Here is an 86,305-nt window from a genome sequence, read left to right as displayed (position 1 = left end):
CGCGTTGCCCGCCGCGGCGCCGGTGGCCGGGGCGGCGGCGCCGGGCCGCTGGGCCGGGCGGTTGGCCGGCGTGGCCGCGGCCGGACGGTTGCCGGTGGCCGGGGCCGCACCGGGGCGGTTCCCCGCCGGTTCCGCGGCGCCGGGACGGCCGGGCAGGCGCAGGCTTTGCGACGGGCTGGGGGCCGGCGGGGTGCCGGCGGCGGGCGCAGCCGGAGCCTGGGCCCGCGGTTGCGCAGGCATTGCGAGAACGAGAAGGGTGGCCGGAAGGGCGTGCAGGAGTCGCATCGGATCGGGTCTATTGAGGGCCGCAAGCGGGCGCATCGGTCAAGGCGCCCGGAGCGGTTTCGCCCGAACCGTGTCGGCGGGGAAGCGCCCCCCGGCGCCCGGCCCCATGCGGCAGGCCGGCATCAGGTTCCGGCACTCGCGGGACGTGCGGCGGGGCTAGAGCGAGACGATCTGCCCTGCCCCCACGGCCTCCAGGAAGGTGGCGACCCCCGCCACCTCGGCGTCCGGCAGCAGGGACCGGCCGGACAGGTCCTCCGCCCGCAGGCCGGCCTCGCAGGCCAGCAGGCGCACCGGCAGGGCCAGGGCGGCGTCCAGCAGCTCGGCCAGGGTGGCGACGCCGCGCGCGGCCAGGACGGCCTCCCGCGGATCGGCGGCCAGGGGCGCGTCGCGCAGCAGCAGCCGGCAGCCGGCATTGGTGGCGAAGAGGGTGGTGTCGCGTCCCAGCGCCGCGGCGGCGGTGGCCACCACCAGGGCGTAATGCGCCTTGTCGTGGCCGCCGGAGCTCAGCAGCACGCCCAGCGAGGGCCGGGCCGGGCCGCTCACGCCGCCTCGCCGGGGGCGAAGCTGGTTGCCGCCGTGGCTTCGCAAACCAGGCCGCTGCCGCCGGCGCGGTGCGCCGACAGGTCGCGGATGGTGGCGGCCTCCCCGCACAGGGCGCAGGCCGGGTCGCGACGCAGGCGGATGTCGCGGAAGCGGGTGTCCAGCGCGTCCCACAGCAGCAGGCGGCCGGACATGCCGGTGCCGATGCCCAGGATCTCCTTCAACACCTCGGTGGCCTGCAGCGTGCCCATCACCCCCGTCACCGCGCCCAGCACCCCGGCCTCGGAGCAGGAGGGCACGAGGCCTGGCGGCGGCGGTTCCGGGTGCAGACAGCGGTGGCAGGGATGCGGCGCGCCGAGGAACGACTTGAAGGTGGACAGCTGCCCCTCGAAGCGCAGCACCGCGGCGGACACCAGCGGCCGCCGCAGCAGGTGACAGGCATCGCCCAGCAGGAAGCGGGTGTCGAAATTGTCGGTGCCGTCGCAGACCAGGTCGTAGCGAGGAATGATCGCCGCGGCGGTTTCGGCATCCAGGCGGCAGGGATGCACTTCGACGCGCACTTCCGGATTCAGCGCGGCCAGGGTCTGGGCGGCGCTCTCGGCCTTGTTGCGGCCGATGCGGGTGGTGTCGTGCACGACCTGGCGCTGGAGGTTGCTCAGCTCCAGCGTGTCGTGGTCCACCAGCCCGATCGTGCCCACCCCCGCCGCCGCCAGGTAGAGCGTCAGTGGCGCCCCCAGCCCGCCGGCGCCCACCACCAGCACCCGCGCGTCCCGCAGCTTCCCCTGGCCGGTGGCGCCGACCTCGGCCAGCAGGATGTGGCGGGAATAGCGGTGCAGTTCCGCTTCGGAAAAGTCGAGCGACATGCCGCCGCATATGGCGCGCTGGCCCGGCCGCGGCCAGGGCATCCCGGCGGCCGCTCCGCATCCCTGCCCGGCGAACGGCGCGCCGCCGGTTCCGGCAGCGCGCGGCGGTCGGGCGGTGCTGGGTCCTGGTGGATCGGTTGCACCTGGATGTCCTGGCCGCGGCCAAGGGGGCTCTGCCCCCTTGGAGCCCCCGCGAGGAGCTTAGGCTCCTCGACCTCATGAGTGCCTCCGGCGGGGGCGGGTTGGCCGACGTTGGTCACGAAGGACAACGTATCCCGGCCCGCCCCCGCCGGAGGCACTCAAGTGGGGTCCGGGGAGTTTAAACTCCCCGGCTCGGGACAAAGGCTTCGCCTTTGCCCTGGGGTCCAGGGGCAGCGCCCCTGGCCAACGCCAGGACATCCAGGCGCAACCGATCCACCAGGACCCAGCCCCGCTCCGCCCGCCGCACAGGCCCGGGAACGCAGCCCTGCCATGGCCGAGGGCTCGGTTGACCCTGCCGGGCCGGGGGCCGAGACGGCGGGCGCGGTGGAGGAGTGGCGGCGGATGCGGCAGGCGGGGGCGGACGGCGCGGCGGAGGGGCCGGCCGGCGGCACGGTGCTGCTGCTGGCGGTGGGCTGCGGCGTGGTGGTGGCCAACCTGTACTACAGCCAGCCGCTGATCGCGCTGATCGGGCCGGCGGTGGGGCTGGGACCGGTGGCGTCCTCGCTGCTGGTGACGCTGACGCAGCTGGGCTACGCCGCCGGGCTGCTGCTGCTGGTGCCGCTGGGCGACCTGGTGGAGAACCGGCGGCTGGTGGTGGCGACGCTGTGCCCGGTGGTGCTGGCGCTGCTGGCGGCGGCGGTCAGCAGCTCCGCCCTGCCCTTCCTGCTGGCGGCGCTGGTGATCGGGCTGGGCTCCTCCGTGGCGCAGATGCTGGTGCCGATCGCGGCGCACCTGACGCCCGCGGCCTCGCGCGGGCGGGTGGTGGGCAACGTGATGGCCGGGCTGCTGCTGGGCATCCTGCTGGCGCGGCCGGTGGCCAGCCTGGTGGCGGACACGCTGGGCTGGCGGGCGGTGTTCGTGGGCTCGGCCGCGGCCACGGCGGGGCTGACGGTGCTGCTGGCGGTACAGTTGCCGCGCCGCCAGCCGGAGGGCGGCATGGCCTATGGCGCGCTGCTGCGCTCGCTGTGGCCGGTGCTGCGCGACACCCCCGTGCTGCAACGGCGCGCCACCTACCAGGCGGCGCTGTTCTGCGGCTTCTCGCTGTTCTGGACCGCGGTGGCGCTGCACCTGGCGGGCGAGCCCTTCCACCTGTCGCAGCGCGGCATCGCGCTGTTCGCGCTGGCGGGGGTGTCAGGCGCGGTGGCGGCCCCCCTGGCGGGGCGGCTGGCGGATCGCGGCCACACCCGCGCGGGCACCGGCGCAGCGATGCTGGCGGTGCTGGCGGCGTTTCTGCTGGCCTTCGCAATGCCGGATTCACTGCCGGCGCTGGTGGTGGCGGCGCTGCTGCTGGACCTGGGCGTGCAGGCCAGCCTGGTGCTGGGGCAGCGCACGATCTACGCGCTGGGGCCGGAAACCCGCAGCCGGCTGAACGGGCTGCACGCCGCCTGCTTCTTTCTGGGCGGCGCGGTGGGCTCGGCCCTGGTGGGGGCGGTGTTCACCGCCGGCGGCTGGCGGGCGGTGAGCGCGCTGGGGGCGGTGATCGTGCTGGCGGCGCTGGTGTTCTTTGCCGGCGAGTTCCGCGGTGGGCGAGGAGACGGGACAGGAACGCCCTCGGAACCGCCTCGATGAGGCAGGACCAACTCACGCCTTTACCGAGGACGTCCTATTCGACGGCATGAGCGAAATGCCGCAGATCGGCGCGGTTTTCCGATCCAGCTGTTCTGCGCGCCACGCTGAACCGACTGTGAAGATCGTGCAGGCGTTCGGCTTCGCGTTCATCCGGCATCAGGGATAGAGCCTGCGTGATGGCCTCCGCGGCACCCTGCACGTCTCCGGCGGAATGGCGCCGCATGGCCAGGGTTTTCAGGTCCGGCACGGTCGGGCCACGCAGGGCAACGACGCGTTCAGCAGCGGCCAGAGCAGCTTCATGGTCCGCAAATCTGCTGGCCAGATGAGAAAGCCTGGACTGCGCCAAGGGATAGGACGGGTCGATCAGGACGGCCTTCCTGACCTCCTCGTAAGCCTCACGGTCCCGCCCCGCCTTCTGCAGCAAGCCTGCGAGCATATCGCGCAGCCTGACGTCCTTGGGAGCGCAGGACACGGCCCGCCGCGCTGCATCAGCAGCTTTCGTGAAGTTGCTTCGGCGCCCCTCGATCACCGCCACTCTCTGATGATTGGATGCCGTATCCGGATCGAGATCCGCAGCGCGGTTTGCGGCCTCAGCCGCCTCATCCAGGCGCCCGGCTTCCATCAGCCATACGGAGAGCCGGATCGGCGCCTCCGCGAAGCGCGGCATGGCGCAACAAACCTCCTGGGCCTTGAGGATGGCATCTTCCAGTCTACCTGCTGCGGCCGCTCTGGCGGCCTCGCGGAGCGTTCCATAGCCATCCGCTGTTTTCATGGCCAGAACCGCCGTGGCGGCCTGAGCCAAAGGCGAGCAGGCCGCATCCGGGGACACAGCCCCAGCCTGTTGCGCAGCGATGCGCATCACGCGGTTCTGGAAGCCGTTCCAATCATGCGGCTCGAATGTCCCGGCGTGCTTCAGGCCAAGCCGCATCCCCCAGACGGGATGCCGATCGAGGGCGGCAAGTGAAACCAGCGTCGATCGGATGGAAGAAGCGCGGCGTTCAGCACTCGCCGTCCGACGCAGCACCTCCAGGTCTCCCGACAGTGCAGCCGAGATGAGACGGGTTGCCTTCGATGTATTCGCAAAAACCCCGGCGACGGCGTGGCCGGTTCTGGGCATGGGAATAATGGTTGTTTGCGGGGCCGAAAGTTTGATCAGGGAAACATGTCGCGCATCGCCCGCGTGAGTGGGATCAACCAGCACATAGGGCCGTCCGCACACGTCCCGCTCGCCGTCGGGCGCCATGTCATCGTTCAGGCCGGGTTCATAGAACTCCGTGTATTTATTCTCGAAGTCGCCGACCACCTTCGGATCGATCGAGAACTGGGGGGAGAAGGCCAGCGCAGCATCGGCGTCCAGGGACTTGGAATACTTCAGGGCTGCCCAACCGCCCATGGAGCCACCATAGGTGATGCGCTGCCCGAATTGCTTGATCTGCGGCAGTACCTGCTCCAGGGCAGCGCCGACATGTTTCTGCGGGAACCAGTTGCTGCTGCGGGACACGAACCCCACGGCATTGATCCGTGCCTTGTTACAGAGACCCTGCCCCCAGAAACTGGCGTCATCCGCCCGCATCCCGTTGTAGCCGAACGTGATCAGCAGGAAATCCGAGTCTCCGGGATGGAAAACGGCATAAAGCTCAGGCGACGAGTAGAGCAGCATCATGCATTTCCAGGTTCCGAGAAGCGGCAAGGCAGGCTGCTTGGTCCCTTTCAGGCCAGCCATATGGGATCTGCAGGAGGCGAACGACTGGGGTCAGCTGCTCGACGGCCTGCAGCACGGCTTCGTCCATGCTGTCCTCGAAAGCCGGCACCACGGAAGCAGGCACGACGAAAACGTCGAAGCCCTGATCGCTCCCTGTGTTCGCGCCAGGCATGTAGGATTGCGGCGGCAGGCCCAGCCGGGTGTCCACCTGCGCACATGCAGCCTCGGGCGTCACCACGACCCCGGCATCCCAGACACCACCATGCAGTCCAGCTCTCACTATGAAACGGGGCATGAAGTCCTCCCTGCTCAACTCTCAGTAGCATCACCGTTAACCATTTTCTAGGAAGAAGCGTGGCGACGAGCAGCCCGGATTGCTGGAAACGGCTTGCCCGGCCGGGTGCCATTCGGCCGCGGCCACCGCCCTCCCAGGGTCCCAGGGGAACAGCTTTCAGGCAGCGAACAGAGGACGGCGCCGGTCCGAGGCCCCTGAGCGTTTGCCCGTCCTGTGGCCGCAGCAGGGGGAGGGCAGTTGCGGCAGGGTGGTCGACCTGTTCGCGGGCCCCATGTTCGGAGGAGCGATCCAGCCTACCGGTCCAGGGGGCAACAGCGGGACCGGCGTCGAAGGAAGGCAAGCAAACGCGCCATGTGTCGGGATGGTACCCACGAACGCGTGGCTGGCCTGGGGCACGGCCCACCCCGAGGAGCATCGGCCGCAGCCTTTCCGTCGCCCCCAGGGGGGCCGCGACGCCAGCCCTACAGCATCGCCAGCGGCTGCTTGCGCTTGGGCGGCGGAAAGGCCGCGTCCAGTTCCGCCAGGTCCTGCGGCGTGAGCAGCAGTTCCGCGGCGGCGGCGTTGTCGCGCAGGTGCTCGGGGCTGGCGGATTTGGGGATGGCGATCACCCCCGGCTGCCGCAGGCACCAGGCCAGCGCCACACGTGCCGCGGAGCATCCGTGCCGCGACGCAACCGCCCGCAGCGCCGGGTGGCGCAGCAGCGCCCCGCCCTGTCCCACGGGGGAATAGGCCATCAGCGGCATGCTGTGGCGGGAACAGAAGGGCAGCAGGTCGAACTCCGCCCCGCGCGCTTCCAGATTGTAGAGCACCTGGTTCGTGGCGCAGTGCCCGATCGCGGTGCCCAGCTCCTCCAGGTCGTCCACGTCCAGGTTGCTGACGCCCCAACGGCGGATGTGGCCCTTCTCGCGCAGCTGCTCGAAGGCGGCCACCGTTTCGGCCAGCGGTACGGCGCCGCGCCAGTGCAGCAGGTACAGGTCCAGCGTTTCCACCCGGAGGCGGCGCAGGCTGTTCTCGCAGGCCCGCGCCATGCGGGCGGCGGAGGCGTTCTGCGGGTAAACCTTGCTGACCAGGAACACCTCGTCGCGGCGGCCGCGGATGGCCTCGGCCACCACCTCCTCGGCGCCGCCCTCGGCGTACATCTCGGCGGTGTCGATCAACGACAGCCCGAGGTCGAGGCCCAGCCGCAGCGCCGCGGCCTCGGCGCGCCGGTCGGCACCGCGCTCGCCCATCTTCCAGGTGCCCTGGCCCAGGGCCGGCACGGTGGTGCCGTCGGGCAGCATCACCTTTCGCATGGCGTATCCCGCCCGGCGGCTCTACATCGGCGTGCCATGCGTGCTCCCGTTCTCGTCTGCCTGCTGCTCGCCGCCGGTCCGGCGCTGGCGCAAACGCCGCCGCGGGGCACCTCCGGAGGAACGGAGGAGTTCGGCCCCTGGTTGCTCAGCTGTTCCAGCGACCGCATGACCGACCGCTCGGAATGCCGCCTGCTGCACCGCGAGCCGGTGGAGCCCGCCTCCGCCGGCCAGGCCGCCCTGGCGCTGGAGGTGATGGAGCGGGACGGCGCCCTGGTACCGGTGGTGACCGCGCGCAACCTGACGCTGGACGGGCTGGGCCGCGGGCTGCTGGCCTTCACCGGCACGGCGCAGCTGCGCTTCCCGCCCAACCGGCTGTTCGAGATGCCCTGCGGGCTGGAAGGCCGCTCCGTGATCTGCGCCCCACGCGCCAAGGACGCCGCCCGGGCCGCCGCCGAGCTGCCCGGCGCGGACCGCGTGCTGGTGCGGGTGGTGGGGCTGCTGCCGGACGGGCAGGAACGCGCCGAGCCCGCGGAGCTGCGGCTGTCGCGCACCGCCGAGGCCCTGGCCCGCGCCCGGGCCCGGGCGCCCGCTGGCAGCATGGCCGCGCCCCCCGCACCGGGCGGCTTCGAATTGCGGGAACTGATCGCCCGGCTGCTGCGCTTCTTCAGCGAGTAGTCACCCCCGGAGGCCGAGCACCCCATGTTCCTCGCCATGAACCGCTTCAAGGTCCTGCCCGGCGCGGAGGCCGATTTCGAGGAAGTCTGGACGTCCCGGGACTCGAAACTGCGCGAGGTGCCGGGCTTCGTGGAGTTCCACCTGCTGCGCGGCCCCGCGGCCGAAGACCACGTGCTCTACGCCTCGCACACGGTGTGGCGCAGCAGGGCGGATTTCGAGAACTGGACGCGCTCGGAAGCTTTTCGCGCCGCGCACCGCAATGCCGGCGGCAACAAGCCGCTCTACGCCGGCCACCCGCAGTTCGAGGGCTTCGAACCGGTCCAGAGCATCACCGCCGAGCCCGGCTGACCACCCGCGCTGCCTCCGGACAGCGCCCGATCCATGCCGGGCCAGGTGGCGGGGGTTCGGGCCAGCTGATCCGGCCAGGGCCAGGAGGCGCCGCCTCCCGGTGTCCTCCGCCGGGGAGGCCCGGCCAGACCATCTCGACGGAGCCGGCCACACGGCCGGGCGCGGCGCCGCTGGCCTCGGGTGCCGGCCTCGTGGCAGGTTGGCGGCACGATGGAACGGCGTGGCGAATGCCACGCAGGGGGAGACGCGAATGGTGGTGAGCAGACGGGATGCCCTGAAGCTGGGCGCGGCGGCCGGAGCGGCGGTGCTCGCCGCGCCGCGGCTGGCACGGGCGGCGGACCCGATCCGCATCGGGCTGATCCTGCCGATGACCGGCGCCTTCCAGTCCACGGGGCGGCAGATCGAGAACGGCATCCGCGTCCACATGCGCGAGCGCAACAACACGGTTGCCGGCCGGCCGGTGGAGTTCCTGCTGCGCGACGACGGCAACGTCGCCGACGCGTCGCGCCGCCTGGCGCAGGAACTGGCGGTGAACGACAAGGTGCGGATGCTGGCGGGCTTCGGCCTGACGCCGCTGGCGCTGGCCACGGTGCCGATCGCCACCCGCGCGAAGCTGCCGATGGTGGTGATGGCGGCGGCCACCTCCTCCATCACGGAACAGTCACCCTTCATCGTGCGCATCGCGCAGGTGGTGCCGCAGACCACCGCGCCGATGGCGGAATGGGCGGCCAACAACGGCATCCGCCGCGTGGTCACGCTGGTGTCGGATTACGGCCCCGGCCAGGACGCGGAAACCTGGTTCAAGCGCCGCTTCACCGAGAAGGGCGGGCAGGTGGTGGACGCGCTGCGCGTGCCCCTGGCCAACCCGGATTTCGCACCCTTCCTGCAGCGCGTGCGCGACCTGTCGCCGGACGCGATGTTCGTGTTCGTGCCCGCCGGTGCGGGGGCTGCCGTGATGAAGCAGTTCGCGGAACGCGGGCTGGACCGCTCGGGCATCAAGATGATCGCGCTGGGCGACGTGACGGAGGACGACATCCTGCCGGGCATGGGCGACCCGGCGCTGGGCGTGGTCACCTCGCACCATTATTCCGTGGTGCATGACAGCGACGCCAACCGCCGCTTCCTCGCCGCCTATCGTGAAACGATCGGGCCGGCGCGGCCGAACTACATGGCGGTGCACGGCTATGACGGCGCCGCGCTGATCTGCCGCGCGCTGGAAGCCGCCGGCCCCGATGCCGAGGGTGCGGCGCTGGTGGAAGCGATGAAGGGCATGGCCTGGGAAAGTCCGCGCGGCCCGATCTCCATCGACCCCAAGACGCGCGACATCATCCAGAACGTCTATATCCGCCGTGTCGAGCGCCGGAACGGCGAGTTGTACAACGTGGAGTTCGACACGCTGCCCAACGTGCGCGACCCGGCGAAGGCGTAAGGCACGCGGCAGGCCGGTGGTCCCGGGAGGGGGAGAAAGAATTCTCCCCCTCCCGGACCCTCCCCCTCATCTTTTTCCGGGAGTGCTGCCGCGGTCGAGCGGCGACGTTGCTCGCGCCGGAGGGCCATGCCCTCCGGCGACTGCGGTGTCAGCCCGCGATAACAGGATGAATATTCTCTGGGGCCAGAAGCGCCCGACGTCTCCACCCCGACCGCGGCAGCATCCCGGAAGAAGATGAGGAAGGGTCTGGGAGGGAGAATTCCTTCTCCCTCCCAGGACCAAGCCGCGCCACGCCGGAACCGATCGCGCGACACCCCCGGTGGCCGGAGCCGTCCGGCGTGGCCCGTATCAGACCGCCGTGCCGCCCACGGTCAGCCCGGCGAGCTTGAGGGTGGGCTGGCCGACGCCGACGGGGACGCCCTGCCCTTCCTTGCCGCAGGTGCCGATGCCCGGGTCCATGCCGAAGTCGTTGCCGACCATCGCCACCTTGGTCAGCGCGTCGGCGCCGTTGCCGATCAGCGTGGCACCCTTCACCGGGGCGGTGATGCGGCCGTCCTCGATCAGGTAGGCCTCGGACGCGGAGAAGACGAACTTGCCGGAGGTGATGTCCACTTGGCCGCCGCCGAAGTTCACCGCGTAGAGGCCGCGTTTCACCGAGCGCAGGATCTCCTCCGGCGCGTGCTGCCCGCCCAGCATCACCGTGTTGGTCATGCGCGGCATGGGGATATGGGCATAGCTCTGGCGGCGGCCGTTGCCGGTCGGGCGGACGCCCATCAGCCGGGCGTTCTGCCGGTCCTGGATGAAGCCGGTCAGGATGCCGTCCTCGATCATCACCGTCCGTCCCGAGGGCGTGCCCTCGTCGTCCACGGTGAGGGAGCCGCGGCGGTCGGGGATGGTGCCGTCATCCACCACCGTCACCCCCGGCGAGGCGATGCGCTGCCCGAGCAGCCCGGCAAAGGCGGAGGTGCCCTTGCGGTTGAAGTCGCCTTCCAGCCCGTGGCCAATCGCCTCGTGGAGGAGGATGCCCGGCCAGCCCGGGCCCAGCACCACCTCCATCTCGCCGGCCGGGGCCGGGCGGCTGTCGAGGTTCACCACCGCCTGGCGCAGCGCTTCCTCCACCGCGGCCTTCCAGTTGGCCTCGCCCACCACGCGGTCATAGGTGAAGCGGCCGCCGGTGCCGAAGGAGCCGGTTTCGCGCCGGCCGTCCTGTTCCACCACCACGGACACGTTGAGGCGGACCAGAGGGCGCAGGTCGGCCACCTCGCGCCCGTCGGCGCGCAGGATGCGCATCGCCTGCCATTCGCCGGACAGGGTCGCCACCACCTGCTTCACCCGCGGGTCGCGGGCGCGGGCATGGGCGTCGATGGCGGCCAGCAGCGCGGTCTTGGCCGGGAAATCCATGGCCGTCAGCGGGTTGGCGTCGTCGTAGAGCCGGGCGTTGGTGGCGCGCGGCGGCTCGGCGACGGAAACGGCGCCCTCGCCGGGCAGGGCGCGCACGGCCTCGGCCGCGCGGCGCAGCGCCGCCTCGCCCAGTTCGCCGGCATGGGCATAGGCCGCGGCCTCGCCGCGCACGGCGCGCAATCCGAAGCCGCGGGTGGTGTCGAAGGAGGCCGAGCGGATGCGGCCGTCGTCCAGGGTCAGGTTCTCGCTTTCCCGGTATTCCAGGAACAGCTCGCCATCCTCCGCCCCGGCCAGCGCGTCGCGCACGGTCCGGCGGGCCGTTTCGGGGTCGAGGTCGCGAAAGAACAGCCGCTCGGTGGCGGCCAGCGGGTCGGTGGAGGCGCTCATGGCGGGGCGGGGTCCAGCAGGGTTCGGGGAAGGATGAGGCGGGCCGTGGTGCCCCCGCCGGGGGTGCTGTCCAGAGCCAGCTCCAGCCCCATCGCCTCGCACAGGCGGCGCGACACGAAGAGGCCCAGGCCCGTGCCGCCGAAGCGCCGGGCATGGCCGGCCTCCAGCTGGGTGAAGGCCTCGAAGGCGTGCTCGATCTCGGCGGCCGACATGCCGATGCCGCTGTCGGCGATGCGGATTTCCAGCCCGCCATCGTCGCGCCGGGCGGCGGAGATTTCCACCCGGCCGGCGGCGGGGGTGAACTTCACCGCGTTGTCCAGCAGGTTCAGCAGCAGCTGTCGCAGCCGCCGCTCGTCGGCGTGCAGCACGGGCAACTCGGGCAGCGGGGCGATCAACAGCGTCACCCCGCCCTTGCGCGCCAGGTCGGACAGCATGGTGGCGGCGCTGTCCAGCAGCGGGCCCAGCTCCACCGGCCCGGGCACCAGCGCCAGGGCGGCGCTTTCCAGCCGCGCCGCGTCCAGCACGTCCTCGATCAGCCCCAGCAGGTGGCGACCGGCATCCAGGATGGCGCGGACGAAATCGTGCGACCCGCCCCCGCCCGAGGGCAGGCCGGGCGGCGCGCCGGGGATGGGCCGGGGCGGCGGTGGCGGGGGCGGCAGGGTGTCCAGCAGCGCCTCGGAAAAGCCGATCACCGCGTTGAGCGGCGTGCGCAGCTCGTGCGTCATGGCGGCCAGGAAGCGCGACTTGGCACGATTGGCGGCCTCGGCGGCGTCGAGGGCCTGTTCCAGCTCGGCGCGCACGCGGCGGTCCTCGGTGACGTCGGTGAAGGTGCGCACGAAGCCGCCATTGGGGGCGGCCGCCGTGTTGACCTCCAGCACCGTGCCGTCGGGGCGGGAGCGGGTGTAGCGGCCGGGGCGGAAGGCCATCTTTTCCAGCAGGCCGCTCATGGCACGGTCCTGGCCGCCTTCGGGAATGTCGTGCTCCCCGCGGGCGATCTGCCGGGCCAGCAGTTCCGCCACGTCCTGGCCGGGGCGGCCATCCTCGGGTGCCAGCCCGGCCATCTGCAGGGCCAGGGCATTGGCGGAGACCAGCCGCCCTTCGGCGTCGATCAGGCAGATGCCGTGGCGCATGTTGTCCAGCATCACCTGCAGGATCTCGGTGCGGCGGCGGGCCTCGGCCTCGGCCCGGTGGCGGGCGGTGATGTCGGTCAGCACGGCGATGCGACCGCCATCGGGCAGCAGCGCGTCGCGGATGTTGAGCACCGTGCCGTCCGGGCGCTCGCGGGTGCGCTCGATGATGCCTTCCCGGTGCATCGCCTGGGCGATGCCGTGCATCCGGGCGCCGTATTCGGGGGTGTATTCGCCGCTGGCGACCCGGCGGTTCACCACGTCGGCGGCGCGTTCGCCCGCGGCGATCGGGTCGTTGGGAAAGAAGCCGAGATAGGCGGCGTTCACCATGGAGATGCGGCCGTCCGGCCCCACCACGCAAACCCCGTGCGGCATGGCGGCCAGCACGGCGTCGAGCAGGGCGGCGCGGCGCTGCGCCTCGGCCTCGGCCCGGCGCAGGGCGGTGACGTCGTCCACCTCCCGGATCCAGCCATTGCCGTGCGGCTGCAGGGTGATGCGGATCACCTGGCCGTTGGGGCGCTGCCGCGTGTTGGTGATGAGGGGCCGGTCGCCGACATGGTCCAGCAGCCGCATCGGCAGCTGCCGCCCGGGCAGGTTGTCGAACTCGCCCACCTCCGCCAGCAGGGCGGCGATGTCGCTGAAGCGCATCCCCGGCCGCAGCCGTTCCGGCGGGGCGCCGATCAGGGCGGCATAGGCCGGGTTGAACGAGCGCAGGGTGTCGCCGGGGCCGAACAGGGCGACGCCGGTCCGCAGCCCGTGCAGCAGGTCCTCGGCCCGCAGCGCCCGCTGCCAGTCCTGGGCCCTGGCCTCGATGCCGGGGATGTCGGACAGGTCCAGGCCGAAGGTGGCGTAGCCGCCATCCGGCAGGGGGGCGGACAGCAGCTGCAGCCAGCGGCCGCCGGCGGTGCGGGTGATGCGGCGGATCGGCACGCTGCGGTCCAGCGCCGCCACCTCCGCCGCCCGGGCCGCGGGGTCGCCGGGGCCGTAAAGGCCGCGCCGGGCCAGGGCCAGGATCACCTCCGGCCCAGGGGTGCCGGGCAGCAGCGGCTCGCCCCCCAGCCCGACCTGTTCCAGCCAGTCCTGGCTGATCGCGCGCAGGCGGAATTCCGTGTCGAGGATCACCGCGCCCCAGGGCAGCGCCGCCGGCCGCGGGGCCGCCGCTGCACCGTCGCCCTCCGGCCCGGCGGTCACGGCGGCACGGGCCCGGCAGCGGGCCGCAGGGCCGGGTCGCCGCCCTGCCCGGCACGCGCGCCCCCGGTGGCGCGCCGCGGCCGGCGCAGCGCGTGCAGCGTGCCCAGCGCCGCCGTCAGCACCGCCACCGCCACAGTCTGGTGCAGCGTGCCCAGCCAGGCCGGCACCACCAGCAGCAGGGTGGCCACGCCCAGCGCGTATTGCGCCGCCGCCGCCGCCCCCAGCAGCAGCGCCCAGCGCCGCGCCCGGCCCTCGGGCAGGTGCCAGCCGCGCCAGGCGGTCCAGCTGGCGGCCAGCAGCGCCAGGGTGGCGAGGAGGCGGTGGTGGAACTGCACCGCGGCGATGTTCTCGAACGCGTTGCGCCACCAGGGGGACAGGGCGGCGTAGCCGGGGGGCACGAACTGCCCTTCCATCAGCGGAAAGGTGTTGAAGTCCAGCCCCGCCTTGGTGCCCGCCACGAAGCCCCCCGCCAGCATGGCCAGCCCCAGCAGCCCGGCCGTGGCGTGCGCCCAGCGGCGCAGCGGCCGCGCGGCGCCGGACGCCCCGGCCGCAGGGTCATCCGCGTGGCCGGGGGTTTCGGGCCGGGGGTGCAGCAGGTCCAGCGCGGTCCACACCAGCACGCCGAACAGCACCAGCGCCAGGCCGAGATGGATCACCAGCCGCCAGGGCGCCACGGCGGTGCTGTCGGCCGCGAAACCCGAGGCCACCATGAACCAGCCCACCGCCCCCTGCAGCCCGCCCAGCGCCAGCAGCAGCACCAGCCGCCCCTTGTAGCCCGCGGGGATGCGGCCACGCAGCCAGAACCACAGCAGCCCGGCGGCGAACACCAGCCCGATCAGCCGGCCCCAGAGCCGGTGGCTCCATTCCAGCCAGAAGATGCCCTTGAAGCCGTCCAGCCCGAAGCCGCGATTCACCAGCTGGTATTGCGGGATGGTGCGGTACAGGTCGTAGAGGCGCTGCCATTCGGCGTCGCTCCAGGGCGGCAGGGCACCGCGGAAGGGCGCCCATTCCATGATGCTCAGCCCCGAGCCGGTCAGGCGCGTGGCGCCGCCGAGCGCCACCATCACCCAGACCATGGCGGCCACCAGCAGCAGCCAGCGCGCCACGGCGCGGCGGCCGCGCTCGGGGACGGCGGTGGCGTCGGGCGGCAGGGTGCGGGCGTCGAAGGGCATGGCAACGCTCATATAGGCGCACCCTGGACCGCTCGCCCCCCCCCTGCTACCCCCCGCGGCCGATGTGCCCGGCCCTTTCCGCCAGCGAAACCCACCGCCCCGTCCCGCCCGCGGTTGCGCCGGCGATCAGCGTCGTCGTGCCGATGCGCAACGAGGGGCCCAACGTGGCCGCGCTGGTGGCGGAGATCGGCGCCGCGCTGGCCGACGTGCCGCACGAGATCCTGTGCGTGGATGACGGCTCCACCGACGACACCTCCGCCCAGTTGCGTGAGGCGGCGGCGCGCTTCGCGGTGCGGCCGCTGCGCCATGCCCGGTCCTGCGGCCAGTCGGCGGCCGTGGTGACGGGGGTGCGGGCGGCGCGGGCACCCTGGATCGCGACGCTGGACGGGGACGGGCAGAACGACCCGGCCGATATCCCGAAGCTGTGGGCGCGCGCCCGGGCGGAAGGCGAGAGCACGCTGGTGGCGGGCTGGCGCACCACCCGCAAGGACACCGCCACCAAGCGATTCACCAGCCGCGTGGCCAACCGGGTGCGCGCCCGGCTGCTGGGCGACGCCACCCCCGACACGGGCTGCGGGCTGAAGGTGTTTTCCCGCGCGCTGTTCCTGGAGCTGCCGCCCTTCGACCACATGCACCGCTTCCTGCCGGCGCTGGTGATCCGCCAGGGCGGGCGGGTGGTGAGCGAGCCCGTGAACCACCGGCCGCGGCTGCGGGGCGTGAGCAACTACGGCACGCTGGACCGGCTGGCGGTGGGGTTGGTGGACCTGCTGGGGGTGATGTGGCTGCAGCGCCGCTGGCAGCGGCCGCGGCTGGAACCGTGACGGGCTTGCCCGGGCCGGGCGGCGGCAAGGGCGACGCCGGAGCAGGCAGCGCTGGGCAGAACGCCGCCGGACCGGAAAGCGCCGGGCACGGCGGCGCCGGATCGGACAGCGTCGGATCTGGGGGCGCCGGGCCAGGCAGTGCGGGACCGGCCGCCACGCGGGGCCGCGCCGGGCGGGCGCTGGGCCGGCTGCTGGCGCTGGCGCTGGGCCTGGGGCTGGCAGGCTGGCTGCTGCGCGAGATCGGCTCCGCCCAGGGGGTGGATTTCGTGGAAGCGCATGTGCGCGACCACGGCGCCGCGGGGCAGGTCTTCTTCGTGCTGGCGGGGGCCGCGGCGGCGGCGGTGGGGGCACCGCGGCAGGCGGTGGCGTTCCTGGGCGGCACCGCCTTCGGGGCGCTGACCGGCGGGGCGCTGTCGCTGCTGGCGCAGGTGCTGGGCTGCGCCCTGTGCTTCGGCTGGGCCCGGCTGGTGGGGCGGGACTGGGCGGCGCGGCGGCTGACGGGGCGGTTCGGGCGCCGGCTGCGGCCGCTGCACGACGCGTTGACCGGCAGCCCCTTCGGCGCCACGGTGGCGCTGCGGCTGCTGCCGGTGGGCAACAACCTCGCGCTCAACCTGCTGGCGGGGCTGTCGGGGATCGGGGCGGCGCCGTTCCTGCTGGGCTCGGCGCTGGGCTACGTGCCGCAAACCGCGGTGTTCGCCCTGCTGGGCGAGGGCGTGGCGGTGGACCGCACGGCGCAGCTGGCGCTGGGGGCGGGGCTGTTCGCGGTGTCCGCGGCGCTGGGCTGGTGGCTGCTGCGGCGGCACCGGGCGGGGCGGGCGATCGAGGAATAAGGACGAAACTCGCCTTACTTCCTTACCATCTTACTTCCTTACGCCCGGGCTGCGCCGGGGCGCCGGCATGAGCCTGATGACGCTGAAATCCTTAGACTTTTTTCCGTCCAGCGTCAAGCCGCGTGACAGATTCGGGCGTTTCTGCCACGCGCGAAACCCGGGCCGCAACCGCCGGGCCGGGACGGGAGTTCCCCTTGCCGCACCGGCGCGGATGAAAACGGCATGCTCGCACCCTTCCTGATGGGCCTGGTCGGCGGCCAGCGCGCCATGACGCCGCTGGCCGCCGTGGCCGTGGCGGCCGCGCGCGGGCGGCTGCCGGCGGATAACGGCGCGCCCGGAATGCTCGGGCATCCCTGGGCGGCGGCGGGGCTGGTGCTGCTCGCGGCCGCGGAAATGGCAGGGGACAAGTTGCCGGACGCGCCGGACCGCATCGTGCCGATCGGGCTGCTGGGGCGCTTCCTGACCTCGGCGGTGGCGGGGGCGGCGCTGGTGCCGCGCCGCCGGCGCTGGCTCGGCGCGGCGGTGGGGGGATGCACGGCGGTGACCGCCGCCTTTCCCGGCTGGCGGGCCCGGGTCGCCGCCATGCCGCGCTTCGGCCAGACGCCCACCGGGCTGGTCGAGGATGCCCTGGTCCTGGCCGGCGCGGTGGCCGTGCTGCGCGCGCTGCGCCGGGGCGCGCTGGACTGAGCGACGATTCCGTACGCGGCCGCCGGATGATCCGCGCTAGGATGGCGGCGTTGCCCGCTTCGCCGCCTCGGCCTAGACGGCAGAACGGGTGCCACGCGCTTGCGGGCCACGATCACGGAATCCCCTCCCGATGCTCGACGCCGCACTTCAGCCGTCCCAGCCGCGCAACCGCCTGCTGCGCGCCCTGCCGGAGAGCAGCCTCGCCCGGCTGCGGCCCTTCCTGAACCCGGTGGAGTTGTCGCTGCGGCAGGTGCTGCACGACCCGGAACGGCCGATCGAGACGGTGTATTTCCCCGAAACCGGCTGGATCTCCATGATCGCCCCGCTGGAAGACGGCGAGGGCGCCGAGGTCGGCATGATCGGCCCCGACGGCGTGGTCGGCATACCGGTGGTGCTGGGCGGCGATTGTGACGACCTGGAAGCCCTGGTGCAGAATGCCGGCACCGCCCTGAGCATCGGCACCGGCGCGCTGCGGGAGGCGATGGCGGCCGACCCGGTGCTGCAAGGGCTGCTGCTGCGCTACGCGCTGGTGCATCTGGGGCAGGTGTCGCGCACCGCGGCCTGCAACGGCCGCCACAGCACCGAACAGCGCCTGGCCCGCTGGCTGCTGATGGCGCATGACCGCACGGTGGGCGACGAGTTCACCATGACGCACGAGTTCCTGGCGATCATGCTGGGCCTGCGCCGGGCGGGCGTGACGGTGGCGGCGGGGGCGCTGCAAAGGGCCGGGCTGATCCGCTACCAGCGGGGCTGCATCACCGTCACCGACCGGCCGGGGCTCGAGAGCGCGTCCTGCGAATGCTACAGCATCGTCCGCCGGGACATGGAACGCCTGCTGGGCCGGGCGGATGGCGAAAGGGCTGCCCCCCGGCGCTGACCGGGGCGGTGGCGAGGCTGCCGGGAGGTCAGCGCGCCGGAGGCTCGCCGTCCGGCAGCGGGTGCGGCGCGGGGGCCGCTGGCCCGGTCTCCTCCTCGCCCAGCAGCAGCAGCAGCGGCCCCGGCGGCTTGTTTTCCTGCATCAGTCGGATGCGCCGGACCTGGCGGGACAGGCGGTCGTAGCTTTCCGCCAGGCGCTCGAAGGCATCCTGCAGGCTCGGGTTGTCCGGCACCTGGGCGGCACTCGCGCGCGCCGCGCTGGCCAAGCGGCCGTAATGGTCCAGCGCACCCATTACGGACATCGGGACCTCCCTGCTCGGCACGCTGCTTCCGGATTCCTAGGATGGGGTCTCCGGCCGGACCCGGTATATCACGCTTCCGCGAAACGCCGCGCCGCGTCTCGCGGGGAGGGCGCGGCGCGCGGGGGATGGGCCGGGCGCGGCCCATCCCCCCGGCCCCGGGGCGCGCTCAGTTCGCCGCCACCGGCAACAGCCGGGTCAAGGCGGCGCGCACCAGCGGCATGCCGATCTCGGCGGGGCCGGTCATCAGGCTCTCGGGGTGGAACTGCACGGCGGCCACCGGCAGACGGGCGTGTTCCACCGCCATCACCACGGCGTCCTCCTCGGTTTCCGCGGTGACCCGCAGCTCGGCGGGCAGGACGACGCGGCGGGCGTGCAGGGAATGGTAGCGGCCCACCGCGAAGCGCTCGGGCAGCCCGTCCAGCAGCCGGCCGCCGAAGGAGCGGACCGTGGAGGTCTTGCCGTGCATCGGCTCCGCCAGCACGTCCAGCGCGCCGCCGAAATGTTCCACGATGCCCTGCAGGCCCAGGCACACGCCGAAGGCCGGCAGGCCGCGGCGCAACAGCAGGTCCAGCGTATCGGACATCGCGAAGTCGGCGGGGCGGCCGGGGCCGGGGGAGAGCACCACGAGGTCGGCCGCCTCCCCTTCGCGCAGGGCGGCGCGGGCGGCGTCGGGGCGCAGGGTGGACACGGCGGCGCCCGCGGCCCGGAAATAGCCGGCCAGGGTGTGGACGAAGCTGTCCTCGTGGTCGACCAGCAGCACGCGCGGGGCGCGGCCGGCGGCGGCTGTGGCGGCCGCGGCGGCGGCGGGCTTCGGGGCGCCCTCGCCGCGCAGCGCGGCGAACATGGCGGAAGCCTTGAGGCGGCATTCCGCCTCCTCCGCCGCCGGGTCGCTGTCGTGGAGAAGGGTGGCGCCGGCGCGCACTTCGGCGACGCCGTCCTGCAGGCGGATGGTGCGCAGCGTCAGGCCGGTGTTCATGGCCCCGTCGAAGGTGACGCGGCCGATGGCGCCGCCGTACCAGCGGCGGGCGGAGCGCTCCTCGTTCTCGACGTGGCGGATGGCCCAGGGCTTGGGCGCGCCCGTGACGGTGACGGCCCAGGCGTGGCTCAGGAAGCCGTCGAGGGCGTCGTATTCCGGGGCCAGGGTGCCTTCCACGTGGTCCACCGTGTGGATCAGGCGGGAATACATCTCGATCTGCCGGCGGCCGATGATGCGCACGGAACCGGGGACGCAGACGCGCGACTTGTCGTTGCGGTCCACGTCCGTGCACATGGTCAGCTCGCTTTCCTCCTTGCGGGAGTTGAGCAGGGTGCGGATGTTCTCCGCATCCTCCAGCGCGTCGCGGCCGCGCTTGATGGTGCCGGAGATCGGGCAGGTCTCGATGCGGCGGCCTTCCACGCGCACGAACATCTCGGGGGAGGCGGCCACCAGGAACTCGCCGTTGCCGAGGTTCATCAGGGCGCCATAGGGGGCGGGGTTCACCTGGCGCAGGCGGCGGAACAGGGCCGAGGGCGCGTCGTCGCAGCGGGTGGCGAAGGTCTGGCCCAGCACCACCTCGAACAGGTCGCCGCGGGCAAAGGCCGCCTGGGCGCGTTCCACCATGGCGGCGTATTCGCCGGGGGCGTAGTCGCTCTCGGGCGGGGTGGCGCCGCTGCCGGGGCGGAAGGGGTCGGGCGGGGTGTCGCGCGGCAGGCCGTCGGTGCTGCGGCCGTCGGCGGTGGTGAACTCGTAGCGGTGCACGGAGGCGACCTGCTTCATGTGGTCCACGACATGGACCTCGTCGGGCAGGAACAGCACGAGGTCGCGCTGGTCCGCCGCGCGCGGCAGGCGCAGCGGCAGCGGCTCGAACTGGAACACCAGGTCGTAGCCGAAGGCGCCGTAGAGGCCGAGATGCGGGTCGGCATCGGCACCGAACAGGTCGCCGATCGCGCGCAGCACCGAAAACACCGAGGGCTGGCGGGAGCGCTGTTCTTCTGGGAAGCGGGCGGCGGGGGGGCGGATGCGCAGGGTGATGCGGTCGGGGGTGGCGTCGAAGCCCTCGGCTTCCGGCAGGGCCTGCAGGACCGGGGCAATGGCGCCCAGCAGCACGCGGCCGCGCGCGTTCAGCGCGTCCAGCGTCACCTCGCGACCGCGGGAAAACAGCATCACCGGCGGGTCGGCGCAGCCCATGTCCAACCGGGTGTAGCGGCCGGGAAACTCGAAGGAGGAGGACAGCAGGACGCCGCGCTGGCGGTCCAGCCGGTCGGCCAGCGCCTCGCTGCCGGCGGCATAGGGGCCTTCGGCCGTGCTGCGGCGGACGGTGATGCCGCCGCGGGTCTGGAAGCTGGATTCGGACATGGCGATCGGGTTCCGTGGGGTCTGGGGGCCGCGGAGAACCGGATCAGCTTGGAACAAATCGTGCCGCCCGGTTTTCCGGGAACGGCCGTGGCAACAGGGTTACGCGGGCCGCCCGTCTGGGTTGGGCCGCCACCAGCGGGTGGAGGAAGGGCGCGCGTTCATGCGGTGGAGGCTAGGGGGATGGCGGCGGCGGCACAAGCCCCCGGCGCGGCTTTCCCGGGCGCGGCCCGTCACACCGACGGCAATCGTAGGTCTTGCCGATGGCTTTCGCGGGCGCGCGGGGGCGGCCCGGCCGGGGGTGCGGCGGCCGGGGTTCAGGCCGGCGCCGGTTCCCGCCGCTGGCGCAGCCCGTCCACGAAAACCTCGATCAGGCGCAGCGCCGCCTCCTGCCAGTCCGGCCGGTCCTGGGCGTAGCAGATGCCGAACATCGCCCGCAGCACCTCGTCCGCGCCGATGTCGCCGCGGATCTCGCCGGCGGCGGCAGCGCGGGCCAGCAGCTCGCCCAGCGCCTGGGTCAGCCGGTCCATCGAATAGGCCATCAGCTCCGGCGAGTTCTGCGCCACCACGGCCAGCGCCGCCACCATACCCTTCTTGGTGGCCACCAGTTCCACGTTGGCGCGCATCCAGCGGCGCAGCGCCTCGGTGGGGCTGGCGCCGCCGCGCAGGGTTTCGGCCAGTTCCACCAGCTGCTCCACCTCGCGCCGGTACACGGCCTCGAACAGGGCTTCGCGGGTGGGGAAGTGGCGGTACAGCGTGCCGATGCCGACGCCGGCGCGCCGCGCCACGGCTTCCAGGCTGGCGCCCGCCCCGCCCTGGCTGAACACCGCCTTGGCCGCTTCCAGCACGCGCTCGCGGTTGCGCCGCGCATCGGCCCGCGGCTTGCGCGCCGCGCCCTCGGGATCACCGCTCATCGCACCGGCCATCGCATTTTCCGCTTGTAAACGGAGGCACCCTCCATATTCTAACCCCCACGGCACCGGGACGGGCGTGCTTCCCCCTTCCCCCGGCGTCCGTTTTTTCAACGCGGCAACAGCGCACCGGTCCTGCGGTCACCGGGGAAAAACGGCGGCTGCCGTTTATTTTCCCCGGCCCCGGGTCGTGCCGGGCGAACCGTGCCGAATCCGCTCCCCTCGGAGACACCGCATGAGCCTGAGCATCAACCTCACCGTCAATGGCGTGCCCAGGCGGATCGAACTGGAGGACCCACGGGTCACGCTGCTCGACCTGTTGCGCGAGCGCCTGGACCTGCACGGCACCAAGAAGGGCTGTGACCGCGGGCAGTGCGGCGCCTGCACGGTGATCCTGGACGGGCAGCGGGTGAATTCCTGCCTGGCCCTGGCGATCAGCCATGACGGCGCCACGCTGCGGACGGTGGAAGGGCTGGCGCAGGGCGATGCGCTGCATCCCGTGCAGGCCGCCTTTATCGAGCACGACGCTTTCCAGTGCGGCTTCTGCACCCCCGGCCAGATCATGAGCGCGGTGGGGCTGATCGAGGAGGGCGAGGCGGGCGACGACCCCGAGCGGGTGCGCGAGGGGATGAGCGGCAACCTGTGCCGCTGCGCCGCCTACAAGGGCATCACGGAGGCCGTGCTGGACGCGCAGGCGCGCATGGCCGCCGCCGGCCGGGAGGAGGCGGCATGAACCGCTTCGATTACCTGCGGCCCGCCACCGTGGCGGAAGCCGTCGCCGCGGCCGCCGTGCCGGGCAGCGCCTACCTGGCCGCCGGCACCAACCTGCTGGACCTGATGAAGGGCGGCGTGGTGCATCCGGCGCGGCTGGTGGATGTCAGCCGGCTACCCGAGCTGGGCGGCATCGAGGCCACGGCCGATGGCGGGCTGCGCATCGGGGCGCGCGTGCGCAACGCCGAGCTGGCGCGGGACGCGAGCTTCCGGCGGCGCTTCCCGGCGGTGGCGGAAGCGCTGCTGTCCGGCGCCTCGGCGCAGCTGCGCAACGCCGCGACGGTGGGCGGCAACCTGCTGCAACGGACGCGCTGCGCGTATTTCTACGACCCCGCCAGCGCCTGCAACAAGCGCGATCCCGGCGCCGGCTGCGACGCGCGCGGCGGCGAGAACCGGCTGCACGCCGTGCTGGGCTGGAGCGAGAGCTGCATCGCCACGCATCCGTCGGATTTCTGCGTCCCCCTGGTGGCGCTGGATGCCGTCGTGGAGATCGAGGGGCCGGCGGGGCGGCGCGAGCTGCCGCTGGACGCGCTGCACCGGCTGCCCGGCGACGCGCCGGAGCGCGACACCGTGCTGGCGCCGGGCGAGCTGGTGGTGGCGATCCGCCTGCCGCCGGAGGCGGCGGGTTTCGCCGCGCATGCCCGCTACGTGAAGCTGCGCGAGCGCACCTCCTACGCCTTCGCCGTGGTGTCCGCCGCCGCCTGCCTGCGGGTGGAGAACGGGGCCATCGCCGAGGCGCGCGTGGCGCTGGGCGGGGTCGCGGCCAAGCCCTGGCGCGCCCGGGCCGCGGAAGCCGTCCTCGCCGGCGCCCGCCCCGATGCCGCGGCCTTCCGGCGCGCGGCGGAGGCGGCGCTGGCCGAGGCCCAGCCCTCCGGCGAGAACGGCTTCAAGATCGAACTGGCGCGCCGGATCGTGGCGCGCGCCCTGGCGCTGGCCGCCGCCGGCACGCCGGAGCGCCTGCCCGCCCTGCCCGCTTCCCCCCTCGCGCCGCCCCCCGGAGGCTCCATCCATGTCTGAGCAAGCGACCCATGTGCGGCAGGGCTCCTCGATCGGGCAGCCGCTGACGCGCCGCGACGGCGCGCTGAAGGTCACCGGTCGGGCGCGCTACGCCGCCGACAACCACCCGCCGGGGATGCTGCACGCCGTGCTGGCCGTCAGCAGCGTCGCCCGCGGCCGCGTCGTGTCGCTGGACGAGGCGGCGGCCCTGGCGCATCCCGGCGTGGTGGCGGTGATGACGCCCGCCAACCGGCCGCCGCTGGCCCTGGACCCGGACGAGAAGACGGGTCCCTTCACCTTCCGGCTGGAGCTGCTGCAGAACGACCGGGTGCGCTACGCTGGCCAGCCCGTCGCCGTGGTGATCGCGGACACGCTGGAAGCCGCCACGGAAGGGGCCGCGCTGCTGTCCCCGCGCTACGAGGCGGAGCCGCCGCAGACCGGGCTGGACGGGCCGGACAGCTTCATCCCCGAGGCCATCGGCGCCGGCGGGCCTGCGGAAACCCGGCACGGCGACGTGGAGGCCGGGCTGGCCACCGCCGCGGCCCGCGTCGAGGCCACCTACGAGACGCCCTCGCAGTACCACAACGCCATGGAGCCGCACGCGGTGGTGGCGTCCTGGGACGGCGACCGGCTGACCGTGGACACGCCCAGCCAGGGCATGGCCTGGGCGCAGGAGCGGATCGCCGGGCTCTTCGGCATCCCCGCCGGCAACATCCACATCCGCAGCCCTTTCCTGGGCGGCGGCTTCGGGTCCAAGGGGGTGGTGTCCGGGCCGCAGGTGCTGGGCATGCTGGCGGCGCGCCTGGTCGGGCGCCCCGTGAAGCTGGTGCTGCGGCGCGAGCAGATGTACGGCCCCGTCGGCCATCGCGGGCCGACGCGGCAAACGCTGCGCCTGGGCACGGACGGCGACGGCACGCTGCGCGCCCTGGACCACCACGTGCGCACCGCCAGCAGCCGCTTCGACGACTTCTTCGAGCCCGCCGCGCAGGCCTCGCACACGCTGTACAACAGCCCGGCCATCAGCAGCACCACGGAAGCGGTGCGGCTGGACATCGGCACGCCGCTGTTCATGCGCGCCCCCGGCGAGGCCAGCGGCTCGGCCGCGCTGGAAAGCGCGATCGACGAGATGGCGCTGGCCGTCGGCCTGGACCCGCTGGAGTTCCGCCTGCGCAACTACGCCGAGGTGGAGCCGATCTCCGGCAAGCCCTTCTCCTCCAAGGCGCTGCGCGAATGCTACGCCCAGGGGGCGGCGCGCTTCGGCTGGGCGGGGCGGCCGCTGCAGCCGCGGCAGATGCGCGACGCGGACGGGTTGCTGGTGGGCTGGGGCATGGGCACCGCGACCTTTCCGGCGCTGATGTTCGCGGGCCAGGCGCGGGCGGTGCTGCGCCGCGACGGCAGCGGGCTGGCCGAAACCGGCGCGCACGACATGGGCCAGGGCGCCTGGACCGCACTCGCCCAGATTGCCGCCGACAGCCTGGGGATCGACCTCGACCGGCTGGAATTCCGCGCCGGGGATTCCACCCTGCCGGATGCCGGCATCGCCGGCGGCTCGGCGCATACCGCCACCGCGGGCGCGGCGCTGAAGGGCGCGGGCGAGGATGCGGTGGCGAAGCTGGCGGAACTGGCGGTGAACGACGAGCGCTCGCCGCTGTTCGGCGCCGGCAATGTGGGCGTGGTGGCGCGCAACGGCCGGCTGCTGCGGCGCGACGACGAGAGCCGTGGCGAAAGCTTCACCGACATCCTGGCGCGCGCCGGGCTGGCGGAGGTGGAAGGCCGCGGCACCGGCGCCATGGACCCGGCGGTGCAGGAACGCTACGCCACCCATGCGCACGGCGCCGTGTTCGCCGAGGTGAAGGTGGACCCGGAGCTGGGGCAGATCCGCGCCACGCGGCTGGTGGGCGCCTTTGCCGCGGGCACGGTGATCAACCCGCGGCTGGTGCGCAGCCAGTATTACGGCGGCATGATCTGGGGCGTGTCCTTCGCGCTGCACGAGCAGGCGGTCATGGACCCGCGTTCGGGGCGGATCATGAACGCCAACCTCGCCGAATACCACGTACCGGTGAATGCCGACGTGCCCTCGGTGGAGGCGATCCTGGTGGAGGAGCACGATCCCTTCGTCAACGCGCTGGGCGTCAAGGGCGTGGGCGAGATCGGCATCACCGGCACGGCGGGGGCGGTGGCCAATGCGGTGTGGCACGCGACGGGGGTGCGGGTCCGCCGCTTCCCCATCGCCATCGAGGCGCTGCTGGCGGCGGGCTGAGGGCCGGTGGCCGGCGCGCCGGGGCTTGCCGCGCCGTGCATCCCAGCCGGCCGGGGAACACCCGCACCATCCGGGGGCGGCGGCGTGCCCCCGGGTTGCGGCGCGCGGCGCGCTAGCCGAACAGGAAGTCGTCGGCGCCGATCTGCGCGATGCTCGTGTTGGCCAGGTTCAGCGTCACCCCGCCATCCAGCTCGATCACCACGCTGTTGCCGGCCTGGCGGATCTGCAGCGCCTCGAAGCTGCTCGCCGCGAAGCCCACCAGCCGGATCGTGTCGTCGCCCAGCCGGTCGAAGTCGCCGAGGAGATTGTTGGAGGCGCCCTCGTTCGCGCGGAACACGAAGACGTCGTCGCCCAGCCCGCCATCGGTGACATCGTTGCCGGCGCCGCCTTCCAACTCGTCATTGCCGGCATTGCCGTAAAGGCGGTCGTTGCCGGCAGCGCCGCGCAGCGTGTCGGCGCCGCTGCTGCCGTCCAGGGCGTTGTCCCCGGCATTGCCGGTGCCGGTCAGACCGGATTGCAGAAAGGTCAGGCGCTCGAAATCCGCGGCCAGGGTGAAGCTGATTGTGCTGAAGACGCGGTCGTTGCCGCCGCCCGGCAGTTCCGACACGGTGTCCCCGGCATCGTCCACGAAGTACAGGTCGTCGCCCGCGCCGCCGAGCATGGCATCGGCGCCGGTGCCGCCTTCCAGCCGGTCATTGCCCTCGCCGCCGGACAGGGTGTCGTCGCCGGCGCCGCCTTCCAGCCGGTCGTCCCCATCGCCGCCCTGCACCACGTCGTCGCCGGCATAGCCGCGCAGGCGGTTGTTGCCGGTGTTGCCGGACAGGGTGTTGTTCAGCGCGTTGCCGTCCGCCCGGATCGAGGCGGTGCCGAGCTGCACCAGTTCCTCCACCTCGGCGCGCAGCACGAAATCCGCCGTGGCGTAGACGCGGTCGGTGCCGCCGCCGGCCGCTTCGCGCACCACGTCGGCGCTGTTGTCCACGACGTAGTGGTCGTCGCCCAGGCCGCCGATCATCAGGTCCGCCCCGGTGCCTCCGTCGAGCAGGTCGCTGCCGCCCAGGCCGACCAGCGTGTCGTTGCCGTCCCGCCCCTGCAGGGCGTTGCCCGCCTCGTTGCCGGTCAGGCTGTTGGCGAGCGCGTTGCCGGTGCCGTCCAGCGCCTCCGTGCCGAGCAGCACCAGCTGCTCCACGCCCCCGGCGAGGGTGAAGGACACGGAAGCGCGCACCGTGTCGATGCCGTCGCCGCCCTCCTCCGAGACGGTGTCGCCGCCGTTGTCCACCACGTAGGTGTCGTTGCCCAACCCGCCTGCCGCCGCGTCGGCGCCCAGCTCGCCGCTCAGCAGGTCGTTGCCGGCGCCGCCCAGCAGCACGTCGTTGCCGGAGCCGCCCAGCAGCGTGTCATTCCCGGCGCCGCCGTCCAGCGTGTCGTTGCCGGCGCGGCCCAGCACGCGGTCGGCGCCCGCGCCGCCCTCGTAGCCGTCATGGCCGGCGCCGAGGTCGGCCTCGTTGCGCAGCAGCGCGGGGTCGAAGCTGCCGGGCAGCGCGTCGGGCGCGGGGGCGAGGAACACCACCCGGTCGTCGCCGGCGCCGGTGTTGACGGTGAAGCCGTTCTGCCGCCCGTTGCCGGTGCTGCCGTCATTGTCGGCGGTGATGCGCAGCAGGTCATTGCCGGCGCCGAGCAGCAGGGTGCCGCCGCGCGCGTCCTCGACCGTCAGGCTGCGGGCCTGGGGGCCGGCGAGGCTGAGTTGCACCTCGGCGAAGTCGCGCAGCGTCAGCGCGGTGCCGGTGAAGTCGTCCACCCGCACCCGCTGCACCGCTTCCCGGTCAGCGCCGAGGTCGAGCACCGCCGCCGTGGCGGAGCTCCATTCCAGCGACACCACGCCGCCATCCAGCGCGGAACCGTCCAGGGTGGTGCCGGACGCGAAGCTGGCCTGGCCCACCACCACATTGCCGTAGACCTGCCGGAAGCGGGACAGCTGGCCCAGCGTGTCGTCGTCGGCCGCGGCGCTGTTCTGCGTGCTGTTCACCGCCTGGTCGTTGTAGAGCAGCGCGCCAGAGGCATCCGTGCCGTCGCGCAGCAGGGTGAATTCCAGCGCGGCGGATTGCCGCAGCGTCAGCAGCGTCGCCTGCGGGTCATGGTCGGAGTTGCGCACCAGCCCCGAGGGCGCGCCATGGAGGTCGGAGAACTCGCTGTTGATGTGCACCACGTCGTACTGGGCCACGGCATAGGCGGCCCCGGTGGCCAGGGTGTGGTCCAGCGCCTGCGAGTTGCCGTCGAAGGTGTAGGTGTAGCGCTCGTTCTCCGGGAGCTTGGTGTTGAGGTCGGCGAGCACGGGGATGTCGCCGAAGCTTTCGCCGCGCAGGACGATCTGCGGCTCCTCGAAGGAGAACTCGTTGTGGTCGCCGATCACCAGCACCTTGGCGTCGGGCCGGTCGGCCACCAGCGCGTCCACGAAGGAGTTGGTGGCCTGGGCCTGGGCGACCCGCGCCGCCTCGGCGCCGTTCACCGGCGGGAAGACCGCGCCGAAATCGGTGCCGCCGCCGCTCTTGGAGGAGAAGTGGACGTTGATGACGGTGACGATCTCGTCGTTGAAGGCGAAGGTGCCGACCAGCGGGATGCGGGAGTTCGCGAAGGCCGGGTCGTTGGGCGAAACCTGCTCCAGGCTGAGCAGTTGCACCCGGTCGGCGCGATACAGGAAGCCCGGGCGGATGTTGCCGCCGGGCTCGCCGCCGGAGGTGTCGTCGGCGGGCGGGATGTCGGCATAGACGTAGTCCGGGCCGCCGGCGCGCCTGATGGCGTCGATCAGCGCCTGGCCGGTGGCGGCGGCGGAGGTCACGCCGTCATTGATCGCGCCGTTGTTGTCCTGGATCTCCTGCAGCGCCAGCACGTCGGGGGTGCGCAGGTTGAGCACGATGTCCCGGGCCAGCGCGTCGAAGCGGGCGACGCCATCGCCGGGGTCGAGGTTCTCGACGTTGTAGTCGGCGATCGTCAGCGCCTCGGCGCCGCCCGTCAGGGTGGTGACCTCCTTGCGCAACCCGCCATCGGTCACGGCGAAGGGCAGGGTCGGCAGCAGCTGGTACTGGCCGAAATCGTAGCTCAGCACGCCCGTCACATCGCCCAGCCGGTCGCCCACCTGCGTCGGCGGCTGGAAGCCCGGCTGCACGTTGCCCGGTGCCGGGTCGTACTGGATCTGGATGCGCTCGGGGTTCTTGTCGCTCTCGGTCAGGATCACGCCGCCATGCGGGGTGCGGCCGGTGGCGTCCTCCCCGTCATCGGCCAGCACCCAGGTCTCGTTGAAGCTGTTGGTGCCCTGCACCACCACGGCGTTGGGGATGCGCAGCAGCATCCCTTCCAGGCTCTCGTAGAAGTCCACGCCATCCGCCGTGGGGTCGAAGGAGGTGAAGTTGTCGTCCTGCGCCACCTCGGTGGGCGGCAGGCGGCCGCCCCGGCCGATCACCGTGGCCACCACGCCCTCGATCGGCGCGTCCAGCACGGCGATGTCGGGGGCGGTGATCTGGGTGGTGGTGAGATTGTTGAAGTTGCCGCCGCCGCGGAACTCGCTGACCGTGCCGGTGACGAGCAGGCCCTGGCCCAGCGTGACGCCCGGGGCACCGCCGGTGAAGACGAAGACGGCGTCGGAGGTGGCGAGGTCGCTGTCGCCCGCGTCCTGCAGGTAGAAGCCGGCGCTGTCCACGGCGGTGACGACCCCGCGCACCGTCACCTCCTGGCCGACGAAGCCGCTGGTGTGGCCGGCGCCCTGCACCGTGCCGATGGCAATGGGCAGCGGCGCCTCGTTGTCGGTGATCGTCACGGCGACGTCGGCCGGGTTCAGCCCGGCATAGGCGGGGTCGTCGCTGGTGGCAGGCGCCAGGGTCACCGTGCCGCCGTGGGTGCCTTCGGGCGTGGCGTCATCCACGGCGGAGACGGTGACGCTCTGCGGCTGGTTCCAGTTGGCGGCGGTGAACACCAGGGTGGTGGTGCCCGGCGTCACCTGGCCGTCGCCGGACAGGGCGATCGTCACCTCGGCAGTGGGCTGGGTGTTCAGCACCACGGTGAAGGAACCGCCCGCGCCACCCTCGGTGGCCGTGGCGGTGGCGGGCGTCACGGTGATGCCGGCCACGGGGTCGCCCACGGTGAAGCCGGCCGGAAAGGCCAGCTCCGCCGTGTCGCTGGAGATGATCCAGTTGGACGCGTCGTTGATGGCGGCCCGCAGCGCCTCGGCCGAGCCGGTGGTAGGCCCGGCATAGGCGCCGTTGTCGCGGTCCGCGTTGCCCAGACCGATGGCCACGGACAGCGTGCCGGCCGGCAGGTCCGCCAGGGCGTCGCTGCCGGCGCCCGGCACGTCGGAGGTGTTGGAACTGTTGCTGCCGGGCTGCCAGTTGCCGGCATCGTTCTGGATGGCGGCCAGCAGCGCGGTCGGCGAGGCCAGGCTGCCCTGGAAGGCGATCAGCTGGTCGCCGCTGTTGCTCAGCGCCAGGCTGCCCGACACATTGGTCCAGCCGTCGCCCTCGCCGGCATAGGTCAGCACCGTGCCGGCCGTCAGCGCCGCGGGGGCGGTGTAGCGCACCAAGCCCTCGCCGGTGCGGAAGGCGCCGCTGCCCAGCCAGCCATTGTCGGTAACCAGGATCTCCGTGCCCGCCTCCACGTCGCGCAGCAGCAGCACGGCGAAGCGCTCGGGCGCGGTTCCGGCGGGCGCGCCCTGGATTCCCACGAAGGCGAGGTCACCGGCGGACAGGGTGGTCGGCATGGGGCAATTCTTCCCGGCTGGCGACCCCGTTCCGAAGCCGCATCGTTTTGCTGGTGCATCTTGGCCGGAGGCGCCGCGCGATGGGTAGGGGCGATCAACGGATGTCACGGGATTTTCCCGGGGGCGGCAGGGGGACTGGGCGGGCGCGCCCTGCCCTGCCCGTCCGGCCAGCTCGCCGCCGGTTAGGCGGCGGAGCGGGCGAGCCGCGCGGCCTCGACGAGGCCGGACACGCCGGGATGGTCGGTCTTGCCGGTTCCCAGCCGCGGGCAGGGCCGGCACCGGCATCATCGGGCGGGGGGCGCCTGCGCGGCGCCATCCTGGCCGCAGCTCCACGGCGGGCAGGAGGGTGATGGACAGGTGGGGGAACCAGCGCATCGGCAGCCGCCCGCGCATGCGGCGGAAGCGGGTGAACTGCAGCCCTCCGCGGATCGACGGGCCGCCTGTCGAGTGCTATTGAGAGGCACTTGCAGTATGACCTCGGCACGCCGGACGGCTTTCGCACGCCGGGCGGTCCGGGGCCGTGAAACCGAGAAGGCCCGCCATGCCAGCACCCGACACCCGCGGCCACCATTCCACGCCGTCGCTTTCGCGCCGGCATTTCGTGGCCCTGCTCGGGGCCGCGGGCGTTGCCTTGCGCGCTTCTCCGGGCCGGGCCGCGCCGGTTGCGGAGAAGACGGTCCGCTTGGCGCCGGGCTTGTACGAACTCGTGGTCAGCGCCACCACCGACCTCCTGCACGTCGCGAGCACCGGCGAGCGCGGCGCCAACAACGCCAAGGTCTTCGGCCTGGACCTGCGCACGCTGGAGGTGCGGTCGAGCATCGACCTGGGCACCGACGCGGTGTTCGGGCTGGGGCTGAACGACCGCACGGGCACGCTGTTCGGCACCGACACGCGCGGCGGCAGGCTCCTGGCGATCGACCTGCGCAGCGGCACGGTGAAGGCGCGCATCGCTGAGGGTGAGGGCGCGCATATCCGGCAGGTGGTGGTGGACGAGGCGCGCAACCGCGCCTTCGTGTCCATCTATGGCCACCAGGACAAGCCGAGCGCGATCTGGGTGGTGGACACGGCCGCCAACGCGGTGTCGGGCGTGATCCGGCAGGGGCTGGAAGGCGGCATCACCGGCCTGGCCTTCGATCCCGCGGGGGAGCGCCTTTTCGCGACGGCGCTGTCCAGCAACGAGATCGTGGAGGTCAGCCTGGCCAACCAGGGCGCGGTGCGGCGCTTCGCTTCCGGTGGGGAAGGCCCGATCAACATCGCCTTCAGCCCGGCCGGCGGGCGGCTGTTCTGCACCAATCAGAAGAGCGGGCAACTCGCGGTGCTGGAGGCTGCTTCGGGGCAGGTGGTGCAGCGCCTGGACACGGGGGCGGGCGCGCTGGGCGTGACCCTGTCGCGCGACGGCGCGCTGGCCTACGTGGCCAATCGCGGCGCGGGCACGGTCAGCGTGGTGGACACGCGGGCGCTGGCGGTGACCGCCAATCTGCGCACCGGCACGCATCCCAACACCGTGGCCATCGACCACCGGTCCGGCGTTGCCTACGTGTCCAACAAGGCGCGCATGGCGCCGCGCGGGCAGCCGCCGGTGGCGGACCCCGAGGGCGACACGGTGACGATGATCCGTCCCTGACAGGGTCGGCGATACGGTGCGGCGCTGGGCGGGGTGCCGCTCGGGGCCGCCGGGAGGGAGAAGGAATTCTCCCTCCCAGACCCACCCTCATCTTTTTTCGGGAGCTGCCGGGTCTGGGTGGACAGGTCCGGTGCTGGACGGCCCGGAAGATGATTCATTCTGCGCAGCGCGGATTGTGGCCGCAGTCGCCGGAGGGCGTGGCCCTCCTGCGCACCCGACATGTCAGCCCAGCCTGCGGCAGCACCCCGAAAAAAGATGAGGGGGAGGGTCTGGGAGGGGGAGAATTCCTTCTCCCCCTCCCGGGAGCGTCGGCCGCTCGTGTGAGCACGGTCCGCCGCGTGCTGGGTTAGCCCACCATGTGGCGGCGCAGGATGGGCGCGATGGCGGCGGTGGCCGTACTGCCCACCATTTCGCCGTGCAGGGCGGGGATGTCCACCACCTCCAGCCGCGCCGCGAAGGGCGCCCACATGGCGGGGGACAGGGCGCGGCCGCCGTGGTCGTGCGCGGCGCGGAAATGCAGCAGGGTGCCGTCGAAGCGGCGGTGCCGGTGTTCGCGCACCAGGCGGTTGTTGCCCTCCACCACGCGCACCACGCCGTCCAGCGCCGCATCCGGCAGGCGGCCGAGCGGCGTGCCGCCGCGGCGCAGGACGTCCAGCACCGCGGCGCGTTCCATGGGCAGGTCCGGGTGTTGCGCGGGATCGTGGCCGGCGATGCGCAGCAGGGCGCGGAAGACGGCCGCCGCGTCCGGTTCCGGCTCGGCGCGCCAGGCATCGGCGGGATAGGCGTCCAGCAGCGCCACGGTGCCGACCGCCTGGCCGAGTTCGCGCAACCGCACCGCCATGGCCTGGGCGATGATGCCGCCCACCGACCACCCCGCGAGGTGGATGGGACCGGGCAGCTTCGCGGCGAGGACGCGGTCGGCATAGTCGGCGGCCAGGGCCTCCAGGCTGGCGGGCGGCGGCACGGCGGCGTCCAGCGAGGGCGCCTGCAGGCCGAGCACATCCCGCTCCGGCGCCAGGGCACGGGCGAGGTGGCCGTAGCACCAGCTGATGCCGCCGGCGGGATGCACGGCGAAGAGCGGCGGGCGCCCCTCCTCCCCCGCGCCGAGGCGGATCAGCGGGCGCAGGCCGTTGTCGGCGGGTGGCAGGGCACCGGCGTCGAGGAGGGCCGCGAGGCGGGCCACGGTGGGGTGCTCGAACAGCGCGCCAAGACCGGGATCGCGGCCGAAGCTTTCCTCCACGCGCAGCATCAGGTCCACGGCGAGCAGCGAATGGCCACCGAGGTCGAAGAAGTCCTCCTCCGCGCCGACCCGCGGCAGATCCAGCACTTCCGCGAAGAGGACGGCGAGGCGGCGCTCCGTTTCCGTTTCCGGCGGGCGGCCCTCCCCGTGCTCCATCTCCGGCGCGGGCAGCGCGGCGCGGTCCAGCTTGCCGCTGCTGTTCACGGGCAGCGCGTCCAGCGCGACGAAGGCGGCGGGCAGCATGTAGTCCGGCAGACGGGCCGCGAGGTGGGCGCGCAGCGTGGCGGCGTCGTAGCCCTCCCCCGGCACGAGATAGGCGACGAGGCGAAGGTCGCCGGGCCGGTCCTCGCGCGCGATGACGCGGTTCTGGCGGATGGCCGGACAGGCGGCGATCGCGGCCTCGATCTCACCCAGCTCGATGCGGAAGCCGCGCAGCTTCACCTGCCCGTCGGCGCGGCCGAGAAACAGGATCGCGCCGTCGTCGCGGAAGCGGGCCAGGTCGCCCGTGCGGTACATGCGCTCGCCGGGGCGGAAGGGGTCGGGGATGAAGGCGCGGGCGGAAAGGTCGGGGCGGCCGAGATATTCGCGCGCCAGCTGCACGCCGGCGATGAAGAGCTGGCCGGTGACGCCCTGCGGCAGCGGGCGCAGCGCCGCGTCCAGCACGTAGAGCCGGGTGTTCCAGACCGGGCGGCCGATCGGCACGGGGTTGCTGCGATCGCTGGCCGAGGCGTCCCAGTGGCTGACATCCACCGCGGCTTCCGTAGGGCCGTAGAGGTTGTGCAGTTCCGCCCGCAGCGTGGCGTGGAAGCGGTCGCGCAGCTCGGGTGTCAGCGCCTCGCCGGAACAGAAGACGCGCGTCAGCGACAGGCCGCGCGCGGCAGGATGGGCAAGGAAGGCGGCCAGCATGGAGGGCACGAAATGCGCCGTCGTGACGTGCTGCTCCCGGATCAGCCGGGCGATGGCCGCGGGGTCGCGGTGCGCGCCGGGCGGCGCCAGCACCAGGGTGGCACCGGCGATGAGGGGGAGGAAGAACTCCCACACCGACACGTCGAAGGTGGCGGGCGTCTTCTGCAGCACGCGGTCGCGGGCGGTGATGCCGTACTGCGCGCGCATCCATTCGAGGCGGTTGACGATGGCGCGGTGCTCGATCACCGCGCCCTTGGGCTCGCCGGTGGAGCCGGAGGTGAAGATGGCGTAGGCGGCGTCGCTCGGCGCCGGGCCGGCGGGGGCCGTGCCGTGCTGCGGCCAGGCGGCGGGCGGCAGCGTGTCCGCGGCGCCGGGCAGGGCTGCCGCAGCCAGGACGAGGCGCGGCTGCGCCACGGCGAGGATGCGGGCGAGCCGGTCGGCGGGATGCGCGGGGTCCAGCGGCAGATAGGCGGCGCCGGCGCGCAGCACGCCAAGCAGCGCGACCACCAGCTCGGGCGAACGGTCCAGCGACACGGCAACGAGGTCGCCGGGGCCGATGCCGCGCGCGGCGATGGCCCCGGCCAGGGCGGCGCTGCGTCCGTCGAGTTCGCGGTAGCAGAGCGAGCGGTTCTCGAAGACCAGCGCGGTGGCCGAGGGGTCGGCCGCCATCGTTGCCGCGATCAGCGCCGGCAGGGTGGTGTCGGGCACGGGATGCGCCGTGTCATTCACCGCCTCGACGAAGCGATGCGCTTCCGCCGGCGTGGCCGTGGCCACCGCGGACAGGCGGCCGGCGGCCAGGGCGGCCGCGACGAAATGCGCGGCGCGGGTGGCGTGCGCGGCGGTGTCGGCGGCGGAATACAGGTCGGGATTGGCTTCCACGTCCAGGCGCAGCGCGGCGGCGCCGGGATCGGTGCGCAGGTCGAAGGTGATGTCGTCCACCGGGCCGGTGCCGAGCAGGTGCAGCTCCGCGTCCAGGCCCGGAAAGGCGGGGATCGCATGGAAGGGCTGGATGTTGACGATGGCGCCGTGCAGGCGGCGGCCACCGCCGACGCGGCTGAGGTCGCGGCGCAGCTGCTCACCGCGATAGCGGCCGTGCCGGCGCAGCCGGGCGAGCTGGGCCACGATGTCCTCCACGGCCTCGCCCAGCGGCACGTCCTCGACCATGCGGATGCGCAGCGGCAGCACGTTCATGGTGGTGGCCGGCACGCGCGCGGCGGCGCTGCCGAAGCGGTTCATGAAGGTGACGCCGACCACCGCTTCCGCCTCGCCGGTCATGCGTCGGCAATAGGCGCCGAGCAATGCCGTGAGGAGGTCGGGCCAGGCGAGGTCGTGCGTGGCGGCCAAGCGGCGCAGGGCCTCGCCGGTCGCGGCGCCGATCGCCGCGTGGGCGCGGTGGGCACTGCGGGCGGTGCGCGCGTGGCCCGCCGCGATGCCGGTCACGTCGGGCGCCCCGGCCATGGCGTCGCGCCAGTAGTTCGCGTCGGCGATGCGCCGGGGCGAGGCGCGATAGGCGGCGTCCGCTTCAGCCGCGGCGGTGAAGGGCGCCAGGGGCTGTCCGGGGTCCGTGCCGGCAAGGCGCGCGGCGTAGAGCGCGGCCACCCGGCGCACCAGCAGCTCCGTGCCGAAGCCGTCCAGCACGAGGTGATGGGCGCGCTGGTACCAGAGGTGGTGGTCGGCGGAGAGCCGGTAGAGCCGCTCGGCCGCGAGGCCGCCGCAGGCGGGGTCCGCGGGCGTGGCCATGTCGCGCGCCATGGCCGCACGCGCGGCGGCGAGCGGGTCGGCTTCGCCCGACAGGTCGAACACCTCCAGCCAGGGGCGCAGCGCAGGGTCGAGGCGCTGCACGGCCCCGCCGGGCGCATCGTGGATGCGCAACGCCAGCGAATCCGCCTCGGCCACGGCGCCATCCACGGCGGCGCGAAAGGCGTCCACGTCCAGCGAACCGCGGAAGGCGATGAACTGTCCCGTGTTGAACACGGGATTGCCGGGATCGAGCCGCTGCGCGTACCAGAGGCCTTCCTGCGCTTCGGTGAGCGGCAGGTCGATCCCCGCCGCGCCGCCGCCGTCAGCCACCGGCACGCTTCGCCATGGCGCGCTCGGCCGCGGCCCACCAAGCGTTCAGCGTCAGGCTCTCGGCCAGCTCGCCAAAATCCAGCTGCAGCCCGCCCTCGGTCCAGCGCAGCACGAGGCCCATGGCGCGCATGGAATCCAGGCCGAGGTCGTTCAGGTCGTCCTCGTCGCCGATCTCCTCGGGCGGCATGCGCAGGGTCCGCGCGAGATCGGCGCGCATGCGGTCCCGCGTCATCGGCGGGGTGTTCTGGTCGGCCATTCCGTTTCGCTCTTTCCGGTCAGCCCGCGCTGTGTTCGGTGGCCAGCAGCTGCGCGCGCAGGCGGGCGCGCAGTTCCTTGCGGCTGACCTTGCCGACCGCGGTGGTTTCGAAGCTGTCCACCAGCACCACTTGGTCCGGCACCTTGAACTCGGCGATGTCGCGCTTGCGCATCCAGGCTCTCAGCGCGGCCGGGCGCGGGCGCTCGCCGCGCGGGATCACGAAGGCGCAGGAGCGTTCGCCCAGGAATTCGTCGGGCACGGACACCACGGCGGCGTCGAAGACGTCCGGATGGGCCAGCAGGTGGTCCTCCACCTCCTCGGCCGAGATCTTCTCGCCGGCGCGGTTGATGTGATCGCCCGCGCGGCCCTGCACCACCAGGTTGCCCTCCGGCGTGCGGCGCACGATGTCGCCGGTGCGGTAGAAGCCGTCCGCGGTGAAGGAGCGTGCATTGGCCGCCGCGTCGTCGTGATAGGCGCGGATGGTGTAGGGGCCGCGCGCCAGCAGGTAGCCGGGCTCGCCTTCCGGCACGGGCTCGCCGAGGTCGTCCACGATCAGCACCTCGTCGTCGGGGCTGATGGGGCGGCCCTGGGTTTCGGTCACGACCTCCTCGGGGTCGTCGAGCCGGGTGTAGTTCACCAGCCCCTCGGCCATCCCGAAGACCTGCTGCAGCGTGCCGGGCAGCGCCGCGCGGATGCGGCGCGCCGCCTCGGGCGTCAGCTTGGCGCCGCCCACCAGCAGCACCCGCAGGCTGGACAGGTCGTGCCGGGTGGTTGCCGCGGCCTCCGCCCAGAGCAGGGCCAGCGGCGGCACTAGGCCGGTGATCGTCACCCGCTCGCGCTCGGTCAGCGGGAAGGCAGCGTCCGGGCTGGGCGTCGGGCTGAGCACGACGCGGGCGCCGGCATAGAGGGCGCCCATGTGGCCGGGCGAGCTCATGGGAAAGTTGTGTGCCGCCGGCAGCGCCACCAGCATGACGCTGTTTGGCCCGACGCCGCAGATCTCGTTGCTGGCGCGGAAGCTGTAGATGTAGTCGTCGTGGGTGCGCGGGATCAGCTTGGGCAGGCCGGTGGTGCCGCCGGACAGCTGCAGGAAGGCGACGCTGGAGGGATCGGGATCGCCCGGCAGCGCGGTGCGGTCGCCGTCCAGGGCGGAGAAGGGCGTGAACTCCGCCGCATCGCCGACGATCACCACGTGGCGCAGGCCGGGTGCCACGTCACGCAGATCGCGGGCCAGCGTGCGGTGGTCGAAGCCGTCGGCGCCCCGCGCGGCGGCGAGATAGGCGGCGGCCTCGGCCTTGATGGCGCAATGCGCCACCTCGGTCAGCCGGTGCGCGGGCAGCGCGTAGACCGGCACCAGCCCGGCGCGGAACAGCCCGAACACGGCGGAGAAGAATTCCGTTACATTGCCGAGTTGCACCACCACGCGGTCGCCCGGCCGCAGGCCGAGGGCGAGGAAGCCGGCGGCCGCGGCCTCGGCGCGGGCGTGCAGTTCCGCATAGGTCCAGCGCTGGTTGCCGCCGACCACGGCCACGGCGTTTGGCCGCTCGGCGGCACGCGCGCGCAGGAAGCCGGGAAAGGTTTCGCCGCGCCAGTATCCCGCCGCGCGGTAGCGCGCCGCGAGGTCGGGGGGCCAGAACTGCTGGAGAGGGATCACGGCGAGCGTCCGTCCTGTGCTGCCGACCGCGAGGCGCCCGGGCCTCGGCGAGGCATTCGCCCGTCAGGGGCTTAGAATGATAATCAATGTCAGTACCGGCCGGCGCCCGGCGGGGCAAGGGGTGGGGCGCGCTGTCCCGCCCTGCCCTGCCCTGCAGCCATTCACGAAGCGTGGCGCACCACAGCAGCGTCAGCGCGGCCGGCAGGGGCGCGGCCGCCCAGGGCGAGGCGTGGCGCGCAGGTGAGCAGCAGCGCCAGGGGCACGGTGGTGGCGGTCAGGATGCCGGTAGCGGCGCGGCTGCCAGGAGCGCGTTCCGGGTCGTTCCTGCCGGGGCGTTGGGACCCGGGCCGGGCGGAGGCCGCGGCCGGGTTTTCCGCGCGCCGCCTATCCCGGCAGGCCTGTCCCGTCGCACAGTTCGCGAAACGCGGCCGGCCCGGGCGTCAGGTCGGCCGCCTGCGCCGCTTCAGGCACGCGAGGTGCGGGTTTCCCGGGCGGTGATGAACTCCAGCAGTGCCGGCCGCCCCTGCTGCGTTTGCGCGATGCCGCGGCGGATCGCCGGGACGATCTCCTCCGGGGTGGTGACGCGCTCCCCGTAGCCGCCGAAGGCGCGGGCCATGCTGGCGTAGTCGCCCGAGATATCGGTGGCCCGGTACTTTTCCGTGGCCGCCGGCATCACCGGGATTTCCACGGCCATGGCGCTGTTGTTGAGCAGGATCGACAGGATCGGGATGCGCTCGCGCACGGCGGTCTCGAAATCCATCCCCGTGAAGCCGATGGCGGCATCGCCCCAGACGTTGATGCACAGCTTGTCCGGGCAGGCGAGCTTCGCCCCCATCGCCAGGCCGAGCCCGTAGCCGAGCTGCGTGGACTTGCCCCAGCCGATGTAGCTGAGCGGCCGGACCGATTTCCAGAAGGGCGTGAGCTGGTCGCGCGGACTGCCGGCATCGTGGGTGATGATCACCTCGTCCATGTCCACCGTGTGCTGCAGGTCCCACAGCACGCGGTAGGGGCTGAGCGGCGCATCCTCCGAGGTGAGGCTGGGCAGCCATTCCCGCATCCAGGCGGCCTCGACCTCCCTGATCTCGGCCTGGACGGGCTGCGGGTCGCGCGCCGCGCCGCCCAGCCGGGTGCGGCAGGCCTCGACCAGCGCCTGCAGAACCAGCTTCGCATCCCCCAGCAGGCCGAGTTCCGCGCGCACCTCCTTGTTGAGGTCGGCCGGGTCCAGCGTGGCGTGGATCACGGTCTTGTTCTTGGGCAGGGCGATGCCGAAAGCGGTCGCGGAGAAGCTGCACCCGATCCCGAGGATCACGTCCGACCGGGCCAGGAAGTGCGGCACGGTGCGGGGCACCGCCGCGCCGCCGGAGCCCAGCGCCAGGGGATGCGTTTCGTCGAAGCTGCTCTTGCCGGGCAGGCTGGTGCAGACCGGCGCGGCGAGGAGTTCCGCCAGCGCGCGCAGCTCTTCATAGGCGGCGGCCCAGTGCACGCCCTGGCCGGCATAGATCACCGGCCGGCGCGCCGCGACCAGCCGGTCCGCCGCGGCGGCCACGGCGGCCGGGTCGGGCCCGGTGCGGACGGAAAAGACGGGCTGGTAGTCCAGCGTGTCGCCGACCTCCTCGTCGAAGACGTCGTGGGGAAGCTCCACCACCACCGGCCCGCCGCGGCCGTTGCGCAGCTGGGTGAAGGCGCGCCGAAACACGTTGGGCACCTCGCGGCCGCTGGTGAGCGGCTCGGCCTGCTTGGCGACATGGGCCATGGTGAGGGTGGAGTTGAAGTTGGACCGCACATGCGCCAGCCGCCGCGCGTAGCCCTGGGGCATCACCAGCACGGGCACGGATTCGGCGAAGGCCTGGGCCACGGCGCCGTAGGCGTTCTCCGCGCCCGGCCCGTGCTGCATGCAGAAGGCGCCGAGCCGGCGCCCCCGCGTCAGCCGGGACAGGGCATCGGCCATGTGCAGGCCGACCCGTTCCTGGCGCACGATGACCGTACGGATCTCCGCCTGCGCCGCCGCTTCCAGCACCTGGTTGCGGGGATAGCCGAAGAGGATGTCGATCCCCTCGCGCTTCAGGATCTCGGCGATGGCGGGGGCAGTTTTCAAGGACGCGTCCTCCGGGGATGCGGATGGCGGAGTGGGGCCGGGCGGCCGGAACTACTGGGGCTCGATGCCGGCGAGCCGGACGAGTTCCGCCCAGTGCTGCAGGTCCTCCTGCAGCAGGGTGCGGATCTGCTCGGGCGGATGGGCCATGGGCTCGGTGCCGATGCCGGCCAGGAAGCTGCGCGTTTCCTCCAGGGCCACGATCTCGCGCAGCCAGCCCGACAGGCGGGCGGCGATCGGCGCCGGCGTGCCGGCCGGGACGTAGGCGGCCCACCAGGTGTCGAAGGCGTAGCCGGGCACGCCGGCCTCCGCCATGCTCGGCACGCCCGGAAAGAAGGGCACCCGGTCCTCCGTGGTGACGGCCAGGGCGCGGAAGCGGCCGTCGCGCACGGGTTCCAGTGCCAGGGCGGCATCGACGAACAGGAAGTCGAGCTGCTTGTTGGCCATGTCGATCAGCGCCGCCGCCATGCCGCGATAGGACACGGCGAAGGCGCCGACGCCGGCCCGGGACTTGTACAGCTCGGCGCACACCAGGGCCGAGGTGCCCGGCGAGCCGAAGGTGGCGTCGCCCTTCCTGGCGCGCAGCCAGGCGGTGAGCTCGGCGACGCTGCTCACCGGCACCTTCTCGGGGTTGACCATCAGCACGAAGCCCAGCCGGCACAGGGTGCAGAGCGGTTCGAAGTCGCGCAGGATGTCGAAGGCGGGGCGCTTGAAGAGATGCGCGTTGCCGGCGGCCACCGTGCTGGGCATCATGATCAGGTTGTAGCCGTCCGGCCGCGCCTTGGCGGCGGCATCGGCCGCGATGTTGCCCATGGCGCCGGCGCGGTTGTCCACCACCACCGGCTGGCCGGCCCGTTCCCGCAGCTTGTCGCCCAGCCAGCGAACAATGATGTCGCCGCCCCCGCCGGCGGGAAAGCCGCAGAAGATCCGGATGGGCGAGGAGGGATAGGTCTGCGCCCGTGCCGGGTGGAGGCCGGCGCTTCCCCCCAGCATGCCCAGGCCCGCCGTGAGGACCTGTCTGCGTCGCGTCATGCTTTCCCCCCGTGCCGTGCTGCCTTCTGTCGGCCTTGTCGGCCGTTGTTGCGCCCCGCAGTTCGGGGGGCGTCGCGGCAGGAGCTTCGGGGAAGGCCGTGGTTTCCACAACAGGGATGTTCCCGGCCCGGAGGCAGGCCGGGCACGGGTGGCGCAGCACCCGGCCCGCGGGGCCGGGCCGGTTCAGGCGGAGGGCGGGGCCGCTTCGCCCAGCGACGGCATCAGGCGGCTGGCCCCGTTGAAGAAGCCCGCGCCGTGGATGACGTCCGCGATTTCCAGCTTTGACAGGCCCGCTTCCCGCAGCCGCGCGATCTCCGCCGCGCCGAAGCGGGAAGGCGTCGCGGTCAGCGCCACGGAGGCCGCGATGATGGTGCCCCAGCGCGGGTCGATGCGCGTGCCGGTGCCCTCGTCCAGCAGGCGGTCACGCCCGCGGAACACGGCCCCCTGCCGATTGCGTGGCCGCATGCGCCAGGGCGCGGCGAGGGGGGCAGCTGGCGGCCTCCCCCGCTTGCCCTGCTGGAAGCAAACGACCAAGCTTCCTGAAACGGCTGCAGAACGGCCTTTCCCCTGCTCCCACGCCCTCCGGGGCACAGCAGGCGGGGCGCTCGTATCGGCGGCATGACCGGGGAGGCAGCGGCACGTGCCGGCCGAGGACACCACCATCACGCGCGTCCACGCGACGCCGCTGTTCATCCATACCCGCTTCGACCTGCCCGGCTATACCCGCGACGCGGCCCTGGCCCTTTGCCTGGTGGAGGTGGAAACGCGCGGCGGGCTGGTCGGGCACGGCATCACCTCCATCACGGAGGAGGAGGTCGCCGCGGCGGTGGTCAACGAGGTTGCCGCCCACCAGATCCTGGGCGAGGACGCGCTGGCGCATGAGCGTATCTGGGACAAGCTCTACTGGGCCCTGACCCCACGCGGGCAGACCGGCTATGCCTGCCACGGCATCGCGGCCATCGACCTCGCGCTGTGGGACATCAAGGGCAAGGCGCTCGGGCAGCCCGTGTGGCGGCTGCTCGGCGCGGCGCGGCCGGCGGTGCCGACCTATGTCACCTTCGGCTTCCCGGCCATGGACCGGGACGCGCTGGCCGATGCCGCGCGCCACTGGGCCGGGCTGGGCATCACGCGGCTGAAGATGGTGGTGGGCCACCGGGCGCTGCAGCGCCGCGACGGCACGCCCATCCTGGAGATCATCCGCGAGGACCTGGCCCGCATCCGCGCCGTGCGCGACGCGGTGGGGCCGCAGGTGCAGCTCTACCTCGATGCCAATTGCAGCCTGGACGCGCTGCACGCCCGCTGGCTGGCGCAGGCTGTGGGGGAACTCGGCATCGGCTTCTTCGAGGAGCCGATCGTCGAGAACGACCCGCGCCAGCTCGCCCTGCTGCGCTCCCAGGTGCAGGTGCCGCTGGCCGCGGGCCAGAACGAGGGGCTGCTGCATCGCTTCCGCGCGCTGGTGGAAGCGGAGTCGGTGGACGTGCTGCAGCCCAACGTCGCCATCGGCGGCGGCATCACGCAATGCGTCAAGGTCGCCGGCCTCGCCGCCGCCTTTAACCAGCCGATCGCCAATGGCGGGGCCTGGACGCACCACAACATGCACCTGCATGCCGGCCTCTCGAATGGCGGGCTGGTGGAGTACCACCACCTCGCGGTGCTGGTGTGCGAGGAGGTCTTCGGCCGCCTGCCCCGACCGGACGGCACGGGCAACATCGCCCTGCCGGAAGCGCCCGGGCTGGGCTTCTCGCCGGATGCCGCGGCGGTACGGGAACTCGCGAAACGGCCCACCTCGCATGGCCGCAGCCGAGCCTGAAGCGCGGCCGCAGAAATCAGCAACCAGGGAGGGAAAGCCATGGGATGGCGTGCGATGCTCGGCGCGGTGCTGGCCGCGGCGGTGGCCGGCAATGCGCAGGCGCAGCCGGCGGCCGAGCCCTGGCCGACCCGGCCCCTGGTGTTCGTGGTCACCGCCTCGCCCGGCGGTTCCTCGGACATCATGACGCGCATCCTGGCGGACCGGCTGCGCGAGCCGCTCGGGCAGCCCGTGCTGGTGGAGAACCGCGCCGGGGCGGGCGGCACGATCGGCGCCGACTACGTGGCCAAGTCGCCGCCCGACAGCAACCGCTTCGTGCTCGCCTCCGTGCACCTCGCGCTGTTTATCGCGACGCAGAAGCAGCTGCCCTTCGATCCCCTGGCGGATCTGACGCCGGTGACCGATTTCGCGCGCGTGCCAAACATGCTGATCGTCCACTCCGCCGTGCCCGCCCGCTCCGTCGCCGAGCTGGTCGCCCATGCCCGCGCCCGGCCGGGCGAGATGAGCTACGCCACCGGCACGCAAGGGACGCTGCAGCACCTGCTGGGGACGCTGTTCGCGCGGCAGGCCGGGCTGAGCATGACGCCGGTGCATTATCGCGGCAGCGCGCCGGCCATCAACGACCTGCTCGCCGGTCGGGTGCCGATGATGTTCGAAACCCTGCCCTCGGCGGCGCGGCTGGTGCGGGGCGGCGACGTGCGCGGCCTCGCCGTCACCTCCGCGACGCGGTCGCCGGTCTTCGCCGACCTGCCCACCATGGCGGAAAGCGGCTTCCCCGACGCCACCGCCACGACCTGGTACGGGCTGCTCGGGCCCAAGGGGCTGCCGCCCGCCGCGGCGGAGCGGCTGCGGGATGCGGTGGTTGTGGCACTGCGCTCGCCGCAGGTCACCGAAGCCTGGGCACAGGACGGCGCCTCCGGCGGCGGCATGTCGGTGCCGGAGTTCCGCAGCTTCTGGGGGGACGAGATCAACCGCTGGCGCCGGGCGGTTTCCGAAGCGGGCCTCACGCTGGACTGAGTGTTTGGCAGCGGGGCGATCCCCGGCCGTGCTGCGCGCCACACGGCGCAGGCCCGGCCGCCGGGGGTTTACGTCGCGGCGCGGATCGCTTCGAGAATGGCCGCCGTTTCCGCCCCGGCATTCTCGAAGCGCCGCATGGCCGACCGGTCGGTGATCCGCCCCCAATTGGCCAGCAGCGTGTCCGGGTCGGGCGGCGTTGCGGGGTCGAACTGCACGCCGGCCGTGCTCGCCAGTTCGGCCACCGCGTAATGCCCGGCGGCCGCGGAAAGGATGATGCCGGACTGCCCGAAGGCTTCGCTGCACAGCAGGGCGACGGCCGCCGAAGCGTGTTCCGGCCCGAAATGCGGGGCGACCTCCTCGGGCAGCACGCCCTCCGTCATGCTCGTCGCCGCGACCGGCGCGAGGGTGTTCACCAGGATGCCGTACTTCGCCCCTTCCAGCCGCAGCACGTTCATCAGCCCGACCATGCCCATCTTGGCCGCCGCGTAGTTGGCCTGCCCGAAAGAGCCGTAGAGCCCCGCGGTGGAGGTGGTGAAGACGATGCGCCCGTAGCCCGCCTTCTGCATGTGCGGCCAGGCGGCGCGCGTGCAGTAGGCCGTCCCGTCCAGGTGGACCTTGCGCACCAGGTCCCAGTCCGCCAGCTCCAGCTTGCCGAAGCTCTTGTCGCGCAGCACGCCGGCGTTGTTGACCAGCACGTCGATCCTGCCGAAGGCCGAGATCGCGAGGTCCACCAGGGACTGCGCCCCTTCCGGTTCCGCGATGGAGACGTGGTGCGCCACCGCCTGCCCACCGGCCGCGAGGATCTCGGCCACCACCTCGTCCGCGGCGCGGCCCTCCTCCCGCCCGGGGATGCGGGACGGGCCGGGGTCGTTCACCACCACCCTGGCCCCGCGCGCGGCGAGCAGCAGCGCGTGGCTGCGCCCCAGCCCGCCGCCCGCGCCGGTCACGACGGCCACCCTGTTCTCGAAGCCTACCGTCACGTGGAACCTCCCCGGCCGCTGTTCCGGAGGCCCGTGCGCCCGCCAGCCGTCACGACCTCCTCCGGCCGGGTATAGGCGATCGCGCAGGGTTGCGGCACGCGGCGCGTCACGCCGACGGTGCAGACCGCAGGCCTGCCCAAGCCCGGCGTTCCGTGATCCGGAATGGCGGCGTTTCGCTCCATCAACATCGGATCGGTGTCGCTAGCATGGGGCAACACCAGAAGATTCGGGGGAACGACGATGCGGGATATGTGGCGATCGCTGATCGTCTTGGCGTCCGTGGCGGCCTGTGCCGTCGCATCGGCGGCCTCGGCGGCTTATCCGGAACGGCCGATCCGCCTCATCATCGCCTATACCCCGGGCGGCACGGGTGACCTCGTCGGCCGGCTGATCGCGGATGCGCTGGCACCGCGGCTCGGGGTGCCGGTGGTGGGCGTCAACCAGGGCGGAGCGAACGGCGCGATCGGCGCCCGGGCGGTCGCTGCCGCCGCCCCGGACGGCTACACGCTGCTCCTGGCCGGCAACGCCATCTTCTCCATCCTGCCGCACCTGAGCAATGTCGGCTACGACTCGACGAACTTCACGCCGATCGCGAACATCAGCGAATCGCAGCGCTTGCTGGCCGTGCGGAACACGCTGCCGGTGACGACGCTGGCGGAGCTGGTCGGATACGCGAAACGCAACCCGGGCCGGGTGAACTACGGCACCTCGGGCATCGGCTCGACCCTTCACATCATGACGGAGATGTTCCGCCGGGAAGCCGGCTTCGAGGCGGTGCATATCCCGTTCCGGGGCTCGGCTCCCAGCATCCAGGCCATGCTGGCCGGTGATGTGGACTTCATGATCGACACCGTGGTGATCCAGCACGTCCAGGAGGGACGGCTGCGCGGCTTGGCCGCCGTTGGCCAGCGGCGGCTGCCGCAGCTGCCGGACATCCCCACCCTCGCGGAGCTCGGCTATCCCAATGTCCGCACCTCCGGCTGGCAGGCGCTGATGGGCCCCGCGGGCCTGCCGGGCGATGTGGTCAACCTGCTGGCCACCCAGGTCGAAGCTGCCACGCAGGATCCGGCCTTCCTGGAACGCCTCGCGCGCGGTGGCCTGGAGCCGAGCTTCCGCTCGCCCACCAAACTCGCGGAGGACCTGCGCGAGGACAACCTCCAGTTCGGCGCCCTGATCCGCTCCGCCGGCATTGTTGGCGAATGAGCGCGGCCGGGGGCTCGGCATGCACGTGACGGAAGAACAGGCGCGACTGGCCGATGTCGACCTGGCCTATCGCGACAGCGGCGGGGGCGGGACGCCAGTGGTGCTGCTGCATGCAGCCACGGGCAGCGTCGAGGCCTGGGAGCATCAGCTGCCCGCCCTGTGCAAGGCCGGCTACCGCGTCATCGCGTATTCCCGGCGGGGCTACCGCGGCTCCGGAACCGGTCCGCCCGGCCAGCCCGGCACCGGCAGTGGTGATCTGCTGGCCCTGCTCGACCGTCTCGGAGTGGCCTCATGCCACTTGGTGGGCATCGCAGCCGGTGGTCTGGTCGCCGCGGACTTTGCCCTGTCGCACCCAGGGCGGTTACGCAGCCTGACCCTGGCCTGCACCATTGTCGGCCTGATGGATGCCGATTACCTCGAACTGGGCGAGCGGCTGCGCCCTGCCGGCTTCAACGACCTTCCCGTCGAATTCCAGGAACTGGGCCCGAGCTACCGCGCCGAGCACCCGGAGGGGGTCGCCCAATGGCTGGCGCTGGAGGGGCGCAGTCATTCAGGCGGTCGATTCCGCCAGGGAACCGTGAACCGCCTCACCTGGGCAGCCATGCAGGGCTTGGCGGTGCCCACCCTGATGGTGAACGGCGACGCCGATCTATGGGCACCACCTGCGTTGCAGCGCCTTTTCCTGCGCCGCCTTCCGCAAGCAGAGGGTGTGGTGATCCGCGAGGCCGGTCACGCTGCCCACTGGGAGCAGCCCGGAGCCTTCAACACCGCCCTGATCGGCTTCCTGGATCGCCACTAGCTGCGCTGCCGCCCCGGCGCGCAGAAGGGCGTCACGGGAACGGCGGCCAAGCGGCAGGCCGCTCCCGCGCCGCGGCTCAGCCCCGGATAAAGGCGAGGCGGCCGGCAATGGCCTTGCCACCCAGTCCGCCGCGGCAATCTCTCGGGATGATGACCCGAAGTCATCGGTGCGGTGCGTTCACCGTGGGCCCGAAACGGCCTAGGTAGGGGCCATGCCCCCTAAGCCGATACTCCGCCGCCCGCTGGTGCTGGCCGCCGTCATGGCCGCGATGTTCATGATCGCGATCGAAGCCACCATCGTCTCCACCGCCATGCCGCAGATCGCCAGCCGGCTGGGCGACCTGCACCTGTATTCCTGGGTGTTTTCCTCATTCCTGCTGACGCAGACCGCGGCCACCGTGGTGTTCGGCAAGCTGTCGGACCTGTTTGGGCGGAAGCCCGTGGTGCTGGTCGGGATCGCGATCTTCTTGGCGGGGTCCGTGCTGTGCGGGCTGGCCTGGTCGATGCCTTCGTTGATCCTTTTCCGGCTGATCCAGGGGGTGGGCGCGGGGGCGATCCAGCCGGTGATCCTGACCGTGGTGGGCGACCTGTACCCGGGGCAGCAGCGCGGCAAGGTGCAGGGCTATCTGGCGAGCGTGTGGGGCGTGTCCTCGGTACTGGGGCCGATGGCAGGGGGGCTGATCACCGAGCATCTGGGCTGGCCCTGGATCTTCTGGATCAACCTGCCGATCGGCCTGGCCGCTGCCGCCGGGTTCTGGGCCTTCCTGCACGAGAGCGTCTCGGCCGAGAAGCCGAGCGTGGACGTGGTGGGCGCGGCCCTGTTCACCGTCGCCGTGGCCTCGCTGATGGCAGCGCTGACGGAGGTCGGGCTGTCGAACCGGGGGACCGCACTGGCGGCCGGCGGGCTGTTCGTGGTGAGCGCGGCGCTGTTCGTGTTCCAGGAGCGACGGGCGCGCGACCCGATGATGGACCTGCAGCTGTGGGCGCGCCGGCCCATTGCCACCGCGAACGCCGCCACGCTGCTGAGCGGCATGGCGGTGATCGGGCTGACCACCTTTCTGCCAATGTATGTGCAGGGCGTGCTGAACCAGTCCGCCCTGGTGGCGGGCTTCACGCTGACCGTGATGGTGCTGGGCTGGCCGGTGGCCGCCACCGTGGCGGCAAAGACCTTTCACCGGGTCGGATTGCGGCGGACCTTTGTGATCGGTGCGGCGCTGCTGCCGGTGGGCGCGATGGCCTTCGTGCTGCTGGGCCCCAACACCTCGCCAGTGGTGGCAGGGATAGGGTCGCTGGTGGTGGGGCTCGGGATGGGTTTCCTGAGCATTTCGGCCATCGTGATCATCCAGGACAGCGTGGGCTGGACCGAGCGGGGTTCGGCCACGGCGTCCAACATCTTCTCTCGTAACCTGGGCAGCACGTTGGGGGCAGCGGTGCTGGGCGGGGTGCTGAACCTGTCCTTGGCGGGGCGGGGCAGCGGGACGGGTGGCGTGGATTTCGAGCAGGTGCGGGAGTTGCTGGACCGTCCCGGGCAGGCGATCGGGGATGCGGCGGTGCGGGCGGCGCTGGGAGAAGCGCTGCATGTGACGTTCTGGGCCGTGTTCGGGATCGCGGTGCTGACCCTGGTGCTGGCGTTGCTGGTGCCGAGGGTGAAGCTCCAGCCGGCGGCAGGAGAGCGGGCGGCGGAGAAGGAAGTGGCGGCGGAATAGAGGAGGTCGGCGGCGGTGTGCCAGCGGCACGGCCTCCGAGCCGAGCGGAAGGCCGCCCTGGATGCCTGGAGACTGCATGTTGTGACGTCAGGTGACGACGGAGAACGTCTAGTGCCGCGATACGAGGCTTTTGCCGGCAAGTCAGCGCCGCGGACGCCAGAGAATCTAGCGGCAGAGTCTTCCCCAGCTCGGCATCACTGCTTGCTCCGTATCGAGACTGTAGTAGCCAGGGTCTCGGCAGCAAGCTCACTCTGGAAAGGGATACTTTCGCCCGGTGCTTAAAGGGTACCGTGCACCTGGGTGCACACAGAACGGCAGTGCCCCGGAACATCGCTGGCGCTAGCTCTCTGCTAGCTAGGCTCGAATTCTATGAGCTACTTAACTGCGTAACTCATTGAGAAAAATGGCGGACCCGATACGATTCGAACGTACGACCTTTGCCTTCGGAGGGCAACGCTCTATCCAGCTGAGCTACGGGTCCCCGACCACCTTTTAGCGCAGCCTCCCCGGCGGGGGAAGCCCTCGCGCGATCAGCCGGGCGGCATGTCCTGGCCGGCCATGGCCAGCGCCGCCGTCCGCACTGCATCGGTCCGCGCGGTCCAGCCCCGGCCGAAGGTGGGGAAGGTGCTCAGGGCGCGGTAATACTCCAGCCGCGCTTCCGACACGGCGTTGATCAGCCGGGCCGCGGGCTGGGCGCGCAGGGCGGCCAGGGTGATCGGCCCGATCGACCCGTCCGCGGTCACGCCGGCGATGCGCTGCAGCAGCTTGATCGAGCGGGACGGTCCGGCATTCACCCCGAAGTCGAACACCACCAGGTCCAGCCCGGCCGGCAGGTCGGCGCAGCGCATCGCCGTCCAGTAGCGGGCACGGTAGATCTCGCGCGCCTCGGAGCGCGTCAGGTCGCGCACGTCGCCCACCGTGACCGGCGCCTCGCGGAAGCCCTGCAGGGTGGCCAGGGTGATGCCCATGTTGGTGGCGCCGCCGGGGTCGCGCGGGTCGTCCACGAAGCCGCCCTCTTTTTCCAGCACCACGGCCAGGCAGCGGTCGAAGCGGGCCTCGGCATCCAGGGGGGCCGGACGGGCCGCCGCGACGGGCGTTTCGGCGCGGAACAGGGCGGCGGGCGGCGGAGCTTCGGCGGGGGCGGCCGGGGCGGGAACGGCCACGTCACGCAGGGTGGTCATGGCCGTCTGCATCTGCGCCGACTGCGCCGCCTGCACGGCCTGCGACATGCGGTCCTTGTCGCGCGACGACTGGGACGAGCCGATCCAGAAGTTCACCACCGCCGCGAAGGCCGCCCCCAGCGTGCCGATCGTGACGTTCACCAGCGCCGCCGTTTCCGCCTCGAAGCTGCGGTTCAGCGCCATCAGCAGCACCAGCGTCACGAAGAAGGCAGCCACCACCAGGGTCGAGACCAGCGCCGGCCCCCAGGCCGAGGCATTGGCGGAATGCGCCATCTCCGTCGCGGTAAAGGAGGCCGGGGCCTGCAGCCGCGCCCGCAGCCCTTCCAGCTCGGCGCGGCCGCTGTCCTGCTGCGCCCGGCCCTCCTTCAGCGCCAGCTCGGTCAGCCGCAGCCGCAGCCGGGAAGCCAGGGCGGGATCGCCCGCCACCGCCGCCTGCGCCGCCCCGGGCTCCTCGGCACCGGTGACCTCGCGCACGGCCTGGCCGGCGTTGGCGGCCACGCGGCCGGTCGCATCACCCGCCATCAGCTGCAGCAGCTCGGGCAGCAGGCTCGCCGCCAGGGGAGCCAGGGAAAGGGACATGGGAACACCTCGGCGCCGGCGCACCGGAACAGGCCGCAGCACGGCGCCGCACGCCGTGAGCGCGCGTCGGCCGCGAAGGGCGCGGGTTCCCGTCCCTCGGGTGAGGAGCGGAAACGCGGTGCGATGTTGGGGGAAGCCGCGGGCGCAGAACGCCCCTTGGCACGCGGTTTCTAGACCGGCGAGGCCACGTTCGTCAAGAAAATAGTCCTAGAGACGCCGGTGCGGGACCGCCGCGCGGCCTCGCGGCCATGGCGCGCCACCGTGTCCCCGCCGGGTGCGAACCGGCCCGTTCCCGACCGCAGGTGCCCGCCGTTTCCTAGCCCTCGACGTCCAGGGCGTAGCCGGCGGAGCGGACGGTGCGGATGATGTCCTCCTCGCCCGGGCCGTTCACCGCCTTGCGCAGCCGGCGGACATGGACGTCCACCGTGCGCGGTTCCACGTGGATGTCGCGGCCCCATACGGCGTCCAGCACCTGCTCGCGGGAGAAGACGCGTCCGGGGTGCTGCATCAGGAATTCCAGCATCCGGTATTCGGTGGGCCCCAGGTGCAGGGCGCGGCCGTTGCGGGTAACGCGGTGGGCGTCCTGGTCCATGGCCAGGTCGCGCCAGCTGAGCACGCCGCGCACCGGGCCGGCGCCGGTGCGGCGCAACAGGGCGCGGATGCGGGCCAGCAGCGCGTCGATGGCGAAGGGCTTGGCGATGTAGTCGTCCGCGCCGGTGTCCAGCGCCCGCACGGCGTCCTGGTCCTCCGTGCGGGCGGTGACCATGATGATCGGCAGGTCGCGCGTGTTGGGACGGCGGCGCAACTGGCGGCAGACTTCCAGCCCCGACAGCGCCGGCAGCATCCAGTCCAGCAGCACCAGGTCGGGGCGCCCTTCGGCCACGCGCAGCAGCGCTTCCTGGCCGTCGGCGGCCTCCTCCACCCGGAAGCCCTGGCGCTCCAGGTTGTAGCGCAGCAGGGTCAGCAGCGGCGCCTCGTCCTCCACCACCAGGATGGTGGGACGGCCGCCGCTCTCCAGGGCCGCGCTCATCCGGCGGGCACCCGCACCACGGCGGAGTGGGAGGTGTCGGCCTTGGGCCGCTCTTCCGGCAGGGTCACGCCGCGCACGGCGTAGAACACTGTCTCGGCAATGTTGGTGGCGTGGTCGCCGATGCGCTCGAAGTTCTTGGCGATGAACAGCAGGTGCGTGGAGGCCGTGATGTTGCGCGGATCCTCCATCATGTAGGTCAGCACCTGGCGGAAGATGCCGTTGTATACGTCGTCCACGGGGGCGTCGTTGTTCCACACCCGCTCGGCGGCCTCAGCATCGTCGTTGACCAGCGCGTCGATCGCGTCCTTGAGGTTGCGCTGCACCAGCTGCGCCATGGCCGCGAAGCTCGTCACCACGCCGCCCAGCGAGGGCTGCTGCGACACCACGATGGCGCGCTTGGCGGCGTTGCGGGCGTAGTCGCCGATGCGCTCCAGGTCCTGGCTGGCCTTCATGGCGGCGATGATCAGCCGCAGGTCCGCCGCCATCGGCGAGCGCAGCGCCAGCATCCGCACGCAATAGGCTTCCACCTCGCGCTCCAGCGCGTCGATCGGCCCGTCGCGGCCGACCACCTCACCGGCGGCGGCGGCATCGCGCTGCACCAGCGCCTGGGCGGCGTCGGCCACCTGGCGCTCGGCCAAGCCGCCCATGCGGGCCAGCAGCTCGCGCAGGTGGCGCAGCTCCTCGCCGTAGGACTTCACGATGGTGTTGGAGGCGTTGTTCATCCCGGCGGCTCCCTGTTCCTGTTCCATCCCGCAGCGCTCAGCCGAAGCGGCCGGTGATGTAGTCCTGGGTGCGGCGCTCGCGCGGGGCGGTGAAGAGCTGCGCCGCGGGGGCCACCTCCACCAGCTCGCCCAGGTAGAAGAAGGCGACCTGGTCGGCGCAGCGGCCGGCCTGCTGCATGTTGTGCGTCACGATGGCGATGGTGAAGTCGCGCTTCAGCTCGTCGATCAGCTCCTCCACCTTGGCCGTGGAGATCGGGTCGAGCGCCGAGGTCGGCTCGTCGAACAGGATCACCTCCGGGCGCACGGCGATGGTGCGGGCGATGCACAGGCGCTGCTGCTGCCCGCCCGACAGGCCGGTGGCGGAGGTGTCCAGCCGGTCCTTCACCTCGTCCCAGAGGGCGGCGCGGGTCAGCGACCATTCGATGCGCTCGGCCATCTCGGCGCGCGACAGGCGCTCGTGCAGGCGGATGCCGAAGGCGATGTTCTCGCGGATCGTCATCGGGAAGGGGGTCGGCTTCTGGAACACCATGCCGACCTTGGCGCGCAGCTCGTTCAGGTCCATCCCCGGATCGAGCAGGTTGCGCCCTTCCAGCAGGACCTCGCCGGTGGCGCGCTGGCCGGGATACAGGCTGTACATCCGGTTCAGCACGCGCAGCAGCGTGGACTTGCCGCAGCCCGAGGGCCCGATCAGCCCGGTGACCTGCCGCGCTGGCAGGTCGAGGTTGATGCCCTTCAGCGCCCGGTTCTCGCCGTAGAAGAACTCGAGGTTGCGCACCAGCACGCTGGCCTCGTTGAGGGCGGCGGCGGAGCGGGTGTCCACCGTGCCGAAGCTGCCTGCGGGGGGCTGCGTGGCCGTGGGGGCCTGCATAGTTCCGTTCATGGCGGTGTCTCTCATCGCTTCGCGCTCAACACGCTGCGGGCCAGGATGTTCAGGATCAGCACGCTCAGGGTGGTGATCAGCGCGCCGGCCCAGGCGAGCGACACCCAGTCCTCGAAGGGGGAACCGGCATAGGAGTAGATGGTGACGGGCAGGCTGGCCATCGGCTGCGCCAGGTTGACCGACCAGTTCAAGTTGCCCAGCGAGGTGAACAGCAGCGGCGCCGTTTCACCCGCGATGCGGGCCACCGCCAGCAGCACGCCGGTGACGATGCCCGAGGCCGCGGCGCGCCAGCCCACCAGAACCACCATCTTCCACTTCGGCGCGCCCAGCCCGATCACGGATTCCCGCAGCGTGTTGGGCAGCAGGCTCAGCATGTCCTCGGTGGTGCGGATCACCACGGGGATCACGATGATCGCCAGCGCCGCGACGCCCGCCCAGCCGGAGAAGCCGCCGAAGGGCAGCACCAGGATCTGGTACACGAACAGGCCGATCAGGATGGACGGCGCCGAGAGCAGGATGTCCGACACGAAGCGCACCACCCCGCCCAGGCGCGAGCCGCGGGCGTATTCCGCGAGGTAGGTGCCGGCCAGCATGCCAATCGGCGTGCCGATCGCGGTGGCCAGCGCCACCTGGATCAGCGAGCCGATGATCGGGTTCAGCAAACCGCCGCCCGAACCGGGTGGCCGGGTCGGCTGGGTGAAGACGTTGAGCGAGATGCCGCCCAGGCCGCGCAGCAGCAGGGTCAGCAGGATCGAGATCAGGAACAGCAGACCGAGCACGGTGGCGGCGATGCACAGCCCGCGGATCACCGTGTCGGTGCGGCGGCGGCGGCGCGACAGGGCGGCGGCGACGTCCCGGTTCTTCTGGGGGGTGGCGACGGTGGCGCTCATGGTGCTCAGCCCTTCAGCCGGGAGCGCAGCAGCCAGCGGCTCAGCGCCAGCACGCAGAAGGAGATCACGAACAGGATGAAGCCCAGCGCCAGCAGCGCCGACAGCTTCAGCGAGCCCGCGGAGGCTTCGCCGAATTCCAGCGCCACCAGCGAGGCGATGGTGTTGCCGGGGCCGAAGATGGAGGCGGAGATGCGGTTGGCGTTGCCGATCACGAAGGTGACGGCCATGGTTTCGCCCAGCGCGCGGCCCAGGCCCAGCATGATGCCGCCGACCACGGAGATCCGGGTGTAGGGCAGCACCACGCCGCGCATCACCTCCCAGGTGGTGGCGCCCAGGCCGTAGGCGCTTTCCTTGTAGACGGGGGGCACCTGGTCGAACACGTCGCGCATGGTGGCGGCGATGAAGGGCAGGATCATCACCGCCAGGATCAGCGCCGCGGTGAACAGGCCGGTGCCGAAGGGGGCGCCGGAAAACAGCACGCCGATGCCGGGCAGCTCGCCCAGCGTGTCGATGATCGCCGGCTGGATGGTGGAGGCCATCACGGGGACGATCACGAAGAAGCCCCACATGCCGTAGATGATCGACGGCACGGCGGCCAGCAGTTCGATGGCGGTGCCGACGGGGCGTTTCATCCAGGCCGGCGCCAGCTCGGTCAGGAAGAAGGCGATGCCGAAGGCGGCGGGCACGGCCAGCACCAGCGCCAGGATCGCCGTCAGCAGGGTGCCGTAGACCGACACGCCGCCGCCGAAGACCTCCTGCACGGGGTCCCATTCGGTGGAGGTGACGAAGCCCAGGCCGAAGGCGCGGAAGGCCGGCAGCCCGCCCAGGAACAGTTCCAGGATGATGGCGCCGAGCAGCACCAGCACCAGCAGCCCGGCGCCCTGGCAAAGGGTGGCGAACACCACGTCGCCCCGGCCGCTGCCGCGGCGGGTGGCGGGAACGGGGCGGGGCGGAACGGCGGCGGCGCCGATCGCCGCGGTTGTGACGGCCTGCTGCACGGTGGTCCTTGCGCTGCGGGGGATGGAGGCGCCGCGGCACCCGGTGGGCGCCGCGGGGAAGCGGGGCGGCGGGCGGTCCGGAACGATCGCCTGGCCGCCCGCCGTCGGTTCAGCGGATCAGGCGGGGGTCCAGACCGGGCGGCCGCCCGACTGAATCTGCGCCCAGACCCGGCGCACCTGATCCTGCACGGGGCCCGGCAGCGGGATGTATTCCAGCTGCCGCGCCGCATCGGCGCCGTTCTTGAAGGCCCAGTCGAAGAAGCGCAGCACGCCCGCCGCCTTGGCGGCGTCGGCCGGGTCGGCCGGCACCAGGATGAAGGTCGGCGACACGATCGGCCAGGAGGTCGCGCCCTGCTGGTCGATGATGCTGGCGGCCATGCCCGGCACGGACCAGTCGGCATTGGCCGCGGCGGCGATGAAGCTTTCCATGGTCGGCTTCACGTACTGGCCGGCCTTGTTGCGCAGCTGCACGGTGGTCAGCTTGTTCTGGGTGGCGTAGGCGTTCTCGACGTAGCCCAGCGCGCCGCGGGTGTTGCGCACGCCGCCCGCCACGCCTTCGTTGCCGCGGGCGCCGTTGCCGGTCGGCCAGCGCACGGAGGTCGCGGCCCCCGCCTTGCTTTTCCATTCCGCCGACACGGCCGACAGGTAGGAGGTGAACACGAAGGAGGTGCCCGAGGCGTCGGCGCGGTACACCGGGGCCACCGCCACGTTGGGCAGCGTCACCCCGGGGTTCAGCTCGGCCAGGCGGGGATCGTTCCACTTGGTGATCTTGCCGAGGTAGAGGTCGGCCAGGATTTCGCCGGTCAGGCGCAGCTGGTCCACTTCCACGCCGGGCAGGTTCACGATCGGCACCACCGAGCCCATCACGGCCGGGAACTGCACCAGCTTGGCTTCCGTCAGCTGCTCGGGCGTCAGCGGCGCGTCCGAGGCGCCGAAATCCACCGTGCGGTTCTTGATCTGGTTGACGCCGGCGCCCGAGCCGACCGACTGGTAGTTCAGCTGGATGCCGCTGGTGCGCGCCATCTCGCCCCAGCGCTGGTAGACCGGGTTGGGGAAGGAGGCGCCGGCGCCCGTGATGGAGGCGGCCTGGGCGAAAGCGCGGCCGCCGAGGATGGACAGCGCGCCGCCCGTGGCGAGGGTGGACAGGAGAAGGCTGCGTCGGTGCACGGCGGGTCGCTCCGGTTCATTCGATGGGACCGGGGGCGGGACCCCCGGTCGTGGCGGCCGGAACCTAGGAAGCCTCCGCGACGGCTCGGTTTCAGTTTGATGACAGTTCGATGACGACGGGCCCGGCGGCACCCCCATCCTAGGCAAATATTAAGGGCCGATGGCAGGGTTTTCCGGCCAGGCGTGCTTGGGGTAGCGGCCGCGCATGTCCTTGCGCACGTCGGCCCAGGCCCCGCCCCAGAAGCCGGCGAGGTCGGCAGTCACCGCCACCGGCCGCCCGGCGGGCGAGAGCAGCGCCACCTGCAAGGGCACCCGCCCGCCCAGCAGCTTCGGCAGGGAGGCGAGGCCGAACAGGTGCTGCGCCCGGGCCTCCAGCGTGGGCGGGTCACGGTCGTAGTCCACTGCCGCGGAGCGGCCGCCGGGCAGGTCCAGCCGGTCCGGCAGTTCCGCGTCGAGTCGCTTGCGCAGCGGCCAGGGCAGCAGGCCGGACAGCACCGCGTGCAGGTCCAGCGCTTTCAGCTCGCCCAGCCTGGTCATGCCGTGCAGGTGCGGCGCCAGCCATTCCGCGGCGCCCGCGGCCAGGGCGGCGTCGCCCAGGTCGGGCCAGGGCTCGCCCTCGACCCGCCGGGCCCATCCGACACGGGCGCGCAGGCGACGGGCGGCGTCGGTCCAGGGCAGGTCGCGCAGGCCCCGGCCGGCGGCGCCTTCGGCCAGGGCGGCGGCCACCGCGGCGGGGTCGCTGTTGGGCAGGGTGCTCTCTTCCAGCACCAGCGGGCCGAAGCGCAGGCGGCGGCGGCTCAGCACCGCGCCGGCGCGGGGGTCGAAGGCGGCACCTTCCTCGCGCACGAAGCGGTCGGGGAAGCGCTCCTCCAGCGCGGCGCGGGATAGCGGCGCGGCCATGCGGATGCGGGCTTCCGTGCCCTGCAAGGCGAGATCGGCCACCGCCAGCAGCGGCGCCTTGCCCAGCGGGTCGGTGGCCGGCAGCCGCGCCCCCTGCCCCGAGGCCAGCCGGAAGGCGCCGTCCATGGTCCCCCGCCGGGCGGCGATGCGGTCGGGGAAGCCCGCGGCCAGCAGCGGGCCGGGGTCGCCTTCCGCGAACTGCCGCTCCGGCACGCGCAGCCGGCGGCGGTGCAGCGCGGCGGCGCGGCGGATGCGGCCGAGTGCGGCGCGGTCGGCGCCGGGGTGGTCGCCGCCGGCCAGCAGGTCCAGGCGCAGGGCGATGTCGGCGGGGGCGTCGCGGTCGCGGGAGGGCGCGCGGATCGGGTCGCGCTCTTCCAGCAGGGCAGCGAGGTCGGCGGCCATCGCCCGTTCCGCCACGCCCTCCGCCGCCACCATCATGCGGGCCAGCCGGGGATGCGCGCCCAGCCGGGCCATGCGGCGGCCAATTTCGGTGATGCGCCCTTCCCCGTCCAGCGCGTCGAGGTCGCGCAGCAGGGCGCGGGCGGCCAGCAGCGTGCCCTCCGGCGGCGCGTCCAGGAAGGGCAGGTCGCGCGCTTCCGCGCCCCAGGCGGCGCAGTCCAGGGCCAGACCGGAGAGTTCCGCTTCCAGGATCTCCGGCCGGTCGGCCAGCGGCAGGCCGCGGTGCAGCGCCTCGCTCCACAGCCGGATGGCGACGCCCGGCTCGGTGCGGCCGGCGCGGCCCGCCCGCTGGTCGGCGGCGGCGCGACCGATGCGCAGCGTCATCAGCCGCGACAGGCCGGAGGACGGGTCCAGCCGCGGTGCCCGCCGGAAGCCGCCATCCACCACGATCCGCACCCCCGGCACGGTGAGCGAGGTTTCCGCGATGGAGGTAGACAGCACCACCTTGCGGCGGCTGGACGGCGCCAGCGCCCGGTCCTGCTCGGCCGGCGGCAGCTCGCCGTGCAGGGCAATCACCTCCGCGTCCAGCCCGCCCAGGCGCTCGGCGGTGCGGGCGATCTCGCCCCAGCCCGGCAGGAAGCACAGCACGTCGCCGGGACATTCCCGCAGCGCGTCGCGCACCGCCCCGGCCATGGCCTCCGGCAGGTCGCGCGGCGAAGCGAGGTCGCGGGCTCGGTGCCGGACCTCCACCGGGAACATGCGGCCCGCGCTCTCCACCACCGGCGCGCCGCCCAGCAGTTCCGCGAAGCCGGCCGTGTCCAGGGTGGCGGACATGGCCAGCAGCCGCAACTCCGGCCGCAGGGCGCGCTGCAGGTCCAGGCACAGGGCCAGCGCCAGGTCGGTGTCGAGGTGCCGCTCGTGCGCCTCGTCGAACAGCACCGCCGCCGTGCCATCCAGCCCGGGGTCGGATTGCAGGCGGCGCACCAGCAGCCCCTCGGTGATCACCTCCACCCGGGTGTCGTCCGACACGGCGCGGTCCAGCCGGGTGCTGAGCCCCACGGTGCGGCCGAGCGGTTCCCCCAGCAGGTCGGCCATCCGCCGCGCCGCCGCCCGCGCCGCCAGCCGCCGCGGTTCCAGCACCAGGATGCGGCCCTCGGCGGCCCAGTCCTCCCGCAACAGGGCGAGCGGCGCCAGCGTGGTCTTGCCGGCGCCCGGCGGTGCCACCAGCACGGCATTGCTGCCCGCGCGCAGCGCGGCGGCCAGGCGCGGCAAGGCTTCGGAAACGGGAAGGTCAGGCAGCATGCGGGCGCAGCGTTACGCCACTCCGCGCCGCGACGGAACGCCCGTTCCGCTGGGGTCTGCGGGTGCGCTTCGGTGGTCGGGCCGTGGCCAGGGGCGCTGCCCCTGGACCTCGCCGGGGAGCTTAGGCTCCCCGGACCCCACATTTAGCGCTCCGCGAGGAGGGGCTTACGACCAGCGTTGCGCCACAAGGGCTACCGTTCCCCTCAGCCCCTCCTCGCGGAGCGCTCATGAGGTCCAGGAGCCTAAGCTCCTGGCGGGGGATCCAAGGGGGCAGAGCCCCCTTGGCCAGCGCTCGAACACCAGAGCCCAACCGCGAACCTCAGCGGAACGGCGGTTCGTCGAAGGCACGGAGCTTGCGGGAATGCAGGGCGCCGAGCTGGCGGCGGAGGCGCTCGAAGGTGGCGAGGCCGATGGCGAGGTGTTCGCTGACGGCGCGCTGGTAGAAGGCGGTGGCGGCGCCGGGCAGCTTGATCTCGCCGTGCAGCGGCTTGTCGGACACGCAGAGCAGCGTGCCGTAGGGCACGCGCAGCCGGTAGCCCTGGGCGGCCAGGGTGCCGCTCTCCATGTCCACGGCGATGGCGCGGGACAGGTTGATGCGGCGGCGTTCGTGCGACCAGCGCAGTTCCCAGTTGCGGTCGTCGTAGGTCACCACCGTGCCGGTGCGCAGGCGGCGCTTCAGCGCTTCGCCGTGCTCGCCGGTGACCTGTTCCGCGGCCTCCTGCAACGCGACCTGCACCTCGGCCAGGGCGGGGATGGGGATCTCGGGCGGCACGAGGTCGTCCAGGATCTTGTCGCGGCGGAGATAGCCGTGCGCGAGGACGTAGTCGCCGATCTCCTGGCTGCCGCGCAAACCGCCGCAATGGCCGATCATCAGCCAGCAATGCGGCCGCAGCACCGCGAGGTGGTCGGTGATCGTCTTGGCGTTGGACGGGCCGACGCCGATGTTGACAATGCTGACCCCGTCCGCGCTCACCCCCTCCGGCCCGGCCGGGTCGCCGCGTAACAGGTGGTAGGCGGGCATCTGGAAGCGCTGCCAGGGGGCGGCGGCCACCAGCGCCGCCGCGGCCTCGGGCGGGTCGTCGCGGCCCACGGTGGCGCCGCCGGGCAGCACGAGGCGCGTGTAGGGGCTGTCGGGCGCTTGCAACTCGCGCAGCGCCCAGGCCACGAACTGGTCCACGTAGCGCTGGTAGTTGGTCAGCAGGATCCAGGGCCGCATCGCCCGCCAGTCGCTGCCGGTGTAGTGCATCAGCCGGCGCAGCGAGTAGTCCACCCGCACCGCGTCGAACAGCGCCAGCGGCCGTGGCAGGTCGGACCCGAAGTTCCACAACCCATCCGCGACCTCGTCGCCCACGGCCGACAGCATCGGCACCGGAAAGTGCCGCGCCAGGGTGGCGGAGGACACGCCGCCACGTGCCAGCTCGTCGCCGCCTTCCAGCACGTAGGGATAGGGAATCTCCTGGTCGCTGATCCCGACTGCGAGGCTGGCGCCGAACTCCTCCACCAGCGGGCGCAGCTGTTGCAGCAGGTAGGGGCGGAAGACGGCGGGCTGCGTCACCGTGGTGCCGTAGCGGCCGGGGACCTGCAGCTTGGCCCAGGCGCGGCGGGTGCGGGGAAAGGGCCCCTCGGGGTGCCAGCGCAGGTACAGGGCGGGGTAGCGGAAGCGGGCGCGCTCCTGCTCGTCCGGCGGGGCGCCGCCGGCGACGAAGCGGTCCAGCGCCGCGCGCTCCGCGGCCACGGCGGCGTCGTAGAGGGCTTCCAGGCGGTCCACCGCTTCCTCGGGCGAGCGGCATTCCTGCGGGGCGGCGTCGTGCTTCATGGCGCTACCCTATAGCCGGGGCCACCCGGTGCCACGAGGGAGCGGGCCGGGGAACGGCACTTCCCTGGCCGGCCCGTGATGCGCGCCGATGCTACGGGACCATGTGCCTGGGGCGCCGGAGCCTTGGCCTCGGAACCCGCTAGCTGGCCTGTTCCGCCAGCCAGTCCTCGCAGCGCAATCCTGCCACGCGGGTGAATTCCCCAAGGTTTCCCGTCACCACCACCAGGCCGCGGCTGCGGGCATGGCCGGCGATCAGCAGGTCGTAGGCCCCGATGATCTGCCCGGCCTGTTCCAGCACGGTCCGGATCTCGGCGGCATGGGCCGCTGCCTCGGCATCGAAGGGCAGCACCTCCAGCCGCGCGGCGAAACGCTCCACCTCGCGCCGATTCTCGACCGGGCGGGCCGACTTGCCCGCTCCATGCAGCAGCTCCGTCAGCACCACGGTGGAGATGCACAACCCACCAGCCTCCGCGTTGAAGCGCACCCGCAAGCCTTGCGGGCGATCGCGCAGGACGCGAATGCAGAGATCGGTGTCCAACAGATAGCGCAGCATCAGAAGCCTTCGCGCTCCTGCGTCCGCGGCTGGTCACGCTCACCCAGTTCGATGCCGGGCGCATCGAAGAAGTCGTCCCAGCTGCGATCCGCCGGCACGATCACGCGCCGTGGGCCGTCGCGCAGGATCGCCACCTCCCGTACCTCCTCCGGAAAGGCGACATCCTTGGGCAGGCGCACGGCCTGCGTCCGATTGGTCTGGAACAAGGTCGTCCGAGTCATCGCACCACACTTTGGATATACAACACATATATACCCGCCATACGGGGGTGCGAGCCCTGAAAAGCGGGAATGTATTGTTCACGCTCGGGAGAGACCTCCCCGGCAGGTGCCGCTGTTCTCCCCGGAGCGCCCGCGCAGCACCGTATCCCCCGTGCCACCCGCCCGCGGATGCGGCATTCTCCGCCGCATGGACTTCCTGTCGATCTACCGGCACGGCTTCGCCCGCCTCGCCGCCTGCACCACGCGCTGCACCCTGGCCGACCCCGCCCGCAACGCCGAGGCGATCCTGGCCGCCGCCGCGCGTTGCCACGAGGATGGCGTGGCGGTGGCGGTGTTCCCCGAACTCGCCCTGTCCGGCTATTCCATCGACGACCTGCTGCTGCAGGACACGGTGCTGGACGCGGTGGAAGCGGCCGTGGCGCAGATCGCCGAGCGTTCCGCCACGCTGCGCCCCCTGCTGCTGATCGGCGCCCCGCTGCGCCATGCCGGGCGGGTCTACAACACCGCCGTGGCGGTGCAGGGCGGCAAGGTGCTGGGGGTGGTGCCCAAGATCCACCTGCCGAACTACCGCGAGTTCTACGAGCACCGCTGGTTCGCCTCCGGCCAGGGCACGGAGGGCCACACGATCCGCCTCAACGGGCAGGACCTGCCTTTCGGCCCCGACCTGCTCTTCGCGGCGGAGGACCTCCCCGGACTGGTGGTCCACGCCGAGGTCTGCGAGGACCTTTGGGTCCCCATCCCGCCCTCCGCCGAAGGGGCGCTGGCCGGGGCCACGGTGCTGTGCAACTTGTCCGCCTCCAACATCACCGTGGGCAAGTCCGACACGCGGCGGCTGCTGTGCCAGAGCCAGTCGGCGCGCTGCGTCGCGGCCTATGTCTACGCCGCCGCGGGGGCAGGCGAATCCACCACCGACCTCGCCTGGGACGGACAGGTTTCCATCTTCGAGAACGGCGCCATCCTGAAGGAGAGCGAGCGCTTTCCCTCCGGCGACCAGATGACGGTGGCCGACGTGGATCTGGAACTGCTGCGGCAGGAACGCGCCCGCCAAGGCACCTTCGACGACAACCGCCGCCGCTTCGCCGCCGGGGACCACTTCCGCCGCGTCGGCTTCCGCCTCGACCCGCCGGCAGGCGACCTGGGCTTCCAGCGGGTGGTGGAACGCTTCCCCTTCGTGCCCGCCAACCCCGCGCAGCTCTCGCAGGACTGCTACGAGGCCTACAACATCCAGGTCTCCGGCCTGGTGCAGCGGCTGGGCGCCACGCGCGGCCGCATCGTGATCGGCGTGTCCGGCGGGCTGGATTCCACCCAGGCGCTGATCGTCGCGGCCAAGGCGATGGACGTGATGGGCCGGCCGCGCACGGACATCATTGGCTTCACCATGCCGGGCTTCGGCACCAGCGCCGGCACCAAGACCAACGCGCATAAGCTGATGGCCGCACTGGGCATCACCGCGCACGAGCTGGACATCCGCCCTGCCGCCCAGCAGATGCTGACCGATCTCGGCCACCCCTTCGGCCGCGGCGAGCCAGTCTACGACATTACCTTCGAGAACGTGCAGGCCGGCTTGCGCACGGACTACCTGTTCCGCGCCGCCAACTTCCACGGCGGCATGGTGCTGGGCACCGGTGACCTGTCGGAACTGGCGCTGGGCTGGTGCACCTACGGCGTGGGCGACCAGATGTCGCACTACAACGTCAATTCCGGCGTGCCCAAGACGCTGATCCAGCACCTGATCCGCTGGGTGATCGCCTCCGGGCAGTTCGACGCGGAAGTGGGCGCCACGCTGGACGCCATCCTCAACACGGAAATCTCGCCCGAGCTGGTGCCGGCCACGGCGGACGAGGCGATGCAGAGCACGGAAGCCAAGGTTGGCCCCTACGAGCTGCAGGACTTCCACCTGTTCTACACGCTGCGCTACGGCTTCCGCCCCTCGCGCATCGCCTTCCTGGCCCTGAGCGCCTGGGGCGACGCCGCCGCCGGCCGCTGGCCCCCGGGCTTCCCGGAAGAACGCCGCCACCACTACGCCCTGCCGGAGATCAAGCGCTGGCTGGAGGTCTTCCTGCAACGCTTCTTCGGCTTCAGCCAGTTCAAGCGCTCCGCCATGCCCAACGGCCCCAAGGTCTCGGCCGGCGGCTCCCTGTCACCGCGCGGCGACTGGCGCGCCCCGTCGGACGGCAACGCCCGCGCCTGGCTGGAGGAACTGCGCCGCGAAGTGCCGGACGAGCTCTGAACTGCGATTGCTGACCGGCTTCGGGTCCGGGTGGAGCCGGTCGGTCCTTGGTGGCCCGCACCGCGCAGTTTGAACGCAAACATGATCCACCCGGCCCGGCGCGCGGCGCATCCCGCCGGGCGCCGCGCCGTTCTCTGCGACCAACAGGCAGCAGGGGGGAAAGCCTTGCCGGAAGAGAAGCACCTGCAACACGGGCCCCTGGGCGAGAACTGCGCGCACCTGTGCATCGACATGCAGAACATCTTCGCCGGCGACACGGAATGGCACACGCCCTGGATGGAGCGCGTGCTGCCCTTCGTGGAACGCCTCGCCGAAGCCAGGCCGGAGCGCACGATCTTCACCCGCTTCATCCCGGCCCAGCACCCCGGCGAGGGCGAGGGTACCTGGGGCCGCTACTACGAGCGCTGGCGCACCATGACGCTGGACGCGCTGCCGCCCGGCAGCATCGACCTCGTGCCCTCCCTGGCCAGGCTGGTGCCGCCGGCGGAGGTGGTGGACAAGCACGTCTATTCCCCCTGGACGGAGCCAGGCCTGCACGAGCGGCTGCAGGCGCGGCGGATCGACACGCTGGTGATCAGCGGCACGGAAACCGACGTTTGCGTGCTGGCCGCGGTGCTGGGGGCGGTGGACCTGGGCTACCGCATCGTGCTGCCCACGGACGCGCTGTGCTCTTCCTCCGACGAGGCGCATGACGCGCTGCTGACGGTGTATCGCGGCCGCTTCGGCCAGCAGATCGAGACGGTGAGCACGGAGGAGATCCTGCGCGCCTGGCGTTGAGCTGCGGCGCGCGGCATCGCGCCGCTGCCCTGATGAGGCAGGGAAGGCTGGGGGAGTGAACTCCCCCAGGCCCCCTCCTTTTTTCGGGAGTTGAAGAGCTCCGGTGGCCACGGGTGCTCCCCAAACTCCCGAAAACAGAAGGGGGTCCGGGGGGATACTTCCCCCCGGCTTGCTTGTTCCGGCCGCACCCAAACAAAACCTGGACGGCATCATGCCGGCCGTGCACCGCCACCGTGGCTCTCCAGGGCGCCACGCGGCGGGGCGCCTGCTATAAGCCGCGCATGCCCGGCCTGCCCCGCCTGCTCGCCCCCTGTTTCGCCGCCGCGCTGGCCCTCGCCCTGCCCCGGGCCGCGCAGGCGCTGGAAAGCGCGCCCGCGACCTCACCCCGCGCCACCGTGACCCTGGCCAGCGAGGTGGACGCCGTGGTGCCCGGGCAGCCCTTCCGGCTGCTGCTGCGGCAGGTGCTGGCGCCGGGCTGGCACACCTACTGGAGCAATCCCGGCGATGCCGGCGGCCCGCCGGCGGTGTCCCTGACCCTGCCGGAGGGCGCCACCGCCTCGCCGCTGGGGTTTCCGGCGCCGCAGCGCATCCCCTACGGCCCGCTGGTGAACTTCGGCTACGGGGGCGCCGCGGCCTTTCCCCTCACCGTCACGCCGCCCGCCACCCTGCCGGCCGGCGGCATCGTCACGATCGAGGCGGCAGCGAGCTGGCTGGTCTGCGCCGACCTCTGCATCCCCGAGGAAGCGGTGTTCCGCCTGGACCTGCCGGTGGCCGCCGCCGCGCGCCCGGACCCCACCCTGGCCGAGGCCTTCACCCAGGCCGAGGCCGCCCTGCCCCGCCCCTCCCCCTGGCCGGCGCGGGCCGGCTTCGCCGAGGGCACGGGCGCGATCGAGATCGCCGGCCCCGACCTGTCGCCCGCCACCGTGCGGGACGCCTTCTTCTTTCCCGCCGCGGGGGGCGTGCTGGACAACCCCGCGCCGCAACCGCTGAGCCTGCGCGAGGGCGCCCTGGTGCTGGGCCTCAAGCGCGGCGAGGGCGCCCTGCCCGCGGGCCCGCTGGAAGGCGTGCTGGCGGTGACCGACAGCGCCGGGGTGCGCGCCGCCTACGCCGTGTCGGCGCCGCTCGGCCCGGTGCCGGCGGCGGCCGCGCCCGGCGCGCTGCCGCTGGTCCAGGCGGTGCTCTGGGCGGCGCTGGGCGGGCTGCTGCTGAACCTGATGCCCTGCGTGTTTCCGGTCCTGGCGATGAAGGCCCTGGGCCTCGCCCGCCTGTCGGGCGAAGCGCGCCGCGTGGTGCGCGGGCACGCCGCCTCCTACAGCGCGGGGGTGGTGCTGTGCTTCCTGCTGGCAGGGGCGGTGCTGCTGGGCGTGCGCGCGGCGGGCGGCGTGGCGGGCTGGGGCCTGCAGTTCACCCGGCCGGGCGTGGTGGCGGCGATGGCCTGGCTGATGCTGGCGGTGGGGCTGAACCTGGCCGGCGTGTTCCGCCTGGGGCGGCCGGTGGCGGCAGGCGGCGCCCTGGCCACGCGCGGCGGCCATGCCGGCAGCTTCTGGACGGGGGCGCTGGCGGTGCTGGTGGCCACCCCCTGCACGGCACCCTTCATGGCCGCGGCGCTCGGTGCGGCACTGGTGCTGCCGCCGGTGCAGGCCCTGGCAGTGTTCGCGGCGCTGGGGCTGGGCATGGCCGCCCCCTACGGCCTGCTGGCGCTGTTTCCCGGCCTGGCGCGCCGCCTGCCGCGCCCCGGCGCCTGGATGGGGCGGCTGCAACAGTTCCTGGCCTTTCCGATGTTCACCGCCGCCGCCTGGATGGTCTGGGTGCTGGCGCAGCAGGCGGGGCCGGACGGGGTGCTGCTGGCACTGGGCGGTGGCGTGCTGGTGGGGCTGGCGGCCTGGGCCTGGGGACAGGCGCAGGAGGCCACCGGCCGTCGCGGCCGGCAGCTGGGCGGCGGCGTGGCGGCGCTGGCACTGCTGGCCGCCCTGGCACTGCTGCCGGGGCTGACCGGGGCGCGCCCGATCCCCGCCACGGCGATGGCCGCGGGCACCGAGCCCTGGTCGGCGGCACGGCTGGCCGCGCTGCGCGGCGAAGGCCGGCCGGTCTTCGTCAACCTCACCGCGGCCTGGTGCATCACCTGCAAGGTGAACGAGCGCCTCGCGCTGGATCGCCCCGCGGTGCGCGCCGCCTTTGCGCGGCGCAACGTGGCGCTGCTGACCGGCGACTGGACCGGCGGCGACCCGGCGATCACCGCGCTGCTGCGCGCCCACGGCCGCGACGGCGTGCCGCTCTACCTTCTCTACCCCGAGGACACCGGCAGCAGCCCGCTGGTGCTGCCGCAGGTGCTGACGGAAGGCATCCTGCTGCGCAGCCTGGAACAGGGCACGCGCGGCGAGGGCTGAGGCCGCACCGCGGGGGAAAGCACCGGCCTCCCGCAAGCACCGCTTCGAGCGGGGAAGCCCCCCCCGCAACCGCTGCTTCACGTGGGGAAGCACCAGCCCTCCGTAACCGGAGCGCCGCGCGGCAGAGCGCCGCACGACCGCCGCTGGCGCCATGCGAAGTTTCCTGTTCCAGCAACGAACATGCGGATTCCAACGCGGCGGATCACGGGCCGGACGCGCTCCGCAGGGCTCGCGGGCTTGTGCCAACTGCTGCATGTGAACGCGGCCGGTTTCAACAAACTTGTGCGGGATGCACCCCTGCAACCCCTCCACTCCGAACCCGCTACCAGCGCGCCCGGCGACGCGCGTCCGGTCCATGCATCCGCATCCGACGCGAACTGGGACGATTCCCCAACGGCACAGCTCGCCTGTGCACAACCCGCGAGGCCCGATCTCATGTATTTCATGGACCCCCGGCTCCAGTACCCCGTTACCGTGGAAACGCCGGACCCGCTCTTTGCCCGGCAGCTGCAACAGGCCATCGGCGGCATCGAGGGCGAGATCCGCGTCTGCCTGCAATACTTCTTCCAGGCCTGGGGCGCGCGCGGGCCGAACACCAAGTACCGCGACATGCTGCTGCACACTGCGACGGAGGAGATCGGCCACATCGAGATGCTGGCCACTGCGGTGGCGCTGAACCTGGAAAACGCGCCGCTGTCGCTGCAGGAAAGCTCCGCCGCGGCGAGCCCGGTGGTCAACGCGGTGATGGGCGGCGAGCGGCCCAAGCACGTGGTGGAAGGGATGCTGCAGAAGCACCTGCTCTCCACCGGCCTGGCCGCCTTTCCCGGCAATTCCGACGGCCTGCCCTTCGACTGCTCGCATATCTACGCCAGCGGCAACCTCGCGGCGGACATGTACAGCAACATCGCCGCGGAATCGACGGGACGGCTGCTGGCGGTGCGGCTGTACAACGCCGCCAAGGACCCGGGCATGAAGGACATGCTGAGCTTCCTGATCGCCCGCGACACCATGCACCAGAACCAGTGGCACGCGGTGGTGGAGGAGCTGGGCGGCCTGCAGGGCGCGCTGCCGATCCCCAACAGCTTCGACCAGAGCCTGGAAAAGCAGGAATTCTCCTACGCCTATATCGGCAGCGCCAAGGACGGCACCTCGCCGCCCGAGGGCCGCTGGACGCAGGGTCCCTCGATCGACGGCAAGGGCACCTTCTCGGCGGTGCAGAACGTGCCGCTCGGCCAGGTTCCCGTGCTCGGCCCGGCCCGCGAAGGCAGCGGCGCCCAGGTCGAGCAGATCGGCAAGAGTGCCTCGGGCATGACCGAGATCTGAGCCGTACCCGCCGGGTCGCGCCGCGGCACGACCGGGCTTTCGCGCTTATCGCGGCAGCCTGGTGGCTGCCGCCATCCCCCGCGCCGTCCGTTGCTGCCGCGCCGTCGCGTAGGGCGCCGTGCCGCCGCGGTGCCGTGCGACATGCCCGCGCCGGGTCGCCACTGCTCTGGCCGTTTTCGGCAGCGATCCCTTAATCCGGCCGCGGCCATGCTAGCGCATGCGCCGGCTGTTCCCGCTGCTCCTGCTGTTCTCCTTCCCGCTGCCGGGGGTCGCGCGGGCCGATGCCGCGCTGGAGCGGCTGGGCGACGCCTTTCCGCCGGGCGTCCCGCCCATGCCCGTGTGCAACGCCCCGCGCGACGGCGTGTCCGCCTGCCTGGCCGGCCGCCAATGCCTGTGCGGCTTCGAGCGCGGCGGCAGCATCACCGGCCGCCGCGACGGCTGGCGCTGGGATTGTGGCATCCTCCGCCCGGCCTGCACCGTGCCACCGGCCGGGACCGACCCGGCACCGGCCTGGGAGCCGAGCGGTCCGTAGGGCTGGGTGACGCCCGAATGAACTGACTGCGGCCAGGGGGCGCCGCCCCCTGGACCCCCGCCGGGGAGCTTAAACTCCCCGGCCCCCACGTGAGTGCCTCCAGCGGGGGCGGGATGGCCGAGGTTGGCCACCCGTCTAACGCTGTCCGAGCCCGCCCCCGCCGGAGGCACTCATGAGGTCGAGGAGCCTAAGCTCCTCGCGGGGGATCCAAGGGGGCAGAGCCCCCTTGGCCACGGCCAACACACCGGAGCGCCCCCCTCCCGCCGGACCAAGCACGCCCCGGCCGGCGCTGCGCCTCAGATCATCAGCTCGATCAGGAAGGGCCCCGGCCGGGCCAGGCTCTGCGCCAGCAGGTCGGCGCATTCTTCCAGCGTGGTGGCGCGGGCGGCCTCCACGCCCAGGCCGCCGGCGATGCGCGGCCAGTCCAGGTCGGGGTTGCCGAGGTCGAGCATGTCCATCGCGGTGCGGCCGGGATTGGCGCCGACGTTGCGGTATTCGCCCAGCAGGATGCCGTATTTGCGGTTGCTCAGGATGATCGTGGTGACCGGCAACCTTTCGCGCGCCTGGGTCCAGAGCGCCTGCACCGTGTACATCGCCGAACCATCGGCCTGGAGGTTGACCACGCGCCGCCCGTCGCCGGCGCCGATGGCGGCCCCCGTGGCCAGGGGCATGCCGCAGCCGATGGCGCCGCCGGTCAGGGCCAGCCAGTCATGCGGCGCCGCGGCGTGGGTTTCGGGGAAGAAGCCGCGGCCGTAGGAAATGCTCTCATCCACCACCACTGCGCCCTCCGGCAGCAGCGCGGCGACGGTGCGCGCCAGGCCTTCCGGGCTGGGGGCACCGCGGCCGGGCTCGGGGCGCGGGCCGGGGTCGGGAATGGCCGCATCAGGGGCGGCGAGCTCCTCCACCAAGGCGCGCAGCGCCTCCTCCGGGTCCTGTTCCGGGCGGCACAGCAGGTGCACGGCGGCGGTCGCGGGATAGTGGATCGAGGGCTTGCCGGGATAGGCGAAGAAGCCCACCGGCGCCTTGGCGCAGACCAGGATGATGTGCTCGACATCCCTGAGCGCGTCGATCGCCGCGTCCGCGGCATAGGGCACGCGCTCCAGCGGCACGCGCCCGCGGCCGCGCGCCACCCGCCCGTTGGAGCCTTCCGCCAGCAGCCGTGCATCCCCCACCTGCGCGGCGCGCCAGGCCAGCGCCTGCGGCACGTCCCGCAGCGCCCGGCCGCCCAGCAGCACCAGCACCCGGCGGCCCTCGCGCAGCACCCGCGCGGCGTTCTTCACCGCCTGCGGGTCGAGCGGCGGGGAGGGCGGCACCGGCAGCGCCGCGGCCACCGTGCCGCCGTCATTCCAGGACGCGTCGGAGGGCAGCACCAGCGTGGCGATGCCGCCCGGCGCGGTGCGCGCCGCCTGCACCGCCACCGCCGCGTCGGCGCCGACGTCGGCGGCCCGCGTGGTGGTGCGCACCCAGGAGGAAACGGGCCGCGCCCAGCCCTCGGTATCGGCGGTCAGCGGCGCGTCGAAGGGGCGGTGGTAGGTCGCCTGGTCACCCACGATGTTGACGATGCCCGACCGCGCACGGCGGGCATTGTGCAGGTTGGCCAGGCCATTCGCCAGGCCGGGGCCGCAATGCAGCAGGGTGCAGGCGGGCTTTTCCGCCATGCGCCAGTAACCATCGGCCATGCCGGTGACGACGTTTTCCTGCAGCCCCAGCACGCAGCGCATCCCGGGGATGCGGTCCAGGGCCGCAACGAAATGCATCTCGCTGGTGCCGGGGTTGCTGAAGCAGGTGTCCACCCCCGATGCCAGCAGGGTATGCACCAGACTCTCGGCTCCGTTCACCGCTCGGACTCCCTCCGCAAACGCGGAGGCGAAACTGCGCGGCCCGCGGGCCGGTCGCAAGTGCGGTGGCCGTCCCTGCGGCCCGGCCCAACCGGCCTGCACGCGGGGATCGCCCAGGAGGTGACGGAAGCGCCAAAGGCCCCCATCGCCGCGGCAATGGGGGCCCCTGCCTGCTTATCGCCGCGCGCGGCGCTTCAAGGGGACGGGAGCACCGATCCCCTCTTCCCCGCGCTGCCGTGTCAGTCCGCCTGGGGAATGCGCAGCACCTGGCCCGGGTAGATCTTGTCCGGATGTTCCAGCATCGGCCGGTTGGCCTCGAAGATCTGCTGGTACTTGTTGGCGTCGCCGTACTGCGCCTTGGAGATGGCCGACAGGGTGTCGCCCTTCTGCACCGTGTAGAACACGCTGCCGCCCGGCCCCTGCGACGCGGCGGAGCCGCTCGGCCCGCCCATCGCCTGCCCGGCGGCATCGGCAGTCTGGGCGGTGGACTGCCCCGCCGCCTGCATCTGGTCGTCCACCTTGGCGATGCCCTGCACGTTGCCCACGGCGAGCACGATCTTCTCGCGGATATCGGGCGCCGGCGCCGGGCCGCTGAGCTTCACCGTGTTGCCCTGCACCTCGATCGTGATGCCGGTGTGCGGCAGGCCGAGCTTGTCCAGTTCCGCTTCCAGGGATTTGCTGTCGGGGGCGGTGGCGGCCGCCGCGGCACCGATGCCCAGCGTGTTGCCGACGTGTTCCAGGAACGAGAAGAGGCCCAAGGGAAATCTCCGTGCGAAAGGGTCGTGGGGGCAACGCCCCGCGCAGGCGCGCGGTTGCCCGGCGCGCCGCCCGGACGATCCCGCCTCAGCCGCCCCGGCGGAGCAGGAAGCCCACCATCTGTATCAAAGCTCCAGCGCCCGAGCCTCGGACGAAGCCGGATCGTTACGCTGTGCGTGCATGCGGCAGGAACTCCGGCGCGGTTTCCCGCCGCCTCCCATCGCGCGCCCCGGCAGCGGAACGAAAGCGGCTCCCCCATTCGGGGGAGGCGCTTCCCCCGCCTGCCGCGCCCGGCGGGCCTTCGTTCCGTCCTCGGACCGCGCCCGCCCTGCCGGGTGCCTGCGCAGCCCCGCAGCGCCTTGCGGCGGCCCCGGCCCGTCCCCACCCTGCCGGGTGCATGACCCTTCCCGACCATCCCGGCCTGCTGGTGCGCCCCGACCCCGCCGACCCGCGGCTGACCAGGCGCGTGTCGGGGATGGACCAGACCGGCGCCCGCATCGAGGCCAGCGTCACGGTGGAACGCCCCCTGACCCTGTTCCTCAACGGGCAGGAGATCGTCACCATGATGACGATCGGCGACCGGCCGGAGGACTTGGCCCTCGGCTACCTGCTGAACCAGGCGATGCTGCGCCCCGACGACACCGTGACGGCGGTGGAGCACGACGAGGATCTCGGCGTCGTGGTGGTACGCACGGCGCGGCGCACGGACTTTGAGCAGAAGCTGCGCAAGAAGACCCTGACCAGCGGCTGCGCCCAGGGCACCGCCTTCGGCGACCTGATGGAGGGTTTCGCCGAAGCCCGCCTGCCGCCGGCCGAGCTGCGGACCTCCTGGCTGTACCGGCTGCTGCACGGGATCAACACGCTGCCCACGCTGTACCTGGAAGCCGGTGCCATCCACGGCTGCGCCCTGTGCCGGGAAGACCAAGTCCTGGCCTACATGGAAGACGTCGGCCGCCACAACGCGGTGGACAAGATCGCCGGCTGGATGTTCCGCGAAGGCGTGCCGGCAGGCGACAAGATCTTCTACACCACCGGGCGCCTGACCTCGGAGATGGTGATCAAGACGGTGCGCATGGGCATTCCCGTGCTGGTGTCGCGCTCCGGCTTCACCGCCTGGGGGGTGGAGCTGGCGCGCGAGGCTGGGCTCTGCGTCGTGGGCCGCTGCAAGGGCCGCCGCTTCGTGGCGCTGGCGGGCGAGGAGCGCATCGTGTTCGACGCCGACCTCCACTATGTCGCCGAGGAGAGCGCCAAGCACTGGCGCAAGAACGCCGCGGAGAACGAGGCCGGCCATGCCGGCTGACGCACCGCCCGATGCCGCCGCGGCCGGCAACCCTGCCCATGCCGCCTCGGCCTGCGGCGCGGTGGCCGGCACGGCGGCCCCGGATACCGCGACATCCGACACGTTCGCGTGCGGCATTGCCGCGACCGCGCCCGACGCCGCCGCGCGCGACGCGCCGGACGAAGCAGCGCTGGCGCATCGGACCCTGGGCGTGGTGCTGGCCGGCGGCCTGGCGCGGCGCATGGGCGGCGGCGACAAGCCGCTGCGCCGCCTCGGCGGCACCACCCTGCTGGACCGCGTGCTGGCCGTCCTGCGGCCGCAGGTGGCAGCGGTGCTGCTGAACGCCAACGGCGACCCGGCACGCTTCGCCCCCTGGAACCTGCCCGTGGCGGCAGACGACCTGCCCGACCATCCCGGCCCGCTGGCCGGCGTGCTGGCGGGGCTGGATTGGGCCGCGGCGCACCGGCCCGACCTTTCCTGGGTCGCCACCGTGTCGGGGGATTGCCCCTTCCTGCCGGCCGACCTCGTGGCGCGGCTGCACCGGGCGCGGCAGGCGGCGGGAGTGCCGCTGGCCTGCGCCGCCTCGGACGGGCAAACGCACCCGCCGGTGGCGCTGTGGCCGGTGTCCCTGCGCGGCGCCCTGCGCGCGGCGATCCTGGCCGGGGAACGCAAGATCGACCGCTGGACCGCGGGGCACGGCTGCGCCACGGCGCACTGGGCGGCGGCACCGCTGGACCCCTTCTTCAACGCCAACACGCCGGACGATCTCGCCCTGGCGGAGGCGCGCTTGCGGGATGCCGGCGCAGCCCCTACCACCGGCGGCCACAACGGAACGGGGACGCCGCCGGCATGAAGTCAGTCCTGACGGGTATCGTACTGTCCGTGCTGCTGGCGATCGGCGCCTGGGCCGTGCTGGACGGCACGCTGCAGCGCGACGCCGAGAACGCCTACACCACCCCCAGCGCGCGTCCCTGACGCTGCCCGGCCCGAGGCGCCGCGCCGGCGGCGGCGAGGATGCCCGCGCCGATTGACAGCCCCGGGTCGCCCGGCGACGCTTCCGCCGGGAGGTGTTGAAGGGGAAAAGAGCCGCGGCGCCGCGACACGCGCGCCGTTTCCGGTGCTTCGCCCCCGCAGGCCTGGCGCATCCCCGGCGGGCGCTCCGCCGACCTTTTCCCTACCCTCGCCAGCCCCCTGCGGCCGCCAGCACCCGTTTCCCCTCGACCGCCACATGGAGGAAACGGGTTTGACGGCAAGCTTTCTCGACCTGGACGGGCGCGTCGCGATCGTCACCGGCGCCGGCCAGGGCATCGGCCGCGCCATTGCGCTTCGCTTCGCGGAACTCGGCGCCATCCCCGTCATCGCCGAGCGCGACGCCGACAAGGCCGCCGCCGTGGCCGCGGAGATCGCGTGCGCCGGCGGCCGGGCGGAGGCGATCCCCACCGACGTGTCCGACCCGCGCTCGGTGGAGGCCATGGTGGCCGAAACCGTGGCGCGCCACGGCCGGGTCGACATCCTGGTCAACAACGCCGCCCTCTTCGCCAACCTCCGCTACACCGCCTTCGAGGACATCCCGCTGGAGGAATGGAATGCGGTGCTGGCGGTGAATACCACCGGCCCCTTCCTGTGCGCCCGCGCCGTGCTGCCGCCCATGCGGGAACGCGGCTGGGGCCGCATCATCAACATCTCCTCCAACACCGTGGATTCCGGCGCGCCCAACCTGCTGCACTACGTCACCTCGAAATCGGCGCTGGTGGGCATGACGCGCAGCCTGGCGCGCGAGCTGGGCCGTCACGGCATACTGGTCAACGCCATCATGCCCGCCGCCACCAAGCACGAGAACAGCGCCGTCGGCATCACCCCCGAGGTCCTGGCCCGCTCGCTGGACCTGCAATGCCTCAAGCGTAACAGCGCGCCGCAGGACCTGGCGGATACGGTGATGTTCCTGGCCTCCTCCGCCGCGGGCTTCATCACCGGGCAGACGATCGCGGTGGATGGCGGGCGCGTGCACCGCTAGCCTTCGCGCCACGCCGAACCGCCGGAAAACCGGTGCCGCGACAGCGGGAACAGGGAGGAAAAAACCATGGGCCAGGATGAAGCGCGCATCGGACGGCGGCCGCTCGCCGCGCTGCTGGGCGCCGCGACCGCCGCCGCCGCGGGCCCGACGGTCGCCCGCGCGCAGGCGGCGCCCGTCAAGGTCGCGCTGATCACGCCGCTGACCGGCACCTTCGCCTCCGTCGGCACGCAGATGATCGCGGGCGCCCGGCAGTACATGCTGGACCACGGCGACACGGTCGCCGGCCGCAAGGTGGAGCTGGTGATCCGCGACGACGGCGCCGTGCCCGCCGTGTCCCGCCGCATCGCGCAGGAGCTGGTGGTCAACGACAAGGTGGACTTCCTGGCCGGCATGGGGCTGACGCCGATCGCCCTGGCGGTGGCGCCGATCAGCAACTCCGCCAAGGTGGCGCAGATCGTGATGCTGGCCGGCACCTCCTCGATCCTGGCCGCCTCGCCCTTCATGACGTGCACCTCCACGACGCTGCCGCAGGTGGCCGGGCCCTTCGGGGAATGGGTGGCCCGGCACGGCACCGGAAGCGTGGTGACGCTGGTGTCGGATTACGGCCCGGGCATCGACACGGAACAGTGGTTCGCCAACGGCTACGAGCGCGCCGGCGGCCGCATCCTGCAGAAGCTGCGCGTGCCGCTGGAGAACCCGGATTTCGCGCCCTTCCTGCAGCGGGCGGCGGATGCCAAGCCGGATGGGCTGTTCATCTTCGTGCCCTCCGGCCTCGGCACTACGCTGATGCGGCAGTTCGTGGAACGCGGGCTGGACCGCTCGGGCATCCGGCTGCTGGCCACGGGGGACGTGCTGGACGACCAGATCATGGACCAGATCGGGCCGGTGTCGCTGGGCGTCATCTCCGCCTACCACTGGTCGGACGCGCATGACTCCGACCTGGCCCGCGCCTTTACCCGGGCGGTGGAGCGGGCCAGCAACGGCGTCCGCGCCAACATGGCGGCGGTGGGCGCCTATGACGGCATGGCGGTCATCTTCAAGGCACTGGAAAAGACCAGCGGCAAGACCGGCGGGCCGGAGGTGATGGCCGCCATCCGCGGCCTGCGCTGGGAAAGCCCGCGCGGCCCGGTGGAGATCGACGCCGAAACCCGCGACATCGTGCAGAACGTCTACATCCGCCGCGTCGAGCAGGTCGACGGCCGCTACCGCAACGTCGAGATCGAGACCATCCCGATGGTGCGCGACCCCGCGAAATAGCACGCCCCACGGCAGCGCCGGGGCGCCGGAACAGCCCTCCCGGCGTCCCGGCCGAACCGGTCCACCGGCGGCCACCGAACCCCCGGGCACGCCGCCCGCAACGACCAGGAGGAACCATGACCAAGCCGAACTTCCCGCTGAATGCGTGGTACGCCGCCGCCTGGGACGCGGAGATGAAGCACGCCCTGCTGCCGCGCACGATCTGCAACCGCAAGGTCGTGATGTTCCGCACCGCGGCGGGCGGCCAGGTCGTCGCGCTGGAGGACCTGTGCCCGCACCGGCGGCTGCCGCTCTCGATGGGCACGCTGCAGGGCGACACGCTGGGCTGCGGCCGCGGCGGGCTGCGCTTCGACGCCACCGGCCGCTGCGTGTCCGCCCCGCCGGGCGAGAGCATTCCCGCCGCCCTGGCCGTGCGCAGCTTTCCCGCCGTGGAGCGGCACCGCTTCGTCTGGCTCTGGATGGGCGACCCCGCGCTGGCCGATCCGGCGCTGGTGCCCGACCTGCACTGGAACCAGGACCCGGGCTGGGCCGGCGACGGCAGCACCATCCACGGGTTGTGCGACTACCGCCTGGTGATCGACAACCTGATGGACCTGACGCACGAGACCTTCATCCACGGCTCCTCCATCGGCAACGATGCCGTGGCCGAAGCCCCCTTCGACGTCACCCATGGCGAGCGCATCGCCAAAGTGTCGCGCTGGATGATCGACATCGAGCCGCCACCCTTCCTGGCGCAGCTGCTGGAAGCGGCGCAGGGCATCACGCAGCCCTGCCGGGTGGACCGCTGGCAGAACATCTTCTTCCAGGCGCCCAACACGGTGGCGATCGACGTGGGCGTCGCCCCCACCGGCACCGGCGCGCCGCAGGGTGACCGCAGCAAGGGCTTCAGCATGTGGGTGATCAACACGATCACCCCCGAAACCGACCGGACCTGCCATTACTTCTGGGCCAATGCGCGCGACTTCCGCCTCGGCGACCAGGCGATCACCACCGCCGTGCGCAACAGCGTGACCAACGTGTTCCGCGAGGACGAGCTGATCGTCGCCGCCCAGCAGCAGGCGATCGACGATCATCCCGACCACATCTTCTACAACCTCAACATCGACGCCGGCGCGATGTGGGCGCGCCGCCTGATCGACCGCATGATCGAGGCGGAGCTGCCGCCACCGCAGCGCGCCGGAACGCCGCTGCCCGAGGCCGCCTGACGGCCGCGGCGGCCGGGACGTTCCACCCCGGCCGCCGCGCCTGTGACCCGGCCCCCGGCACGGCCGCCCCCGGCCCTGCCCCGGACCCGCGACCCGCGCTAGTCTGCGCCCCATGCCGCCCAAGCGCGCCGACGCCGCCCCCGACCTGTTCGGCCCCGCCGCCCCGCCACCGCCCGGCGACGCGCCCCCCGATGACGCCCGTCGCCCCGGCCACACGCCCCTGGCCGAACGCCTCCGCCCGCGCACCCTGGCGGAGGTGGTGGGCCAGGACCACCTGCTCGGCCCCCCAGGGGCGAAGGCTGGCGCGTTGCGGCGGATGCTGGACCGCGGCGCGCTGGCCTCGCTGGTGCTGTGGGGCCCGCCGGGGGTGGGCAAGACCACGATCGCCCGCCTGCTGGCCGAGGCCGCGGGCCTGCGCTTCGCCCCGCTCTCGGCGGTGTTCTCCGGCGTCGCCGACCTCAAGCGCGCCTTCGACGAAGCGCGGGCGCGGCGCGCGGGCGGCACCGGCACGCTGCTCTTCGTGGACGAGATCCATCGCTTCAACCGCGCCCAGCAGGACGGCTTCCTGCCGGTGGTGGAGGACGGCACGGTGGTGCTGGTGGGCGCCACCACGGAAAATCCTTCCTTCGCCCTCAACGGCGCGTTGCTGAGCCGCTGCCAGGTGATGGTGCTGCGCCGGCTGGACGAGGCCGCGCTGGACCGGCTGATCGCCCGCGCCGAGGAGGAAACCGGCCGCCCCCTGCCGCTGGACGAGGCCGCCCGCGCCACCCTGGCCGCCATGGCCGACGGCGACGGCCGCTACCTGCTCAACATGATCGAGCAGCTCCTGGCCCTTCCCCCCGACGCGCCGCCGCTGGACCCGGCCGCCCTGTCGGCGCTGCTGACCCGCCGCGGCGCCGGGCAGCTCACGGAAAGCGAGGCCGCCTTCACCCGCGCCGACAGCAACCAGCTCAACGGGCTGCTCAGCGCCTTCCACAAGTCGCTGCGCGGCAGCGACCCGGATGCCGCGCTGTACTACGCCGCCCGCATGCTGCTCTTCGGGCCGGAACTGGCGCAGACGGTGTTCCGTCGCCTGTGCTGCGCCGCGGCCGAGGATGTCGGCACCGCCGACCCGCAGGCGCTGGTGCAGGCGGTCACCGCCTGGAACGCCTTCGAGCGCGTCGGCTGGCCGGAGGGCCGCCTGTTCCTGGGCCAGGCCATCACCTACGTCGCCACCGCCCCCAAGAGCAACGCCGCCTACGCCGCCTGGGGCGAGGCCACGGCCGCCGCCGAGCGCACGCCGCAGACCCCGCCGCCGCTGCACGTGCAGAACGCCCACACGCGCATGATGAAGACCATGGGCTACGGCGACGGCTACCGCTACGACCACGACGAGCCCGACGCCTACGGCGCCAACAGCTTCCTGCCGGACGCGCTGTCGCCGCACGCCGCCTGGTACCGCCCCAACCCGCGCGGGCATGAGCGCGAGATCGGCAAGCGGCTGGACTGGTGGGCGGCGCGGCGGGCGGCGCGGGACGAGGAAGCAAGGTCGGGGGAGTGAACTCCCCCGAGCCCCCTCCTTCTTTCGGGAGTTTGCGGGTGCCTTCTGAGGCACCCGCAAACTCCCGAAAATAGAAGGGGGTCCGGGGGGATACTTCCCCCCGGCTTGCCTTCTCCCCTCAGCCGAACATGTCGCGCGTGATGCTGCCGTACCAGGCATCGGCGTAGAGCGCTTCCAGCCGCCGCTGTTCCGGCAGATCGCCGCGCGGCGACACGCCGCCGGAATTGGGCACCTCCGCCACCGCCGTGCCCGCCGCATCGGGGCGGAACACGTTGACCACGGAGATGCCGTAGTCTTCCCCGACATGCGAGTAGCAGGTGTTGAAGTACACCGCCTCCGGCGGCGCGCCGCCGCCCAGCGCCGCCGCGGCGCTCGCCACCGCCTGCTTGGCGGTGGAATTGGCCACGAAGCCGGATTTCGGCATCGGCCCCGACACGATGGCATCGCCGATGACGTGGATGCCCGCCGCCGCCCGCGCCTCGAAGGAGCGGTTGTTCACCGGTACCCAGCCGGTGTTGTCCGCCAAGCCGCTGTCCAGCGCGATGCGCCCGGCCGATTGCGGCGGGATGACGTTGGCCACGTCCACCTTGTGGCGCGTGCCGAACTCGGTTTCCAGCACCCGCTCCGCCGGGTCCACGCGCACCACGCGGCCGTCGTTGCTGGCGGACACCCACTCGATCATGCCGGGATACAGCGCGGCCCAGGCGTCCTGGAACAGCGCCTGCTTGGAAAACGCGTCCTTGGCGTCCAGCGCCAGGATCTTGGAACGCGGCTTGGCGCGGCGGAGATACTGCGCGATCAGGCTGATGCGCTCGTAGGGGCCGGGCGGGCAGCGGAACGGGTTGGCGGGAATGGCCAGACCCACGACGCCGCCATCGGGCATCTCCTCCAGCTGCCGGCGCAGCAGGGTCAGCTGCGCGCCGTCGCCGGCGATCCAGGCATGCGGCATCCGCTCCGCCGCCGCCTCGGTGTAGCCCTCCAGCGCGCCGTAGCGGATGGCGATGCCGGGCGACAGGATCAGCCGGTCGTAGGACAGCACCTCGCCGCCCCCCAGCCGCACCTGCCGCGCCACGGGGTCGATCCCCGCCGCGCGGTCCTGCACCACCCGCACGCCGCGGGCGCGCAGGCCGTCGTAGCCGTGCGTGATGTCCGCCATCTGCCGTTCCCCCGCCAGCACGCGGTTGCCGTAGGGGCAGGTGATGAAGCGCGGCTGCGGCTCCACCAGCGTGACCTCCAGCCGGGGAAAGGCGCGCCGCGCGAAATTCGCCGCTGAGGCGCCGCCGAAGCCGCCGCCCACCACCAGCAGCCGCGCGCTGCCCTGCGCCCGCACCGCGGCGGGCGCGGCGAGAACCGCCGCCGCGCCCAGCAGCCCGCGGCGCGGAAGATCCCTGGGCATCTCAGTGCTCCCCGGCGAAGTGGTCGAGGGCCGCCGCCATCTCGGCCTCGGAATAGCCGCGGGCGATGCGGTTCATGATGGTCGCCGGACGCTCATTGGCCCGAAAGGCGGCGATGGCCGCGACCAGCTCCGCCTTGCTGCGCCCCGCCAGCGCGGGAACGCCGTTGCCCCCCGCGCCACCCGGCCCGTGGCAGCCCAGGCAGGCCTCCGCCACCAAGGGCGCGCCCTGCGCGACCACGGGGACGCCCTGCGTGCCCACGGGCGCCCCCTGCTCCGCCCCAGGGGCGCCCGGCGCCGCAGCGGGTGCGCCCGGCGGTGCGGTCTGCGCCGGCGCGGGCCCGGCCAGCCCGGCCGCGAGAGCGGCGAGAAGCAGGGCGGCCCGCAACGGGGCGGCGGTTCCGGCGGTGCGGCGCATCGGCGATCTCCCCTGTTCGGCCCGGCGGCGCTAGCGCCGCAATCCCGGCGCTTCGAGCGGCAGGCCCTCGGCACGGCTCGCGAGGTACAGTTCCAGCGTCAGGTATTCCCGCGACCCCAACGGCAGCTGCTCCGCCCGCACGCCCAGCGAGCAGGCGCGCAGCCGCCGGTGCAGCGACCCCATCGTGTCCCATTCCAGCCGATAGGCCGGGTAGCCCGTACCCAACCCGTTGGAGATCACGTCGCCGCGCAGCCGCCGCCCCGCATTGTCGTCGTGGCACTGGCCGCAGGACAGGTTCAGCTGCCCCTGCCGCGTTTCGTAGAACCGCTTGCCTTCCGCCAGGAAGGGCGCCGCCGGCCCGTCGGTCGCCACCGCCACCGGCATCCCGCGGGATCGCACGGCCACCGCCGCGGTCAGGGACAGCAGCGCCTCGCTCTCGTAGCCGAAGGGCGCTTCCCCCTGGTGCTCCGCCCGGCAGCGCTCGATGCGCCCTTCCAGGTTCAGCAGCGTGCCGTCCGAAGCCACCGCCGGGTAGCGGGCGGACACCCCCGCCATGGAGGCGATGCCGCCGTGGCAGGAGGCGCAGCTCCGCTCACCGCGGTTCCACAGCGCCTCGCCCTCCTCCACCCAGAGCCAGCCGGGATGGCGCGACGGGTCCTCCTGGCCTTCCCGCAGCTCGGGCGCCAGGAAGTCGCGCGTCGGCCGCACCTCCGCTGCCGCCGCCGGTCCTGCGCCCGGCAGTTGGCCCTCCGCCAGCATCCCGCTGGCCAGCAGGGCACCGCCGCCGAGCAGCAGCGCCAGGGCGGGAAGCGCCGCCCGCAGCGCCCGCCGCCCGCGCGTCACGCGACGACCAGCCGCGCCTCGCGCCGGAACACCGCCCCGCCATCCTCCAGCCATTCGAACACCATGTCGCCGGTTTCCGTCGCGACGGTGGTGAATTCCAGGTAGGGGTTGGCGGCGATGCCGGGCGACAGCGCCATGCGGAACACTTCCTCCCCGCCATAGGTCACCCGCAGCGTGTGCAGGATGCGGCGCGGCAGCGGCGTCAGCCCGGGCGCGTTGATCTCGCGGTCCATCGGGTGGCGCACGAGCACGCGCACCGTCACCACCTCGCCGCGCCGGGCGGTGGGGGGCAGCGTGATGCGGGCGGTGATCTCGGCCATGGCGCGCTCAGCCCGTTTCCACGCAGGCGCCGAGCACGACGATCACGTCGCGGCTGGCGCGGTGCATCGCGCCGCGGCTGGTTTCCGCCAGCACCAGCACCGTCTGGCTGGTGGCCAGCCGCATGCGCGTCGCCACCTCCGCCCGGCCGGCGCGCGGCGTCAGCGCGAAGCTGGCCACGCGCGGATAGGGGTTCTTTTCCGACAGGATGTGGATCGCGGTGACGTGGTCCGCGGCGGTGGCGGGGCTGTCCACCTTGACCGAGATGTCCACGGAGTTGCCGTTCTCCGACAGGGTCTGCAGGCCCAGCGTGATGCCCTCGGCCAGCGGGGTGCGCCCCGCCAGGATGGCGCGCTCGGCCTCGGCGAAGCTCTCGGTCGGGGGCGCGGTGGGCGGGGTGTCCGCCGCCGGCGCGGCGGCCGGGTTCGCGCCCGCCGCCCCGGCCCCAATCGGCGCGGCCGCGCCGGAACCCGCCCCCTGCGCCGCACCGGCGCGTGGCAGCGCCGCCAGCAGCGGCGCCGCCAGCACGGCGCGCCGCTTCCATCCACCCATCGCCCTCATTCCCGCAACCCCGCCAGATAGGCCACCACGTCCTCGATCTCCTGCGCCGTCAGCACCGGCCGGCCGCGGAAGCGCGGGTCCACCCGCAGCAGCCCTTCCACCCGATGATACGGCGGCATGGCGGAATCCGGGTTCACCAAGGTGGAGTCCACCAGCCGCAGCCGCAGCTGCCCCGGGCTCAGCCGCTCCCCCACGCCCGCCAGCGGCGGCCCGACCTCGCCCATGAAGCGCTCGGCCGTGTTGGGAATGGAATGGCAGATCAGGCAATTCGCCCCCTCCCGGCTGCGCACCACCGCTTCCCCCCGCGCCGGGTCGCCCAGGAGGCCATCCAGCGGCGCCTCGATGCTGTCGCCCGTCACGGCGAAGGGCGCGACCCGCCCCGCCGCCGGTGCGGCAGACAGCGCCGGCGGCACGGCAAACAGCACCGCCGGCAACGCGGACAGGACCGCCGGCAGGGCGAGCAGGGCGGCCGGCACGATCCGCCAGCCCGCCCGCCCGCGCCCGCCGCGCCTAGGCGCGGCGGAGGTCGTTGTTCTTCAGCGGCAGGTCGCGGACGCGCTTGCCCGTGGCCGCGAAGATGGCGTTCAGCACCGCCGGCGCCGCCACCATGATGGTGGGTTCGCCCACGCCGCCCCAGAAGCCGCCGGAGGGCACCACCACCGTTTCCACCTGGGGCATCTCGTCGATGCGCATGACGTTGTAGGTGTCGAAGTTGGTCTGCTCGATGGCGCCGTCCTTTACCGTGCACTCGCCGTAGAGCGCGGCCGAGAGCCCGTAGGCGAAGGAGCCCTCGATCTGCATGGCGATCTGCCGCGGGTTGACGGCATGGCCGGGGTCGGTGCCGGCGACGATGCGGTGGATGCGCAGCTCACCCGCCGGGTTGACGGACACCTCCGCCACCGCCGCGACGTAGCTGCCGAAGCCCATCTGCTGCGCGATGCCGCGAAACACGCCCGGTGGCGTCGGCGTGCCCCAGCCGGCGCGCTCGGCCACCGCGTTCAGCACCGCCAGGTGCTTGGGGTGGTTGGCCATCAGCTTGCGGCGCAGCGCCAGCGGGTCCTGGTTCGTCGCCACCGCCACCTCGTCGATGAAGCACTCGAGGTAGATGGCGTTCTGGTTGTTGTTCACGCCGCGCCAGAAATGCGGGGGCACGTGCGTGTTGCGCATCGCGTGGTCGATCAGCAGGTTGGGGAAGGTGTAGCCGAAGGCCCCTTCCGCCCCGCCGGCGTTCAGCCCCTGGAAGGTGGTGGGGTCGCGCCCGTTCTGCAGCCCGCCCGGAAACACGTAGGCCAGGATGGACTGCCCGGAGATGCGCATGTGCAGCCCGGTGACCTCGTTGTTGGCATCGAGCGCGGCGGTCAGGCGGCACTTGGTGATGGGGTGGTAGCGCCCCTGCACCATGTCCTCCTCGCGCGTCCACTGGGTCTTCACCGGCACGCCCGGCAGCTGCTTGGCGATCAGCACCGCGTCGGTCAGCCAGTCATGCGTGGTGCGCCGGCCGAAGCCGCCGCCGAGGTCCACGCGATGCACGTCGCAGGAAGTCTGCGGCAGCCCCGCCGCCTCGGCCGCGGCGACCAGCGCCGCCTCGCCGTTCTGCGTCGGGCACCACACGTCGCAGCGCGTGGCCGTCCACAGCACCGTGGCGTTCATCGGCTCCATCGGCGCGTGGTTCTGGAAGGGGTAGGAGTAGGTCGCCTCCACCTTCCGCGCCGCGCCGGCGATGGCCGCCCGGGCGTCGCCGTTCTGGTTGCCGATAAAGGCTTCCGGCGCCGCCAGCCCCTCGTCCAGCATCGCCGCGATGGTGGCGGAGGAGGCGCGCGCGTTCTCCCCCATGTCCCAGTCCACCGGCAGCGCGTCCAGCGCCGTCTTGGCCTGCCAGAAGGTGTCGGCCACCACCGCCACCGCGCTCTCGCCCACCTGCAGGACGTGCTTCACCCCCGGCATGCCGGACACGGCCGCCGCGTCGAAGGAGCGCACGCGTCCGCCGAACACCGGGCAGCGCCTGGGCACTGCCACCAGCATCCCGGGCATCCGGAGGTCGGAACCGTAGACCTGCTTGCCCGTGGTCTTGTCGGCGGTGTCGAGCCGCGGCAGCGGCTGGCCGATCACCCGCCATTCCCCGGGCTCCTTGAGCCGCACCTCGGTGGGCGGCGTCACCCGCGCGGCTTCCGCCGCGACCTCGCCGAAGCGCAGCGTGCGCCCGGAGCCGGCATGGGTGATCACGCTGTCCCGCACCGAGCATTCGCCGGCCGGCACGCCCCAGCGCGTCGCCGCCGCCTGCACCAGCATGGTGCGCGCGGCCGCGCCGCCGCGGCGGACGATCTCCTGGCTCTGCCGGATGCCCTGGCTGCCGGCGGTCAGGAAGGGACCCCAGGCGCGGTTGCGCGCCAGGCTCTGGCCGGGCGTGACGTATTCCGTGCTGAGCTTGCTCCAGTCGCAGCCCAGCTCCTCGGCAAAGAGCTGGGCGAGGCCGGTGCGCGTGCCCTGCCCCATCTCGGTGCGCGCCATGCGCAGCACCACGCGGTCGTCGGGGTGGATCACCACCCAGGCATTCACTTCCGGCACGGCGCCGGCCGCGGCACCCGGCGCGGCGGGCGCGCCCTGGGCCAGGGCGCCCTTGCCGGGCAGGTGGAAGCCCAGCAGCACGGCTGCGGCCGCGCCCTTGAGCATGCTGCGGCGGGACGGGCGGGTGGTCTCGAGGGTGGTGGTCATGGCGCGATGCTCCCCCTCAACCCGTCATGCCCTGGCCGGCGGCCTGGTGGATGCCGGCACGGACGCGGTTGTAGGTGCCGCAGCGGCAGATGTTGGTGATCGCCGCGTTGATGTCCTCGTCGGTGGGGCGCGGCTTCTCGGCCAGCAGCGCGGCGGCGGCCATCAGCATCCCGGACTGGCAATAACCGCATTGCGGCACGTCCAGCGCCCGCCACGCCACCTGCAGCGGGTGGTTGCCGTCCGGCGACAGGCCCTCGATGGTGACGATCTTCTGGTTCTCGTCGAAGCTCGAGATCGGCATGACGCAGGACCGCGTGACCTGGCCGTCCACGTGCACCGTGCAGGCGCCACACTGGGCGATGCCGCAGCCGTACTTGGTGCCGGTCAGGCCGACATGCTCGCGCAGGGCCCAGAGCAGGGGGGTATCCGGGTCGGCATTCACGTCGACCACCCGTCCGTTCACGTTGAGCCTGGGCATGGTTGTTTTATCTCCCGTCGGACGGCGCGGGACCCATCCGTTGTTCCCAAGTATCGCTCCACAAGCACCGCCTCCACAACCTCCATTTCCGCCCGCGCACCCCGGGCCGGCGGGCGCGCCCCGCCCCGGCGGGAGGGGGATGCCGGCCGCGACGGCGCCGGGCTAGGCTGCCGCCGGCACGCGCGTCCCGCCGCGGGTCCTGCCCGGCCCGGGCAGGGAACCTCGCGCCGGACGGCGCGCCCAAACGCAACGAGGGACCGCCCGATGCCGGACACGCACGCCACCCCCGCGCCCGCCCTGACGCAGGGCGAGATCGACCAGCGAGTCTTCGACCTTTACGACGAGTACTGCCACGGCCGCCTCGACCGCCGCAGCTTCCTGCAGCAGGCCGCGGCGGTGACGGTCGGCGGGCTGGCCATGGCGCAGGCGCTGCTGCCCCGCTACGCCCAGGCACAGACCGTGTCCTTCACCGACGAGCGCATCAAGGCGCGCTACGTCGACTACCCCTCGCCCGGCGGCACCTCCGGCACGATGCGCGGCTACCTCGTGCATCCCAACCGCCCCGGGCCCTTTCCCGCCGTGCTGGTGATCCACGAGAACCGTGGCCTGAACCCCTATATCGAGGACGTCGCGCGCCGCCTGGCAGCCGAAGGCTTCCTGGCCCTGGCGCCGGACGGCCTTTCGCCGGTGGGCGGCTATCCCGGCAACGACGATGACGGGCGCGATCTGCAGGCGCGGCTGGACCAGAACAAGCTGCGCACCGACATGCGCAACGGCGCGCTGCACCTGCGGGCGCACCCGCTCTCCTCCGGCAAGCTCGGCGTCACTGGCTTCTGCTGGGGCGGCACCACGACCAATGCCCTGGCCGCCAGCCTCGGCGCGCAGGTCGCGGCCGCGGCGCCGTTCTACGGCGCGGCACCGGAAACCGCCGCGGTGGCCGCCATCCGGTCGCCGCTGCTGATCCACTACGCCGAGCACGACGAGCGCATCAACGCGCTGTGGCCGGCCTTCGAGGCCGCGCTGCGGGTCACCGGGACGCCCTACGCGATGCACCTGTATCCCGGCACGCAGCACGGCTTCCACAACAACTCCACGCCGCGCTACCAGGACGCGGCGGCGACGCTGGCCTGGAACCGGACGCTGGCGCATTTCCGGCAGCACCTCGCCTGAACGGCGGGGCACCCTGGCCGCCCCGGGCAGCGTTGCGGCTGCCCCGGGCAGCGCTCCCTTTTCACGGGCTGCAAGAATGCCCGGAACGGCACGCTAGAGCAGATTCCGAGCGAACCGAATCAGTGGGCTTGCCCGGCTCGGGGGCAATCTGATTCAAGCTGCTGGCTGGGGTTGGAGGCCAGCGGCGATGGCGAAGACCTTGTCGGAGGACCTGCGTGGCCGAGTGATCGCGGCGGTAGAGGCCGGA

Annotated in this window: 69 protein-coding genes, 1 tRNA gene and 1 pseudogene; 30 read left to right on the top strand and 41 right to left on the bottom strand. The window is 72.7% G+C overall.

The genetic code is table 11. From position 1 onward, the window contains the following. Positions 1 to 441: 441 nt before the first annotated feature. Positions 442 to 828, bottom strand: a complete 387-nt coding sequence (locus ACLIBK_RS17170) for a DsrE family protein (RefSeq protein ID WP_415388508.1) — start codon at positions 826 to 828, stop codon at positions 442 to 444. After that, complete coding sequence (locus ACLIBK_RS17165) at positions 825 to 1,688, bottom strand: HesA/MoeB/ThiF family protein (protein ID WP_415388507.1); 864 nt, start codon at positions 1,686 to 1,688, stop codon at positions 825 to 827. Before ACLIBK_RS17165 ends, ACLIBK_RS17170 begins: the two co-directional genes overlap by 4 nt. 471 nt (positions 1,689 to 2,159) lie before the next feature. Here ACLIBK_RS17165 and ACLIBK_RS17160 point away from each other — a divergent pair, with 471 nt between their 5' ends. Continuing rightward, a complete protein-coding gene (locus ACLIBK_RS17160; protein ID WP_415388506.1) occupies positions 2,160 to 3,458 on the top strand; it encodes an MFS transporter in 1,299 nt (432 codons plus the stop codon). Between the two features lie 34 nt (positions 3,459 to 3,492). On the opposite strand, the gene ACLIBK_RS17155 is transcribed toward ACLIBK_RS17160, so the two are convergent. The 3 genes from ACLIBK_RS17155 to ACLIBK_RS17145 form a co-directional block, all read right to left on the bottom strand. Beyond that, positions 3,493 to 5,121, bottom strand: a complete 1,629-nt coding sequence (locus tag ACLIBK_RS17155) for a hypothetical protein (RefSeq protein WP_415388505.1) — start codon at positions 5,119 to 5,121, stop codon at positions 3,493 to 3,495. Continuing rightward, positions 5,096 to 5,398: a hypothetical protein gene (locus ACLIBK_RS17150; RefSeq protein ID WP_415388504.1), complete on the bottom strand. Its 303-nt coding sequence runs from the start codon at positions 5,396 to 5,398 to the stop codon at positions 5,096 to 5,098. Before ACLIBK_RS17150 ends, ACLIBK_RS17155 begins: the two co-directional genes overlap by 26 nt. A gap of 518 nt (positions 5,399 to 5,916) precedes the next feature. Next, positions 5,917 to 6,747 (bottom strand): aldo/keto reductase, encoded by an 831-nt coding sequence (locus ACLIBK_RS17145; protein WP_415388503.1) that lies wholly within the window; start codon positions 6,745 to 6,747, stop codon positions 5,917 to 5,919. A gap of 36 nt (positions 6,748 to 6,783) precedes the next feature. On the opposite strand from ACLIBK_RS17145, the gene ACLIBK_RS17140 reads away from it, so the two are divergent. The 3 genes from ACLIBK_RS17140 (at position 6,784) to ACLIBK_RS17130 (ending at position 9,199) form a co-directional block, all read left to right on the top strand. After that, positions 6,784 to 7,422: a hypothetical protein gene (locus ACLIBK_RS17140; RefSeq protein WP_415388502.1), complete on the top strand. Its 639-nt coding sequence runs from the start codon at positions 6,784 to 6,786 to the stop codon at positions 7,420 to 7,422. A 24-nt stretch (positions 7,423 to 7,446) separates the two neighbouring features. Continuing rightward, complete coding sequence (locus ACLIBK_RS17135; RefSeq protein WP_415388501.1) at positions 7,447 to 7,770, top strand: antibiotic biosynthesis monooxygenase family protein; 324 nt, start codon at positions 7,447 to 7,449, stop codon at positions 7,768 to 7,770. Between the two features lie 256 nt (positions 7,771 to 8,026). Beyond that, positions 8,027 to 9,199 carry an ABC transporter substrate-binding protein gene (locus tag ACLIBK_RS17130; protein WP_415388500.1) on the top strand — a complete coding sequence of 391 codons (1,173 nt, stop codon included), beginning with the start codon at positions 8,027 to 8,029 and terminating at the stop codon, positions 9,197 to 9,199. Positions 9,200 to 9,547: 348 nt separating this feature from the next. Here the strand turns inward: ACLIBK_RS17130 and tldD are convergent, their stop codons facing one another. From tldD to ACLIBK_RS17115, 3 genes are read right to left on the bottom strand one after another with little or no spacing between them, the layout of a single operon-like run. Continuing rightward, on the bottom strand, positions 9,548 to 10,987 hold the full coding sequence (tldD, locus tag ACLIBK_RS17125) for a metalloprotease TldD (protein WP_415388499.1): 1,440 nt from the start codon (positions 10,985 to 10,987) through the stop codon (positions 9,548 to 9,550). After that, on the bottom strand, positions 10,984 to 13,305 hold the full coding sequence (locus ACLIBK_RS17120) for a PAS-domain containing protein (RefSeq protein WP_415388498.1): 2,322 nt from the start codon (positions 13,303 to 13,305) through the stop codon (positions 10,984 to 10,986). The genes tldD and ACLIBK_RS17120 overlap by 4 nt, the downstream gene beginning before the upstream one ends. Next, complete coding sequence (locus ACLIBK_RS17115) at positions 13,302 to 14,489, bottom strand: COX15/CtaA family protein (RefSeq protein ID WP_415388497.1); 1,188 nt, start codon at positions 14,487 to 14,489, stop codon at positions 13,302 to 13,304. Before ACLIBK_RS17115 ends, ACLIBK_RS17120 begins: the two co-directional genes overlap by 4 nt. Before the next feature lie 50 nt (positions 14,490 to 14,539). Between ACLIBK_RS17115 and ACLIBK_RS17110 the strand changes: the two genes are divergently transcribed. From ACLIBK_RS17110 to ACLIBK_RS17095, 4 genes are all read left to right on the top strand, one after another. Next, entirely contained in the window at positions 14,540 to 15,298 is a 759-nt protein-coding gene (locus ACLIBK_RS17110) for a glycosyltransferase family 2 protein (protein ID WP_415388496.1), read from the top strand. After that, a complete protein-coding gene (locus tag ACLIBK_RS17105) occupies positions 15,295 to 16,128 on the top strand; it encodes a TVP38/TMEM64 family protein (RefSeq protein WP_415388495.1) in 834 nt (277 codons plus the stop codon). The genes ACLIBK_RS17110 and ACLIBK_RS17105 overlap by 4 nt, the downstream gene beginning before the upstream one ends. Positions 16,129 to 16,350: 222 nt before the next feature. After that, complete coding sequence (locus tag ACLIBK_RS17100; protein ID WP_415388494.1) at positions 16,351 to 16,815, top strand: DUF4126 family protein; 465 nt, start codon at positions 16,351 to 16,353, stop codon at positions 16,813 to 16,815. 130 nt (positions 16,816 to 16,945) lie between these two features. After that, positions 16,946 to 17,692 carry a Crp/Fnr family transcriptional regulator gene (locus ACLIBK_RS17095; protein ID WP_415388493.1) on the top strand — a complete coding sequence of 249 codons (747 nt, stop codon included), beginning with the start codon at positions 16,946 to 16,948 and terminating at the stop codon, positions 17,690 to 17,692. A 28-nt stretch (positions 17,693 to 17,720) separates the two neighbouring features. On the opposite strand, the gene ACLIBK_RS17090 is transcribed toward ACLIBK_RS17095, so the two are convergent. The 3 genes from ACLIBK_RS17090 to ACLIBK_RS17080 all read right to left on the bottom strand — a co-directional run bounded on the left by ACLIBK_RS17090 (position 17,721) and on the right by ACLIBK_RS17080 (position 21,251). Further along, positions 17,721 to 17,993, bottom strand: a complete 273-nt coding sequence (locus ACLIBK_RS17090; RefSeq protein WP_415388492.1) for a hypothetical protein — start codon at positions 17,991 to 17,993, stop codon at positions 17,721 to 17,723. 166 nt (positions 17,994 to 18,159) lie between these two features. Then, positions 18,160 to 20,328, bottom strand: coding sequence for an anthranilate synthase component I (locus ACLIBK_RS17085; RefSeq protein WP_415388491.1), 2,169 nt, complete (start codon positions 20,326 to 20,328; stop codon positions 18,160 to 18,162). Between the two features lie 314 nt (positions 20,329 to 20,642). Further along, positions 20,643 to 21,251 carry a TetR/AcrR family transcriptional regulator gene (locus tag ACLIBK_RS17080; protein ID WP_415388490.1) on the bottom strand — a complete coding sequence of 203 codons (609 nt, stop codon included), beginning with the start codon at positions 21,249 to 21,251 and terminating at the stop codon, positions 20,643 to 20,645. Positions 21,252 to 21,471: 220 nt separating this feature from the next. Between ACLIBK_RS17080 and ACLIBK_RS17075 the strand changes: the two genes are divergently transcribed. Genes ACLIBK_RS17075 through ACLIBK_RS17065 form a run of 3 tightly spaced genes read left to right on the top strand, consistent with a single transcriptional unit; the run spans position 21,472 to position 25,263 of the window. After that, complete coding sequence (locus ACLIBK_RS17075; protein WP_415388489.1) at positions 21,472 to 21,969, top strand: (2Fe-2S)-binding protein; 498 nt, start codon at positions 21,472 to 21,474, stop codon at positions 21,967 to 21,969. Then, positions 21,966 to 23,024, top strand: coding sequence for an FAD binding domain-containing protein (locus tag ACLIBK_RS17070; protein ID WP_415388488.1), 1,059 nt, complete (start codon positions 21,966 to 21,968; stop codon positions 23,022 to 23,024). Before ACLIBK_RS17075 ends, ACLIBK_RS17070 begins: the two co-directional genes overlap by 4 nt. Continuing rightward, on the top strand, positions 23,017 to 25,263 hold the full coding sequence (locus ACLIBK_RS17065; RefSeq protein ID WP_415388487.1) for a xanthine dehydrogenase family protein molybdopterin-binding subunit: 2,247 nt from the start codon (positions 23,017 to 23,019) through the stop codon (positions 25,261 to 25,263). Before ACLIBK_RS17070 ends, ACLIBK_RS17065 begins: the two co-directional genes overlap by 8 nt. Before the next feature lie 112 nt (positions 25,264 to 25,375). On the opposite strand, the gene ACLIBK_RS17060 is transcribed toward ACLIBK_RS17065, so the two are convergent. After that, on the bottom strand, positions 25,376 to 30,007 hold the full coding sequence (locus ACLIBK_RS17060) for a hypothetical protein (RefSeq protein ID WP_415388486.1): 4,632 nt from the start codon (positions 30,005 to 30,007) through the stop codon (positions 25,376 to 25,378). Positions 30,008 to 30,689: 682 nt separating this feature from the next. Here ACLIBK_RS17060 and ACLIBK_RS17055 point away from each other — a divergent pair. After that, positions 30,690 to 31,631, top strand: a complete 942-nt coding sequence (locus ACLIBK_RS17055) for a YncE family protein (protein WP_415388485.1) — start codon at positions 30,690 to 30,692, stop codon at positions 31,629 to 31,631. Between the two features lie 346 nt (positions 31,632 to 31,977). Here the strand turns inward: ACLIBK_RS17055 and ACLIBK_RS17050 are convergent, their stop codons facing one another. From ACLIBK_RS17050 to ACLIBK_RS17025, 6 genes and pseudogenes are all read right to left on the bottom strand, one after another. Next, complete coding sequence (locus tag ACLIBK_RS17050) at positions 31,978 to 35,847, bottom strand: amino acid adenylation domain-containing protein (RefSeq protein WP_415388484.1); 3,870 nt, start codon at positions 35,845 to 35,847, stop codon at positions 31,978 to 31,980. Then, positions 35,840 to 36,103 carry a phosphopantetheine-binding protein gene (locus tag ACLIBK_RS17045; protein WP_415388483.1) on the bottom strand — a complete coding sequence of 88 codons (264 nt, stop codon included), beginning with the start codon at positions 36,101 to 36,103 and terminating at the stop codon, positions 35,840 to 35,842. Before ACLIBK_RS17045 ends, ACLIBK_RS17050 begins: the two co-directional genes overlap by 8 nt. Before the next feature lie 19 nt (positions 36,104 to 36,122). Beyond that, positions 36,123 to 37,754, bottom strand: a complete 1,632-nt coding sequence (locus tag ACLIBK_RS17040) for a (2,3-dihydroxybenzoyl)adenylate synthase (protein WP_415388482.1) — start codon at positions 37,752 to 37,754, stop codon at positions 36,123 to 36,125. Between the two features lie 463 nt (positions 37,755 to 38,217). Then, a pseudogene (locus ACLIBK_RS17035) lies at positions 38,218 to 39,855 on the bottom strand (thiamine pyrophosphate-requiring protein); the annotation flags it as partial. Positions 39,856 to 39,900: 45 nt separating this feature from the next. Then, positions 39,901 to 40,878, bottom strand: a complete 978-nt coding sequence (locus ACLIBK_RS17030; RefSeq protein ID WP_415388481.1) for a Bug family tripartite tricarboxylate transporter substrate binding protein — start codon at positions 40,876 to 40,878, stop codon at positions 39,901 to 39,903. Positions 40,879 to 41,061: 183 nt separating this feature from the next. Beyond that, positions 41,062 to 41,316, bottom strand: a complete 255-nt coding sequence (locus tag ACLIBK_RS17025; protein WP_415388480.1) for a hypothetical protein — start codon at positions 41,314 to 41,316, stop codon at positions 41,062 to 41,064. A gap of 202 nt (positions 41,317 to 41,518) precedes the next feature. Here ACLIBK_RS17025 and ACLIBK_RS17020 point away from each other — a divergent pair, with 202 nt between their 5' ends. Next, on the top strand, positions 41,519 to 42,688 hold the full coding sequence (locus ACLIBK_RS17020) for a mandelate racemase/muconate lactonizing enzyme family protein (RefSeq protein WP_415388479.1): 1,170 nt from the start codon (positions 41,519 to 41,521) through the stop codon (positions 42,686 to 42,688). 39 nt (positions 42,689 to 42,727) lie between these two features. After that, positions 42,728 to 43,702, top strand: a complete 975-nt coding sequence (locus ACLIBK_RS17015; RefSeq protein WP_415388478.1) for a Bug family tripartite tricarboxylate transporter substrate binding protein — start codon at positions 42,728 to 42,730, stop codon at positions 43,700 to 43,702. 68 nt (positions 43,703 to 43,770) lie between these two features. Here ACLIBK_RS17015 and ACLIBK_RS17010 read toward each other — a convergent pair whose 3' ends face one another. After that, entirely contained in the window at positions 43,771 to 44,682 is a 912-nt protein-coding gene (locus tag ACLIBK_RS17010; protein ID WP_415388477.1) for an SDR family NAD(P)-dependent oxidoreductase, read from the bottom strand. A 162-nt stretch (positions 44,683 to 44,844) separates the two neighbouring features. Here ACLIBK_RS17010 and ACLIBK_RS17005 point away from each other — a divergent pair, with 162 nt between their 5' ends. The 3 genes from ACLIBK_RS17005 to ACLIBK_RS16995 all read left to right on the top strand — a co-directional run bounded on the left by ACLIBK_RS17005 (position 44,845) and on the right by ACLIBK_RS16995 (position 48,389). After that, positions 44,845 to 45,885 carry a Bug family tripartite tricarboxylate transporter substrate binding protein gene (locus ACLIBK_RS17005; protein ID WP_415388476.1) on the top strand — a complete coding sequence of 347 codons (1,041 nt, stop codon included), beginning with the start codon at positions 44,845 to 44,847 and terminating at the stop codon, positions 45,883 to 45,885. A gap of 19 nt (positions 45,886 to 45,904) precedes the next feature. Further along, the gene (locus ACLIBK_RS17000) at positions 45,905 to 46,684 is read left to right on the top strand and encodes an alpha/beta fold hydrolase (RefSeq protein ID WP_415388475.1); all 780 of its coding nucleotides are present in this window, start codon (positions 45,905 to 45,907) and stop codon (positions 46,682 to 46,684) included. Positions 46,685 to 46,895: 211 nt separating this feature from the next. Beyond that, on the top strand, positions 46,896 to 48,389 hold the full coding sequence (locus ACLIBK_RS16995) for an MDR family MFS transporter (protein ID WP_415388474.1): 1,494 nt from the start codon (positions 46,896 to 46,898) through the stop codon (positions 48,387 to 48,389). A gap of 404 nt (positions 48,390 to 48,793) precedes the next feature. Here ACLIBK_RS16995 and ACLIBK_RS16990 read toward each other — a convergent pair. The 12 genes from ACLIBK_RS16990 to vapB form a co-directional block, all read right to left on the bottom strand. Further along, positions 48,794 to 48,870, bottom strand: a tRNA-Arg gene (locus ACLIBK_RS16990). A 49-nt stretch (positions 48,871 to 48,919) separates the two neighbouring features. Then, positions 48,920 to 50,149, bottom strand: a complete 1,230-nt coding sequence (locus ACLIBK_RS16985; RefSeq protein WP_415388473.1) for a glycoside hydrolase family 108 protein — start codon at positions 50,147 to 50,149, stop codon at positions 48,920 to 48,922. A gap of 316 nt (positions 50,150 to 50,465) precedes the next feature. Next, on the bottom strand, positions 50,466 to 51,179 hold the full coding sequence (gene phoB, locus ACLIBK_RS16980; protein ID WP_415388472.1) for a phosphate regulon transcriptional regulator PhoB: 714 nt from the start codon (positions 51,177 to 51,179) through the stop codon (positions 50,466 to 50,468). Next, entirely contained in the window at positions 51,176 to 51,901 is a 726-nt protein-coding gene (gene phoU, locus ACLIBK_RS16975; protein WP_415388471.1) for a phosphate signaling complex protein PhoU, read from the bottom strand. The genes phoB and phoU overlap by 4 nt, the downstream gene beginning before the upstream one ends. Before the next feature lie 37 nt (positions 51,902 to 51,938). Next, a complete protein-coding gene (gene pstB / locus ACLIBK_RS16970) occupies positions 51,939 to 52,781 on the bottom strand; it encodes a phosphate ABC transporter ATP-binding protein PstB (protein ID WP_415388470.1) in 843 nt (280 codons plus the stop codon). Positions 52,782 to 52,792: 11 nt separating this feature from the next. Continuing rightward, positions 52,793 to 53,671 carry a phosphate ABC transporter permease PstA gene (pstA, locus tag ACLIBK_RS16965; protein WP_415388469.1) on the bottom strand — a complete coding sequence of 293 codons (879 nt, stop codon included), beginning with the start codon at positions 53,669 to 53,671 and terminating at the stop codon, positions 52,793 to 52,795. 5 nt (positions 53,672 to 53,676) lie between these two features. Further along, positions 53,677 to 54,642 (bottom strand): phosphate ABC transporter permease subunit PstC, encoded by a 966-nt coding sequence (pstC, locus tag ACLIBK_RS16960; RefSeq protein ID WP_415388509.1) that lies wholly within the window; start codon positions 54,640 to 54,642, stop codon positions 53,677 to 53,679. 144 nt (positions 54,643 to 54,786) lie between these two features. Next, the gene (pstS, locus tag ACLIBK_RS16955) at positions 54,787 to 55,836 is read right to left on the bottom strand and encodes a phosphate ABC transporter substrate-binding protein PstS (RefSeq protein ID WP_415388468.1); all 1,050 of its coding nucleotides are present in this window, start codon (positions 55,834 to 55,836) and stop codon (positions 54,787 to 54,789) included. Between the two features lie 150 nt (positions 55,837 to 55,986). After that, positions 55,987 to 58,437: an ATP-dependent helicase HrpB gene (gene hrpB, locus ACLIBK_RS16950; RefSeq protein ID WP_415388467.1), complete on the bottom strand. Its 2,451-nt coding sequence runs from the start codon at positions 58,435 to 58,437 to the stop codon at positions 55,987 to 55,989. 319 nt (positions 58,438 to 58,756) lie between these two features. Continuing rightward, entirely contained in the window at positions 58,757 to 60,253 is a 1,497-nt protein-coding gene (locus ACLIBK_RS16945; RefSeq protein ID WP_415388466.1) for an AMP nucleosidase, read from the bottom strand. A gap of 139 nt (positions 60,254 to 60,392) precedes the next feature. Further along, the gene (vapC, locus tag ACLIBK_RS16940; protein WP_415388465.1) at positions 60,393 to 60,806 is read right to left on the bottom strand and encodes a tRNA(fMet)-specific endonuclease VapC; all 414 of its coding nucleotides are present in this window, start codon (positions 60,804 to 60,806) and stop codon (positions 60,393 to 60,395) included. After that, positions 60,806 to 61,027: a type II toxin-antitoxin system VapB family antitoxin gene (gene vapB / locus ACLIBK_RS16935; RefSeq protein WP_415388464.1), complete on the bottom strand. Its 222-nt coding sequence runs from the start codon at positions 61,025 to 61,027 to the stop codon at positions 60,806 to 60,808. The genes vapC and vapB overlap by 1 nt, the downstream gene beginning before the upstream one ends. A gap of 187 nt (positions 61,028 to 61,214) precedes the next feature. Here vapB and ACLIBK_RS16930 point away from each other — a divergent pair, with 187 nt between their 5' ends. The 5 genes from ACLIBK_RS16930 to ACLIBK_RS16910 all read left to right on the top strand — a co-directional run bounded on the left by ACLIBK_RS16930 (position 61,215) and on the right by ACLIBK_RS16910 (position 68,276). Then, positions 61,215 to 63,257, top strand: a complete 2,043-nt coding sequence (locus tag ACLIBK_RS16930; RefSeq protein WP_415388463.1) for an NAD(+) synthase — start codon at positions 61,215 to 61,217, stop codon at positions 63,255 to 63,257. 165 nt (positions 63,258 to 63,422) lie between these two features. Then, positions 63,423 to 64,034 (top strand): cysteine hydrolase family protein, encoded by a 612-nt coding sequence (locus ACLIBK_RS16925; protein ID WP_415388462.1) that lies wholly within the window; start codon positions 63,423 to 63,425, stop codon positions 64,032 to 64,034. A 281-nt stretch (positions 64,035 to 64,315) separates the two neighbouring features. Further along, complete coding sequence (locus ACLIBK_RS16920) at positions 64,316 to 66,421, top strand: protein-disulfide reductase DsbD family protein (protein ID WP_415388461.1); 2,106 nt, start codon at positions 64,316 to 64,318, stop codon at positions 66,419 to 66,421. A gap of 444 nt (positions 66,422 to 66,865) precedes the next feature. Beyond that, complete coding sequence (locus tag ACLIBK_RS16915) at positions 66,866 to 67,744, top strand: manganese catalase family protein (RefSeq protein ID WP_415388460.1); 879 nt, start codon at positions 66,866 to 66,868, stop codon at positions 67,742 to 67,744. A gap of 217 nt (positions 67,745 to 67,961) precedes the next feature. Then, positions 67,962 to 68,276 carry a hypothetical protein gene (locus ACLIBK_RS16910; RefSeq protein WP_415388459.1) on the top strand — a complete coding sequence of 105 codons (315 nt, stop codon included), beginning with the start codon at positions 67,962 to 67,964 and terminating at the stop codon, positions 68,274 to 68,276. A gap of 296 nt (positions 68,277 to 68,572) precedes the next feature. Here ACLIBK_RS16910 and ACLIBK_RS16905 read toward each other — a convergent pair whose 3' ends face one another. Together ACLIBK_RS16905 and ACLIBK_RS16900 are read right to left on the bottom strand one after the other, a co-directional pair. Further along, the gene (locus ACLIBK_RS16905; protein ID WP_415388458.1) at positions 68,573 to 70,114 is read right to left on the bottom strand and encodes an acetolactate synthase large subunit; all 1,542 of its coding nucleotides are present in this window, start codon (positions 70,112 to 70,114) and stop codon (positions 68,573 to 68,575) included. A 239-nt stretch (positions 70,115 to 70,353) separates the two neighbouring features. Beyond that, complete coding sequence (locus tag ACLIBK_RS16900) at positions 70,354 to 70,872, bottom strand: LysM and BON domain-containing protein (RefSeq protein WP_415388457.1); 519 nt, start codon at positions 70,870 to 70,872, stop codon at positions 70,354 to 70,356. Between the two features lie 395 nt (positions 70,873 to 71,267). Here ACLIBK_RS16900 and ACLIBK_RS16895 point away from each other — a divergent pair, with 395 nt between their 5' ends. The 7 genes from ACLIBK_RS16895 (at position 71,268) to ACLIBK_RS16865 (ending at position 78,165) form a co-directional block, all read left to right on the top strand. Then, positions 71,268 to 72,170 (top strand): formate dehydrogenase accessory sulfurtransferase FdhD, encoded by a 903-nt coding sequence (locus ACLIBK_RS16895; RefSeq protein WP_415388456.1) that lies wholly within the window; start codon positions 71,268 to 71,270, stop codon positions 72,168 to 72,170. Next, positions 72,160 to 73,002, top strand: coding sequence for a molybdenum cofactor guanylyltransferase MobA (gene mobA / locus ACLIBK_RS16890; protein ID WP_415388455.1), 843 nt, complete (start codon positions 72,160 to 72,162; stop codon positions 73,000 to 73,002). Before ACLIBK_RS16895 ends, mobA begins: the two co-directional genes overlap by 11 nt. Continuing rightward, positions 72,999 to 73,124 (top strand): hypothetical protein, encoded by a 126-nt coding sequence (locus ACLIBK_RS16885; protein ID WP_415388454.1) that lies wholly within the window; start codon positions 72,999 to 73,001, stop codon positions 73,122 to 73,124. Before mobA ends, ACLIBK_RS16885 begins: the two co-directional genes overlap by 4 nt. A gap of 268 nt (positions 73,125 to 73,392) precedes the next feature. Next, positions 73,393 to 74,163, top strand: coding sequence for an SDR family NAD(P)-dependent oxidoreductase (locus tag ACLIBK_RS16880; RefSeq protein WP_415388453.1), 771 nt, complete (start codon positions 73,393 to 73,395; stop codon positions 74,161 to 74,163). A 66-nt stretch (positions 74,164 to 74,229) separates the two neighbouring features. Next, a complete protein-coding gene (locus ACLIBK_RS16875; RefSeq protein WP_415388452.1) occupies positions 74,230 to 75,420 on the top strand; it encodes an ABC transporter substrate-binding protein in 1,191 nt (396 codons plus the stop codon). A 116-nt stretch (positions 75,421 to 75,536) separates the two neighbouring features. Then, positions 75,537 to 76,625, top strand: coding sequence for a Rieske 2Fe-2S domain-containing protein (locus ACLIBK_RS16870; protein WP_415388451.1), 1,089 nt, complete (start codon positions 75,537 to 75,539; stop codon positions 76,623 to 76,625). A gap of 112 nt (positions 76,626 to 76,737) precedes the next feature. After that, positions 76,738 to 78,165: a replication-associated recombination protein A gene (locus ACLIBK_RS16865; RefSeq protein ID WP_415388450.1), complete on the top strand. Its 1,428-nt coding sequence runs from the start codon at positions 76,738 to 76,740 to the stop codon at positions 78,163 to 78,165. Between the two features lie 118 nt (positions 78,166 to 78,283). On the opposite strand, the gene ACLIBK_RS16860 is transcribed toward ACLIBK_RS16865, so the two are convergent. From ACLIBK_RS16860 to ACLIBK_RS16825, 8 genes are read right to left on the bottom strand one after another with little or no spacing between them, the layout of a single operon-like run. Then, complete coding sequence (locus ACLIBK_RS16860) at positions 78,284 to 79,561, bottom strand: FCSD flavin-binding domain-containing protein (RefSeq protein WP_415388449.1); 1,278 nt, start codon at positions 79,559 to 79,561, stop codon at positions 78,284 to 78,286. A gap of 1 nt (position 79,562) precedes the next feature. Continuing rightward, positions 79,563 to 79,976 (bottom strand): c-type cytochrome, encoded by a 414-nt coding sequence (locus tag ACLIBK_RS16855; protein WP_415388448.1) that lies wholly within the window; start codon positions 79,974 to 79,976, stop codon positions 79,563 to 79,565. A gap of 30 nt (positions 79,977 to 80,006) precedes the next feature. Then, positions 80,007 to 80,819 carry a sulfur oxidation c-type cytochrome SoxA gene (soxA, locus tag ACLIBK_RS16850; protein ID WP_415388447.1) on the bottom strand — a complete coding sequence of 271 codons (813 nt, stop codon included), beginning with the start codon at positions 80,817 to 80,819 and terminating at the stop codon, positions 80,007 to 80,009. Then, positions 80,816 to 81,139 (bottom strand): thiosulfate oxidation carrier complex protein SoxZ, encoded by a 324-nt coding sequence (locus ACLIBK_RS16845; RefSeq protein ID WP_415388446.1) that lies wholly within the window; start codon positions 81,137 to 81,139, stop codon positions 80,816 to 80,818. Before ACLIBK_RS16845 ends, soxA begins: the two co-directional genes overlap by 4 nt. A gap of 7 nt (positions 81,140 to 81,146) precedes the next feature. After that, positions 81,147 to 81,689 (bottom strand): thiosulfate oxidation carrier protein SoxY, encoded by a 543-nt coding sequence (locus ACLIBK_RS16840; RefSeq protein ID WP_415388445.1) that lies wholly within the window; start codon positions 81,687 to 81,689, stop codon positions 81,147 to 81,149. A gap of 5 nt (positions 81,690 to 81,694) precedes the next feature. Beyond that, on the bottom strand, positions 81,695 to 82,174 hold the full coding sequence (gene soxX / locus ACLIBK_RS16835; RefSeq protein ID WP_415388444.1) for a sulfur oxidation c-type cytochrome SoxX: 480 nt from the start codon (positions 82,172 to 82,174) through the stop codon (positions 81,695 to 81,697). Between the two features lie 34 nt (positions 82,175 to 82,208). Continuing rightward, a complete protein-coding gene (locus ACLIBK_RS16830) occupies positions 82,209 to 84,410 on the bottom strand; it encodes a molybdopterin cofactor-binding domain-containing protein (RefSeq protein WP_415388443.1) in 2,202 nt (733 codons plus the stop codon). Between the two features lie 16 nt (positions 84,411 to 84,426). Then, entirely contained in the window at positions 84,427 to 84,888 is a 462-nt protein-coding gene (locus ACLIBK_RS16825; protein WP_415388442.1) for a (2Fe-2S)-binding protein, read from the bottom strand. 264 nt (positions 84,889 to 85,152) lie between these two features. Here ACLIBK_RS16825 and ACLIBK_RS16820 point away from each other — a divergent pair, with 264 nt between their 5' ends. After that, the gene (locus ACLIBK_RS16820) at positions 85,153 to 86,058 is read left to right on the top strand and encodes a dienelactone hydrolase family protein (protein ID WP_415388441.1); all 906 of its coding nucleotides are present in this window, start codon (positions 85,153 to 85,155) and stop codon (positions 86,056 to 86,058) included. The last annotated feature ends 247 nt before the right edge of the window (positions 86,059 to 86,305 follow it).

The organism is Roseomonas sp. BN140053, assembly GCF_047690175.1.
GTDB lineage: Bacteria > Pseudomonadota > Alphaproteobacteria > Acetobacterales > Acetobacteraceae > Roseomonas.
The sequence above is the reverse complement of the archived record's forward strand: the minus strand, read 5'-3'. Positions and strand labels throughout refer to the sequence as shown.

Excerpts from the sequence above, each read along its gene's own strand:
- ACLIBK_RS17165 (WP_415388507.1), bottom strand. The coding sequence starts at position 1,688 with ATGTCGCTCGACTTTTCCGAAGCGGAACTGCACCGCTATTCCCGCCAC.
- ACLIBK_RS17160 (WP_415388506.1), top strand. The coding sequence starts at position 2,160 with ATGGCCGAGGGCTCGGTTGACCCTGCCGGGCCGGGGGCCGAGACGGCG.
- ACLIBK_RS17155 (WP_415388505.1), bottom strand. The coding sequence starts at position 5,121 with ATGATGCTGCTCTACTCGTCGCCTGAGCTTTATGCCGTTTTCCATCCC.
- ACLIBK_RS17145 (WP_415388503.1), bottom strand. The coding sequence starts at position 6,747 with ATGCGAAAGGTGATGCTGCCCGACGGCACCACCGTGCCGGCCCTGGGC.
- ACLIBK_RS17140 (WP_415388502.1), top strand. The coding sequence starts at position 6,784 with ATGCGTGCTCCCGTTCTCGTCTGCCTGCTGCTCGCCGCCGGTCCGGCG.
- ACLIBK_RS17135 (WP_415388501.1), top strand. The coding sequence starts at position 7,447 with ATGTTCCTCGCCATGAACCGCTTCAAGGTCCTGCCCGGCGCGGAGGCC.
- tldD (WP_415388499.1), bottom strand. The coding sequence starts at position 10,987 with ATGAGCGCCTCCACCGACCCGCTGGCCGCCACCGAGCGGCTGTTCTTT.
- ACLIBK_RS17115 (WP_415388497.1), bottom strand. The coding sequence starts at position 14,489 with ATGAGCGTTGCCATGCCCTTCGACGCCCGCACCCTGCCGCCCGACGCC.
- ACLIBK_RS17110 (WP_415388496.1), top strand. The coding sequence starts at position 14,540 with ATGTGCCCGGCCCTTTCCGCCAGCGAAACCCACCGCCCCGTCCCGCCC.
- ACLIBK_RS17100 (WP_415388494.1), top strand. The coding sequence starts at position 16,351 with ATGCTCGCACCCTTCCTGATGGGCCTGGTCGGCGGCCAGCGCGCCATG.
- ACLIBK_RS17095 (WP_415388493.1), top strand. The coding sequence starts at position 16,946 with ATGCTCGACGCCGCACTTCAGCCGTCCCAGCCGCGCAACCGCCTGCTG.
- ACLIBK_RS17090 (WP_415388492.1), bottom strand. The coding sequence starts at position 17,993 with ATGTCCGTAATGGGTGCGCTGGACCATTACGGCCGCTTGGCCAGCGCG.
- ACLIBK_RS17085 (WP_415388491.1), bottom strand. The coding sequence starts at position 20,328 with ATGTCCGAATCCAGCTTCCAGACCCGCGGCGGCATCACCGTCCGCCGC.
- ACLIBK_RS17080 (WP_415388490.1), bottom strand. The coding sequence starts at position 21,251 with ATGGCCGGTGCGATGAGCGGTGATCCCGAGGGCGCGGCGCGCAAGCCG.
- ACLIBK_RS17075 (WP_415388489.1), top strand. The coding sequence starts at position 21,472 with ATGAGCCTGAGCATCAACCTCACCGTCAATGGCGTGCCCAGGCGGATC.
- ACLIBK_RS17070 (WP_415388488.1), top strand. The coding sequence starts at position 21,966 with ATGAACCGCTTCGATTACCTGCGGCCCGCCACCGTGGCGGAAGCCGTC.
- ACLIBK_RS17065 (WP_415388487.1), top strand. The coding sequence starts at position 23,017 with ATGTCTGAGCAAGCGACCCATGTGCGGCAGGGCTCCTCGATCGGGCAG.
- ACLIBK_RS17060 (WP_415388486.1), bottom strand. The coding sequence starts at position 30,007 with ATGCCGACCACCCTGTCCGCCGGTGACCTCGCCTTCGTGGGAATCCAG.
- ACLIBK_RS17045 (WP_415388483.1), bottom strand. The coding sequence starts at position 36,103 with ATGGCCGACCAGAACACCCCGCCGATGACGCGGGACCGCATGCGCGCC.
- ACLIBK_RS17030 (WP_415388481.1), bottom strand. The coding sequence starts at position 40,878 with ATGACGCGACGCAGACAGGTCCTCACGGCGGGCCTGGGCATGCTGGGG.
- ACLIBK_RS17015 (WP_415388478.1), top strand. The coding sequence starts at position 42,728 with ATGGGATGGCGTGCGATGCTCGGCGCGGTGCTGGCCGCGGCGGTGGCC.
- ACLIBK_RS17005 (WP_415388476.1), top strand. The coding sequence starts at position 44,845 with ATGGCGGCGTTTCGCTCCATCAACATCGGATCGGTGTCGCTAGCATGG.
- ACLIBK_RS17000 (WP_415388475.1), top strand. The coding sequence starts at position 45,905 with ATGCACGTGACGGAAGAACAGGCGCGACTGGCCGATGTCGACCTGGCC.
- ACLIBK_RS16995 (WP_415388474.1), top strand. The coding sequence starts at position 46,896 with ATGCCCCCTAAGCCGATACTCCGCCGCCCGCTGGTGCTGGCCGCCGTC.
- ACLIBK_RS16985 (WP_415388473.1), bottom strand. The coding sequence starts at position 50,149 with ATGTCCCTTTCCCTGGCTCCCCTGGCGGCGAGCCTGCTGCCCGAGCTG.
- phoB (WP_415388472.1), bottom strand. The coding sequence starts at position 51,179 with ATGAGCGCGGCCCTGGAGAGCGGCGGCCGTCCCACCATCCTGGTGGTG.
- phoU (WP_415388471.1), bottom strand. The coding sequence starts at position 51,901 with ATGAACAACGCCTCCAACACCATCGTGAAGTCCTACGGCGAGGAGCTG.
- pstB (WP_415388470.1), bottom strand. The coding sequence starts at position 52,781 with ATGAACGGAACTATGCAGGCCCCCACGGCCACGCAGCCCCCCGCAGGC.
- pstA (WP_415388469.1), bottom strand. The coding sequence starts at position 53,671 with ATGAGCGCCACCGTCGCCACCCCCCAGAAGAACCGGGACGTCGCCGCC.
- hrpB (WP_415388467.1), bottom strand. The coding sequence starts at position 58,437 with ATGCTGCCTGACCTTCCCGTTTCCGAAGCCTTGCCGCGCCTGGCCGCC.
- ACLIBK_RS16945 (WP_415388466.1), bottom strand. The coding sequence starts at position 60,253 with ATGAAGCACGACGCCGCCCCGCAGGAATGCCGCTCGCCCGAGGAAGCG.
- vapC (WP_415388465.1), bottom strand. The coding sequence starts at position 60,806 with ATGCTGCGCTATCTGTTGGACACCGATCTCTGCATTCGCGTCCTGCGC.
- vapB (WP_415388464.1), bottom strand. The coding sequence starts at position 61,027 with ATGACTCGGACGACCTTGTTCCAGACCAATCGGACGCAGGCCGTGCGC.
- ACLIBK_RS16930 (WP_415388463.1), top strand. The coding sequence starts at position 61,215 with ATGGACTTCCTGTCGATCTACCGGCACGGCTTCGCCCGCCTCGCCGCC.
- ACLIBK_RS16920 (WP_415388461.1), top strand. The coding sequence starts at position 64,316 with ATGCCCGGCCTGCCCCGCCTGCTCGCCCCCTGTTTCGCCGCCGCGCTG.
- ACLIBK_RS16915 (WP_415388460.1), top strand. The coding sequence starts at position 66,866 with ATGGACCCCCGGCTCCAGTACCCCGTTACCGTGGAAACGCCGGACCCG.
- ACLIBK_RS16910 (WP_415388459.1), top strand. The coding sequence starts at position 67,962 with ATGCGCCGGCTGTTCCCGCTGCTCCTGCTGTTCTCCTTCCCGCTGCCG.
- ACLIBK_RS16895 (WP_415388456.1), top strand. The coding sequence starts at position 71,268 with ATGACCCTTCCCGACCATCCCGGCCTGCTGGTGCGCCCCGACCCCGCC.
- mobA (WP_415388455.1), top strand. The coding sequence starts at position 72,160 with ATGCCGGCTGACGCACCGCCCGATGCCGCCGCGGCCGGCAACCCTGCC.
- ACLIBK_RS16885 (WP_415388454.1), top strand. The coding sequence starts at position 72,999 with ATGAAGTCAGTCCTGACGGGTATCGTACTGTCCGTGCTGCTGGCGATC.
- ACLIBK_RS16875 (WP_415388452.1), top strand. The coding sequence starts at position 74,230 with ATGGGCCAGGATGAAGCGCGCATCGGACGGCGGCCGCTCGCCGCGCTG.
- ACLIBK_RS16870 (WP_415388451.1), top strand. The coding sequence starts at position 75,537 with ATGACCAAGCCGAACTTCCCGCTGAATGCGTGGTACGCCGCCGCCTGG.
- ACLIBK_RS16865 (WP_415388450.1), top strand. The coding sequence starts at position 76,738 with ATGCCGCCCAAGCGCGCCGACGCCGCCCCCGACCTGTTCGGCCCCGCC.
- ACLIBK_RS16860 (WP_415388449.1), bottom strand. The coding sequence starts at position 79,561 with ATGCCCAGGGATCTTCCGCGCCGCGGGCTGCTGGGCGCGGCGGCGGTT.
- ACLIBK_RS16855 (WP_415388448.1), bottom strand. The coding sequence starts at position 79,976 with ATGCGCCGCACCGCCGGAACCGCCGCCCCGTTGCGGGCCGCCCTGCTT.
- ACLIBK_RS16845 (WP_415388446.1), bottom strand. The coding sequence starts at position 81,139 with ATGGCCGAGATCACCGCCCGCATCACGCTGCCCCCCACCGCCCGGCGC.
- ACLIBK_RS16840 (WP_415388445.1), bottom strand. The coding sequence starts at position 81,689 with ATGGGTGGATGGAAGCGGCGCGCCGTGCTGGCGGCGCCGCTGCTGGCG.
- ACLIBK_RS16830 (WP_415388443.1), bottom strand. The coding sequence starts at position 84,410 with ATGACCACCACCCTCGAGACCACCCGCCCGTCCCGCCGCAGCATGCTC.
- ACLIBK_RS16825 (WP_415388442.1), bottom strand. The coding sequence starts at position 84,888 with ATGCCCAGGCTCAACGTGAACGGACGGGTGGTCGACGTGAATGCCGAC.
- ACLIBK_RS16820 (WP_415388441.1), top strand. The coding sequence starts at position 85,153 with ATGCCGGACACGCACGCCACCCCCGCGCCCGCCCTGACGCAGGGCGAG.